This window comes from Chryseobacterium gilvum (assembly GCF_025628965.1).
In the GTDB taxonomy this organism is placed as follows: domain Bacteria; phylum Bacteroidota; class Bacteroidia; order Flavobacteriales; family Weeksellaceae; genus Chryseobacterium; species Chryseobacterium gilvum.
The window spans coordinates 288357-403699 of sequence record NZ_JAOTEN010000002.1; the positions used below are offsets into that span (position 1 = coordinate 288357).

The 115343-nt window shown below is 36.8% G+C and carries 114 protein-coding genes (1 of these 114 only partly in view); 68 read left to right on the forward strand and 46 right to left on the reverse strand.

The features are described 5' to 3' along the window. Positions 1-192 precede the first annotated feature (192 nt). From N0B16_RS07940 to N0B16_RS07970, 7 genes are all read left to right on the forward strand, one after another. Entirely contained in the window at positions 193-852 is a 660-nt protein-coding gene (locus tag N0B16_RS07940; protein WP_262990272.1) for a DUF2589 domain-containing protein, read from the forward strand. Positions 853-932: 80 nt separating this feature from the next. Continuing rightward, on the forward strand, positions 933-1637 hold the full coding sequence (locus N0B16_RS07945; RefSeq protein ID WP_262990273.1) for a hypothetical protein: 705 nt from the start codon (positions 933-935) through the stop codon (positions 1635-1637). Between the two features lie 2 nt (positions 1638-1639). Further along, entirely contained in the window at positions 1640-2194 is a 555-nt protein-coding gene (locus tag N0B16_RS07950) for a hypothetical protein (protein WP_262990274.1), read from the forward strand. 192 nt (positions 2195-2386) lie between these two features. Continuing rightward, complete coding sequence (locus N0B16_RS07955; RefSeq protein ID WP_262990275.1) at positions 2387-2551, forward strand: hypothetical protein; 165 nt, start codon at positions 2387-2389, stop codon at positions 2549-2551. Positions 2552-2830: 279 nt separating this feature from the next. Then, positions 2831-3751 (forward strand): helix-turn-helix transcriptional regulator, encoded by a 921-nt coding sequence (locus N0B16_RS07960; RefSeq protein WP_262990276.1) that lies wholly within the window; start codon positions 2831-2833, stop codon positions 3749-3751. A gap of 51 nt (positions 3752-3802) precedes the next feature. After that, positions 3803-4432 (forward strand): energy transducer TonB, encoded by a 630-nt coding sequence (locus N0B16_RS07965; protein ID WP_262990278.1) that lies wholly within the window; start codon positions 3803-3805, stop codon positions 4430-4432. Further along, entirely contained in the window at positions 4433-4864 is a 432-nt protein-coding gene (locus N0B16_RS07970; protein ID WP_262990279.1) for a nucleoside deaminase, read from the forward strand. A gap of 47 nt (positions 4865-4911) precedes the next feature. On the opposite strand, the gene N0B16_RS07975 is transcribed toward N0B16_RS07970, so the two are convergent. Together N0B16_RS07975 and N0B16_RS07980 are read right to left on the reverse strand one after the other, a co-directional pair. Beyond that, positions 4912-5670 carry a type III pantothenate kinase gene (locus tag N0B16_RS07975; RefSeq protein ID WP_262990280.1) on the reverse strand — a complete coding sequence of 253 codons (759 nt, stop codon included), beginning with the start codon at positions 5668-5670 and terminating at the stop codon, positions 4912-4914. Further along, positions 5671-6036, reverse strand: coding sequence for a helix-turn-helix domain-containing protein (locus N0B16_RS07980; RefSeq protein ID WP_262990282.1), 366 nt, complete (start codon positions 6034-6036; stop codon positions 5671-5673). A 102-nt stretch (positions 6037-6138) separates the two neighbouring features. On the opposite strand from N0B16_RS07980, the gene N0B16_RS07985 reads away from it, so the two are divergent. Together N0B16_RS07985 and N0B16_RS07990 are read left to right on the forward strand one after the other, a co-directional pair. Beyond that, the gene (locus N0B16_RS07985; RefSeq protein ID WP_262990283.1) at positions 6139-7764 is read left to right on the forward strand and encodes a T6SS effector amidase Tae4 family protein; all 1626 of its coding nucleotides are present in this window, start codon (positions 6139-6141) and stop codon (positions 7762-7764) included. A 9-nt stretch (positions 7765-7773) separates the two neighbouring features. Further along, on the forward strand, positions 7774-8211 hold the full coding sequence (locus tag N0B16_RS07990) for a hypothetical protein (protein WP_262990284.1): 438 nt from the start codon (positions 7774-7776) through the stop codon (positions 8209-8211). Positions 8212-8664: 453 nt separating this feature from the next. Here N0B16_RS07990 and N0B16_RS07995 read toward each other — a convergent pair whose 3' ends face one another. The 3 genes from N0B16_RS07995 to N0B16_RS08005 form a co-directional block, all read right to left on the reverse strand. Beyond that, on the reverse strand, positions 8665-10509 hold the full coding sequence (locus N0B16_RS07995) for a M1 family metallopeptidase (protein WP_262990285.1): 1845 nt from the start codon (positions 10507-10509) through the stop codon (positions 8665-8667). Between the two features lie 99 nt (positions 10510-10608). Beyond that, on the reverse strand, positions 10609-11076 hold the full coding sequence (locus tag N0B16_RS08000; RefSeq protein WP_262990286.1) for a DinB family protein: 468 nt from the start codon (positions 11074-11076) through the stop codon (positions 10609-10611). Between the two features lie 124 nt (positions 11077-11200). Further along, entirely contained in the window at positions 11201-12871 is a 1671-nt protein-coding gene (locus N0B16_RS08005; RefSeq protein WP_262990287.1) for a DUF6909 family protein, read from the reverse strand. Positions 12872-13073: 202 nt separating this feature from the next. Between N0B16_RS08005 and N0B16_RS08010 the strand changes: the two genes are divergently transcribed. Both N0B16_RS08010 and N0B16_RS08015 read left to right on the forward strand, forming a co-directional pair. Next, the gene (locus tag N0B16_RS08010) at positions 13074-15269 is read left to right on the forward strand and encodes a glutamine synthetase III family protein (protein ID WP_262990288.1); all 2196 of its coding nucleotides are present in this window, start codon (positions 13074-13076) and stop codon (positions 15267-15269) included. A 338-nt stretch (positions 15270-15607) separates the two neighbouring features. After that, positions 15608-16303, forward strand: a complete 696-nt coding sequence (locus N0B16_RS08015) for a C40 family peptidase (RefSeq protein WP_262990289.1) — start codon at positions 15608-15610, stop codon at positions 16301-16303. A gap of 65 nt (positions 16304-16368) precedes the next feature. Here N0B16_RS08015 and N0B16_RS08020 read toward each other — a convergent pair whose 3' ends face one another. Genes N0B16_RS08020 through N0B16_RS08045 form a run of 6 tightly spaced genes read right to left on the reverse strand, consistent with a single transcriptional unit; the run spans position 16369 to position 22631 of the window. Continuing rightward, positions 16369-16950, reverse strand: coding sequence for a pentapeptide repeat-containing protein (locus N0B16_RS08020; protein WP_262990290.1), 582 nt, complete (start codon positions 16948-16950; stop codon positions 16369-16371). A gap of 27 nt (positions 16951-16977) precedes the next feature. Next, positions 16978-18207: a rod shape-determining protein RodA gene (gene rodA, locus N0B16_RS08025; protein ID WP_262990291.1), complete on the reverse strand. Its 1230-nt coding sequence runs from the start codon at positions 18205-18207 to the stop codon at positions 16978-16980. Next, positions 18204-20228 (reverse strand): peptidoglycan D,D-transpeptidase FtsI family protein, encoded by a 2025-nt coding sequence (locus N0B16_RS08030; RefSeq protein ID WP_262990292.1) that lies wholly within the window; start codon positions 20226-20228, stop codon positions 18204-18206. Before N0B16_RS08030 ends, rodA begins: the two co-directional genes overlap by 4 nt. Next, the gene (locus tag N0B16_RS08035; protein WP_262990293.1) at positions 20225-20731 is read right to left on the reverse strand and encodes a rod shape-determining protein MreD; all 507 of its coding nucleotides are present in this window, start codon (positions 20729-20731) and stop codon (positions 20225-20227) included. Before N0B16_RS08035 ends, N0B16_RS08030 begins: the two co-directional genes overlap by 4 nt. Next, on the reverse strand, positions 20724-21578 hold the full coding sequence (gene mreC / locus N0B16_RS08040) for a rod shape-determining protein MreC (RefSeq protein ID WP_262990294.1): 855 nt from the start codon (positions 21576-21578) through the stop codon (positions 20724-20726). Before mreC ends, N0B16_RS08035 begins: the two co-directional genes overlap by 8 nt. Before the next feature lie 27 nt (positions 21579-21605). Further along, positions 21606-22631: a rod shape-determining protein gene (locus tag N0B16_RS08045; protein WP_262990295.1), complete on the reverse strand. Its 1026-nt coding sequence runs from the start codon at positions 22629-22631 to the stop codon at positions 21606-21608. Positions 22632-22869: 238 nt separating this feature from the next. Between N0B16_RS08045 and hemA the strand changes: the two genes are divergently transcribed. The 4 genes from hemA to hemE are packed head-to-tail and all read left to right on the forward strand — an operon-like array spanning position 22870 to position 26774. Next, positions 22870-24144 (forward strand): glutamyl-tRNA reductase, encoded by a 1275-nt coding sequence (gene hemA, locus N0B16_RS08050; RefSeq protein WP_262990296.1) that lies wholly within the window; start codon positions 22870-22872, stop codon positions 24142-24144. Continuing rightward, positions 24131-25039 (forward strand): hydroxymethylbilane synthase, encoded by a 909-nt coding sequence (gene hemC / locus N0B16_RS08055; RefSeq protein ID WP_262990297.1) that lies wholly within the window; start codon positions 24131-24133, stop codon positions 25037-25039. Before hemA ends, hemC begins: the two co-directional genes overlap by 14 nt. A 32-nt stretch (positions 25040-25071) precedes the next feature. Beyond that, complete coding sequence (locus N0B16_RS08060; RefSeq protein WP_262990298.1) at positions 25072-25746, forward strand: uroporphyrinogen-III synthase; 675 nt, start codon at positions 25072-25074, stop codon at positions 25744-25746. A 2-nt stretch (positions 25747-25748) separates the two neighbouring features. Next, positions 25749-26774, forward strand: coding sequence for a uroporphyrinogen decarboxylase (hemE, locus tag N0B16_RS08065; protein ID WP_262990299.1), 1026 nt, complete (start codon positions 25749-25751; stop codon positions 26772-26774). Positions 26775-26898: 124 nt separating this feature from the next. Here hemE and N0B16_RS08070 read toward each other — a convergent pair whose 3' ends face one another. From N0B16_RS08070 to N0B16_RS08090, 5 genes are all read right to left on the reverse strand, one after another. After that, complete coding sequence (locus tag N0B16_RS08070; RefSeq protein WP_262990300.1) at positions 26899-28119, reverse strand: aminotransferase class V-fold PLP-dependent enzyme; 1221 nt, start codon at positions 28117-28119, stop codon at positions 26899-26901. Between the two features lie 159 nt (positions 28120-28278). Beyond that, positions 28279-28920: a 50S ribosomal protein L25/general stress protein Ctc gene (locus N0B16_RS08075; protein ID WP_262990301.1), complete on the reverse strand. Its 642-nt coding sequence runs from the start codon at positions 28918-28920 to the stop codon at positions 28279-28281. Between the two features lie 54 nt (positions 28921-28974). Then, positions 28975-29913: a ribose-phosphate pyrophosphokinase gene (locus tag N0B16_RS08080; protein ID WP_262990302.1), complete on the reverse strand. Its 939-nt coding sequence runs from the start codon at positions 29911-29913 to the stop codon at positions 28975-28977. Positions 29914-29997: 84 nt separating this feature from the next. Continuing rightward, positions 29998-31530 carry an SGNH/GDSL hydrolase family protein gene (locus N0B16_RS08085; RefSeq protein WP_262990304.1) on the reverse strand — a complete coding sequence of 511 codons (1533 nt, stop codon included), beginning with the start codon at positions 31528-31530 and terminating at the stop codon, positions 29998-30000. 5 nt (positions 31531-31535) lie between these two features. Continuing rightward, complete coding sequence (locus N0B16_RS08090; protein ID WP_262990306.1) at positions 31536-32777, reverse strand: OmpP1/FadL family transporter; 1242 nt, start codon at positions 32775-32777, stop codon at positions 31536-31538. A gap of 276 nt (positions 32778-33053) precedes the next feature. Here N0B16_RS08090 and N0B16_RS08095 point away from each other — a divergent pair, with 276 nt between their 5' ends. From N0B16_RS08095 to N0B16_RS08120, 6 genes are all read left to right on the forward strand, one after another. Then, complete coding sequence (locus N0B16_RS08095; RefSeq protein WP_262990307.1) at positions 33054-34445, forward strand: PSP1 domain-containing protein; 1392 nt, start codon at positions 33054-33056, stop codon at positions 34443-34445. Next, the gene (locus tag N0B16_RS08100; protein ID WP_262990308.1) at positions 34438-34899 is read left to right on the forward strand and encodes a gliding motility lipoprotein GldH; all 462 of its coding nucleotides are present in this window, start codon (positions 34438-34440) and stop codon (positions 34897-34899) included. The genes N0B16_RS08095 and N0B16_RS08100 overlap by 8 nt, the downstream gene beginning before the upstream one ends. An 8-nt stretch (positions 34900-34907) precedes the next feature. Beyond that, a complete protein-coding gene (locus N0B16_RS08105; protein ID WP_262990309.1) occupies positions 34908-37289 on the forward strand; it encodes a penicillin-binding protein 1A in 2382 nt (793 codons plus the stop codon). Positions 37290-37366: 77 nt separating this feature from the next. Next, the gene (locus N0B16_RS08110) at positions 37367-38908 is read left to right on the forward strand and encodes a protein adenylyltransferase SelO (RefSeq protein WP_262990310.1); all 1542 of its coding nucleotides are present in this window, start codon (positions 37367-37369) and stop codon (positions 38906-38908) included. Between the two features lie 78 nt (positions 38909-38986). Next, positions 38987-40324: a WD40/YVTN/BNR-like repeat-containing protein gene (locus tag N0B16_RS08115; protein ID WP_262990311.1), complete on the forward strand. Its 1338-nt coding sequence runs from the start codon at positions 38987-38989 to the stop codon at positions 40322-40324. A 76-nt stretch (positions 40325-40400) separates the two neighbouring features. Beyond that, positions 40401-41675, forward strand: coding sequence for a DUF6080 domain-containing protein (locus tag N0B16_RS08120; protein ID WP_262990312.1), 1275 nt, complete (start codon positions 40401-40403; stop codon positions 41673-41675). Positions 41676-41733: 58 nt separating this feature from the next. Here N0B16_RS08120 and N0B16_RS08125 read toward each other — a convergent pair whose 3' ends face one another. Then, positions 41734-42264 (reverse strand): SPOR domain-containing protein, encoded by a 531-nt coding sequence (locus tag N0B16_RS08125; protein ID WP_262990313.1) that lies wholly within the window; start codon positions 42262-42264, stop codon positions 41734-41736. A gap of 183 nt (positions 42265-42447) precedes the next feature. Here N0B16_RS08125 and N0B16_RS08130 point away from each other — a divergent pair, with 183 nt between their 5' ends. The 11 genes from N0B16_RS08130 (at position 42448) to ribH (ending at position 55075) form a co-directional block, all read left to right on the forward strand. Further along, positions 42448-43809, forward strand: coding sequence for a c-type cytochrome (locus N0B16_RS08130; protein ID WP_262990314.1), 1362 nt, complete (start codon positions 42448-42450; stop codon positions 43807-43809). 23 nt (positions 43810-43832) lie between these two features. Next, positions 43833-46880, forward strand: a complete 3048-nt coding sequence (locus N0B16_RS08135) for a TAT-variant-translocated molybdopterin oxidoreductase (protein WP_262990315.1) — start codon at positions 43833-43835, stop codon at positions 46878-46880. Between the two features lie 25 nt (positions 46881-46905). Continuing rightward, on the forward strand, positions 46906-48303 hold the full coding sequence (gene nrfD / locus N0B16_RS08140; RefSeq protein WP_262990316.1) for an NrfD/PsrC family molybdoenzyme membrane anchor subunit: 1398 nt from the start codon (positions 46906-46908) through the stop codon (positions 48301-48303). Further along, the gene (locus N0B16_RS08145; protein ID WP_262990317.1) at positions 48290-48811 is read left to right on the forward strand and encodes a DUF3341 domain-containing protein; all 522 of its coding nucleotides are present in this window, start codon (positions 48290-48292) and stop codon (positions 48809-48811) included. The genes nrfD and N0B16_RS08145 overlap by 14 nt, the downstream gene beginning before the upstream one ends. 1 nt (position 48812) lies before the next feature. Beyond that, positions 48813-49487: a c-type cytochrome gene (locus N0B16_RS08150; RefSeq protein WP_262990318.1), complete on the forward strand. Its 675-nt coding sequence runs from the start codon at positions 48813-48815 to the stop codon at positions 49485-49487. Between the two features lie 8 nt (positions 49488-49495). Then, entirely contained in the window at positions 49496-50827 is a 1332-nt protein-coding gene (locus N0B16_RS08155; protein WP_262990319.1) for a quinol:cytochrome C oxidoreductase, read from the forward strand. Positions 50828-50921: 94 nt separating this feature from the next. Further along, positions 50922-51938 carry a hypothetical protein gene (locus tag N0B16_RS08160; protein WP_262990320.1) on the forward strand — a complete coding sequence of 339 codons (1017 nt, stop codon included), beginning with the start codon at positions 50922-50924 and terminating at the stop codon, positions 51936-51938. A 49-nt stretch (positions 51939-51987) separates the two neighbouring features. Then, a complete protein-coding gene (locus N0B16_RS08165) occupies positions 51988-53160 on the forward strand; it encodes a hypothetical protein (protein WP_262990321.1) in 1173 nt (390 codons plus the stop codon). Between the two features lie 7 nt (positions 53161-53167). Next, positions 53168-53704, forward strand: a complete 537-nt coding sequence (locus tag N0B16_RS08170) for an adenine phosphoribosyltransferase (RefSeq protein ID WP_262990776.1) — start codon at positions 53168-53170, stop codon at positions 53702-53704. A 145-nt stretch (positions 53705-53849) separates the two neighbouring features. Next, on the forward strand, positions 53850-54557 hold the full coding sequence (locus tag N0B16_RS08175) for a tetratricopeptide repeat protein (protein WP_262990322.1): 708 nt from the start codon (positions 53850-53852) through the stop codon (positions 54555-54557). A 2-nt stretch (positions 54558-54559) separates the two neighbouring features. Then, positions 54560-55075 carry a 6,7-dimethyl-8-ribityllumazine synthase gene (ribH, locus tag N0B16_RS08180; RefSeq protein WP_262990323.1) on the forward strand — a complete coding sequence of 172 codons (516 nt, stop codon included), beginning with the start codon at positions 54560-54562 and terminating at the stop codon, positions 55073-55075. Positions 55076-55106: 31 nt separating this feature from the next. Here the strand turns inward: ribH and N0B16_RS08185 are convergent, their stop codons facing one another. From N0B16_RS08185 to N0B16_RS08195, 3 genes are read right to left on the reverse strand one after another with little or no spacing between them, the layout of a single operon-like run. Further along, positions 55107-56267, reverse strand: a complete 1161-nt coding sequence (locus tag N0B16_RS08185) for a glutathionylspermidine synthase family protein (RefSeq protein WP_262990324.1) — start codon at positions 56265-56267, stop codon at positions 55107-55109. Next, positions 56264-56596 carry a hypothetical protein gene (locus N0B16_RS08190; protein WP_262990325.1) on the reverse strand — a complete coding sequence of 111 codons (333 nt, stop codon included), beginning with the start codon at positions 56594-56596 and terminating at the stop codon, positions 56264-56266. The genes N0B16_RS08185 and N0B16_RS08190 overlap by 4 nt, the downstream gene beginning before the upstream one ends. Then, entirely contained in the window at positions 56596-56922 is a 327-nt protein-coding gene (locus N0B16_RS08195) for a hypothetical protein (RefSeq protein WP_262990326.1), read from the reverse strand. The genes N0B16_RS08190 and N0B16_RS08195 overlap by 1 nt, the downstream gene beginning before the upstream one ends. A gap of 66 nt (positions 56923-56988) precedes the next feature. Between N0B16_RS08195 and ypfJ the strand changes: the two genes are divergently transcribed. Beyond that, the gene (gene ypfJ, locus N0B16_RS08200) at positions 56989-57840 is read left to right on the forward strand and encodes a KPN_02809 family neutral zinc metallopeptidase (RefSeq protein ID WP_262990327.1); all 852 of its coding nucleotides are present in this window, start codon (positions 56989-56991) and stop codon (positions 57838-57840) included. Positions 57841-57875: 35 nt separating this feature from the next. Here the strand turns inward: ypfJ and N0B16_RS08205 are convergent, their stop codons facing one another. Then, a complete protein-coding gene (locus N0B16_RS08205) occupies positions 57876-58703 on the reverse strand; it encodes a GLPGLI family protein (protein WP_262990328.1) in 828 nt (275 codons plus the stop codon). Between the two features lie 146 nt (positions 58704-58849). Between N0B16_RS08205 and N0B16_RS08210 the strand changes: the two genes are divergently transcribed. The 8 genes from N0B16_RS08210 (at position 58850) to gdhA (ending at position 67002) form a co-directional block, all read left to right on the forward strand. Beyond that, positions 58850-59179: a HesB/IscA family protein gene (locus N0B16_RS08210; RefSeq protein ID WP_262990330.1), complete on the forward strand. Its 330-nt coding sequence runs from the start codon at positions 58850-58852 to the stop codon at positions 59177-59179. A gap of 40 nt (positions 59180-59219) precedes the next feature. Beyond that, a complete protein-coding gene (locus N0B16_RS08215; RefSeq protein WP_262990331.1) occupies positions 59220-59588 on the forward strand; it encodes a four helix bundle protein in 369 nt (122 codons plus the stop codon). A 34-nt stretch (positions 59589-59622) separates the two neighbouring features. Then, positions 59623-61071 carry a Fe-S cluster assembly protein SufB gene (gene sufB / locus N0B16_RS08220; protein WP_262990332.1) on the forward strand — a complete coding sequence of 483 codons (1449 nt, stop codon included), beginning with the start codon at positions 59623-59625 and terminating at the stop codon, positions 61069-61071. Between the two features lie 136 nt (positions 61072-61207). After that, complete coding sequence (gene sufC, locus N0B16_RS08225; protein ID WP_262990333.1) at positions 61208-61951, forward strand: Fe-S cluster assembly ATPase SufC; 744 nt, start codon at positions 61208-61210, stop codon at positions 61949-61951. Between the two features lie 74 nt (positions 61952-62025). After that, complete coding sequence (gene sufD, locus N0B16_RS08230; protein WP_262990334.1) at positions 62026-63333, forward strand: Fe-S cluster assembly protein SufD; 1308 nt, start codon at positions 62026-62028, stop codon at positions 63331-63333. Positions 63334-63540: 207 nt separating this feature from the next. After that, positions 63541-64308, forward strand: coding sequence for a rhomboid family intramembrane serine protease (locus N0B16_RS08235; RefSeq protein ID WP_262990335.1), 768 nt, complete (start codon positions 63541-63543; stop codon positions 64306-64308). Between the two features lie 36 nt (positions 64309-64344). Then, positions 64345-65454, forward strand: coding sequence for a DNA-processing protein DprA (dprA, locus tag N0B16_RS08240; RefSeq protein ID WP_262990336.1), 1110 nt, complete (start codon positions 64345-64347; stop codon positions 65452-65454). 189 nt (positions 65455-65643) lie between these two features. Further along, on the forward strand, positions 65644-67002 hold the full coding sequence (gene gdhA / locus N0B16_RS08245) for an NADP-specific glutamate dehydrogenase (protein WP_262990337.1): 1359 nt from the start codon (positions 65644-65646) through the stop codon (positions 67000-67002). Between the two features lie 270 nt (positions 67003-67272). Here gdhA and N0B16_RS08250 read toward each other — a convergent pair whose 3' ends face one another. Beyond that, complete coding sequence (locus tag N0B16_RS08250; RefSeq protein WP_262990338.1) at positions 67273-67764, reverse strand: YkgJ family cysteine cluster protein; 492 nt, start codon at positions 67762-67764, stop codon at positions 67273-67275. Further along, positions 67761-68732 (reverse strand): ion channel, encoded by a 972-nt coding sequence (locus N0B16_RS08255; RefSeq protein ID WP_262990339.1) that lies wholly within the window; start codon positions 68730-68732, stop codon positions 67761-67763. The genes N0B16_RS08250 and N0B16_RS08255 overlap by 4 nt, the downstream gene beginning before the upstream one ends. Positions 68733-68862: 130 nt before the next feature. On the opposite strand from N0B16_RS08255, the gene N0B16_RS08260 reads away from it, so the two are divergent. Next, positions 68863-69243 carry a group III truncated hemoglobin gene (locus N0B16_RS08260; protein ID WP_262990340.1) on the forward strand — a complete coding sequence of 127 codons (381 nt, stop codon included), beginning with the start codon at positions 68863-68865 and terminating at the stop codon, positions 69241-69243. A 5-nt stretch (positions 69244-69248) separates the two neighbouring features. On the opposite strand, the gene N0B16_RS08265 is transcribed toward N0B16_RS08260, so the two are convergent. From N0B16_RS08265 to hflX, 9 genes are all read right to left on the reverse strand, one after another. Next, the gene (locus N0B16_RS08265; protein ID WP_262990341.1) at positions 69249-70319 is read right to left on the reverse strand and encodes a calcium:cation antiporter; all 1071 of its coding nucleotides are present in this window, start codon (positions 70317-70319) and stop codon (positions 69249-69251) included. Between the two features lie 55 nt (positions 70320-70374). Next, positions 70375-70707: a DUF6122 family protein gene (locus N0B16_RS08270; RefSeq protein ID WP_262990342.1), complete on the reverse strand. Its 333-nt coding sequence runs from the start codon at positions 70705-70707 to the stop codon at positions 70375-70377. A 10-nt stretch (positions 70708-70717) separates the two neighbouring features. Next, entirely contained in the window at positions 70718-71965 is a 1248-nt protein-coding gene (locus N0B16_RS08275) for a hypothetical protein (protein WP_262990343.1), read from the reverse strand. Beyond that, positions 71966-74020: a DUF4836 family protein gene (locus tag N0B16_RS08280; protein WP_262990345.1), complete on the reverse strand. Its 2055-nt coding sequence runs from the start codon at positions 74018-74020 to the stop codon at positions 71966-71968. Between the two features lie 15 nt (positions 74021-74035). Then, complete coding sequence (locus tag N0B16_RS08285; RefSeq protein WP_262990346.1) at positions 74036-74701, reverse strand: hypothetical protein; 666 nt, start codon at positions 74699-74701, stop codon at positions 74036-74038. A 72-nt stretch (positions 74702-74773) separates the two neighbouring features. Further along, entirely contained in the window at positions 74774-75496 is a 723-nt protein-coding gene (locus N0B16_RS08290) for a DNA alkylation repair protein (protein WP_262990347.1), read from the reverse strand. After that, complete coding sequence (locus N0B16_RS08295; RefSeq protein ID WP_262990348.1) at positions 75486-76145, reverse strand: DUF4919 domain-containing protein; 660 nt, start codon at positions 76143-76145, stop codon at positions 75486-75488. Before N0B16_RS08295 ends, N0B16_RS08290 begins: the two co-directional genes overlap by 11 nt. A gap of 1 nt (position 76146) precedes the next feature. Then, entirely contained in the window at positions 76147-76776 is a 630-nt protein-coding gene (locus N0B16_RS08300; RefSeq protein ID WP_262990349.1) for a DUF4919 domain-containing protein, read from the reverse strand. Then, positions 76776-78005, reverse strand: coding sequence for a GTPase HflX (gene hflX / locus N0B16_RS08305; RefSeq protein ID WP_262990350.1), 1230 nt, complete (start codon positions 78003-78005; stop codon positions 76776-76778). Before hflX ends, N0B16_RS08300 begins: the two co-directional genes overlap by 1 nt. A gap of 204 nt (positions 78006-78209) precedes the next feature. Between hflX and N0B16_RS08310 the strand changes: the two genes are divergently transcribed. Genes N0B16_RS08310 through N0B16_RS08320 form a run of 3 tightly spaced genes read left to right on the forward strand, consistent with a single transcriptional unit; the run spans position 78210 to position 81652 of the window. Then, positions 78210-78683 (forward strand): T9SS type A sorting domain-containing protein, encoded by a 474-nt coding sequence (locus N0B16_RS08310; RefSeq protein WP_262990351.1) that lies wholly within the window; start codon positions 78210-78212, stop codon positions 78681-78683. A gap of 5 nt (positions 78684-78688) precedes the next feature. After that, a complete protein-coding gene (locus N0B16_RS08315) occupies positions 78689-81235 on the forward strand; it encodes a beta strand repeat-containing protein (protein ID WP_262990352.1) in 2547 nt (848 codons plus the stop codon). Positions 81236-81241: 6 nt separating this feature from the next. Next, positions 81242-81652, forward strand: a complete 411-nt coding sequence (locus tag N0B16_RS08320) for a hypothetical protein (protein WP_262990353.1) — start codon at positions 81242-81244, stop codon at positions 81650-81652. 61 nt (positions 81653-81713) lie between these two features. Here N0B16_RS08320 and N0B16_RS08325 read toward each other — a convergent pair whose 3' ends face one another. Next, complete coding sequence (locus tag N0B16_RS08325) at positions 81714-82145, reverse strand: META domain-containing protein (RefSeq protein ID WP_262990354.1); 432 nt, start codon at positions 82143-82145, stop codon at positions 81714-81716. 84 nt (positions 82146-82229) lie between these two features. Between N0B16_RS08325 and N0B16_RS08330 the strand changes: the two genes are divergently transcribed. Both N0B16_RS08330 and N0B16_RS08335 read left to right on the forward strand, forming a co-directional pair. Next, positions 82230-84431, forward strand: a complete 2202-nt coding sequence (locus N0B16_RS08330; RefSeq protein ID WP_262990356.1) for a S46 family peptidase — start codon at positions 82230-82232, stop codon at positions 84429-84431. A gap of 77 nt (positions 84432-84508) precedes the next feature. Continuing rightward, on the forward strand, positions 84509-84985 hold the full coding sequence (locus N0B16_RS08335) for a YdeI/OmpD-associated family protein (RefSeq protein ID WP_262990357.1): 477 nt from the start codon (positions 84509-84511) through the stop codon (positions 84983-84985). Positions 84986-85001: 16 nt separating this feature from the next. Here the strand turns inward: N0B16_RS08335 and N0B16_RS08340 are convergent, their stop codons facing one another. After that, positions 85002-86537, reverse strand: coding sequence for a YifB family Mg chelatase-like AAA ATPase (locus N0B16_RS08340; RefSeq protein WP_262990358.1), 1536 nt, complete (start codon positions 86535-86537; stop codon positions 85002-85004). A 114-nt stretch (positions 86538-86651) separates the two neighbouring features. Here N0B16_RS08340 and N0B16_RS08345 point away from each other — a divergent pair, with 114 nt between their 5' ends. The 3 genes from N0B16_RS08345 to N0B16_RS08355 are packed head-to-tail and all read left to right on the forward strand — an operon-like array spanning position 86652 to position 88043. Next, the gene (locus N0B16_RS08345) at positions 86652-86999 is read left to right on the forward strand and encodes a tRNA-binding protein (protein ID WP_262990359.1); all 348 of its coding nucleotides are present in this window, start codon (positions 86652-86654) and stop codon (positions 86997-86999) included. Between the two features lie 10 nt (positions 87000-87009). Next, positions 87010-87714 carry a 3'-5' exonuclease gene (locus N0B16_RS08350; protein WP_262990360.1) on the forward strand — a complete coding sequence of 235 codons (705 nt, stop codon included), beginning with the start codon at positions 87010-87012 and terminating at the stop codon, positions 87712-87714. Positions 87715-87716: 2 nt separating this feature from the next. Continuing rightward, a complete protein-coding gene (locus tag N0B16_RS08355) occupies positions 87717-88043 on the forward strand; it encodes an SUF system Fe-S cluster assembly protein (protein WP_262990361.1) in 327 nt (108 codons plus the stop codon). Between the two features lie 113 nt (positions 88044-88156). Here N0B16_RS08355 and N0B16_RS08360 read toward each other — a convergent pair whose 3' ends face one another. From N0B16_RS08360 to N0B16_RS08370, 3 genes are all read right to left on the reverse strand, one after another. Continuing rightward, positions 88157-88993, reverse strand: a complete 837-nt coding sequence (locus N0B16_RS08360; RefSeq protein WP_262990362.1) for a sulfurtransferase — start codon at positions 88991-88993, stop codon at positions 88157-88159. A 98-nt stretch (positions 88994-89091) separates the two neighbouring features. Next, positions 89092-90084, reverse strand: coding sequence for a tetratricopeptide repeat protein (locus tag N0B16_RS08365; RefSeq protein WP_262990364.1), 993 nt, complete (start codon positions 90082-90084; stop codon positions 89092-89094). 3 nt (positions 90085-90087) lie between these two features. Beyond that, a complete protein-coding gene (locus tag N0B16_RS08370) occupies positions 90088-90936 on the reverse strand; it encodes a hydroxymethylglutaryl-CoA lyase (RefSeq protein ID WP_262990365.1) in 849 nt (282 codons plus the stop codon). A gap of 187 nt (positions 90937-91123) precedes the next feature. Between N0B16_RS08370 and pepT the strand changes: the two genes are divergently transcribed. Further along, on the forward strand, positions 91124-92371 hold the full coding sequence (gene pepT / locus N0B16_RS08375) for a peptidase T (RefSeq protein ID WP_262990366.1): 1248 nt from the start codon (positions 91124-91126) through the stop codon (positions 92369-92371). A gap of 86 nt (positions 92372-92457) precedes the next feature. Here the strand turns inward: pepT and thiL are convergent, their stop codons facing one another. Together thiL and N0B16_RS08385 are read right to left on the reverse strand one after the other, a co-directional pair. Next, positions 92458-93513, reverse strand: a complete 1056-nt coding sequence (thiL, locus tag N0B16_RS08380; RefSeq protein WP_262990367.1) for a thiamine-phosphate kinase — start codon at positions 93511-93513, stop codon at positions 92458-92460. 84 nt (positions 93514-93597) lie between these two features. Continuing rightward, entirely contained in the window at positions 93598-94089 is a 492-nt protein-coding gene (locus tag N0B16_RS08385) for an acyl-CoA thioesterase (protein ID WP_262990368.1), read from the reverse strand. 283 nt (positions 94090-94372) lie between these two features. Here N0B16_RS08385 and N0B16_RS08390 point away from each other — a divergent pair, with 283 nt between their 5' ends. From N0B16_RS08390 to N0B16_RS08405, 4 genes are read left to right on the forward strand one after another with little or no spacing between them, the layout of a single operon-like run. Beyond that, positions 94373-95575 (forward strand): BaiN/RdsA family NAD(P)/FAD-dependent oxidoreductase, encoded by a 1203-nt coding sequence (locus N0B16_RS08390; protein ID WP_262990369.1) that lies wholly within the window; start codon positions 94373-94375, stop codon positions 95573-95575. 11 nt (positions 95576-95586) lie between these two features. Beyond that, positions 95587-96012, forward strand: a complete 426-nt coding sequence (locus tag N0B16_RS08395) for an energy transducer TonB (RefSeq protein ID WP_262990370.1) — start codon at positions 95587-95589, stop codon at positions 96010-96012. A gap of 30 nt (positions 96013-96042) precedes the next feature. Continuing rightward, positions 96043-96660, forward strand: coding sequence for a DUF2306 domain-containing protein (locus N0B16_RS08400; RefSeq protein ID WP_438265271.1), 618 nt, complete (start codon positions 96043-96045; stop codon positions 96658-96660). After that, positions 96657-97577: a YARHG domain-containing protein gene (locus tag N0B16_RS08405; protein WP_262990373.1), complete on the forward strand. Its 921-nt coding sequence runs from the start codon at positions 96657-96659 to the stop codon at positions 97575-97577. Before N0B16_RS08400 ends, N0B16_RS08405 begins: the two co-directional genes overlap by 4 nt. A gap of 3 nt (positions 97578-97580) precedes the next feature. Here N0B16_RS08405 and N0B16_RS08410 read toward each other — a convergent pair whose 3' ends face one another. Continuing rightward, positions 97581-97967, reverse strand: a complete 387-nt coding sequence (locus N0B16_RS08410; protein WP_262990777.1) for a ribosomal maturation YjgA family protein — start codon at positions 97965-97967, stop codon at positions 97581-97583. A 186-nt stretch (positions 97968-98153) separates the two neighbouring features. Here N0B16_RS08410 and N0B16_RS08415 point away from each other — a divergent pair, with 186 nt between their 5' ends. Beyond that, a complete protein-coding gene (locus N0B16_RS08415) occupies positions 98154-98603 on the forward strand; it encodes a hypothetical protein (RefSeq protein WP_262990374.1) in 450 nt (149 codons plus the stop codon). Here the strand turns inward: N0B16_RS08415 and mutS are convergent. After that, complete coding sequence (gene mutS, locus N0B16_RS08420) at positions 98600-101188, reverse strand: DNA mismatch repair protein MutS (RefSeq protein WP_262990375.1); 2589 nt, start codon at positions 101186-101188, stop codon at positions 98600-98602. The genes N0B16_RS08415 and mutS overlap by 4 nt on opposite strands. 103 nt (positions 101189-101291) lie before the next feature. Next, a complete protein-coding gene (locus N0B16_RS08425) occupies positions 101292-101666 on the reverse strand; it encodes a hypothetical protein (RefSeq protein WP_262990376.1) in 375 nt (124 codons plus the stop codon). A gap of 130 nt (positions 101667-101796) precedes the next feature. Here N0B16_RS08425 and N0B16_RS08430 point away from each other — a divergent pair, with 130 nt between their 5' ends. The 10 genes from N0B16_RS08430 (at position 101797) to N0B16_RS08475 (ending at position 110244) form a co-directional block, all read left to right on the forward strand. After that, positions 101797-102675, forward strand: a complete 879-nt coding sequence (locus tag N0B16_RS08430) for a bestrophin family protein (RefSeq protein WP_262990377.1) — start codon at positions 101797-101799, stop codon at positions 102673-102675. Between the two features lie 57 nt (positions 102676-102732). Then, entirely contained in the window at positions 102733-103263 is a 531-nt protein-coding gene (locus N0B16_RS08435; protein ID WP_262990378.1) for an RNA methyltransferase, read from the forward strand. A 185-nt stretch (positions 103264-103448) separates the two neighbouring features. Next, positions 103449-104099, forward strand: coding sequence for a CBS domain-containing protein (locus N0B16_RS08440; RefSeq protein ID WP_262990380.1), 651 nt, complete (start codon positions 103449-103451; stop codon positions 104097-104099). A gap of 1 nt (position 104100) precedes the next feature. Continuing rightward, positions 104101-104967, forward strand: coding sequence for an NAD kinase (locus N0B16_RS08445; RefSeq protein WP_262990381.1), 867 nt, complete (start codon positions 104101-104103; stop codon positions 104965-104967). Between the two features lie 64 nt (positions 104968-105031). Beyond that, positions 105032-106102 carry a class II fructose-bisphosphate aldolase gene (gene fbaA, locus N0B16_RS08450; protein ID WP_262990383.1) on the forward strand — a complete coding sequence of 357 codons (1071 nt, stop codon included), beginning with the start codon at positions 105032-105034 and terminating at the stop codon, positions 106100-106102. 87 nt (positions 106103-106189) lie between these two features. Beyond that, positions 106190-107044 (forward strand): acetyl-CoA carboxylase, carboxyltransferase subunit beta, encoded by an 855-nt coding sequence (gene accD, locus N0B16_RS08455; RefSeq protein ID WP_262990384.1) that lies wholly within the window; start codon positions 106190-106192, stop codon positions 107042-107044. A 53-nt stretch (positions 107045-107097) separates the two neighbouring features. Then, complete coding sequence (locus N0B16_RS08460) at positions 107098-107613, forward strand: DUF6973 domain-containing protein (RefSeq protein ID WP_262990385.1); 516 nt, start codon at positions 107098-107100, stop codon at positions 107611-107613. Between the two features lie 76 nt (positions 107614-107689). Further along, complete coding sequence (locus N0B16_RS08465; RefSeq protein WP_262990386.1) at positions 107690-109093, forward strand: nucleoside recognition domain-containing protein; 1404 nt, start codon at positions 107690-107692, stop codon at positions 109091-109093. 9 nt (positions 109094-109102) lie between these two features. Continuing rightward, positions 109103-109837: an ATP-grasp domain-containing protein gene (locus N0B16_RS08470; protein ID WP_262990387.1), complete on the forward strand. Its 735-nt coding sequence runs from the start codon at positions 109103-109105 to the stop codon at positions 109835-109837. Positions 109838-109851: 14 nt separating this feature from the next. Next, the gene (locus N0B16_RS08475; protein WP_262990388.1) at positions 109852-110244 is read left to right on the forward strand and encodes a hypothetical protein; all 393 of its coding nucleotides are present in this window, start codon (positions 109852-109854) and stop codon (positions 110242-110244) included. Positions 110245-110258: 14 nt separating this feature from the next. Here the strand turns inward: N0B16_RS08475 and N0B16_RS08480 are convergent, their stop codons facing one another. The 4 genes from N0B16_RS08480 to N0B16_RS08495 form a co-directional block, all read right to left on the reverse strand. After that, entirely contained in the window at positions 110259-111140 is an 882-nt protein-coding gene (locus N0B16_RS08480; protein WP_262990389.1) for a ferric siderophore ABC transporter substrate-binding protein, read from the reverse strand. A 24-nt stretch (positions 111141-111164) separates the two neighbouring features. Further along, complete coding sequence (locus tag N0B16_RS08485; protein WP_262990390.1) at positions 111165-111563, reverse strand: ExbD/TolR family protein; 399 nt, start codon at positions 111561-111563, stop codon at positions 111165-111167. A gap of 80 nt (positions 111564-111643) precedes the next feature. Beyond that, positions 111644-112348, reverse strand: coding sequence for a MotA/TolQ/ExbB proton channel family protein (locus N0B16_RS08490; RefSeq protein WP_262990391.1), 705 nt, complete (start codon positions 112346-112348; stop codon positions 111644-111646). A gap of 166 nt (positions 112349-112514) precedes the next feature. Further along, on the reverse strand, positions 112515-112976 hold the full coding sequence (locus N0B16_RS08495) for a hypothetical protein (protein ID WP_262990393.1): 462 nt from the start codon (positions 112974-112976) through the stop codon (positions 112515-112517). Between the two features lie 167 nt (positions 112977-113143). Here N0B16_RS08495 and N0B16_RS08500 point away from each other — a divergent pair, with 167 nt between their 5' ends. Together N0B16_RS08500 and N0B16_RS08505 are read left to right on the forward strand one after the other, a co-directional pair. Further along, positions 113144-114940: a DUF885 domain-containing protein gene (locus tag N0B16_RS08500; RefSeq protein WP_262990395.1), complete on the forward strand. Its 1797-nt coding sequence runs from the start codon at positions 113144-113146 to the stop codon at positions 114938-114940. Positions 114941-115031: 91 nt separating this feature from the next. Continuing rightward, a protein-coding gene (locus N0B16_RS08505; RefSeq protein ID WP_262990396.1) for a DinB family protein crosses the window boundary here: on the forward strand, positions 115032-115343 show its 5' portion. It continues 135 nt past the right edge of the window; the window shows 312 of its 447 coding nt (coding positions 1-312); the start codon lies at positions 115032-115034; the stop codon falls past the right edge of the window.

The following is a 115343-nucleotide window of genomic DNA, read 5'->3' on the forward strand; positions in this document are numbered from 1 at the left end:
AAAACATTCGGATCCACAACGCTTATTGATGTTGGTTTCTGCCGAAAGTAATTCGATACATTTTTAATACCATCAATTTTCAGTTCATAAAAATACTGGAAGAGGAAATGTATTGCCAAATTTTGAAATAATAGTTGCTAGCACTACTATATATTAATAACCAATTTTTTTTAACCTTTAAATTTTTTAATTATGCCAAATTTAGTACAAGAACTTAACAGTTTAGATTTCAGTGTTTACATCGGTGGGCCGTTACAGGCAGCGGTAAAAGCGCAACATGATGCTTCCATTTCTCAAGTTAATTTTATTAAAGAAGTAGGTTTTCTTCCTGGTACAACAACCGGTACAGGAGCTAATGCCGTAACGACTCCTTCTCAGCTGAGATATGTAGATTTCAACTACGAAAAATCAATTCCCAACCCGGATTTTGGAAAAACCCTTGAGCAACTGAAAGCCGAAGGAAAAGTGGATGCATCAGCAACACAAATCCCCGCAACAGTCAATGTTTCAGCATTTATGAAATCTGCTGTAAACTTAAAAGTGCCGTTCCTTACGATGCTTACGGTTCCGGCAATCAGAATTGATGAGATCACCATTGATTTTAATGCCAAATTAAATTCAGTAGAAACGCAGAATGTATCAAGCGAATTTTCCGGAAGCGCATCAATCAGCGCAAAATTCTGGAAAGTGAAGTTCAATGCATCAGCATCGTATAAAAAGACAACTTCAAGTACTTCTACTACAGAAAAAACGTATACTTTGGGAGTGCATGTAAGAGCGGTAAATGATGAATTGCCGGCTGGTCTTTCAAGAATTATGGATATGTTGGAAGACAGTATTGCTGCTGTTTAATTTCTAATCTTTCTTTTTGGATGGTTGCTTCGGCAGCCATCCTTTTCAACCATTTATTAATTATCTAAAAACTTTTTATTATGCCAAAATTAAACGAATATTTGGGAGGCCTTGTTTCCGAAATTGCTTCTGCCAGAAAAATGGCAGATTTACAAACGGTAGAGATTGCCAAAGAATATGCAAAAGATGATCTTTTAAAACATTTTTCGATTCCGAGAATGAAAATCGGCAGTGTAGATCTTACGGTTCCTTTTGCGCAGGCAGGAAATTCTGTGAAAATGAGCTTTAAAGAATTTGTTTATGATGAAATTACAACGGTCGCAAAAGAAGCCTACGAATCTGCGGGTGCCGATGACGATAAAATGTTAAAAAATGTCTTGGCTGAATATGAATATGATTACAATAAAATCGCATCAACTATTGACAGAGCTTCGCTGGGATCACACACCGCGATTGATGAGGATCATCCCTTGGTTCAAAACAAAACTTTCGATGAATTATCAAAGAGAATTATTTCTTTTTGTTCGGCGAAATTTGAATGGCCTCAGAATGCAGATCTCGATCTGCTTTGGTTAAGCATCCGCAACAGAACGATTAGTGAATATCAGAAAAATACCGGAAGCAGCATGACAGACAATGACGTTATTGTAGAAGCCAGCCAGCTGATGAAAATAGATCCCAAATATCTGATCTATGCCAAAATGAGTGTGACAGAATCCGGAATGGAATGGTCTAGATACGAAGATATTAATGGAAATCCTGTTGAAACTTTAATCCCGGAATAAGCATGAAAAAATCTCAATTTATACTCGTATCCCAGCTTAAGGAAAAACTTCAGGGATTTCCCGCTATCGTTTCATCATTAGAAACAAAAGATCCTTATTTTGTTGAAAAAGTATTTTCATGGTTAAAAGCTGCAGAGGATATTTTTTCTACCTACAATATCAGTGAGGTTTCAGAAATTGCAGGCTTCAGAAGTAAAATACTGGCCTCCAAACTCAGCGATGAAAGAGGTGCAAACACCAAGAAAAATCAGGTAAAAACAGCAGCAGCAAATCTTTATACCATACAAAATACGGTACTGAATGTTTTATTGCCTTATGAGCATAAAATGAATGAGTGCAGAAGCATTGTTAAGCAATTATTGGTATTGGCAATACAGACCGGCACATTACAATATGATCATGAAATGAGCTTTGAAGATTTTGTGAAAAAAGTATGGCAGTATATACTTTCTAATCCTAATCTGATATCAGGAGCCATACAGCTGAAATCTGCTCTCTCAGAAACAGATATTATTATGCTTATTGCCGATGAAATTGATCTGAATGACTTTTCTTAAAAACAAAAAAAATAACTCAAATTCTTGAGTTATTTTTTTTATACGTCAAGTTTTGTCGTAACCCACTGCTACATTTACAGTATCAAAAAAAAACACAGAAAACAATCTTAAAAATTTTAATAGACTTGAAATTCAACATGTATACATGCTGGACAGCCAAAAATATATTCAATAACTAATCACAAAATAGCCATGGAAACACCAAATTACAACACTGATATAATTGACGATGACATCTATTTCCCCAACTGGAACGATATCGAAAACACAGAAGCCGACTTTGACAGCTACCTCAACGAAATTGAAAATTTCTTTCGGGAAGATTTTGAAAATGATTTTTTAAGGGAAGATATTTAAGTAAACCTCAAACGCTACGTTTGTCACTTCCTGTTATCACATTTAAATATAATACAAACAATACCCTGAACTTTTCGAAAAGCCTTAACTGTAAACTATTGGCTTGTATTTATCCTAAATGGATAAAAAGAAATTCTTTTGAAAGTTTAACAATATATTCTAAAACTTATCCACAAAAATAAAACACGACATCATTTGTCGCATTAAGCGCATATATTTGTTTTTAGAATAAGCCAATGAAACGCAATTGTTTCGTTCGAACAATTTAAAATCATCCGAATGAAAAAAGATTTTTACCTTACACGATATGCCTTAATTATTAAGAAATTAGAAACCGCTCCTGCTACCTATTCCCAGCTGGAAGACTATCTTCTTAATTCTTTTGAATTTCAGGACGCGGGGATTACAAGCTACTCCATCCGCACTCTGCAGCGGGATATCCGTGAGATTTCAGATCTTTTTAATCTTTCCATTCACAATAAAAAGAAAGGTGACAACCGCTATTATATCGAGAGCCGTCCCATGATGGAAGTGGATGAATACAACCAGAAACTGTTAGAATCTTTCCAGGTAAGCAATGCCCTTAATGTACATCCGGACTTTGCAGATTTTATCTTTTTTGAAAGCAGAAAACCCACCGGAGTAGAGCATTTTTACGACCTTTTTTTTGCGATCCGTAACAAAAGAGTCACCACCTTTGAACATTATAATTACAAAAACAAACTGATGACTTCCCGGAAAGTCCATCCTTTGGCGCTTAAAGAATCCAAAGACCGATGGTATCTTATTGCTATTGATACAAAAGATAAAGCCTTGAAATCATTCGGGTTAGACCGGATCAATTATCTTGACGTTACCAACAGCAAGTTCAGGGAAAAATATAAATTCAATTTCAGGGAACATTTTAAAAATGCGTTCGGCGTAATGAATCTTACCGAGCAAAACCCTCAGAAAATAGTGCTGAAATGCGGCAGGCATCAGGGAGAATACATCAGAAGCTTTCCGCTGCATCTTTCGCAGCACGAAACCAAAGAAACGACAGAGGAAATCTATTTTGAGTTTTTCCTTCATCCTACCTACGATTTCCTGCAGGAGATTCTTTCTTATGGAAAAGAAGTAACGGTATTAGAACCCATGACTTTAGTTGAAGAAATCCGTATGCATTTACAGGCATCTCTCAATAATTATTCAGCGGAATAGAAAGGTTGGGTATTTCTTTTTTTTGATTACATTTACATAAATATCTCAAGATTGAAATCATTGTTTCTATATATTTTCTGTCTCCTTTCATCCCTTTGTTTTTCACAGCAGGCAGAAGAATTCAGGCAGGTTAAAAACTATTACAACCAGCATCGCGGAATGCTGAATCATGAGTTTAAGAAAAAATTTGATGCTGAAAAAGATATGCTTGCCAAAGCCTCCATCAAGCAGGATTTTTTGTTTTTCATGAAAAAGATGGACAGTATTGAAAATGCCGCTTTCGTGGAAGCTTTACTGAAAGTAAAAAATGTTGAAGATGTCAACAGACTGCATGCAGATAGCAAAACCGGCGTTTCAGATATAAGTTCTGAAATTTTCATTGATATTGATAAAACAGCTGATTATCCCGGTGGTATGAATGCATTGCGGCAGGAAGTGGCAAAAATTTTCTATACCGAAGCGGTGTACTCTGAGACCAACCCCGTAAAAACCAATCTTGCCTTTGTGATAGAAAAAGACGGCAGCCTTACCCATGTAAAAGCGGAAGGCGATAATTTCACCTTTAACAGACAGGCGGAAATTGCACTGTACTCCGTTTCAAAAAAATTTGTTCCCGCAATGATCAACGGTAATCCGGTACGGTATCTTTTCAGATTGCCTTTGACATTAAATATAGACTAAATGTTTACCCACGAATATTTTATGAAAATGGCTTTGCAGGAAGCCGAAACAGCATTGGAAAAAGATGAGGTTCCCATTGGCTGTGTCATTGTTTCCAATGACCGCGTGATTGCGAGAGCGCACAATCTTACCGAAACATTAAACGATGTTACCGCTCATGCGGAAATGCAGGCCATCACTTCCGCTGCCAATTTTCTTGGCGGAAAGTATCTGCAAAACTGTACTTTGTATGTTACTGTAGAACCTTGTGTGATGTGTTCCGGCGCACTTTCATGGTCACAGATCTCCAAAGTGGTGATCGGAGCCAGAGATGAGCAGCGGGGATTCATCAATAAAAACCTTACCATGCATCCCAAAACAGAAATCATCACCGGAATAATGGAAAATGAATGCTCTGCTATCGTGAAAGCTTTTTTTAAATCAAAAAGATAAATTCACCTTGATATTAAATCAAAGTAAGCAATTCATTTTTACATAACTTAAAGATTCTTTCCCAAAAAATACAGTCCTTTTAAGGTATGAAGGCGGTCTGCAATGTGTATTTTATCGGTAAGCGGTTTGTAGACATGAGAAACTCCGCCGGTGGCGATTACAAAACAATCATCATTGACCTCATCATTAATGCGGTCGATAAAACCCTCTACCATTCCTAAAAAACCATACACCATCCCACTCTGCATACAGGTAACCGTATCTAAGCCCAGAACAGATTTCGGCTTTACCAGCTCAATTTCAGGAAGCTGTGCGGTCTGGCTGATAAGAGAATTCAATGAGGTTACAATTCCCGGGGCGATAATAACACCCAATGTTTCGCCGGTTTCCGTTACGCAGCTTGCCGTAAGCGCAGTCCCAAAATCTATTACAATTTTTTTTCTGTCGGGATACAGATTGTGTGCCGCCACCAAATTGGCATAAATATCGGTTCCCATCTGCTTAGATTTCGCTTCCACTTCAGAAAGGGTGTTTCTGTCTACAATAACGGGAGCAATTCCATGAATTTTCCTGATCGACGAACTGATCACCTTTGTTAACTGAGGTACTACAGAACCAATGATAATTTTAGAAATGTCTGCCGGTTCTATTTTATAGGTCTGATACAGCATCAGAATCTGTGCATACAGTTCATCGGTGGTGCGGTATGGTTTTGTATTTACCACCCAAGAAATATCACAGTTGTCTTCATCAAAAAGTCCAAACCTGATATTGCTGTTCCCTACATTAATGACGATGGAATTCATTTATTTGTTTTTCAATTGTTCGATTTCTTCTTTTAAATCTTTGATCTGTTGCTCGTAAACGTCGATTAATTTTTTTGAAACCTCAGAATATTCATTAAATATATTATCATTAAAGCCTTGAAATCCATGAGCACTGTCTTTATTTTCTTGGTTAAAATTTTTTTGAGAATCTGTATCTAAAAGTTCATTTAATGGCGTTTCCAAAATTCTGGAAATATCAACCAATCTTTCGACCGTAAGCTTTGTTTCGCCCGTCTCTATTTTTCGATATGCGGACGTGCTTAAATCCAGATCATGAGCCATATTTTCATAAGAAAAGCCTTTTCTGCTGCGGATTTCCGCGATCTTCTTGATAATTTTTTCCATAATAGTAAAAATAATTTTCGTAAAAGTAATAATTTTTCCGAGAAAGTATATTGTGAGTTGATTAAAATATTCTATTCTTGCATAAAATTATTAAATCAACAAATGATGAGAAAAATTAATTCCTTGATGCTGATTGCATTGGCATTATTCCTTTGGAGCTGCAGAACCGAAGTAGAGACAGAGAGTCTTTCCAACTCACATACCCGCAACAAAAACTCTTCAAAAATACAATTTCAGCAGTTTCAAAAAGAAACCAATATTAAGGATTTTAAAAATTTTCTGGATATTGCTTCTGAAAAAAAGAAAAATGCAGCGAATAAAAACACTGATCTATTATTAGCTTTTAAAATAGATACTGAAAATATTAACAGGCTGACTTTTAATGATTGTCAAACCTATACTTTCCGAGCTTACAACATTTTTGAAAGTCCTGAAAATATTTATAATGTTTTATATTACAAAGGAAAAACAAAATGGGAATTTGGCCTTTTTAAGATCGTAAGAAACTCACAGAACAAAACAGAGAAAATAATACCTATTTATGATTCTTCTGTTGGTGAGCTTTCGGTTGCTGAGAATTCTGTTTTAGGAAAAACATCTTGCATGATGGACGTTTATTTCACAGAATTTCACTGTACTTGTCCTCCAAGTTGGGGATCATGTGATTTGTGTAGCGAATGCGTCTCAGAATCTCATTCATACGTATTCACTGATTGCGGAGGAGACGGAGCCGGAAATCCTATTTTCAATAGTGGATCTTCGGGACTTCCTATTATTTATCCGGGTACAGTACACGATACTAATAATCCTCCGGCATATACTCCAATTCCTCAAAACCCAAGTCCTTATTATTTCGATCCAAATATTCCGCCTACTATTGATGATGGATACGTAAGAGCGGTAAGGTCCGACAACTTTTGGTCTCAGCTAGATGCTAATGCAAAAAACTGGGCACAATATAATCCGGGAATGTATAATGCTTTATTGGAAAACTATCTTAATAAATATACAATTCCTAATAATAGTAATAATTTACAATTTCATAATTGGGCAATTTCTTTTCTGAATGAAAATCCTGATGCTTGGGAACAATTTGAAAATTGGTATTTAATGCCCTCTGAAGGAAAAGATGGAGATTATGATGCTGCCTATTGGGACAATCCTAATTTAACATTTCCTCCACAAAATTTACCCAATTGGACAAATTTTGAAGCAGCCTATCCTAAACATAAAAATTCACCATATGACACTCCTGATAAAATGTATTCATCAGTTGGGGGAATGCCATATTCTATTTACTTATCATCAGGAAATGAAAATACATGTGCTTTAAGAATATCTAAAGCTTTAAATTATTCTGGTGTAACAATTCCAAACATACCTAATAAGACTTTTAAAGGTAATGATAATAAATACTATTTCCTTTCTGCAAAAAATTTATTAGCTTGGATGAAGAAAACCTTTGGGACTCCTTCTGGAAATAATTATTTAACAGGAAGTCAGGGTGGAACTAATGGTCAAAACTTTCCAACTTTATTAGCAAATATAAAAGGAATTTATATTATGATTCCAAATGTTTCCGGCGGTTGTGAAACAGCAACTACACCTGCAACAGGCTTTTGTGCATCTGGACATGCAGATATGATTTCTGGTGGCATGTGTGATGGTGGATGCTATTTTGGTGCCACAGGAGGTGTTAAAGAAATTTTTGTATGGAATTTACCTTAATTTTATAATATGAAAAAATACATTTTAATTTTATTGGCATTGAGTGGAATTATTTCATGCTCATCAATTAATAAAAGGAATAATAACTGGAAGCAAGATTTTAAGGATCGAACTCTTTATAAGTGTCTAATTGCTGGATATAATGACAAAAATATTACTAAAGGAATATTTAAAATAGATAAATCTTTATATAATCCTATTGCAACCACTATTTTTGATGAAAAAATTGACAGTATTTTACTTCCTATCAATCAAAAAATGAGAAATGATTCTTTAAACTCATTAAATAAAATATCAGAAGCTAAAGCAGGAAAGCAAGTGTTTAACACTTGTTTAAAATTATATAAAAGTTCAGCTTTGGATAGAGAAGTTGAGATAGAATCTAATAAATGGAAGAAAATAAAAAATATTGATTCATTATTAGAAGCAAAAAATCCCGCGTTTTAAAAATTTAAATAATACATCAGTAATTTCAGTTACTGATATTCTATATACTTTCATATGACTAAAAAAATTTATTTACTTCTCTTATTGATAAGCATAATAAGTATTAAAGCACAAGCTACATATTCTTTTGATTACAGTTTAGAATTTGGAAGCTATAGCTCATCAAATACAAAAAAAGAAATTTCTTCTACAAAATATATTCTCAATTCTAAAGAAAATAAATATTATATTTATTTATATGATGGTAAAAAAGATACTCTACGAGATAATGATAAAATATTATCCGAACTTTTAATTATTCCAAGGAATCGAATAAAAGTTTTTTTGATTTCATCTCTCACGAAAATTTCCAATCTGTAGACGAGATATACATTGATCATATTCTTGTAGAAAAACTGAGTGATAATAATAAAAAACCGCAGAAAACCTGCGGTTTTTAATCTATTTCTTTTATTATTTCACTTCCACCACATTATCCGCCAGATTCACATCCGCCATACGCTGACTAAAATCGATTCCCAAAACACTCAACTGAGATTTGGTGTAAGGAATTGTAAAGGTGTATTCTTTCTGCGTCCACGGCCAATAATTTAATGTTTTAAAATCACCAAAAGCATCAATTTTTTTCCAGGTGTGCGTCATATTCATCGGGATTTGATAAGTTACAATCTTTTTATCGGCAGTCATCACACTGAAATCAATGGGCATCGGAACCTGGCTGTTATTCACCAAAGTAATGGTGGTAGATTTTGCGTCGTATTGTACATTTTTAATTCCGTAATCGATGGTTTTTGTCGTGTTGATCCAGTAATGATGGAACCACTTCAGATCCATTCCCGAAACTTTCTGGGCAATATGAAGAAAATCCCTGTCCGTAGGATGCTTCATGCTCCACTGTGCAAAGTATTCTTTCATGATCTTGGCCAGGTTTTCTTCGCCTACGATGTATCCCAACTGTACTAAATACAACTCCCCTTTTACATAGCTTGCAAAGCTGTATGCCGTACCGTTATCATGATGGTCTCCCAACCACACTGCGGGCTCTTCAATTCCTCTTTTAACGAAATTCCTGTATCCATCCAGACTTCCCACAAACGGATTGGCAACCGGATCTTTCGGCGGGAAAAGCTGATTCATCACTGTGCTTTCCGCATAGCTTGTAAAGCCCTCATCCATCCACGGACGGAGCGGCTCATTGGTTGCCAACATCTGTTGATACCACGAATGAGAACCTTCATGCACCATCAGTCCCATTAAACTTTCAATATCTCCGGATTCCCCTAAAATCATGGTACACATTCCGTATTCCATTCCGCCGTCACCACCCTGGATAAAAGCGTAGGAAGGATAAGCATATTTCCCGAAACGGGAATTCATAATCTGGTAATATTTGGTAATATAAGGCTGCGCCTGTTCCCAGACTTTTGTTTTATCATTATTTTGATAGACCAGGAAAACTTTCGGCCCTTCAGGAACGTCAAAGCTTTTTACGACATACTCTCTGTCGGCAGCCCAGGCAAAATCGAGCATGTTTTTAGCAGTCCATTTCCAGGTAGATTTTTTATTTTTATCTGCATTAATTTTTGTATTGGCATCATACCCTTTCACTTCTGATGGGTTTTCAAGAATCCCTCCTGCTCCGATTACATAATCTTTATTGATTTTAATGGTCACATCAAAATCTGAAAACGGCGCATGAAATTCTCTTCCTACATAATCGAACGTTGCCCATCCGTCATAATCATATTCTGCAATTTTAGGATACCATTGCGACATGGTCATATCTACCCCTTCACGGTTGTTTCTCCCGCTTCTTCTGATTTGCTGAGGAATTACCGCATCCCAATCCATCGTGAATGTAGTTGTGGAATTCGGCTTAATCGGTTCACTCAGATAAACTTTCATCACGGTTTCCTGAATTTCAAATTTCAGTTCTTTGCCATTTTGCTTAATCCAATGAATATTCTGCGCGCCTTCCTGATCTTTCGGAATGGAAGCCAGTCTTGAAATACCGTCTTTCTGCAATCTTGAATCCCCGTTCTTTCCCTGACCGGCCACTCGCTGATCCATCATGGAATTGGGTTTAAAAGCATTCCAATACAGATGAAAATATACTACATTAAGCTCATCCGGTGAATTGTTGGTATACTGTAACGTCTGATTTCCCTGATACGTAAATTTTTCTGCGTTTACATCAATATTCATGGTGTACTTTGCAGCCTGCTGATAATAAGCATTCTGCTGCGCTTGAAATTGAGAAATGATCAACGCAAATAGGATCGCAACCGATTTTTTCATTTAAAATTTTATTTTTTTAAAGATAAGTAAATTTTGAAATAGGCTCAAGTATGAAGTTTTGACAGGTTTTTTAGATTGATTTAAATTTATGTTAATCATTTACCCTATAAGCTTTTTAATCAAAGTAATCTGTCCTAAATGATAATAAGCATGCTCAATCATTCCGTCGATGTTTCTTTGATAAGTTCCGTATTTTTCATCAACAAAAACTTCAATCATTTTAGAATCAGGCATTTGCTCTAATAAGGCTGCAAACCTTTCAGCATCTTTAAACAATTGCTGTAACAATTTTTCCCACTCTTCCTGAGAATTTATAGGTGGAAGATCAAAGCTGAACTGATCTTTAATTTCCAGATCACCGCCTTCAAAAACATTCAAAATCCCTGCAATATAATAATGAATATGAAACGTAAGTAAGGCAATGGTATTTAAAGAATCAACTTTTGCAATCGCCTGTTCCAAGGTCACGTTTGTAAGCTGATCTTTAAAATTGGTATTGGCAATCCAGGTACCATCAAGTAATACCTCTCTGAATCTTTTAGCTAATTGTACTGCTGAACTACTCATAGTTTAACGATTATTTTCTTGTTTATCTTGATTTTAGTTTGGCTAAAGCCCTATATAGAATATGATAAGGGCGGGCTAAAGCCCGCCCTTATTGATTCTTTTAAATTAAGTTTTTATACCCGTATTATCTTCCGCCCTGTAAAATCTTTTCGATGATTTTTAAGGTGATCAAATAAGTAGGTTTCACCCCGGTCAATCCTAAACCTCCCGAAGAAAGCGTGCTTCCTGTTTCCAACGGATTATCAGATGCGTAATACGCATAACAAACAAAGAGATCCGGTGCGATATGATGTCTGATTTTAGAGGCAACCTGAATCGCTTTCTGATAATGGGCACCTTCCATTTCAAGCCCGATGGCTTTCCACGAAGTGTTCATAAAATAAGAAAGGATATCGCGGTTTTGCAGTGACGTTCCTAAAACGGTAATCATGGTTCCTTCAAAAGCCCTTAATTCATCATCATTAAAATCTTCCAGTTTTAAGGCATTTTCGAAAGGATAATTATCGGCGGTCCCTTCAAAGATGTGAGAGGTTGGAATCATAATGTCGCCTTTTCCGCCGGCAAGAATCCCTGCTTTTCCCATAATAGAAACCGATTTTACCTTCATCATGTAAACTTCACCTTTCTGCTCAAACGGCCTTAACAATTCATCCATTACTTCAAAAGCCTGCTCACCGAATGCGTAATCAAAAACCATAATCACATCATCTCCTGCAAACTGTACGTCGCCGAACGGGGTGTTTTTGAGATTAATTTTACTTAAATCGATGATCTGCACATCAATATTACTTCCGCTTTTGTCGTCAATATAAATCAAACCTTCTTCCAAAGCATATTTTAGTACTTTATCACGAAGCTCCTTTTTGTTTGAAATCTCCTGATATAGTTTGTAATCTACCTCTTGGGTTTGTTTCTTTTTCAGTGCATCATTGGCATACAGCATATTTTTCACTGAATGCATATTCGCAGAAATGATATGAAGCGGACGCATATGAAGGTCGTTTTCAAATAAAACCTCTTTTACCTTATTGGCCCATTTTTCCCCAAAATAATGATGCCCTACTCTTTCTTTAAGAATGGCACTGAAATGTATTTCTCTCTCGCGGCTCTGTTTGGCATCTTCAAGGCTTGCTTTTCCCAGGTTATAAATGATTTTAAACAGACGGTCCGGGTTATGGTCGTCCCCGAAAGCATTATAGGCATTTAATGTTTCATCAAACGTTCTTCCTATTAAAGAAGAAAGATGAATCAATGCCACTTCTTTTTCTCTTCTGCTGAATTTCTTTTCGCCTTTTACGACCTCTTCAATGATTTTAAAAGCACGAGTCGGCTTCCAGTTTTCATCCTGAATGAAAGCCAGGTTCCTGATTTTATCTGCCTCTATAAATAAGAAGGTTAAATGGGTAAGAATATCATAGATCTCTGAACGTCCTAAAAGAACTTCGATATTCATCTGATGTTCATCTATTCTGTAGCAGTTTCTTCTTCTCTTTTTAGGAACAATAGGTTCAAAGCTTCCTTTATCAAATCCTTCATCAGAGGTTAAATGAATAAAGGCACATTCCTCAATTCCTTCAGGCAACCGGTCTAAAACATACATCAAACCATCCAGTTCCAGTTTGCTGGGAACATTCATGGTACCGTAGATTTCAGGGTTAATGATTTTCAGCAAGCTTCTGATGCTTTCCCCGGAAACACCGCCCGGTTTGAAAAACCCTCTATAAAACAGGTGTCTCATAGAGATATATAATCTTTCAATGGCTTCGGTGGTTTCTCTTGCTCTGGAATTTGTCATACAATAAATTTCACGCAAATATACAACTCTTCCTGCAAATTGATTTTAAGTAGCTTTAAACAACTCAGTAGAAATATTAAATTAATATTATCGAAAAACAATACAATTTTGACTAAAATTAGATTTGACCCCGAAATTTTAAGGGTTAAAATGATTTGAATCTAATTTTTTTGTACATTTGCCCCATAAAATAACACACTGTATGTCAACTTTACGATTTAAAGCACTAGAAACTTTACCATTTAAAGACTTTAGAAAAGATAATTCGGTAGAAATTCCTGCGAAATTATCTGAATTATTTTGTGAAAATGTATTCTCAGAAAATACCATGAGAGAATACCTTACTAAAGAAGCATTCCAGTCTATTATGGATGCGATTAAAAAAGGGACTAAAATCCAGAGATTAATTGCAGATCAGGTAGCTGTTGCCATGAAAGACTGGGCGATGAGCAAGGGTGTAACGCATTATACACACTGGTTTCAACCTTTAACGGGAAGCACTGCAGAAAAGCATGATTCTTTTTTTACTCCTATTGAAGGAGGAAGAGCAATCGAAAGATTCAGTGGCGGAATGCTGATTCAGCAGGAACCGGATGCCTCTTCTTTCCCGAACGGAGGAATCAGAAATACGTTTGAAGCAAGAGGATACACCGCTTGGGATCCTACTTCTCCGGCATTTATTATGGGAACCACTTTGTGTATTCCTTCTATCTTTATCTCTTATACAGGAGAGACTTTAGATTACAAAGCGCCATTACTGAGAGCTTTGCACGCTGTAGACGAAGCGGCCACCGATGTAATGCAGTATTTTGACAAAAATGTAACGAAAGTAACCCCTACTTTAGGGTGGGAGCAAGAATATTTCTTAGTTGATTCTGCGCTATACCAATCCCGTCCGGATTTGGTTTTAACGGGTAAAACCTTATTAGGACATTCTCCGGCGAAAGGACAGCAACTGGATGATCATTATTTCGGTTCTATCCCGACAAGAGTAATGAACTTTATGAAAGAACTGGAGGTAGAATGTATGAAGCTGGGAATTCCGGTTACAACAAGACACAATGAAGTGGCTCCGAACCAGTTTGAGCTTGCTCCGATGTTTGAGGAAGTAAATGTCGCTGTGGACCACAACTCTTTACTGATGGATGTGATGGCAAGAATCGCGCACAGACATCATTTCCATATTTTATTCCATGAAAAACCATTCGCAGGGGTAAACGGAAGCGGAAAACACAATAACTGGTCTTTGGCAACCGACACGGGTGAAAACCTTTTAAGCCCGGGAAAAAATCCTAAGAAAAACCTACAGTTCTTAACGTTCTTCGTTAACACGATTAAAGCGGTTCATGAATATGCCGATCTTTTAAGAGCCAGTATCGCATCTGCAAGCAATGATCACCGATTAGGCGCCAACGAAGCTCCACCTGCAATTATTTCCGTATTTATCGGAAGCCAGCTGTTCAGAGTTTTGGAAGAGCTTGAAAAAGTGACAGAAGGAAAACTTTCTCCTGACGAAAAAACAGATTTAAAACTGAATGTTGTTGGAAAAATTCCAGAAATTCTTTTAGATAATACAGACAGAAACAGAACTTCCCCGTTTGCATTTACCGGAAATAAATTCGAGATCAGAGCAGTAGGTTCTTCTGCCAATTGCGCAGAATCGATGACGGTAATGAATACCATCGCTGCAAAACAGCTGATTGATTTTAAAAAAGAAGTGGATGCTTTAATTGAAACCGGCCTTAAAAAAGATGAAGCCATCTTTAATGTATTAAGAGAGTATATCAAACAATGTAAAAATATCATGTTTGAAGGAGACGGATATTCTGAAGACTGGGCAAAAGAAGCTGAAAAAAGAGGGTTAAACAACTGGAAAACAACTCCTGAAGCACTAAAGCAGGAGATGAACCAAAAATTCCTGGATTTGTATGAGGAAATAGGGATTTTCAATCACAGAGAAGTGGAAGCAAGAAACGAGATTAAACTGGAGAAATATTCTACCGTAATTGATATCGAAGCCAGAGTATTGAGTGATATTGCCAGAAATCATATTATCCCTTCGGCTTTAAATTATCAGAACAGGCTGATTGAAAATGTAAAAGGCTTAAAAGATATTTTTGATGATAAAGAATTTAAGACCTTGGCGAAAGAGCAAATGAGCTTAATTAAGCATATCTCAGAAAACGTTTCTGTCATTAAGCTGGGTGTTGAAGAGCTTATCAGCGCAAGAGAAAATGCAAAATCAATTACAGAAAGCCAGATTCAGGCAGAAGATTACTGTAATAATGTAAAACCGTTATTCGATGTCATCAGAGATGCTTCTGATAACCTTGAGATGATGGTAGATGATGAACTTTGGCCGATGACAAAATACAGAGAGATGTTATTTACCAGATAACATTCTATCCTAATAAACAAGAAGGTTTCCCTGAAAAAGGGAAACCTTTTTTTATGATTTTTTAATACAATTGGTATAAGAGTTAGAAATAAAGAAAGCACCTGATAACAGAAGAAACGCGTTATTATGTTAAAAAATCTTAATAAAAAAAACCGCAACCTCACTGAAACAGGGAGTTTGCGGCTTGTTTTTCTTTAACATACTTAAATTATATGTTAAAATGTGTTAAATCAGAAACCTGACATTCGTCATATCAATGGCCTTTACGCAGGAATATCTACTTTTGTAATGCTTTAGAGAAATAAATATACCTTTTTAACACGGATAATTAAATATATATGAAGAAAAGAGTTTTGTTTTATTTAGTTGCATTTGTATCTACAATATCACTTCAATCATGCGTTACCAATTATGTAGTTTCAAAACCGGCAACTTACACTAAAGAATACAAAACAGATGCCAAACTTGCTTCCATCGATACTCAAATGGAAAAGGATAAGAAGATGCTAATCAGCTCTTTCGTTTCTGAAAAGACAGTGGCTTTATCTAATGAAAAAAATTCTTTAAAAAATTCTGAAATCGCAAAAGCGATCAAACATAATAACACAATCGACAATATATTAGCAGAAGCTTCAACGTACCTTGGAACTCCTTACCGATTCGGAGGAACGACGAGAAACGGTATAGACTGTTCAGCTTTTGTACTTTCTGTTTTCGGTGCAGCAGCGGGTCTTAATTTACCAAGAGTTGCCGCTTCACAAGCTCAGCAAGGAGACCGAGTAGAAAAATCAAATCTACAGAAAGGAGATTTGATTTTCTTCTCACACGGATCTAGAATCTCTCATGTAGGGATTGTAGAAAGTGTAACAGCAGAGGGAGAAGTCAAATTTATTCATGCCGCCACTTCTAAAGGCGTAATGATTTCGTCACTTAATGATTCTTACTGGGGTCCGAAATTCAGATTTGCGAAGAGAGTCATTAATGAAAACGGCGATAACTATAATAATTTAGCATCAGCAACAACAAGTTTTTAAACTTAAATAATTGATTTAAATAAATGAAGCCATCAAAATTTGATGGCTTTTGTTTTTAAGCAGATTTATGAAGTCGCATCAATATCAATCTGAAATACATCCAAAAGACCATGTACTTCAGAGCGTGAGAACTTTGCTTTTTTAAGCCTGTTTACCAACGGATTAATAGAGTAATGAAAAGAAGTGCGAAAATCAGCCTTTTCGAGAATAGTGTTTTCAAACACAGCACCGGAAAAATCGCAGTTTGAAAATACAGAACCTGATAGATCGCATTCGGTAAAATCTACTTCAGTCAGTCTTGAGTTTTTAAACAGCGTTTTTTTGATGACGGTTTTATAAAAGGTAGAATTGTCTAAAAGACATTCATCAAAAGAAATAGACAAGCCAAAACCATTACAATCATTAAAAGCCATCCCAAACATTTTGCAGGACTTAAAAACTACTTTACGAAAAGCAGTTCCGGATAATTTTGCCAGGCTTAGATTACATGTGATAAATTCACAATCGGCAAATTTAAACCCGGAAAGATCAGTATATTCAAAATTGCAGTCATAAAATGTACAGTTCTCATACTCTCCTTTTTCCAGTACAATTCGAGTAAAATCCTGATGCTCAAAATTCTGATCCGAAAGGTAGGTCTGTTTCATTGGTTTATATAAAACTGCAGTATAAAATTATACAAGGCTGTTTTTATCGGTATAGTTTAATTTAAAAAAGATAAAAGTCATGATAGAAAAGGCAAGCAGCGAACTGCCTCCATAACTGAAATAGGGCAAAGGAATCCCCACCGTCGGGAAAAGCCCCATAACCATGCCTAAATTAATAGAAAAGTGCATCAACAAGATGGAAGCAAATGAATACCCGAAAACTCTGTTAAAGGCAGATTTCTGCTGTTCTGCGAGATAGTAGATTCTCCCGATGAAGATCATGTAGCATAATATCAGAACGGCACTTCCTACAAATCCCCATTCTTCACCCACGGTGCAGAAAATATAATCGGTTTCCTGTTCCGGAACAAATTTTCCCTGCGTTACAGAACCTTCGCGGTAGCCCTTTCCCAGAAGTCCGCCCGAACCGATGGCGGTTTTAGAATATAATAAATTGTACCCGGAAGTATCTCTGAATGCTTTTTCACCTTTATATAGAACTTCAATTCTTTCTCTTTGGTGTTTTGGCATTTTTTCCAGGACGAAAGGGGTCGCAAAAGCCAATCCGCACAGTAACAAAACCGATCCTGCAATGCTTGCAATAGAAATTACATCCCAATGCATTTTATAAAAATTGACCGCAATTAAAACGGCAGCGATCAAAACAATAGCAATTACAACATATAAAGGATTTACCGCTAAAGAAACCAGAAATACACCTGCAAACAGGAATCCGATCCCGAAAAGCCATCCACTCAGCCCCTCTCTGTATAACGCCACAAAAAATGCCGTAAAAACAAGAAGTGACCCTACATCCGGAATGGCCAGAACAACTACCGCAGGAACTCCTACAATCGCTAAAGTAGTCCACAGTGATTTTCTCTGTTTTAAATTAAAATCCGGCCCCGAAACGTAGTTGGAAAGCATTAAGGCGACTCCAATTTTTGCAAATTCTACCGGCTGCATGGTAAAGCTCCCGAATTTATACCAGTTTTTTTGTCCTAAAATTTCTTTACCGAAAGGAAAAAGGCCGATTAAAAGTAAAACCCCGCCAATGTAAATAATCCCGGACATGTTCTCAAAAAATTTGCTCCTGCTGAAAAAGATAACCAGCCCAGCAAAAAGGGAAATTCCGAAAAAGATAAGCTGTTTTTTTCCTAATCCTGCGTCAACACTATAAATATTGGCAATGGCAAATAAACAAAGCAGTAAGTAAAGACCAAGCCCCAGTTTATCTAATCCTTCCGTCCATTTCATTTTTTTGAGGTTTTTGAGGTTTCTGCTTCTATTTTTTTCTTCAGTTTTTCTTTTTGAAGTTTAATATAATTCAGGCTGTCCTGTTTTTTCTTCAGCAAAACAGAATCCGGTTTAGGCTCAATATACAATCCTTTGCGCTTCAGGTCTGCCACCCATTGCCTTTTATATTCGGGCATAAAGCTCGAAGTAATCATTTTTTTATAAAGATTTTCTCTTTTCAGATCTCCGGTAATATATTTTTCCGCAATCACGGTAGAAGCGGGACCTGCCCATGTTGCGCCGAAACCGGCATGCTCCATTACAGCAACCACCACTATTTTGGGTTTATCGGCAGGAGCGATCAATACAAAGATAGAATTGTCTTTTCCCTGCGGAACCTGTGCGGTTCCGGTTTTTGCCAATTGCGTAAAATCATTTGATTTCAATCCTCTTGCAGTACCTTGTAGCACAACGGCTTCCATTCCTTTCAGAACCGGTCCAAAATGTTTAGGATCTACCAATGTCTGATGTTTCTTTTTAAACCTCGGATCAGGATTCGGTTTTCCATCAATCGCTTTTACGATATGCGGTGTATAATACCACCCTTTATTGGCTATCGCTGCAACATAATTGGCAAGCTGTAAAGGCGTTACCATGACATCACCTTGTCCCATCCCATTAAAAACAGCACCTGTAGCCAGAGGGTCCCAGTTTTTGTGATCTTTCTTGGATCCGCTGGCTTTAAGGATAGATTTCATTCTTTTTTCATAAAATTCTCCGGATGGAATCCTGCCTTTTGCGCCTACTGCGAAATCATTATTTAAAAATTCTCCTACCCCAAAACTGCTCATGATGGCTTTCCACTCATTGACTCCTTTTGAAGGATTTCCAGGATATTTATTGATAATTGCTAAATACGCGTAAGAAAAAAAGCAGTTGCTGGAAACCTGAATGGAGGGAATTAACGGTTCTGCCCCGCCATGACCTTTGATTCTCAACCCTCTGTAATTAAAACCTCCACCGCAAGGAAAAACTGTATTTTCATCCATTACCCCCATTTGCATGGCAGACAGTGCGGTGAGTAACTTAAATGTAGAACCTGGAGGATATCCTGCCTGTAAAGACCGGTCAAATGTAGGTTTGTTTTCGTAAATCGTATCTTTTGATAGGGCATACAGGTTTTTTGATTTATTAGGACCTGTAAAAAGATTAGGATCAATATCAGGACCTGTCGCAGCAACTAAAACTTCCCCATTATTAGGATCTATCGCGACAATTGCCCCATGTTTATTCACCATCATCTCTTCAGCCATTCTTTGGAGATCATAGTCAATCGTTAAGGTAATATCTTTTCCGGTAACCACGTCTTTGTCTAAGGTTCCGTTTTTATAAGGGCCTACATTCCGGAGTTTGATATCTTTCTGAATGTACTTCATTCCTTTAATCCCACGGAGCTCTTTTTCGTATGATTTTTCAATCCCTGCTTTTCCGATGAGGTCTCCGGGTAAATAATAAAGAGAATCTTTTTTTATTTCTCTTTCATTGACTTCACTGGTGTATCCCAAAAGATTTCCCGACGTAGAGACTTCATACTGTCTTTGCGGGCGCTGTACGATACTAAAAGCAGGGTATTTAAATATAATTTCCTGTGCTCTTGCAATATCTTCTCTGCTGAGATCCTTGATAAATGTCATCGGAGTCAGTTTAGAATAATATTTTTCTTTTTTAATGATTTTGATTCTGTTGATAAAATCCTGTTTGGTAATCTTCATTAAATTACAAAATCCCAACGTATCAAAGTCCGGTTTCATCAATGCCTGTGTAAAAGAGATTTCGTAAGCCGGCTGATTTCCTACCATTATTTTTCCGTTCCGGTCAAAAATGACTCCTCTTTGCGGGATGACATATTCAATTTTTATGGATGTATTAGCTGCATTTAGCGCATATCGGTCTGTAAACAGCTGCAAATAAGAAAGCCTTACTACAAAAATTGCAGCAATGATAACGAGTACAGAAAATATTTTTAAATAGCGTGTATTCAAACTTTTTGTTTGATTTTAAATATTAGTGCGTAAATAATGATAAATATAAAAGAAATTACACTAGTTACCAACACATTAAGCAAGATTTCAAAAATTCTGCTGAATTTGAAAAACTCGATATACTGTACCAAAAGCTGATGTAAAAATATGCTTGAGAAGAGGAACAGTAAAAACTGCGACCATTGTAGAGACTGGAACGAGAAGAAATCGGTAGAAGTATCGGTAGAGGTCCTAAAAATCAAAGTTCTGAAATACGCAATCACCGTTGTGGCCATCGCATTCATTCCCCATGAATTCAAAAAAGCATCAATAGAAAGGCCTATTAGGAAACTTAAAGCCAAAAATTGGTATTTATTTCTGAAAAAAGGATAGAACATCACAAATACGGGATACAAAACCGGCGTATATTTCCCGAAAAGTGTAATCCTGTTCAAAACAAAAATCTGTAATGCAACAAGAAAAACCATGATCAAAAGATCTGTAAATAATGTTCTGCTAATCATTTTCTTTTTTTATAACAGCCTGCATGGTGTCCTGGATTTTCTGTACCTCCGCTTTTTTCAGGTTTTTAACGACGAAAACTTTGCTTAAGGCACCCATTTTTTCACTGAGCTCTACGGAAATATCCCAGAATCCTGTTTTATTATCCACAGTATAACCTGCGATGGTACCTATCATGATTCCTTTCGGAAAAATAGCTGATTTTCCATCAGTTACAATCGTATCTCCTACTCTCAGTGAGACATATTTAGGAACATCAGCCAAATGCATCACTCTGGAATTGTCTCCTCTCCAGGTTAAAGTTCCGAAATACCCGGAATTTTTTAAAGCAGCATTGATTCTGATTTTATTGACACTTAATACAGACTGTACCAGTGCATAACTGTCGGTAGAATTGATGACGATTCCCGCAATTCCTTTGGGAGCCATGACGCCCATTTGAGGAAAAACCCCATCCCGTTTTCCGCGGTTGATGGTAAAATAATTATTTCTCCGGTTGATGCTGTTGAAAACAATTTCTCCGTCTACAAAAGTATAGATTTGTCCGCCACCCAATGTATCGTGTACTTTTCTGAAAAGAGGGTTTTTTGCGCCTTGCTTCCCATACAGTTCTACCATTAAAGCTTTGTTTTGAGCAACCAGATCTTCATTAATCTGTTTAAGTTTCAGGTAAGAAACTCCCTCGTCAATATATCCGGAAACCCGTGAGTTAAATGCGGCAGTCTGTCCCGCAATCCAGGATCGTTGCATGGCATTTTGGGAGAATATCAGAATAAGAGCAATAATTTGCAGAAAAATAAAGAATACAAACAGCGCATTCTTCGAAAATAATCTCAGCAAAAATCCCATTCAGATAAAGTCGTAAAAAGTTAAAATTTATTTAATTAAGAAATTGAATTTATCCATATTCTTAAGCGCAATTCCTGTTCCGCGAACCACTGCTCTTAAAGGATCTTCAGCCACAAAAACAGGAAGCCCCGTTTTTTTGTGCAATCTGTCTGCAAGACCTCTTAGCAAAGCTCCTCCTCCTGCAAGATAAATACCTGTTTTGTAAATATCGGCAGCCAATTCCGGAGGGGTTAAAGAAAGAGTTTCCATAACAGAATCTTCAATTCTGATGATTGATTTATCTAAAGCGCGGGCGATTTCTTTATACCCAACCATAATTTCTTTTGGCTTCCCTGTAATCAGGTCTCTTCCCTGTACAGGAATATCGTCAATATCAACATCAAGATCTTCAACAGCGGAACCTACTTCAATTTTAACTCTTTCAGCAGTTCTTTCACCAATATACAGATTATGATGCGTTCTCAGGAAATATGCAATGTCATTCGTAAATACATCACCGGCGATTTTCACAGACTTATCGCATACAATACCTCCAAGTGCTACTACAGCAATCTCAGTCGTACCTCCTCCTATGTCGATAATCATATTTCCTTCCGGCTTCTGCACGTCAATTCCTACTCCTATCGCCGCCGCCATTGGTTCATAAATCAGTCTTACTTCTTTGGCGTTTACTTTTTGGGCAGAATCTCGAACGGCTCTCTTTTCAACCTCTGTAATTCCTGACGGGATACAGATCACAATTCTTAAAGCCGGCTGAATAAATCTGCCTTTGATCCCAGGAATTTTTTTAATAAATTCTTTAATCATGTGCTCAGAAGCATGGAAATCTGCAATCACGCCATCTTTCAGCGGACGGATTGTTTTGATATCCTCATGAGTTTTTCCCTGCATATGTTTAGCCTGTTCACCTACCGCGATCGGTCTTCCTGTAGACCGCTCTATAGCGACTATTGAAGGCTGATCTATAACAATCTTATTATTGTGGATGATAAGCGTGTTGGCGGTACCTAAGTCTATCGCAATCTCTTGCGTAAACATATCGAATATACTCATAATTTTGTCCTGATTTAAGTTTACAAAGATATAAAATTAAAGACCACTTATAATTATATTGTTAAATATAATTTGGTTAAAATTTTATTAAATTTTCATTCCCAAGAAGCTTTTTTTAAAAGTTTTCCGGAGAGGTGAGACAGTGAAGTTACGAATCATTTTATAGCTTTTCACGATAATTATCATATATATTTTCAGGAATGGTTTCCGTAAAAAATCCGTAAATTTGCTCTTGCTTATGATACAGTATTCTAATATACATCAGACCTCGAATTTCGCTGTACTTTCTGTGAGTTATGAAAAAGCAGATGGTGAAACAAGAGGAAAATTTGCATTTTTTGACGAAAATATTAAAACCTTTGTCACCCGCATTCATGATGAAAATCTTGGAGACGCTTTCGTGGTCTCTACCTGTAACCGAACAGAAATCTATACTACGACTCTGAATTATCTTTCTGTCGCAGAAGAATACTGCAAAACAATTGATGTAAGCCTTACCGATTTTCTTCAGTTTGCCAATATTTTAACAAAAGAAGAAGCACTGCAACATTTGTTCAGGGTTGCAGCAGGCCTGGAAAGCCAGATCATTGGTGATTTTGAAATTATCGGACAGATTAAAAAAGCATATGCGCGTTTCAGAAAAGAAAGGCAAAATTCAAATCCGTTTCTGGAAAGAGCCATCAATTCTGCGATCCAGATTTCCAAAAGAATAAAAAACGAAACCGGAATTTCTAACGGAGCCGCTTCTGTTTCATACGCCGCAGTACATTATATTTTAAATAACCAGAAAAGAATTACCGAAAAAAACATTCTGCTTCTGGGAGTAGGCGAAATCGGGCAAAACACGGTAGAAAACCTGGTTAAGCATGTGTTCCAGCCGAGAATAAAGATAACCAACCGTACTCAGGAAACCGCAGAAAAAATCTCTCAGAAATACAATATCCCTCATATTGACTATGAAAATTTTAATGAGGAAGTTAAAAATACCGATATTCTTATTGTAGCCACAGCATCAAGGACACCAATTGTAAACCAGTCTCATTTTAAGAATGGAAAAGAAACCCTGGTTATCGATCTGTCAATTCCTCACAATGTGGATAAAAGCGTTTCTGATATTGAAAATATTACTTTGATTGATGTCGATGAACTTTCCAAACAGATTCAGCAAACCATTCAGCAAAGAGAAAAAGAAATTCCGAAAGCGGAAAAAATCATCAAGGAAATGACCAAAGACTTCCTTGAGTGGGAAAAAAAGAGAAAACTGGCTCCCAATATTCATCATTTCAAAGCTGTTTTAAAGAACATGGAACGCAATGAAATGCATAATTTTTACAAAAAAAATAAATACATAAACATCACAGACATGGAGCTTTCTGAGAAAATGATTCAGAAAATTACCAACCGTTTTGCAAAATATATCATTGATAATCCTCTCAGAGCAGAAGAAATTAGTAAATTAATGCACGAAATATTAGTTGAACAACCCAATAACGAATTCAATGAAAAGCATTAGGATAGGAACCAGAAATTCTGCGCTTGCGCTGTGGCAGGCAAGAGAAGTCGCAAGACATTTACAGAACAACAATTACCTTACAGAGATTACTCCCATCGTATCTTCAGGAGATAAAAACCTAAACCAGCCTCTTTACGCATTGGGAATTACAGGCATTTTTACCCGTGATCTTGATGTGGCGTTACTCAATGACGAAATCGACATTGCCGTACATTCCCTGAAAGATGTTCCCACAAAACTTCCGGAAAATATTGAACTAGTCGCCTACCTGGAAAGAGATTATCCGCAAGATGTGCTTATCCGGAGAAAATCTTCAAAAGATAAAGAATTTCACGAGCTAAAACTGGCAACCAGCAGTTTGAGAAGAAGAGCTTTCTGGCTGAAACATTATCCCGAAACAGAATTTTTCGATATCAGAGGAAACATTCAGACCAGACTACAAAAACTGGAAGAGCAGGATTTTGATGCCACTATTTTATCTTTAGCCGGGATCAGAAGAATGAAAATGGATATTGATTACGAAATGCTTCCCTTGATGATTCCTGCCGCATCTCAAGGCGTTATTGCCATTGCAGGACATTCTGATAAGCCGGAAATCAATGATATCCTGAAAAAAATAAGCCACCGCCAAACCCAGATTTGTGTTGAGATTGAAAGAAACTTTCTAAGCACTCTGGAAGGTGGATGTACCGCTCCTATTGGTGCATTTGCCGAAAAAATTGAAAACCAGATCCGCTTCAAAGGGGCGCTCTGCTCATTGGATGGTAAAAATTATATTGCGACTGACGAAAGTTTCGAGTATAATGAGCATGAAAATTTCGGGGAAAAATTTGCACATGTTGTTCTGGAAAACGGCGGGCGCGAACTGATGGCAGAGATTAAAAATCATTTATAGATTCAATCTTGTTACTCGGTGTACTTCTAACCATGAAAATATTGTTTACCAAACATTTAGATACTGAATTACTGTCCAGAGAGATGGGAAAACATATTTCGGCAGAATGTATTGAGGTTATTGCGATAAAAGATCTTGAGGTTAGAGCATTTGATTTAAAAGATCATTCACTGATATTTACCAGTAAAAACGGGGTGAATGCTTTTTTTAAAAATAATTTTGAGCCTAATGAAAATTTTGCCTCAAAAAACTATAACAAGATCTATTGTGTGGGTGAAAAAACGAAAAAAGAGCTCCGGAAAAACGGTTTCGGAACCTTTAAAGTTATGAAAAATGCCGAAACTCTTTCAAAATTTATCCTCGAAAAATGTCCACAGGAAAAATTCATCCATTTTTGCGGAAATTTAGCAATTGATGTCTTAGACCAGGAGCTTCCGCTGCAAAATATTGCGTATAAAAAAGTAACGGTTTATCATACGGAAGAACTCAATCCGATGATCCATGAAAAATATCATGCGATAGTTTTTTTTAGCCCAAGCGGAGTTCGTAGTTTTGCGAAAAATAATTCTCTGGTAAATATGTTGCTTTTTTCAATCGGAGAAACCACGTCTAAAGAAATAAGAAAATTCAGTTCAGAAAAAATATTCACTTCTAAAGCCAATACTTTAGCTTCCGTATTTGAGATGATCCGGAAAGAAATTAAATAATTATGATTAAAAACGACCTGTATTTAAAAGCACTTCGAGGCGAAACTGTAGAAAGACCACCGGTCTGGATGATGAGACAAGCCGGGAGATACTTACCTGAATTCATTGCTCTCCGAGACAAATATGACTTTTTTACAAGATGTCAGACGCCAGAATTGGCCTCTGAGATTACCGTTCAACCCATCAGAAGATTTCCTTTGGATGCTGCGATTTTATTTTCTGATATCCTGGTCGTTCCTCAAGCCATGGGAATTGATTTTAAAATGAAAGAAAATGTAGGACCTTGGCTGGATAATCCTATCAGAACGATGGAAGATGTGCAAAATGTTATCGTTCCCGATGTGAATGATACATTAGGATACGTTTTTGATGCGATTGAACTTACTTTAATCAAATTAGATAACGAAATTCCGTTAATTGGTTTTGCAGGCTCACCGTGGACGATTCTCTGCTACTGCGTGGAAGGAAAAGGAAGCAAAGCTTTTGATATTGCAAAATCGTTCTGCTTTCAGCAGCCGGAAGCGGCACATCTTTTACTGCAAAAAATTACAGATACAACAATTGCCTATTTAAAAAGAAAAATTGAAAAAGGGGTTTCTGCGGTTCAGGTTTTTGATTCCTGGGGCGGAATGCTTTCTCCACAGGATTATCAGGAATTTTCATGGCAATATATCAATCAGATTGTTGAGGCTTTAAGCCCGCTTTCCCATGTGGTGGTCTTTGGAAAAGGATGCTGGTTTGCTTTGGAAGATATGATGCAATCTCCAGTTTCTGCATTGGGTGTTGACTGGACGATAAAGCCGGAAACCGCAAGAGCATTAACCAATCACAGCATGACGCTGCAGGGAAATTTTGATCCTGCAAGGTTGCATTCTACACCGGAAACCATTAAGAAAATGGTAAACGAAATGATCAGCCGTTTCGGAAAAGACCGGTATATTGCCAATCTTGGCCACGGAATTTTGCCAAATATTCCTCTGGAAAATGCGGAAGCGTTTATCCGGGCTGTAGTAGATTGGAAACCCTGATTTAATGCAAATTTAGAATTAAAAAAACCTAACAGGTTTTAAAAACCTGTTAGGTTTGGATCAAAACAAAATCCCTTCAATTTTTGTTGAAGGGATTTATATGTTTAAAGATTATTTCCTAAAATTAAGACAACATCTTTTGGGCTTTTCTCACGCCCTCAACCAAGGCATCAATTTCACTGAAAGTATTATAAACCGCAAAACTCGCTCTTACCGTTCCTGCAATATTAAAGAAACTCATGATCGGTTGGGTACAGTGATGGCCTGTACGTACGGCGATCCCCATTTTATCGAGAATCATCCCTACATCGGAAGAAATTCCTATTCCTTCAAGATTGAAAGAAACAACCCCTGTTCTGTTGGCTTTTTCACCATAAATTTTTAGACCTTCGATTTCCAAAAGTTGTTTCTGAGCGTAATTCAATAAGGCGTTTTCGTGATTTTGAATATGCTCATGTCCCAATCTTTCAATAAAATCTACAGCTGCTCCCAATGCGATATTTCCGCCTACGTTTGGCGTTCCGGCTTCATATTTAAATGGTAAACCTGCATAAGTGGTTCCGTCAAACGAGCATGTCGCGATCATTTCTCCTCCTCCATGAAACGGAGGAAGGTCTTCTAAAAGACGTTGTTTTCCGTACAGAATCCCCGTTCCCATCGGAGCATACATTTTATGTCCCGAAAACACGAAAAAATCACAATCCATCGCCTGCACATCAATTTTAAAATGAGGGGCAGACTGCGCTCCGTCGATGACGATGTAAGCATCAGAATTCTGTCTCGTTTTAGCGATGATCTCTTCAATAGGATTGACAATCCCCAATGCGTTTGAAACATGGTTTACGGAAACTACTTTTGTTTTTTCATTTAAAAATTCATCTAAATAATCCAGTTGGAGAATCCCGTCTTGATCAATCGGGATTACACGAAGTTTTGCCCCGGTTCTTTCACACAGCAATTGCCACGGAACGATATTGGAGTGATGCTCAAGGTAAGAGATGATAATTTCATCGTCTTTTTGAAGCTTCTGTGTTAAAATATAAGAGATAAGGTTGATTCCTTCGGTTGTGCCTTTGGTGAAAATAACTTCAAAATCATGTTCGGCATTAATGAAGTTCTGGATTTTCTTTCTTGAAAGCTCCATTTCGACAGTTGCCAATTGGCTCAGCGTATGAATACCGCGATGAACATTGGCATTGATTTTCTTATAATATTGATTCCAGACTTCTAAAACGGAGTTTGGTTTCTGAGAGGTTGCCGCATTGTCTAAATAAACCAGTGGTTTGCCGTTTACCTGTTGGTTTAAAATAGAAAACTGACTTCTTATTTCCTGAATGTCAAACATTTATTCAAATTTTATCATTACATCGTTCTTTATTTAGAACTTGTCAAATTTACGACTTTTATCCAAAAGTCTGCCGGATTAATAGCGTGATAGATTTCATCTAAAATAAAAAACCTGCCATAAAAAATGACAGGTTTTAGTATTGTGATTAAGAATTTCTTATTCAGCTGCTGCTTCTTCAGTTGCCGGAGCTGCTCCTTCAACTTCTGTTGCAACTTCTTCATCGTCATCATCTGCCATAGCACCTCCTTTAGCTGCATTTCTAGACATTTTAACAGCTACAACCACTGCATTGTCCGGGTGCATGAAAGTATATCCTTCAGCTTTAAGACCTCCTACATAAAGTTTGTTACCAATCTTTAATGAAGTAATATCTACAACTACCTCATCCGGTAAGTTTGCAGGAATCGCTTTTACTTTCAATTTTCTGAAAGACTGACGTAAAACACCACCAGCAACAACACCTTTAGAACGACCTGTTAATCTCACAGGAACTTCCATAACTACCGGCTTATCGTCAGATAATCTGTAGAAGTCTGCATGAATAATTTTGTCTGTAATGGGGTGGAACTGAATATCCTGAAGAACTGCAGGAATTACCTGTCCGTCAACTTCAATAGATACCGTGTGTGCTTCAGGAGTATATACCAAACCTTTGAACGCTTTCTCTAAAGCAGAGAAGTTCAATGGCTCACCACCTCCGTAAACAACACAAGGAACTAATTCAGCATCACGTAAAGCTTTTGTCGACTTTTTGCCCACGCTTTCTCTTTTTGTACCTTGAATTGTAATAGATTTCATTTATAAAAATTTAAAAATTTGTTTAAAACTACTTCGCAAATAGCTCATTATCAATTAAATAATAAACTTACTGCTGATCGATTGATGCTCATGCACCATCTTCATCACGTCTGCAAATAATGGGGCGCAAGATAGCACTTTTATTTTAGTTGACAAACTAGTTTTTACAGGAATTGAGTCTGTTACAATAACTTCGAGTAATTGTGAGTTCTCAATATTGTCATATGCTTTCCCTGAAAGTACTCCGTGAGTGGCCATTGCTCTTACCGATTTTGCCCCTTTTTCCATCAAAATATCTGCCGCTTTACAGAGCGTTCCTGCAGTATCGATCATATCATCAATCAGAATCACATTTTTCCCTTCCACGTCTCCTATCAGAAACATTTCTTCGATCACATTTGCTTTTTTTCTTTCTTTATAAGCAATTACTACATCTGCGCCTAAATGACCTGCATAATTTTTTGCTCTTTTTGCGCCTCCCATATCCGGAGAAGCAATGGTCAAATTATCAAGATTCATATCTCTGATGTAATCTACGAAGATCGTAGAAGCATACAGATGATCTACAGGTATCTCAAAGAATCCCTGAATCTGGTCTGCGTGAAGGTCCATGGTCATAATTCTCGTTGCGCCTGCCGCAGTCAAAAGATTGGCAACCAATTTTGCTCCGATCGGTGCTCTCGGTTTGTCTTTTCGGTCCTGTCTTGCAAGCCCGAAGTACGGCAGTACTACGGTAATGCTTTTTGCAGAGGCTCTTTTTGATGCATCAATCATGAGAAGAAGCTCTAAAAGATTGTCTGCAGGCGGAAATGTAGATCCTATCAGGAAAACCCTCCCTCCACGTACAGATTCGTCTAAAACAGGCTCAAACTCTCCGTCGCTGAACTCCTGAAAGTTGATTTTCCCTAATTCTTTCCCATAATACTGGGCAATTTTTTCTGCGAGGTCTTTACTCGTCCTTGTAGAAAACAGATAACTTAACTGATCGGCCATTTTTACTTTTTAAAAGATTTGCAAATGTAAAAAAAACCACAAGAATACGTCTTGTGGTTTTAAGTTTTTATTTATTCTTACATCTTAAGGAAATGTAACTCCCGAATATTTATTTGGATCTACCTGTGGCAGTGTAGATTTATATTTCATATTGATGGCTTTGATAAATTCATTGGCCACAATAGCATACCCTCTTCCTGTAAGATGGACACCATCCAGAGAGAATGTACCGCCCGTTACAAATTTCGCTGTGTATCTTACCCCGTCAAATGAAATTCCTGACTGACCGTTAAGGTCAATCATCTTTTTATTCGCATCTACAAAAGCCAAGCCATACGTATCTGCCAATGTTTTAATAGAAGCATTATAAGCGTCTACTGCTGTTTTTACTCCTACGGCTTCTGTTTTGGTAAGTACGTGCTGATTTTGTAGAGGATAAGAAATTCCATACACATTAATTGATGCGGGAGCTCCCGGAGCTGTAGTTCCGATCACGCCTCTTGTCGTCAGTAAAATATAATCTTCTGCCGTAGTCTGTCTAGCCTGTCCGTAGATCTGCCCGAATGCAGTTGCCGTTGGAAGCCCTAGAGCCGGTGTAAGAGCCGCTGTTAATTGTGCGGAAAGATTGGGAAGCGAGGTATCTTTAATCAACACAGGATTTGCTGTCGTTGAAGAAAGCAGATTAATTCTTGTTCCTGCTCCTAAAGCCGTAAGAGCCTGTTTAAGAGGTCCGTATAAACTGGCATTAAGTGTATTAAGGTTAGCACCCAATGCAGCTGGAGTAAGTGGATTATAAGGAACTGTACTAAAATAAGGAATAGAAGTCACATATGGGATATTTGCAATAACTCCTTTTGTAGCTCCGCCTGCTTTTAATTTATCAAGCCCCGCTTTAATAGACGCTGCAACTACGGCAGGATCCGAAATATCGTTTGCGCCATAAGTAGCAGGATTCGTATTTCCTGCCTGATTAACACCCGATCCTCCGCTTGTAGCGTAGCTTAATACATCATTATTGCCGATCCAGTATGAGAAAAATGTCGGATGTTTTGCTACCGCATCATCTACCACATTAGAAGTTGTACTTGATGAAAATCTTACATAATAAGGATTGGCTGTTCCTGCAACAACTCCAGCCAAGCTTCCGTATCCTGGAGCTATAAGATGGAACGATTTTGCGCCCGGAACTCCGAAGTTATTTAAATCTCCTGTAATTTTATTGGCAATATTTGTAGTAGGTGCAGCTGTAACATTCGTTATATTCGGTGAACCGTTTACAAATGACTGAATATACAATTTTGTAGCCTGAATAGGTGTTGTACCTAATAATAATCCTCCGTTATTATCTGCCATCAATGGCTGCACAAAATTTCCGCCTCCGGCCAATTTCATTTGCCCTGCAATAATGTTGGGATAAGACTCGTTTTGTCCGTCAATATATAAAGCGTTATCCCTGTATCCTGAAGTTAGAGAATTCCCTAAAGAAACATATTTAGAAAAATCTGCCTCACCGCTGGTTACGGCAATGTCTTGTACATCTGTGTCAAAATCTGTTTTACACCCTGCTGTAAAAAGTAGCGCCGAAACAGCAATTGTAGATATTATAATTTTTTTCATAGTAATCAATTAATAAGGTTATAGGATAAACCTAGACCGAAATAGAAAGCCTGAGCTTTTGCCTGCCCGTAGAAACCAAGATAGTCGTTTTTAACATCTCTGCTTTGTGGCATTACATATCCTCCTGCAACGTCAACTCCGAATTGTTTTACCTTGAAGCCTAAACCTCCGGTAACGACAAAAGAATTAAATGATGGTGTTTCAGGAATAAAGTTTGAGTCAGTATATGGAGATTCATCATAATATGCTCCGAGACGGCCAAAAACCATACTGTTAAACATATATTGAGTTCCCAATCTGAAAGTCTTGGAGTTTCTGAAATTTTTAGGAGCAACCAAAATTGTAGCATCCGGTTGATTTCCGATTGGTGCATTCGCAAAATCCAATGTCAACCTGCTGTATCGTTCCCACCCATGGTAGTTAAAGTCTGCAGAAACCAACCATTTGGGAGTGATTTTATACGTTAAACCGATTGTATATTCTTCTACAAGCGGTAATGTAGCTGTGAATTTATCCTTTCCTTCGCTGTTTAACCCCAATAATCCATTAATGGTATTCTGTGCAGGGAATTTGAAGGTAGCCGTTCCGTCTTTAGCCTTCATATCAACCGCTGAGCGATAAGCAACACTCACATCAAGCTTAGGATCAGGTCTGAAATAAAAACCAAAACCAAAACCATGACCGCTTGCTTTTTCATCATTGATATTGACTGTACCGCCAAACTGCGTTACTCCTTTATCCCAGTTTACTGATCCTCTCGCATAAATATAACTCGCCCCAAAAGATAACCAAGGTGCCATTTTCACAGACACCATCGGCTGAAAATAAAAGCTTTTCAGCTCAAGTTTCTGCACCATTTCTTTTCCTTCCCAATCATACGGATATTCAATTGTACTTCCGAAAGGAGTTGTGATGCTTAATCCAATTGATAGATTCTCGATCGGCTTAAAGGCAATCGCAGCATAAATAGGTGTTCCAAGAGGATTATCTGTCTCTGTGCTGTTTAATGTATTCAAGTTCTGAAAAGTAACTTTATTACTTGCTCCGAAGCCTCCTGCTGCAATACTTAATCTTGAAGGAATGAATGACATCCCTGCCGGATTGAAAAAAGCAACACTCGCATCTTCAGCATGAGCGCTTGTATGCGCCATTGCCAACTGTTTTACCCCTTGCAGCGAAACCCTGAAGCCTCCTGCGTATGATAAAACCCCAGCCAACAAAGCAGTTGATACTAATATTTTTTTCATAGACTATTATTATATAAGCCAAATATAAAATTATTTTAAATACACCTGTTAATATTTCTTAACATTTTAAACATTACCTTAAAAGAAAATTATGTTTAAAATAGCATTTTAAATAAATCATTTGTTAACTTATTATTAATGAATGAAATAGAATATATATATTCTGTTATTTTTTATTTTGTTTAATATTAAACATTTAACAAAATGAATATTTAGTATTTTTAGAATTATGTAAAGATAAAAATCAATAAATTTGCAAGATCAAAAAATAATTATATGAGTTGTGGATGCAAAACATCCGGCGATTCTGCACATTCTTGCGGAACGAAATCCGCGAATGGCTGTGAAAGTGTAAATACCTGTGGTAATAGTTATAAATTAAGTGTTTTCGACTGGCTGTCTAACGTACAGAATCCTGTGTCAAACAGGTGTGATTTTGTAGAAGTTAGATTTAAAAATGACAGAAAATCGTTTTATAAAAATGTAAACAATATCCCTTTACACATAGGTAGTGTAGTAACAGTAGAATCTAGTCCCGGACATGATGTAGGTGTGGTAACACTCACCGGAGAATTGGTGAAAATTCAGATGAAAAAGAAAAGATTTTCTGAAGAAGGATCATTCAAAATATACAGACTGGCCAACCAGAAAGACATTGAAGTATGGCAGGAAGTCAGAAAAAAAGAAGACACCGTAAAAGTCGAAGCCCGAAAAATCTCCCACAGATTGGGTCTCGAAATGAAAATCACCGATGTGGAATACCAAGGTGATGCGTCAAAGGTTACTTTTTATTACACTGCTGATAATCGCGTAGATTTCAGATTGTTGATTAAAGAATTTGCCGGTACTTTCAGAACGAAGATCGACATGAAGCAGATCGGTTTCCGGCAGGAAGCGGCAAAAATCGGTGGAATCGGGTCTTGTGGAAGAGAATTGTGCTGTTCTACATGGCTTACAGATTTCAGATCTGTCAATACCAATGTTGCACGATATCAGCAATTGAGCATTAATCCTCAAAAGCTGGCTGGCCAATGCGGAAAGCTGAAATGCTGCCTTAATTACGAGCTCGACAGTTATCTTGATGCCTTAAGCCATTTTCCATCTTCTTCTACGATGCTGGACACGGAAAAAGGGAGAGCATTTTGTATCAAAATAGACGTTTTCAAGAAGAAAATGTGGTTTGCCTATGTAGACAGTTCCATGGCGTGGTACGATTTCGATATTGATTTGGTTAAAAAACTGATCGCTACCAATAAAAAAGGAGAGAAAATACTTCCTCTTGAAGATTTGAAAGTTCCTGATATTGCTTTGCCAAGTGTAGATCTTATTCAGGAAAACAGCGTAGATCGATTTGAAAAGAAAAACAGAGGTTTCAACAAAAACAGAAATCAGAATTCTAATCAAAACCAAAACCCGCATCAGAACAGGCCTCAAAATCAAGGTCCTAAGAAAAGACCTGAAAGAACGGAAAAACCTGAAAACTCTGACAGACAGAAGAATACGAATCCCAATGCGAATCCGAATCAGAACCAAAGACCTGCAAAACAGCAGCCTCCAAAAGTTCAGCTGGAAAAAGCAGAAGTACAGAATGATTCTGAAAAGCCTCAGCAACCTCCAAAAAAGAAATTTAAAAAGAAATTTCCTCCAAAAAAAGATAATAATGTATAGAGTTTTAGGACTATTCCTCCTTATTTTTTTAGTCGGTTGCAACACTTCGGGAGAAGATGTGATGATGAATGCCGTTAATAATAAATGGAATAAAAAAACGGAGCAGAAATTTAATCTTGATATTAAAGATCCTCAAAATCCTAAAAATATTATATTTGTTGTAAGAAATAATAATGATTATCCATACAGCAATATCCGGTTCATTGTTAATCTGAAAAATTCCAGATTGAAAACAAAGCAGACCGATACGCTGAATTATGTGCTTGCAAAACCTAATGGAGAATGGTTGGGAACAGGCTTTGGAGAAACAAAGGAGATATTTTTTCAATATAAATTAAAGTATAAATTTCCGGAAAAAGGGATCTATGAAATTGGCATTATGCAGGCCATGAGAAATGACAACCTTCCGGGAATTGAAGATATAGGCATAAAAGTAGAAACGGCAAAACCGTAATCACATACATGGAAGAAAACAAGCAAAATACCGGAACCCGCGGAAAAACCTTCCCGCTTCCGCCAAAAAAAAACAATAAAAATTCATCCTGGAAAAAGTGGGTGAAGTTTATCTGGATTGGTTTTATTGCAGTCGTTTTAGGAATTTCAGGACTTTTCTTTGCGGTATCACAAGGCTTTCTTGGTGAAATGCCGGATGTAAAAGAGCTAGAAAATCCGGACATTTATGTCGCTTCACAGATTTACTCCTCAGACGGTATTCTTTTAGGTAAATTTGAAAAGGAAAAAACACAGCCCGTTACCTATAAAGAATTGCCACCCTATCTGATTTACGCTTTACAGGCGAAAGAAGATGAGCGATTCAAAGAGCATTCCGGGATTGATTTAAAATCCATCTTAAGAGCTGTACGATATGGCGGAGACCGAGGTGGGGGATCTACGATTACACAGCAGCTTGCGAAATTATTATTCACAAAAGAACCTTCTAGAAACCCGGTAAAAAGAGCTATTCAAAAGCTCAAAGAATGGGTCGTTGCCGTAAGCTTAGAAAAAAGATATACGAAAGAGGAAATCATTACGCTGTATTTTAATAAATTTGATTTTACCTATAATGCCAATGGAATTGAAATGGCGTCTAAGATTTATTTCAACAAATCTACTGCACAGCTCACTTTACCTGAAGCGGCTGTCTTTGTAGCCATGTTGGAAGCTCCTATTGCAAACAACCCGCTGAGAAATCCTGATAGAGCAAAAAGAAGAAGAGATGTGGTATTGTCACAAATGCTTGAGACAGGCTATGTAGATCAAACAACATTTGATAAGGCAGTTGCAACCCCTATTAGTGTTGATTATCATCCTATTAAAAATATTACCGATGATTATTCAGCCTATTATAAGTTTTATCTTAAAAAAGAGATTGATAAATATCTTGGAGATTACGAAAAGCAAACCGGTAAAAAGCTTAATCTTTATAAAGACGGTTTAAAAATATTCGTCACTCTGGATTCAAAAATGCAGAAATATGCTGAAGAATCGATTAAAGAACATTTAACAGATCTTCAGAAAAGATTTGATTCTGAGCAGAACAGAAGAAAAGGAAGGCCTTTTTATTATCTAAACGACAAGCAGATCAATGACGTTATGATGCAGGCTGTACGAAGAACAGGACGTTATAAACAGCTAGAAAGAGCAGGAATTTCACAAGATTCCATTTTATTGGAATTCCATAAACCCGTAAAAATGACCCGTTTCACTTGGGCAGGAGAAGAAGAAGTAGAGATGTCTCCGTGGGATTCCATCAGATGGCACAAGCAGATTGCACAGGCAGGCTTGATGTCTATGGTTCCCGGAACAGGCGAAATTAAAGCCTGGGTAGGAGGAATCAATTGGCAACACTTCCAGTATGACCATATCAAACAGGGAAAAAGACAGGTAGGATCTACCTTTAAACCTTTCGTATATGCAACCGCTATTATGAAACTGGGTTTAACGCCTTGTTCTACTATATCCAATGCAAGCTTTAATAAAGGGTCTTATCACGTTCCTGGAAGAGGCGGAATGCTCACTTTAAAAGATGCTTTGGCACATTCTCAAAACCCTGTAGCACTTCGTCTTGCCGAAATGACAGGAACAAAAAGTGTAATACAGACCGCAAGAGATCTAGGTGTTACTGAAGAAATCTCTACCAGTTTGCCAATGGCATTGGGTTCATCAGACATTACCATTTATGAGATGTTGGGTGCATACAGTACATTTGCCAACTACGGAAACTACAATAAACCGGAAATGATATGGAGAATCGAAGATGCTAACGGAAGAGTGATTAAAGAAGTCAATGCCGAGCCAAAAGAAGTGATGAATCCAAATTATGCGTACACCATGATCGAACTGATGAAAGGAGTTGCTCAATTCGGGACCGCTTCGGGCGAACTTGGAAGAAAAGGAATCTCAAAAGAGGTGGAAATTGCCGGTAAAACAGGAACTACCCAAAATAACTCAGACGGATGGTTTATGGGAATTACTCCAAAACTGGCCACAGGAACCTGGGTAGGCTGGGAAGACAGAGCCACTCACTTTTTGGGAACCGGTGAAGGACAGGGGGCAAAAATGGCATTACCAATCTGGGCAATTTTTATGAAAAAGGTGTGGGCAGATAAAAGTCTTAAAATCTCTCCTGATGATAAATTTACGAAGCCAAGCGACTGGAAAGACGGCTGTACCAATCTTCAGGGTCTCGGAAGCGGATACGGAGACGACGGTGGACTTCAGACGATCGATGAAATTAAAAACCCGCGACAACCAGACCCAGCTAAGAAAAATAATTCCGGTAAAAAAGAAGAGAACGTGAATGAAAACCTGAATACCGGAGAAGACATAGATTTCAATAAATAATAAATTATTATAATTATCATAAAACCTTTCAATTACTGGAAGGTTTTTTGCTGCCCTCAAATCAATACCTTTGAATTATGAATATTAAAAATATCAGACAGCCTTTTATTGAAAATTTTCCCGGAGATTTTTCAAAAAATCCCATTCAGAGAACAACGCCAAAAGTTTTGTTTTCTACAATAGATCCTGTTGGTTTTGATAATCCTGAATTAATTATTTTTAATGACAAATTATCTGAAGAAATTGGCTTGGGCAATTTTGATGAGCAGGATCTTAATTTTCTTGCAGGAAATCATTTACCTGAACATATAAAAACATACGCAACCGCCTATGCGGGACACCAGTTTGGAAACTGGGCAGGACAATTGGGTGATGGAAGAGCCATTCTGGCCGGAGAAATTATCAATGAGACAGGGAAAAAAACAGAAATCCAATGGAAAGGAGCAGGAGCAACACCCTATTCCCGCCATGCAGACGGAAGAGCCGTTTTAAGATCATCTGTAAGAGAATATCTGATGAGTGAGGCGATGTACCATTTAGGAATTCCCACTACACGAGGTTTAAGTTTATGCTTTACTGGAGAACAAGTTGTGCGTGACATGATGTACAGTGGAAATCCGCAGGAAGAAAAAGGGGCTGTAGTTATACGAACTGCTGAAAGCTTTTTACGTTTCGGACATTTTGAACTTATTTCTGCTCAAAAAGAAATTGATCTATTGCAAAAACTTACCGATTTCACGATTGAAAATTATTTCCCTGAAATTATTTCAGAAGGAAACCAAAAATATAAAGATTTTTTCAGCACCGTTTGCACAAGAACTGCAGATCTTATGGTTGAATGGTTCAGGGTTGGTTTTGTGCATGGCGTTATGAATACCGATAATATGTCGGTTCTCGGTTTAACGATTGATTATGGTCCGTTTTCAATGATGGATGAATATAATCTGAATTTTACACCCAATACCACCGATCTTCCAGGCAGAAGGTATGCCTTTGGCAAACAGGGTCAAATTTCACAATGGAATCTATGGCAGCTTGCCAATGCATTATTTCCTTTAATTAAAGATGAAAAATTCTTAGAAGAAACCTTAAATATATATGGAACCTATTTCTGGGAGGCACACGATAAAATGCTTTGTAATAAATTTGGGTTTGATAATTTATTGGAAAGTGACGAAGAGTTTTTTACAAACTGGCAAAATATGATGCAGGAACTGCAGCTTGATTATACTTTATTTTTTAATCTATTGGAAAAGAGAGATCAGAGTTTAGATACACTATCAGCGTTTGAAACTATTTCATATACTGTATTAAATGACCAAAAAGTAAAAACATTAGAAAAACTTCTCACAGCATATGATCTTCGATTAGAAAAAAATAGCTTTTCAAAATTTGATTCTTTGAAATTGATGCAAAAAACAAATCCGAAATTTATTCTAAGAAATTATTTGCTTTTTGAATGTATTCAAGAAATAAATACCGGAAAAAAAGAAATGCTGAAAAAACTCACCAGAGCTCTGGAAAATCCCTACGAAGAAATCTTCCCGGAATTTTCTAAAAAAAGACCCGCAGATTATGATGATATTTCAGGATGTTCAATGCTTTCTTGCAGCTCATAATGTTAAATTCTTGAAAATATTCAATATTTTTTTAATTGTTCAAAAATTTTTATTTAATTTTAGCAAAAATAAATTCTTATGAAAAAAATTCTACTTTCTGCTTTTGCAGTAATGATTAGCGCATCTGCGTTTTCGCAGTCTTGGGTTACACAAAACTCTGGTTTCGCTACTCCTTCCAGAGGAATTTCCGGGATGGAAGTATATGATGCCAATACTACTTGGGCTTTTGCTTATGATGGCGTAACTTCAACCAACAATATCCAGGAGTTTACAAAAACATCTAATGGTGGTACAACCTGGACAGCAGGAACAATTAATATTGGAGAACCTGGGCTTCACATTACAAACATTTCTGGAGTTAGTGCAGCCACAGCTTGGGTAGGCGCATTTGACAATACTGATGGATTAGGTGGAGTATGGAAAACTACTGATGGAGGGGTAACTTGGAACAATCAGCTTATATTGAGTACTTTTGGTGAATCATGGACCAATTTTGTTCATTTCTTTGATGCTAACAATGGAATTATAGGTGGCGATCCCGAAAATGGTGAGTTTGAACTTTATACAACCTCTAACGGAGGTACTACGTGGACAAGAGTTCCATTTGCAACTCTTCCAAATCCATTAGCATCTGAGTATGGTTATAATTCAGGATATTATGCAGTAGGAAATAATATTTTCTTTTATACCGGTAAAGGAAGAATTTTTAAATCTACTGATAAAGGTTTGACGTGGAATGTTGCTTTTACGGGGTCAACCTATGGGATATCAGATTTTGGAGGCGCATCCGTAAGTGGAGATATGGCTTGGAGTGATGCAAATACAGGTATTGTTCTTAAAAAGAATTTTACTGGAACATTGCCTACAGCAATTGCACTATATAGAACTACTGATGGTGGTACCACTTGGAATACAGTAACTTTTACTGGAATTACTGCCGCTAATAATATTAATGATATAACGTATGTTCCAAATACTAATATTTTACTTGCAACAAGTTCAGCTGGAGGGTCATGGAAAAGTATTGACAATGGGACAACCTGGACATCAATCGACACTGGAGTTCAACATTTAAGTGTTAGATGCTCTAGTGCAAGCAACTGTTATTCAGGAGGGTTTAACACCAGTGCAATCGCAGGAGGTATGTTTAAATTATCTTCATCTCTTGGAACAAACGATTTAAGCGTAACCGCAAAATCAACAAGTGTTTATCCTAATCCAACAAAAGGAGAAATCAATATTAAATCTGATAGCAAAATAAAATCTACAACTGTTTTTGATCTTTCTGGTAAAAAATTACTTCAGACAAGTTCAGACAAAGTAATAAATATCGGTGCTTTTGTTAAAGGTACATATTTGGTAAAAGTGGATTTCGCAGACGGATCTACAAAAACAGAAAAAGTAATTAAAGACTAATTATTATTCTTCGAATTATATACAAACTCACCCAATTGGGTGAGTTTTTTGTTTTATTTTTGCAAAAATTAAAACCGTGTCATTAAAATCGAAGCTTAATCATTTCTTTAAAATCGTTTTCCCCTCCACCTATATAGAATTTGGAATGTTCATTTTCTTTCTTACCACATATGGGATCTTGGGTTCTTACATCGCGTTAAATTATACCATAATTTTTGATATCAGAATCCCTTGGGATGCCTATTTTAGTTTTGATAACAAAGCTATTGTGATGACAGGCGGAAGCTTTGAAAGGCACCCTTTATCCTACTATTTTTTTAACTGGATTCATGATCTTATCTTTCTTTTCACAGATGGTAAAACCAATGCTAATTTTAGACTAATCCTAGCATGGTTAAGCAATATTACCATCAGTTTAAGCCTTTTACAGGTTTATAAATATCTTAAAAATATCATTCATCTGAAATTAATTCTATGCATATTGATTATAGCATTTTTCAGTATCTTTTCAACCAATATTTTACTTTCTTTCACTCCTGAAACCTATACCTATACCCTATTCTTATTGGTTTTATTTAATCATTACACTGCAATACAGTTTAAAAATGATAAAAAAATAGCCGGTTTAGCACTTGTTTTAGCAGGAATTACAATTGGTGGACTTACCATTACCAATATTGTGAAAGTGTATATTCCAATTTTATTTGAAAAAGGCTTATTTAAAAACTGGAAAAAATTTGGTAATGCAATTCTTAGAGTAACCATTTCATGTATCGCTTTTATACTTTTATATTTAAACAGAATTGATTTTGAATATAAAAACATCCTCTCCAAATCTGGGGAACAATATGAAAAATTCTCCAATGTAAGATCAACACCGATATGGTATATGATCGTCTCCTATTTTTTTGGCGGAAATATACTTTTCCCAAGCTTTTTCATCAGAGAAAAGCACAATATGAAGGGATTTTACTTTAAAGCAGTCTTTATGGAGGTGTATTCTTCTGCTTTTTCTTATATTTTTATCGGGATACTGATGGTTTTAATTTTTTGGAGTTACTTCAAAAATTTTAAAAATAAATGGGTTCAGGTGCTTATGATATCTTTTTTTGTTGACATCTGTATTCATTGCATTTTGAGATTTGGGCTTCATACCTCTTATATTTATGGCGGCCATTTCATTTTTATTTATCCAATGATGATAGGATGGCTTCTTTTTGCTTATAAAAGCTCTCCGAAAATACTTTCATGTATTACGCTTATAATTTCGATTTTATTGCTGTATTTATTACTCAATAATTACTACAGAATGATCGATTTCTTTGCTTTTTTAAATCAATATTATCAGTAAAAAAAAGCGTCCGTAAAAATTATTACGGACGCTTTTTATGTTAAATTAATTATGGATTCTATTTTGCTTCTGAACAAAAAATTCTATACTGAACCGGCATTGCAGATTTAAAATATTCTTTTACCTTTGAAAGGTCAGAAGCAGCACTCTGTTTGGTAAAATAGCTCCCTGCAAGAATCTTGTAATTCGGTCGTAATGAGGCATCTGTCTCTACTTTCAGGTTAGGAAATCTCCTTCTGAAATACGTTTTTACTTCATTCGCTTCTTCATTGCTTTTTACCGTAGTAATCTGAATTTTAAACCCTAAAATCCTCGGGTTTTTCCTGCAGATTTCAGCATTGGTAAGCTCACGGTTCGGAACGTAGATTTTGGTTGGCCGTGCCGGTACATCCGTATCAAAATTGGTATTGTTAACAACTACCTTAGAACATTTTTCTTCGAGGTTTGTCATCGCGTCATTCACCCTTGAATCCATTGTAATGGTAAGTTCGGTACCCGATAAGGTATCTTTTTTAACAACCTGCTGTGCCTCAAGGTTATAAAACCCCACTAAAGCAAATATCGAAAATATTTTGATCAAATGTCTCATTTAAACTTATTTCTGCAAATTTAGAATAATTTAAAAATATAGCAACCATGGTTATTTAGAATAGTTACAAATTAAACACATATGACATTTTACCTTTTGTTAAAGCCGTTAAATTCCTGTTAAAAATATTATTTTTGCCGAATTGATTACACATTCAATATTTACTAACATAAGATAATTTAAATGATTAGTTGGAGAAAGCATTATAAAAAAGGGCTGATTGCAATAGGTTTATTGTTATCGACAAGTGCTTCAATTTACGGGCAAGACGGCGATCCTAAAAATGGCGAAAAACTTTTTAAAGCAAATTGTACGGCATGTCACGCTTTAGACAAACAGGTTGTAGGACCTGCCTTGAAAGGGATTGTAGAGCGAGTGAAAACTGAAGCGGGGCTCGACAAAGATTGGCTTCATAAGTGGATCAGAAATAACAAAGAACTTAGAGCATCCGGTGATAAGTATGCCAATGAAATCTTTGAAAAATTTAATAAGACTGAAATGCAGGTCTTTCCGAATCTTACCGATAAGGATATTGATGATATTTTAGCCTATACTACTAATCCTCCGGTAGCTGAACCTGCACCTGCAGCAACAGATGCCGCTTCAGCAGCAGCTACAACCGCAGCACCTGCAGATAAAACAACTACGAATATTGTAATCATCTCACTTTTAGCCATCGCAGCTTTACTGGTTTGGATCTTAATCAAACTGAGACAGCTCGTAAAATTAGGCCAGTCTGAAGATTTGGCAGGGCTTAACGAAAGCAGAGTGAAGTCGTTTAGCGAAATCTATGCTAAATACCATTACATAGGAAAAGGGTTATTGGCAATTCTTGCAATATTAGCAACATACGGAATTTGGAACTGGATCATGTGGATCGGGGTTTACAAAGGATATAAGCCGGAACAGCCTATTTACTTCTCTCACAAAATTCACGCAGGAGAAAATAAAATCGACTGTCAGCTGTGTCACTCAAGTGCTAAATACGGTAAAGTTTCAGAAATCCCTTCAATGAATGTTTGTATGAACTGTCACAGAGCTATTTCTGAATATAACGGTAAATACCTTGAGACAGGAAAAGACAAAGCATTCTATGACGGGGAAATCAAGAAGATTTACGAACATACAGGCTGGGATCCGGAAAAACAACAATATACCGGTAAAAATACCTCACCGGTAGAATGGACGAGAATTCACAATATGCCGGATTTCGTTTACTTTAATCACTCTCAGCACGTTATAGCCGGTGAAAAGGCAATTATCAATTCATTCAACAAGAAAAACCCTGATAACAAAATCGATGTAGTTTGTAAAGCATGCCATGGTAAAATTGACACCATGAATGTGGTACAGATGGCCAACGATTTCACAATGGGATGGTGTATAGAATGTCACAGAACTACTGAAGTTGATATGAACAACGGTTATAATAAAGAATACTTCAAAAATCTACACGAAAAGCTTAAAAAGCAATACCCTCAAGATGGTGGTAAGATTACTGTAGATGCAATCGGAGGTATTGAGTGTGGTAAATGTCATTATTAATAACTAAAAAATTAGAAGTATAAATGGCTTCAAATAAAATACAATTTAGAAGTATTCACGAACTTAAAGATCCGGCCCTAAACGGTAAGCTGGCTCTGAAAGAGTTTCAGGAAGAAATCCCGGTAGAAGATTTTTTAGGCGATGCTGAAAAAAACGATTCCGGTACCTCAAGAAGAGATTTCTTAAAGTTATTAGGATTTTCTACAGCAGCAGTAACTTTAGCGGCTTGTGAAGCACCGGTAATTAAAACGATTCCTTATGTGGTAAAACCGCATGATATCATTCCGGGAGTGCCTAATTATTATGCATCAACGTATTTTGACGGTTTCGATTTTGCAAGTGTTTTGGTTAAAACCCGTGAAGGAAGACCGATCAAAATAGAACCGAATCCTGCGGCGGGAGATTTAGGAAAAACCAATGCAAGAGCTCAGGCAAGTGTACTTTCTCTTTATGATAACGATAAAGTAAAACAGCCAAAGCTTGATGGCAAAGACGAAACCTTCGATAAGGTAGATGACTTTGTGATCAAAGGATTAAACGAAGCTCAGGCTTCAGGTAAAAAGATTGTTCTTTTATCTCACTCTTTTGCTTCTCCTACTTTCAAAAAATTATTTACTGATTTTAAATCTAAATATCCTACTGCTGAACTGGTAACCTATGATGCTTTCCCATATGCAGCAGCTTTGGATGCCGCTCAGGAAGTATTTGGTCAGAGAGCATTACCTGTGTATGATCTTAAAGGTTCTCAGCTGGTAGTATCTTTCCAGGCAGACTTCTTAGGAGAATATAACGCGGCGAGCCTTGAAGCTTCTTATGCAGCGGCAAGAAAGCCGGGTCCTACCATGTTAAGACATATTCAGGTAGAATCCAACATGTCAATGACGGGAGCAAATGCAGATTCAAGATTCAGACTAAAGCCAAGCGCTGTAAACAAAACATTAGTTGAAGTGTACAATGCAATCGTTGGCGGAGGTGCTGCTTCTGATAAGATTGCTTCTAATATTGTTAAAGAATTATTGGCAAAAGGAAACAAAGCAGTTGTTTTTGCAGACGGTTCTAAAGGATCTCAGGTTTTGGCTCATTTAATCAACCAAAAATTAGGTTCGGTAGCGTTCACCGGAAAAGCAAACTTCCTGAAAGAATTTGACAAAGCAAGATTTGAGGAATTTTTAGGATGGATCAATGGCGGACAGGTTGGAGTATTAATTACAAACAATGTAGACCCGATTTATTCTTATCATAAAGGTCAGGAATTCAAAAAATCTCTTTCCAAAGTTCCTTACGTAATTGCTGTTGCAGACAAGAAAAACGAAATGTATAAGGCAGCTAAAGCTGTTATTCCTGTAGCCAACTGGCTAGAATCATGGGGTGATATAGAGCCGCAGACAGGAGTGTATACTTTAATGCAGCCAACCATCCAGAAAATATACAAATCAAGACAGATTGAAGACTCTCTATTGGTTTGGAAAAATGGAAAGAACAATGCTGCAAACAATTATTATGATTATTTAAAAGCAAATTCTGCTTCTGTATTAGGAGGAATTTCATTCAACAAGGCTTTATACAACGGTGTGATTGCTTCAAATAACGCAGTAACATTATCGTATACCGGCGGAAACGCGGCACAGGCTCTTGCTGAACTAGGAAACTTTAAAGCTTCAGATTTAGAATTAGTTTTATATACAAAAACTTCTATTGGAGACGGAACGCAGGCCAACAACCCTTGGCTGCAGGAATTACCGGATCCGTTGACCAGAATGTCTTGGGATAACTATCTCACCATTTCTCCGAAGGATGCCGAAAGATTAGAAATAGATAATGATCTGAATGCAAGAATGCAGCTGGATGGTTCTATTGTTAATCTTACAGTAAACGGAGTAAAAATAGAAAATGTTCCTGTATTTGTTCAGCCGGGACAAGCAGACGGATCAGTTGGTCTTGCATTAGGATATGGTAAAAAAGATTCCGGGGCAACTGCAGATACAGGTGTGAATGCTTATCCTTTATTTGACGGTTCCAACCTTGTTATTTCTAATGTAAAAATAGAAAAAACAGGCGAAAACCATGAGTTTGCAGGTATCCAGCTTCAAAACACGTTGATGGGCCGTTATGATATCGCTAAAGAAGTTCCGTTAGCGGAATATCTAAATGTAGATTTCGATGACGAGCATCACGGATGGAACAAGCCATTGGAATACCACACGATAAGCGGAGCGCTTCCGGCGGGTAAAATTGACCTTTGGGATGCATTTGATGATACAGATGGGCCGCACTTCAACTTATCAGTAGACCTGAACTCTTGTACAGGTTGTGGCGCATGTATTATTGCTTGTCAGGCAGAAAACAACGTTCCTGTTGTTGGTAAAGAAGAAATCAGAATGTCAAGAGATATGTATTGGTTAAGAATTGACCGTTACTACTCTGCTAAAGAAACAATTGAAACCCAGGAGGGAGTAGAAAGAGGCTTAAACGTTCCTCAGTTATATGATATCTTAATTCAGCCAAACGAAAGTCCTGATGTTATTTTCCAGCCGGTAATGTGTCAGCACTGTAACCACGCACCTTGTGAGACTGTATGTCCGGTTGCGGCTACTTCACACGGTAGACAGGGGCAAAACCATATGGCTTACAACAGATGTATCGGTACAAGATATTGTGCAAACAACTGTCCGTATAAAGTAAGACGTTTCAACTGGTTTACCTATAACCTGAATGATAAATTTGATTTTAATCAAAACAATGATTTAGGAAGAATGGTGCTTAATCCGGATGTTGTAGTAAGAACAAGAGGGGTAATGGAAAAATGTTCATTATGTATCCAGCAAACTCAGGCAACTATCCTAAATGCCAAAAAGGAAAACAGAAAAGTAACCGACGGTGAATTTAAAAAATCAGTAGCATGTGCAGCAGCATGTCCTACAGGGTCACTTACTTTTGGAGATATGAATGACAAAGAATCTGAAGTGAGAGAACTATACTCCAGCAACAGAAGATATTATTTACTGGAAGAGATCGGAACAAAACCAAATGTGTTCTATCACACTAAAGTAAGAAACAGAGCAGAAAATTAAAGTTTAAATAATAAATAGGTAAAAAATGTCAGGACATTACGAAGCTCCGATAAGGGAACCTCTGATTATTGGTCACAAAACTTATCACGATATCACAGAAGATATTGCACGACCTATAGAAGAAAGAGCAGGAAAATTATGGTGGGTATCACTATATGCAGCCTTAGTTCTATTCATCTACGGATTTGGCTGTATCGCGTACACAATCGGGACAGGTATTGGAGCATGGGGGCTTAATAGAACTATTAACTGGGGTTGGGATATTACCAACTTTGTATGGTGGGTAGGTATTGGTCACGCCGGAACCTTAATCTCAGCAGTATTATTATTATTTAGACAGAGATGGAGAATGTCTGTAAACCGTTCTGCGGAAGCAATGACAATTTTCGCCGTTGTACAGGCAGCAATCTTCCCGGTAATTCACATGGGTAGAGTTTGGGTAGGATATTGGGTATTTCCTCTTCCTAACCAGTTTGGTTCTCTTTGGGGGAATTTTAACTCTCCTCTACTTTGGGACGTATTTGCAATCTCAACCTATTTCTCAGTATCAACAGTATTCTGGTTTATGGGATTGATTCCTGATTTTGCAATGATCAGAGACCGAGCAAAAACTCCATGGACTAAAAAAATATATACATTCCTGGCTTTCGGTTGGGGTGGAAAAGCAAAACACTGGCAAAGATTTGAAGAATTATCTTTAGTTCTTGCAGGATTAGCAACTCCTTTGGTATTCTCGGTACACACCACGGTATCTTTTGACTTTGCTACTTCGGTAATTAAAGGATGGCACTCTACGATCTATCCTCCTTACTTCGTTGCGGGTGCGATCTTCTCAGGATTTGCAATGGTACAGACGCTGTTGTTGATCGCCAGAAAAGTTTGTCATTTAGAAGATTACATTACCATGTATCATATCGAAATTATGAACATCGTAATCATCCTTACAGGGGGAATGGTAACAGTAGCCTATGCCACAGAATATTTTATCGGATGGTACTCCGGTTCAAGATACGAAGACTTTACCTATCTTTCACCGGGTGCTGCAACAGGACCTTACTGGTGGGCTTTCTGGTCACTGATTATCTGTAACCTTGTAATTCCTGCTTTGTTCTGGTTTAAGAGAGTAAGAACAAACATCCTTGCAACATTTATTATTGCATTAATTATCAACATCGGTATGTGGTTCGAACGTTTTGACATCATTGTTATCAACCTTTCAAGAGACTATTTACCTGGTTCTTGGACGATGTTTAAACCAACGATTATTGATGTAGGGGTATATTTAGGAACAATAGGGTTTTTCTCTGTACTATTCTTATTATATGCAAGAACATTCCCTGTCATTGCACAGGCAGAATTAAAATCTATTTTGAAAATCTCAGGTGAAACTTATAAAGCAAAAGAAGGAGATGAGCACCACTAAAATTGTATACGGACTTTATGCTGATGACGACGATCTGATGAACGGCGTTAAAGCATTCAACGATAAAGGGATCGCGATAAACGAAGTGTATACTCCGTTTCCGGTTCACGGATTAGACAAGGCTTTAGGATTAAAAAAAACAAGGATTTCTGATGCCGCATTCATTTATGCGCTGTATGGGGTAACCATCGGAAGTACAGTAACGTGGTACACGATGAATCATGACTGGCCTCAGTGGATCGGCGGTAAACCCGCTTTTGACTGGGCACATAACATGCCCGCATTTGTGGTTCCGATGTTTGAATTAATGGTATTTTGTGCCGCCCACATGATGTCTCTTACCTTCTTGGTTAGAAATAAAATGTATCCGGGATCTCCAGCTCAAAATCCGGATCCGAGAACAACAGATGACAAGTTTATGATGGAATTGCTAACGGATGATGTAGAATCTGTAAAACAGTTGCTTGTAGACACCGGAGTAGAAGAAATAACTGTTAAAGACGCTTAGAATGAAGAATACGGTATTAAAAATTACAGCTATTTTAAGTTTAACAACCGTTTTACTTAATTCTTGCGGACCAAAAGAAAACACTCCTTTAGTGTATTTCCCAGATATGTACTTTCCCGTAGCTTATGATCCATTGATGAAAGCGCAGGATGCATATTCAGATCATGAGAACGAAATTCCTGCATTTGTAAAAAACAATGGCGCTACAGGTCTTTCTCCTGTAGAAGGTTCTGTTGCACAAAATAAAGATGGCATTTTTGAAGAAGATAAACTTCCAAAAAATCCGGATGAATACAACGCAGGATATGACGCTTCAAAAACAATGACTTCTTCACCCTTGAATCCTGCTAATGCTGCAAAAGATATTGAAAGAGGTAAAATATTATTTGATCATACCTGTTCAGCATGTCACGGAACTGGTGGGGACGGACAAGGGCCAATCGTTCAGAGCGGAGCATATTCTGGTGTACCCAACTATGCCGACAGAGATATTACTGTAGGATCTGTTCATTATGTATTAACAAACGGTAGAAACGCGATGGGATCTTACGCAGGGCAGCTTAACCCGGGAGATCGATGGAGAGTAGCCATGTATGTAATCAGTGCCTTCAAAAAGAATGCAGCACCTACAGCAGCTACATCCGCAAAAACAGATTCTACCGCAACTAAAAAATAAGAAAAGAAATGTATAGTTTTTCACCAAAATTAAAATCAACTTCTATTATACTTCTTGTTGTAGGTTTAATTCTATTCGGGATCGGTTTTTTCTTGAATAAAGGAATTACGACGGAAAGAATAGAACAAATGATGGAAGCAGTGCATTCTTCCGGACATACAGCTCCTACTCACTCCAGTGAAATGGTGGGTCCGCAGGATCACGCCGCACATCTGGAGCATGCAACCATGCAGATTCACAATTCACCTTTGGCATCACTTCATTTTGTAGCTATATTTTTCTTCGGAGTAAGCTGTGCAGTATTGTTTTTTTATTGTATTCAGCATGCAGCTCACGCAGGATGGCCAATTATTATTACAAGAGTGATGGAAGCGATCGCTTCATATATTCCATACGGAGGTATTATCGTAGTGATATTGATGCTCTTGAATATTTTTCATCAGGGTCATTTATTCCACTGGATGGATCCTGAATTGACAGACCCAAATTCTGCACATTTTGATGTTATTTTATTTGAAAAGAAACGATTCTTAAATATTCCTTTCTACGCTATCAGAACGATTATCTATGTAGCCGGTGCATCATTCTTTTCATGGAAACTAAAAGCGCAGTCCAAGAAGGTAGATGACACAAAATCAAAAGTAGAATATCAAATGTTATACAGATGGGCAGTAGGATATATCGCATTCTTCGGATTTGCGTCTGCAGCTTGGGCATGGGACTGGTTGATGTCTATTGACCCGCACTGGTATTCTACCATGTATATCTGGTATTCTATGGTAAGCTGTTTATCAAGCGGAATCGCGGTAATCATTTTATTAAGTGTCTACTTAAAGAAAAACGGATTTTTACCTCAGTTCAATGATAATCACCTTCACGATCTGGGCGTATTTCTTTTCGCTACAAGTATGCTTTGGACGTATACCTGGTTCGCACAGTTTATGCTTTATTGGTATGCGAATGTACCGGAAGAAGTAAACTATTTCTTCGGAAGATTCCAGCATTACGGGACAACATTTTTACCAATGCTCATCATCAACTTCCTTTTACCATTATTGGTATTGGTAAGCAGCAGCATCAAGAGAAATTACAAAGTCGTTACTACAATGGCTGTCGTAGTAATCTTGGGACACCTTCTGGATTACTTTAATATGGTAATGCCGGGAACTGTAGGTCCTTTCTGGAAAACTCCTGAAATGCTCTTATTAATTGCAGGTTCAGTATTATTTATCGCGGGACTATTTATTTTTACAGTAATGTCTGCATTATCAAAACTGAAATTAATTCCTACAGGAAACCCATTCCTTCACGAATCTGAAATTTATGAATATCCTTTCTAAGGTTTTGTAACAAAATAAAAAACGAAAAGACTGATTGTTAAGATCAGTCTTTTTTTTTATTAAATAATGTGATTAAAAACTAATATCTGAAACCATGAAAAAAACATACCTGCTTACATTACTGTTTGTATTATTCTTAAATTTTCTAAACGCACAAACCATCACTTTTGTTTCCGAAAAAACCAATACACCGCTACCCAAAGTTTCTGTTTTTGGAAAAGATGGAAGCGTTTTAGCATTTTCTGATATAGACGGGAAAATTGACAAGAAATTACTCACGCCTGACCAGGAGAAATTTCAGTTGGTGTATGATAATTTTCCGGTAGCAAAGCTTTCGTATTCAGACTTTGATAAAAATATAATAAAGATAAACGATCGCGTAAAAGACATTGAAACAGTCGTCATTAAAAATAATAAGCCCGCAAAATATGTTTTTATCAAAGGGAACTTTAATACCTATGTCACCGTCAACAATAAACTTAACTGTTACGCAGACGGAATTGTAACCTACATTTTCGACAATAAAACCAAAAAATTAAAAAGCACGAATATTGAGCAGTATAGAATATACCGGTTGAAAGAAGCGGGCACGGAAAAGAAACAGGTCGGTTTATGGGATTATGGTTCCTCTTTAGAGGTTCCTAAAATGAAAAATGTAGGAAATATAGATGATTACAAGAAAAAAAATATGAAGTACAAAGAACTGAAAAGTGAGCACAAAGACGAAGTAGAACTTTCAGGGGAATATCTGCAGGAAAAAGAATTTGCCCTTTTTGGATACCGGTTTTTTGATGTTCGCGGAATTTTAAATATCGCTTTTGAAAAAGATTCTGAAAAAACACTCAGAGATCTTTTAGAATACAACGAAATACGTTTTTTAAAATTAAAGCATAAAAGTGAACCCAACTATAATCAGATCATCTCGTATATCAACTTCTACTCTACTGAGCTCGACTTTAAAAATGATGATTACATCGATAAAGTAAAATTTGACACAGATAACAGCAACTACAGCACAAAATTCTGGCAGAACTCATCGTTCCCGAATATGCAGATTATTTTCAGCTCATTTTTTAAAGATGACCTGAAAGAGCTTGAAAATAAAAAATAAAAAACTCTATTCATAAAGGTTTTACTAAATTTGCATCAAATCATAAAAAATGAAAAAGCTTACTTTGCTTCTTATTTTAAGTCTGCTTGTGTTTACATCATGTAAAAAAGACCATGTAGATGCGACCAGTACACAGACTTTACAGACCAGCATCAATGATATGGCGTCAAGCCTTAATACCATTCAGCAGATAAAATTCAACGAGGCGCTTTATATTTTAAAAACGTTCGGGGTAGAAGCTGAAGGAGATGTTGCAGAACTTAAAGCTTTGGGACAGTTGATCAACGGTAAGAAAGTTCCCGAAATCCTGTCAATGGCCGATCAGGTAGCACAGAAAAACGGAATCGATTGGGCAAGTACAGCGCCGCCATCATTAGGCGAAATGAATATCTTCGGCGACGATAAAGCTAAAGAAAGCGACCCTAATGACATCAGAGCAAACTCACTAAGCGTGATCACAACTTTATCCGGCGACACCGGAAACGGCCCTACTTCTATGCAGATTATACCAAGACTTGTAGATAATGCAGGAAAACCAATCGCATTTACAGGAGCTGCTCTGGAAACTACATTAGAAGTATACAGCAATGGTGTAAAACTTTCCACTGCGAGAAATCTGATGCAGGATAATAATTTCCGAGGCTTTAATCTACGATTCTCATCGTTGATGGCATCTAAAATTGCAGATAATAAAATTGATGTTACCGTTTCCGTTAAAACAACGCGAAAAACTTATAAAATGTCTAAAATCGGGTTAGAAGTAAACCCTTCTGCTCTGAAAGTGCCTGAAGTTCCGAAAACAGATTCTACAACAGTCATTGAAGATCCTAATGCAATTATTGATCCCAATAATCCTACAGGGACCGTTACAGATCCGGCTGCAGTAATACCTCCTAAATCTCCGGTAGCAGATCCTAAAAATACCGTCACTAAATTTTTAAGCAATGTAAGTTCCCAGAACCTCAAAGCTGCCTTTGACGCTTCAAGCAATCCAAGCTGGGGAAGTTATGAGTCATTCTCAAACCCTACTTCAGGTTTTGGATCTGTAAAAAATGTAAGTGTAAAAAACATCACCAACAATGGAACCAATGCCAATAATGCAAGCGTAAGCGCGACGTATGATGTAACCGACAAAAATGGTAAGATAACTTCGCTGAGAGCAACATTCGGGCTTAAAAACGTCAATGGAGAATGGAAAATCTCCAGCTATAAAATCAACTAATTCTAAAATGGCTTCACAGGAACTCATCAGCAAGCTCGAAAATACCATTGAAAACATTGCCGACTTCCCGATTCCCGGAATACAGTTTAAGGATATTTCACCTATTTTTCTTGATCCTCAATTGTATGAAGAAGTCATCGAAGATCTGGTTGCATTCAGCAAAGGAAAAATAGACGCTGTTTGCGGAATCGAAAGCCGTGGATATCTCTTTGGGATTGCTATTGCCGTAGCCTTGCAAGTTCCTTTCATCCTGATCAGGAAAAAAGGCAAACTGCCGCCGCCGCTTGTTTCAGAAAAATATGATCTGGAGTACGGAAGCGCAGAAATCGAAACGCGCAAAGGCCAGATCAAAAAAGGTCAGCGGATTTTAATTCACGATGATCTTCTAGCAACCGGCGGAACTACTGAAGCCGCTGCAAAATTAGTTAAGAAGCAAGGCGCAAAAGTAGTGCAGTTCAGTTTTCTCATAGGACTAAAGGATTTAAAAGGGGAAGAAAGGCTGAAAAGATTTAATGCGGAAATATATCATACCCTGGAATATTAATTTTATTATCCGTTCATAATCAATATAATTTTAATTAAAAAATATACGGTTTATAAAGAATTGATATTTGATTCAATAATAAATGCAAAGTATTTTGTAAATCACTCAGAAACAATTAAATTTGCAATTCAATTTTTAAGAATTTATGGCAAAGTTGGGAAAGAATGCTCCAAATGAGCAAGAAGGTAAGGAAACAGTGGAATTTTTTAAAGACCTCGACAGAGAAGCTTTAAACACAGAAAGATTCCTTGAAAGATATGCAAAACCATTGGGTATCGCTTTTGGGGTTTTAGTATTGGGAGTTTTAGGCTTTTTCGGATATCAGCAGTTTGTAGTGGCTCCAAAAAATACGGAAGCGGTAAAAACATATCTTGCAGCACAGAAAAACCTTACAGAAGGTAAAGACAAAGAAGCGCTTGGTGGGAAATCTGCGGCTAATCCCGGGTTTTTAGGAACTTACAATGAGTATCCTTCTACAAAAGTGGGCAAGCTTTCTGCATATAACGCTGGTCTATTAAAATTTAAAGAGGGAAAATTTCAGGAAGCATATGATCTTTTAGATAAATTTTCTTCAGATAATAAAACATTAATGGCCATGAAATTCGGCGCAATGGCAGATGCACAATCAGGATTAAATAAGAATGACGAAGCTTTGGCATTGCTGGACAAAGCAGCTGCTGCATCCAGTGATCCTTATACCTCTTATTTTTTCACAAGAAAAGCAGGGATTTTAGCTTTGGGGATGAAGAAAAAAGCAGATGCTAAAAAATACTTCGCAACCATTGATGAAAAGTTCCAGGACTACGATAACGGAATGTCTGATTCTTATATTGAAATGACTAAATATTACTAAACATGGCAACAGTTAATCTTTCAGATTACAAGCCACTTGATATAACCAATGCCGAAGATTTTTCTATCGGCATTGTTTTTTCGGAGTGGAATGATTTTGTAACCCATAATCTACGCGATGCAGCATTGGAAATTCTTAAAAAAGAAGGGGTAAAACCGGAAAACATTCGGGTATTTTCTGTTCCGGGTGCTTTTGAGCTTAATTATGCAAGCATGCAGCTTTGTAAGGAACGCAGGTTTGACGCAGTAATTTCCATAGGATGTGTAATCAGAGGCGAAACGCCGCATTTTGACTTTGTATGTGATGCCGTTGCGCAAGGCATTAAAGACTGTAACATTCTTACAGACACCCCTACTATTTTCTGTGTATTAACGGATGATACCAAAGAACAATCGATTGCCAGAAGCGGCGGTGATCTTGGAAATAAAGGCGTGGAAGCTGCTGTAACGGCTCTAAGCATGATCAATTTTAAGCGAAATCTTTCAGACAAAAAAGGAAATATCGGGTTTGGAAAATAACTAAATCTATATTAAATACAAAAGGAGCTTTTTACAGCTCCTTTTCTTTTATATGAATTTCATTATCATCAATTAAATGAGGAATAAACCTGCTCTGATTATTGGTAATCAGATGGATACTTTCCCTGATTCCGATTCCTGCAGATTCCTGGCCAATCACCCAGCTTCCGATGACGGGATAATTGCCTTCAAAGTGGGGTAGCTCAAATAACTGTTGATAAATAAAGCCTTCTTTTCCGTAATCTCCATTATTTTCTTCTACTGCAACATTATTTTTAAATATACTTACATTGGCTCCTTCTCTTGAATAAATCGGTTTTTTAACGAAATCTTTCAAACCTTTAGGCTCAAAATAACATTCCAATAAATACGGATGATCAGGAAACATTTCCCAGAGGACGGGTAAAATAGCCTTTGAGGAAAGAAGGATTTTCCAAACCGGCTCGATCCATTGAGACCTGAAATTATTTTTAATCAATCGATCCCCAAAACCGTCTTCCAGAATCCATTCGTAAGGATAGAGTTTAAAAATATATTCCATAATAGATCGGTCTCCGGCAATAAATTCTTCAATATCCTCTGTCCAGCCAATATCCTGAATGGGAATAAATTCTGTCTCAAAACCGGCTTGTGTAGCGCAATCTCTCATATATTCGACATTGGTTACATCTTCAATATTGGTTAATGATGCAAAATAAATATAATGCGGATTCATGTATTTTTTAAGATATATCCAATAATCAACCAGCTTTTCATGAATAGAATTGAACTGATCTTTATGAGGGAACATTTCCTGTAACCAATACCACTGGATCACAGAGGCTTCATACAAAGAAGTTGGCGTATCTGCATTGAATTCGAGCAGCTTCAAATGCTCGCCGTCAAAACCAAAATCAAACCTCCCGTAAACAGAAGGATGATCTTCTTCCCAGGTTGTAATGATATAGTTTCTAAATGATTCAGGAATATTAAATCGATCCCAAAGGTTTTTCTCAATAACATACTCCACAGCCTGAAGGCACATTTGCCATAATTCAGTCGTTGCATTTTCTATTTTGTTGATTTCCTCTAATGAAAACTCGTAATAATGGCTTTCATCCCAATAAAGGCCTTCCAGAGAATGATACCCAAATCCAAGGTTTTCAAGTTTATGTTCCCAGTTTTTCCGGAATTGTGACGGTACTCTTTTCATGACGATGCTCTGAAACCACTTCTTCCCAATCCTCCTCTTACCACGCTTCCCTTGTAAGAACTTCTCCCGATATTAGATTTTGCACTGATCGCATCGCTGTAATACCCTGTTCTTCGATAAGCGCCGTTGCTGAATGCACCATATGGACGAAATGCATGATACAACAAGAAACCGGTCATAAAACCGTGCGATCTGGAGTAAGAAGCCGTTGTATCGGATCTCATATACACCTTTTTTTCGTTACTCCACTGGTCTTTTGGTGTTTCCTGAGAGCAGGCCGTAAGAATTCCGGTAACGAAAAGTAGTTTAATTGAACTTGATTTTTTCATTACTGCACGGTTATATAAAATTCGTAATCTTTTTTTACCTTGGTGCTGTGCTCATTGCCTTTTTCGTCTTCCACAATCTGCAATGTATCGCCTAAATCCGGAATGGTATCTTTAGTGATGATCTCTCTGAAGAGTTTATTATTTTTCCAGATTTTATGTTTTGTAGTTAATACATCTGCGGAATCCATATGCTGCACAGAAAGCTCGGTTTCAATAGCAGATTTTTTATCGACATTTTTAACTTCATCTTCTTTTTCTTCTTTATCATTACAAGCTGTAACGCTTATCAACCCTAAAAATAAAAGGGCAATTTGAATTTTTCTCACTTTAATTGTAATTTTTGACAAAATTATTATTTAAAATTTTAAATTTACACATAAAAATAATAAACAATGAAATGGACAGACGACAGAAGTGGTAATGTGGATGACAGAAGAGGCTCTGGAGGTGGCGCCATCGTAGGCGGCGGATTAGGTACTTTAATCATTGCAGCCATCGTATTTTTTCTGGGAGGCGATCCTTCGGCGATCCTTTCGAGCGGTGCTGGGAATTCTTCACAGCAAACAGAACAAAGACAGCTTGACCAGAATGAATTGCAGGTTGGTGAATTTATTAAAATGATTACCGCTGAAAACGAAGAAACCTGGACAAAGATTTTCAATGATAACGGAATGCAGTTTCAGCCTGCAAAAGTGGTTTTGTTTGAGTCTCAGACACAATCCGGTTGTGGAACTGCACAATCTGCAATGGGGCCGTTTTATTGCCCAGCCGATCAGACCGTTTATATGGATATGAGCTTTTTTAATGAACTTCAGGAAAAATTCGGGGCAAAAGTTACAGAATTTACCATTGCGTATGTACTGGCTCACGAAATGGGTCACCATATGCAAAATCTTTTAGGAACTTTAGGAAAGACAGATCAGCTCAGAAGAAGCGGGAAATATTCTGAAGAAGAAATGAACAGGGTTTCTGTAGCTACAGAGCTTCAGGCAGATTTCTATGCAGGAGTCTGGTCAAGAAATTCTAATGAAAGAGAGCATTTTCTGGAACCCGGAGATTTAGAATCTGCGGTAAGCGCGGCAGAAGCAGTGGGTGATGATAATATCCAGAAAAAATCACAGGGATATGTCAATCAGGAAAGTTTTACACACGGCTCATCCGCACAGCGTAAAGAATGGTTTATGAAAGGCTATAATACCGGTGATATCAAACAGGGAGATACCTTTAATCAACTTTTAAGATAAAACAAAAATTCCTGAAGAAATTCTTCAGGAATTTTTTATTTCAATTCTATAGGATTGCTGTTTCTTTTAGCTTCATCTTTTACTCTTTCTTCCATCCTTTTTCTCATATCACCTTGGTTCTGACCTCCTTGCCCGCCATTTCCCATTCTAAGGCCACCTCCACCGCCTTGCGTCATGAAAGACATAGGATCCGTCTTGAATTTTTCCTGCTGCTTTACAAAATCAGAACGTTTTACCTTAATCACATTTCCGAATTGGCTCATCGTAGGAAACTCACTGATCTTATAATTTTTCATTAAATCAAATGAATAATCGCCCTGAGAATCTTCTGCTTTTACAATTAAGCCCGGAAGTCCGGAAAATTTATACGGCCCGTCCTGATAGGGAAGATCAGTTGTAAACCAGGCTGTCCATTTTCTTCCACCAAAATCGGTTTCTGCCTTCTGCACTTTATACTCCCCTATTTTTGTGGTCTCCGGGAAAATTTTCCAGGTCAGAGCGCGGTCTTCTTCATAAGAATATTGATCTCTGCCTAAACGGTCTCGGTAAAAAGTTTTCTGATATTTTTTATCTTTCTCGATAGAATAGTTGATATTGGATCTCAACCCTTCCATTTGCTCCCTGTTAAAACTTCTGGCTCCGCCGCTTTGAAAATTTTTCTGCATGATAGAATCTCTTTTCAGTCTGTTTTCTGAATAAAACATTGATTTTTCTGCAGAGATATCTAAATATGCATTTTCCGTTTTAATATCATTTTTATTGCCCGCATCGGGTTTCATCGTAACCTGATATACAAATCTGTTGGTTTGGGCAAAAGTAGCCTGTATCAATAAGGATAATGCAAGAATGCCTATTTTTTTCATTTTCTAATTAATTTATTATTTTGATCTTAGAATCGAGGCAAAGTTAAAGCTATCAATATTAAAAATCGATAAAATAAAAACGTCAATTTTTATTTCATGATTATTGTTCGTATTTTTGTAGCATTAAATCATTCTAAATAAATACAATGATAAAAGTTTCAGATCAAGCAAAGGAAAAAGCCATTCAGCTGATGACAGAAGAAGGCTATAATCCTGCTGAAGATTATATAAGAGTAGGTGTAAAAAGCGGAGGATGTTCAGGACTGGAATATGTTTTAGGCTTTGATAACAAAAAAAACGATACCGATCAGATTTTTGAAGATAATAACATCAAGATTGTTGTAGAAAAAAAATCAATTCTTTATTTGGCAGGTACCGTTCTCGAATATTCAGGAGGATTAAACGGAAAAGGGTTTGTTTTTAACAATCCTAATGCAGCCAGAACATGTGGCTGCGGAGAGAGTTTCTCTTTGTAATTATTAAAAGATTAAATAATTAAACATTAAAATATTATTGATGGCTGTAGAATTTGAAAGCTTTGAAGTTTACAAGCAAGCTGCTAATCTTACAAAAAATATTTTTAATCTTTTAGGCAAAGAAAAATTTAAAAAAGAATTTGAATTGACAAACCAAATTAAAAGAGCCGTTTTATCAATTACAAATAACATTGCAGAAGGCAGTGAATATAATAACAATGCGCAATTTATTAGATATTTAAAATACTCTAAAGGAAGCTGTGGAGAAGTAAGAAATATGTTAAACCTCTGTTTGATGCTATATGAAGAAGATACAACCGATTTAATTAATGATTGTAAAATAATTTCAAAACAATTGTCAAAATTTATTGATTATCTATCTAAAACTGATAATAGGAAGCGAAACTAATTTTTAATCATTTAATTTTTTAATCATTTAATAAATGTCAAAATACACTGAAGACGATTTACGCGTCGATTTAGAAAATAAAAAATACGAGTTCGGCTGGGAAACCAAAATCGATTACGAAGATTTTCCGATCGGTCTGAATGAAGATATCGTACGTGCAATCTCCGCTAAAAAGGAAGAGCCGGAATGGATGACAGAATGGCGGTTGGAATCTTTTAAGATCTGGCTGAAAATGCAGGAACCAACCTGGGCAAATATTAAATATGAGAAACCTGATTTTCAGGCAATTAAATATTACGCTGCTCCGAAAGCTAAACCTGAACTGGAAAGTTTAGATGAAGTAGACCCGGAATTATTGGCCACTTTTGCGAAATTGGGGATCAATATCGAGGAACAAAAAAGACTTTCCGGAGTTGCTGTAGACATTGTCATAGACTCTGTTTCAGTAAAAACCACTTTTCAGCATACCTTAGCAGAGAAAGGAATCATTTTCTGCTCCATTTCGGAAGCTATTAAAAATCACCCGGATTTGGTAAGAAAATATCTTGGGAAAGTAGTTCCGAGAGGAGATAATTTTTATGCAGCGCTCAATTCCGCAGTGTTTTCTGACGGAAGTTTCTGCTATATTCCAAAAGGCGTACGATGCCCGATGGAACTATCAACTTATTTCAGAATCAATCAGGCAGGAACAGGCCAGTTTGAAAGAACGCTTGTAATTGCCGATGAGGGAAGCTATGTTTCTTATCTAGAAGGCTGTACAGCGCCATCAAGGGACGAAAACCAGCTTCACGCCGCAGTTGTCGAGCTGATCGCTTTGGATAATGCCGAAATAAAATATTCTACCGTTCAAAACTGGTATCCCGGAAATGAAGAAGGAAAAGGAGGGGTTTTTAATTTCGTAACCAAAAGAGGACTTTGCGAAAGAAAAGCGAAAATCTCATGGACCCAAGTAGAAACAGGCTCTGCCGTAACCTGGAAATACCCTTCATGTATTTTGAAAGGGGATGGCTCAATTGGCGAGTTTTACTCAATTGCCGTCACCAACAATCATCAGTATGCCGATACGGGAACCAAGATGATTCACATCGGAAGAAATACGAAATCAACGATAATTTCCAAAGGAATTTCTGCCGGGAAATCCCAAAACTCATACCGCGGATTGGTAAAAGTAATGCCTTCTGCTAAAGGAGCCAGAAACTTTTCTCAATGTGATTCTTTATTAATGGGAAATGAATGTGGTGCACATACTTTCCCCTATATTGAAATTAAAGATCCCACAGCACAGTTAGAACATGAAGCGACGACTTCGAAAATCGGGGAAGATCAGATTTTCTACTGTAACCAGCGGGGAATCGATACCGAACGAGCAATTGCTTTGATTGTAAATGGTTTCAGTAAAGAGGTTTTAAATAAATTGCCGATGGAATTTGCTATTGAAGCTCAGAAACTATTGGAAATTTCGCTGGAAGGTTCTGTAGGATAAAATATACGGTCCTGATAAATTTTAAATATAAATAAAACGAAATAGTATTTCATTGATAAGCGTGAGCGACTTTGTTTATCTTAAGAAACAAAGGAGATTAAAAATCTTAGTTTAGCCTTGCGATAAATTTAAATGTATGTTAGAAATTAAAAACTTATATGCCAGAATTGAAGATGGCGCACAAATATTAAAAGGAATTAATCTTGAAATAAAGCCCGGTGAAGTTCACGCTATTATGGGTCCCAACGGAGCAGGGAAATCTACCCTTTCATCTGTCATTGCAGGGAAAGAAGATTATGAAGTTACCGAAGGAGAAATTCTTTTTCAAGGTGAAAATATCATCGAAGATGCCCCTGAAGAAAGAGCGCACAAAGGTATTTTCTTATCTTTTCAGTATCCTGTAGAAATCCCGGGAGTTTCTGTAACCAATTTTATCAAGGCGGCTTTAAATGAAAACAGAAAAGCCAACGGTTTAGACGAGATGTCTGCAAAAGACATGTTGGGAATGATTCGTGAAAAGTCTGAAAAATTAGGAATCAAAAAAGATTTCCTTTCAAGATCATTGAACGAAGGGTTTTCAGGAGGTGAAAAAAAGAGAAATGAGATTTTCCAGATGATGATGCTGAATCCGAAATTAGCTATTCTTGACGAAACCGATTCAGGTCTTGACATTGATGCTTTAAGAATTGTTGCGGATGGCGTAAACACATTTAAAAACGAAGGGAATGCCGTTCTTTTGATTACGCATTACCAAAGATTGCTGAATTACATACAGCCTGATTTTGTTCATGTACTGGCCAACGGAAGAATCATCAAAACCGGCGATAAATCTTTAGCTTTAGAGTTGGAAGAAAAAGGATACGACTGGCTTTTGAATTAATGTAAAGCAAGCATTTAAGAATTAAAAATTAAACGAAATTTTGTCATCTTAGAAAGGCAATAAACGTTCAGATAATGAGTTTAAACGAACAAATTTTAAATAATCACAACGAATTTCTCAGCACACTTCGCCATCGTTTCCTGGATGAAACGAGGGTTGTGGCTTTAGAAAAATTTCAAAAAGTGGGGTTTCCTACTAAGAAAGACGAAGAGTATAAGTATACCAATATCAAAGAAATCATAGAAAAAGACTATAGTTTTTTTCCTAAAGAAAGTCATCATATTACCCGAGAACAGGTGGATGAGCTTCGTCTGGGAGAAGAAAATTTTGATTCTATCGTTTTTATAAACGGTTTTCTCCGCAAAGAGTTTTCTACCATATCAATAGAAAATGCCGAGTTTTTATCGTTTAATTATGCTCTGAATGATGAGAAACATAAAGATGTTTTTGATCATTATTTTAATACCATTGCTGCAAAAGATCTGGCTTTCACCAATCTGAATGAAGCTTACTGTAAGCATGGGTTTTTCCTGAAGGTTCCAAAGAATGTGATTATTGAAAAACCAATTCATATTTTTTATCTCTCACAAAATCAGGAAGAAAATACCATCTATAATACGCGGAATTTATTAATCGTAGAAGAAGGCGCAAAAGTAGAAATTATCGAAAGCCATCATAATTTTGACACTTCGTATGTGTTTACCAACTCTGTAACTGAGATTTTTACACATCAGAATGCAAAAGCAGACTGGCACAAGCTTCAGAATGATAATGATACTTCTTATCTGGTAGATCACACCTTTGCAAAACAGGAGAGAGACAGCTTAACGACAGTAAATACGTTTTCCTTTGGCGGGAAAATCATCAGAAATAATCTTGATTTTATTCATAACGGACAGAATATCAATTCTTTCATGAATGGCATTACGATCATCGGAAAAAACCAGCTTGTGGATCACCATACTGCAGTTCATCATAATCAGCCAAACTGTGAAAGTTATCAGAATTACAAAGGTATTTTTAAAGACCAGTCTCATGGCGTCTTTAATGGAAAAGTGTTTGTAGATAAACTGGCTCAGAAAACCAATGCATATCAGCAGAATAATAACGTTTTATTGAGTGAAGGTGCTTCTATTGATACCAAACCTCAGCTGGAAATTTTTGCAGACGATGTGAAATGTTCTCATGGATGTACTGTTGGCCAATTAAATAAAGACGCTTTATTTTATTTAAGAGCAAGAGGAATCTCTAAAAAAGAAGCTCAGGCACTTTTATTGTTTGCTTTCGCCAATGATGCAATTCAAAACATTGATATTGAACCTTTAAAAGAAAAGATTTCAAAACTTTTATCTGAAAAACTGGAGGTTGGAATTGAATTCTAAGAAAAATTATACATCATAAAAAAGCACTTCAAAATCGTGAAGTGCTTTTTTATTATACATCCATTTAAGTGAAACCGCTTTATATGATTATTAAATAACAGGAATCCTGAAATCGTTACATTTTGTCTTATAATATTGTACAAAAATAAAATCTTCGACAAATTTTCCGAAAAAAATGATTGGCTTTTGATTTGACACACTGTAAGTATGTTAAAGAATGTAATTTACAAAAAAGCGATCATTAGTCCCCTTATTATGTTGGGCGCGATGTGGTTGGGATATTTTTTACAGATGCAGGGCTTTTTTGCAAGTTGCTTTGGTGCTATCATCCCTTTATTGCCAGAAGGTCTTTTGGGAATTATCACTTCGCCTTTATTACATGGAAGCATTGATCATATTGTAGGAAATTCTATTCCCATTACAATTCTGATGTTTCTCCTTTATCAATTTTATCCTTTAGTGGCCAATAAGGTATTTATCATCGGTTGGTTAGCAACAGGATTATTGCTTTGGCTTCTGCCTCCTGTAGATATTATGACCGGAGAATATCTCTATACCTGTACTATCGGAGCAAGTGGCGTAGTATATGTGTTGGCTTTTTTTCTGTTCTTCAGCGGTATCTTTAGATGGAATATGACACTGCTTACCATTTCTCTTCTTGTTGTTTTATATTATGGAAGCTTGATTTGGGGAATGTTTCCTGAAGAGCTTTTTTACAATCTGCAAAAACCGAGTACCATTTCCTGGCAGGCGCATCTTTCCGGTGCTGTTGTCGGAAGCATCCTTGCTTTTATATTTAAGAATATCGGCGAAAAAAAGAAAAAATACATCTGGGAGTTTCCTAATTATTACAGTGAAAAAGATGATAAGCTGTGGCAGGAATATAAAGAGAATCATCCCGAAGATTTTTTAGAGTTGCCATACAAGAAAAGGGATGACATTTGGGACCGCCTGGATGAATTAAGAAAAAAATAATCTTATTTTAGTACATTTGGATAAAAATAAACACAAATGTATTCTGAAGAACATCTTTATTCTATCGCACTTCGCGAGTGCAGTTTTATCGGTGATATCAATTTTTACAAACTTGTACGGGCTTTCGGAAGCGCAAAAAATGTCTGGGAAACGGCTAAAAAAGAACTTAGCCAGACAGATGGGATCGGAAAGAAGATCGTCTCGGATATTGGTAATGAAAATTATTTGAAATTCGCCGAGAAAGAACTGCTTTTCTGTGAAAACAACCATATTAAAATCAATCTGAGACATTTACAAGAGCTGCCTTTTTTACTTAAAGAATGTGATGACGCTCCCGCAATTTTATATCAAAAAGGAGTTTTTGAAGACAGCTTAAAACCTTTAAGCATCGTAGGAACCAGAAACATGACTGCTTATGGAAAAAAATTTATTGCAGATTTTTTTAATGAGGCAGGATCATATCCTTTTATTTCTGTAAGCGGGCTGGCTTTAGGTGTTGATAAAGAAGTACATGAAAAATCTTTACAGCATAAAATACCTACGATCGGTGTTTTGGCGCACGGTTTCCATACCTTTTATCCTTCCGGAAACAGAAAACTTTCACAAAAAATTCTGGAAGAAAACGGCGGACTTCTCACAGAGTTTAATTCTTCCAGAAAGCCGGACCGGGAAAATTTTATTCAAAGAAACAGAATTGTTGCCGGAATCTCGCCTGCAACCATCGTGGTAGAAACCGCATTCGGTGGTGGATCAATCAGCACGGCGACTTTTGCAAATAACTATAACAGAGAAGTTTACGCCCTTCCTGGGAGAATCACCGATCCATACAGCCAGGGTTGTAATCAACTGATCGTTCAGAATAAATCTTCAGCAGTTTCAACAGTTAAAAATCTGGTTGATATACTTGGTTTCACGACACCCTCCGGAAAAATTGAAGAACTTTTCCCGCAACATCAGATTACCATTCAATTATCTGAAAACCAAGAATTAATATATAAAAGTATTGTAGATTCTCCCCACATTACCTTAGATGATCTTGCCGATAAAATCAACCTCTCATCCCACAAAATTTTACCCGTAATTTTAGAATTAGAGCTTTTAGGGAAGGTAAAATCGTTTTCCGGGAGACAATTTATGGCGATTTGAAAATTAACGATTTCTTAATATTTCATTATTTCGCATATAACATTTAATTTTTAATAATATTTAGTTTATAATTATCAATTTAACAATATTATGCTGCATTATTATTGAATTATCAGCAAATATTAAATAAGCTATTGTGAATCTTGAAAAAAAAATTAAATTTGTTGAGATAATATTCAACCTTACTTTATGGAACAATATAATATTGACCAGAAAATTCAGGAGTTTATTGCTAAAATTGAGGCAAAAAACCCGAATGAACCGGAATTTTTACAGGCAGTAAAAGAAGTTGCAGTTACAGTAATTCCTTTTATTTTGACAAGAAAAGAATATACAGGCATGAAGCTTCTTGAGAGAATGGCTGAAGCCGAAAGAATCATTATTTTCAGAGTTCCATGGGTTGATGACAAAGGGGAAATTCAGGTAAACAGAGGGTTCAGAATTCAGATGAATTCAGCAATCGGGCCTTACAAAGGAGGAATTCGTTTTCATCCTACCGTAAACCTGTCTGTTCTTAAATTCTTAGCATTCGAGCAGGTTTTCAAAAACTCTTTGACGACTCTTCCTATGGGAGGCGGAAAAGGGGGTTCAGATTTTGATCCGCAAGGAAAAACAGATATGGAAGTGATGCGTTTTTGTCAGGCTTTTATGTCTGAAATGTGCAAACATATCGGTCCTGAAACCGACGTTCCTGCAGGGGACATCGGAGTAGGAGCAAGAGAAATCGGATACCTATTCGGACAGTACAAAAAAATCAGAAACGAATTTACCGGAGTTCTTACCGGAAAAGGCCTTGCTTACGGTGGTTCATTAATCCGTCCTGAAGCAACCGGTTACGGCGTCGTTTATTTCGCTGAACAGATGCTTAAAACCATCGGACAGACTTTTAAAGATAAAACCGTATCTGTTTCAGGTTTCGGGAATGTAGCTTGGGGAGTCATCAAAAAAGTACACGAACTGGGCGGAAAAGTGGTTACCCTTTCCGGACCAGATGGATATATCTATGATGAAGCAGGAATCAGCGGAGAAAAAATCGATTATTTACTAGAATTAAGAGCCTCTGGAAATAACAGAGCGGAAGATTATGCTAAAAAATATCCTTCAGCAATATTTTATGCAGGGAAACGTCCTTGGGAAGTAAAATGTGACGTTGCAATTCCTTCTGCTACTCAGAATGAGCTTGACCTGGAAGATGCAAAATTATTGGTAGAAAACGGTTGCCTTTGTGTAACAGAAGCTGCAAATATGCCTTCAACACTGGAAGCAATTAATTATTTCCTTGATAATAAAGTATTGTTTTCTCCTGGTAAGGCTTCAAACGCGGGAGGTGTAGCTACTTCAGGTCTGGAAATGACTCAGAACTCGATCAGACTAAACTGGACTTCTGAAGAGGTTGACGCAAGGCTTAAAGAGATTATGATCGGTATTCACAAAGCTTGCAGAGACTACGGAAAAGAAGAAGACGGATATGTGAACTATGTAAAAGGTGCCAATATTGCCGGCTTTGTAAAAGTAGCAGAAGCAATGTTAGCTCAGGGAGTAGTATAACAATAATATAAAAGACCGGAAATTTCCCGGTCTTTTTTCATATAGCCTGTTCCCGGGTCAATGGGAAAAAAGTAATAGTGAAAGAGGAAAGCATTGATATATTCAATGCTTTTTTATTTAAATTAAGCACAGAAAAATCCTGAAACATTATATTCCAGGATACCATTTGAATTTATATAACTAAACTACTTCATTCTGCAAACGTACAATAGAAAACAAAATTGTTTTTTCCTCTGAAAATTAACGCAGTTTATTATATTTTAAGATCATTTATGACTTTTCAATATTCTTTATCATTTTTTCTACAAACTCAAAAGCAGCAGGACAGATCAACGTGTTTTTGACCATCAGATGATTGATCTGATAGATCTTCTTCCGATCGGTATGGGGATACTCACGACACGCTTTAGGACGCACATCATAGATCGAGCAGGTGTTATCCTGATTCAGGAAAAAACAGGGCAGATTCTGAAGAACTTTATCCTGGTCTTCATCCGTACGGAGAAATTTCGCTTCAAAATCAGCAGGTTTAAGACGGAGATGTTTTGAAATTCTTTCAATATCTTTTTCGGTATACAGAGGCCCGGTTGTTTTACAGCAGTTTGCGCATTGTAAACAATCTATTTTTTCAAATACCTCATCATGAGTTTCCTGAACGATATAATCCAGGTTTTTAGGCAGTTTTTTCTTCAGGCTTTCCAAAAATTTTCTATGTTCTTTCTGCTTTTGGAGCGCCTGTTTTTTGTATCCTTCTAAATTCATGATTGTTCTGGTTCAAAGACAGGAAGATCAGCCTTTTCATAGGCATTGATTTTATCCAGATCTAAAATAGTAGATTCCTGTTCCTTGTCAGGATAAAACATTGGGATAAACCTGGCTCCGTAAATAATCTCGCGGGAAACATAGGATGACCGCTGAACCACCGTATTCGAAAATACTTCATCAAATGCACGGATATGAATAATGATTTCAATATTGGTATTTTTGAAATCATCCGCCGTAAATCCATAAAACGGAGAGTTCTCATCTATTTTATGAACAATGGTCCAGTTGAGAGCCAAGGTATTAATTTTGCTCAACTGTGTTTCCAGCCTGTAAAAATTACTTTTGGTATTCCCGTTTTCTGTAATTTCGATTGCTGTGGATAAAGTGACATCCGCATCCGTCAAAGCATTATTTTTATAAGGCGCCAATCTTAACATGAGCGCTGTAACATCCTGAAAAGGAGCGATTACCGCTATATCTGAAAACCTAAGATACGCTCTTGGCCGTGAAAATCTTCCGTAAAACAAACCGGTTGCAATGGCAAAAGTAAGAAGCCCTAAAAATGCTTCGAAAGTAGCTACCAAACTTGCCAGAAAACCTACAGGAGCAATTCTTCCGTACCCAACGGTTGTAAAAGTCTGTGAGCTAAAGAAAAAAACATCAATAAACTCATTCATCGGGTCACTTTTATCAATACCGGTAAGATGCTCTACCCCAATCAGGTAATAAATGAATGCAAAAACGAGATTAATGAGAATATACATTACCACTAAATACGTAATAAACCGGAATGACGATAAATTTAGCATGGTATGATACCAGCTTAACCTGTTGATCACATTAACGCCTCTTCTTTTAACATTCGGAAGGCCGTCTTTATTGATAAACCTTCCGGAAGCATTGGCTCCAAAACCGCTGTTTTCCGTATTTTGCTGATCTATTTTTTTTCTGAAACCTCTTGCCATAACGTATTATTTCAATCGTATTTGAATTTTATTCTTTCAAAACAATATTACAAAGATAAAATTTTGTTTTCATGAAATTTATCAAGCGGTGAAATCTATTGAAATATTCATTTTTACCTACATTTGATACATGAAAAAGCTGGAATCAAGAGAAGATATTGAACTTCTTGTCAATGCATTTTATGCAAAAGTAATTGATGATGAAACCATTGGTCTGTTCTTTAAAGATATTGTGAAGGTAGATTGGGATCTTCATTTGCCGAAAATGTATTCATTCTGGGAAACCATTTTGTTTGGGCAGATGAGCTATAAAGGAAATCCGATGAGTATGCATTTTCCTGTTAATAAAATAAAAGCGATGGAGAAGCACCATTTTGAAAGATGGCTGCAACTCTGGAAACTGACGATTGAAGAAAATTTCACCGGTGAAAACGCTTCTATGGCCATTACAAAATCTGAAAATATTGCCAATTTAATGTCATATAAGATGGAAATGGCAAGGAAACAGTAAAAATATTAAGGCACCACTACCGTGAAAATATATGCTGCAAGATTCACCAGTAAAACCGTTCCGTACAAAACATTGGTTTTTCCCCGGCTCAGTGAGAGCATGACAATAAATACGGATAATGAAAGCAAGATAATATCCTTTTTATCTAATCCTAAAACCAAAGGAATGTCATAAATGATACACACCACCGAAACGGCAGGAATACTCAACCCGATACTTGCTAAGGCCGATCCCAGAGCCAAATTTAAACTCGACTGGATCTGATTGTTCCTGGCTGCTCTTATGGCCGCAATCCCTTCCGGAAGAAGAATGACAGCAGCAATAATGACTCCCACCAAAGATTTCGGAGCGCCGATACTCTGAACCATATTTTCAATAGTTCCTGAAAGGCCTTTTGCCATCATCACTACGATAATAAGACAAATAACAAGAAATACAAAACTGAAAGCCGTCTGCATTTTGCCGGGAATATAGTGATCCTCAGCATTTTCATCTGCAACGATAAAATAGTTTCTGTGTTTCACCGTCTGAACCATCAGAAAAACGCCATAAATGATTAAACAGGCGATGGATACAAATATCAATTGGGCCTGATTGTAGAACGGCCCGTTTATGCTTGATGTAAAATTGGGAAGTATCAAAGTAAACGCTAAAATAGAAATAATACTTACCAGATAAGTTGTCGCGGAAGTACGTGCAAAAAACTGTTCGTGATACTTAACACCTCCGATCAAAATACAGATTCCCAAAATCCCGTTAAGAATAATCATAACCGCCGAAAAAACTGTGTCGCGTGCCAAAGTAATTGCCTCATCGCCTCCTGCAACCATTAATGAAATGATAAGCGCCACTTCTATAATAGTGATGCATAAGGCCAGAATAATGGTTCCGTATGGTTCACCGACTTTGTGCGCAACGACTTCGGCATGATGTACTGCAGATAAAACACTTCCCGTTAATAAAATACCGGCAATTGCATCGTACGCCAATCCTGTTCCCATTAATCCTGAAAAATAATATAGCACTGCCAAAACAGGAAAGATATAGGTATAATGTAAAAGTTCTTTAAGTTTCATAAATGAGAATAAAAAAAATATGATTTTTAGCTATCACAGGAACTGCTAAAGGCAATTACCAACAATGAAAGTCCTGAAAATCGGTTGCCATATGCAAAAGCAGCCCGATACCGATAATGCGTGCATTTCCTTTACACAGAAGAAGCAAAAAATACACCGCAATTGCAACATAAGAATGGAGAAAATGGAAGCCGATGCTGTTTCTGCTGGGATCGAAAACAGGATCTGCAAATAAATGATCAAGATCTACCAGCATGGTTGCAAGAAGAATAAGATATGCCCTTTTCCATTGGTTTCTATAAAAAACGTAGGCTATGATTGCCGGAAAACCTAAATGCAGGAAGTAGTGGATAAACTGTTTGAGTATTATGATTTCCGAAATATTCATGCGATTTGTATTACTTTACCATCGTTAAAATTAACGGCAATTTATCTTCCCTGAACTGTATTTTCACATAATAATCTTTCTCTCTATTACCGTAAAAAATATACTCTATATTGGATATTGTTTTCCTTTCAGAATTATTTAAAAAATTTAAAGAGGGAGAAAGTAACACATTATTTTTGATGAAAATATAGTTTTGATTTTGTTTCCGGCTTAAAGCTATTGGGTTTCTCGTTGATCTTATAATGATCTCATTTTTGGTTTTAGCAACTATATTAGGCTGAAAAGGAATACCTGTAAACTGATTTTCAGCATTAATCCATTTTTTATGCAAAAAATACTGCTTTAATTTTTCCGGCTGCGCAAATTGCATTGCGATTATATAATTGGGCTGAATAATTTTCTGATAACCCTGCTTTTCAACTTCATTAAAATTATCGTCATAGCCGTAACTGATGATGGTATCGTTTACCTGCTCCAAATCAGCAGTGATGTGAGCGTATTGTACAGGAGCAGACTTCGCCAGATTTTTATCAAAAAAACAGGTGTAATGCTTCACGTTTTCAGCATTGAGCTCTGCACTTAAAAAATGTTTTTCTTTTTGTAATGCAGCAATGAGCGGATTGAATATACCGTTTTCAGCAGTACTTTTTATTTCAATATTATCCCCATTCAGCGTTATGGAAAAATTCTGAATATTCTTTCCGGAAACATAAGAAATACTTCCTACCGCATCATTTATCAACTGATCTGCATGATAAGCGTTCTTCTCTGAAAAATGGGCAAGAAATTGGCCGATATTTGAAAAAGCCGAATCTGAACTGCCCAAAATGCATTGATTACCATTAATCTTAACAAAAAAACGATCTTTTTGAAATACATTTTTACCTTTGGCGAGGAATTTTTTTTCCTTCAGGAAAGACAGCACCTTTTCTTTATCATCAATTTCAACAACCGAATACCATTCTGAAAAGCCTGTATTTTTAATATGGAAAACCTGGATAAAATCCGGGACTTTTAATCCGGAATCTCTGAGAGAAATGCTTCTTTTAAGCTCTTTATCATCATTAAACCATCCTGAAGGATGCATGATCATTTCGGAAATATATTGTCTCGTCATTTTTTTCACATCAACTAAAACGATTACATCTGCATTTGCAGGAATATATTTCAGGGTTTTATTTTTAAAAAACAGCCCAAAATAAATTGCTGCGGCAATACAGATGATCACTGATGAGACAATAATTTTTTTCCTGTTCATTTATAAAATTGCAGGCACTTTTTCAGCCTCCATGATTTTGTAAAATTCATCAAACAGATCAAAGAAATACATAAGGCTGTTTTCCGAAGAATTCTTGATATTATAATCCATTTCGGTCTGTATGCTTTCACCTTTTACTTCAGTTTTAAAATACAACTCGCCTACATTTTTTCTGAAAACGTCTAATGTCTTTCTTTCAGAAGGGCTTTTGAATTCTTTATCCAATCCGATGATCAGTTTTTGAATATCTAACCTTCCCGAAAAAGGATATTTAGAAGAATCTTTCATCCATTTTCCGGCTAGCTCAGACTGGTTTTTCTGGGTAATATTTTCGGTAGAAGTAGTAAGGTAAACGATTCCATCTTGTACGGTAAAGAAAAGCTGATCCAGGTAACTATTGCTTTTTTCATCTTTAAAAACGTAAAACGATCCTTTTTTTGAGAAATTTTTTGCTGCGTTTTTATTGGTGGTCAGAAGATCAAAAACGCGTCTCCAGTAGTTTTCATTTTCCGTTGCAAACGCAAAGGTAAAATTGGGAACCATCACCTCTTTTTTCTTTTTTACTTCTTTTTCGTTATAATCATTGTCATAATCGTAATCAGTGTATTCTACTTCTTTCGATGTTAACTCATTCAGCACAAAAATGCCGTTTCCGGGAGCAATTTTGGCAATTGCCTCTTCATCCAGAATGATTTTCATGGTTTCCATAATGAGTTCCATTTCTTTCTGGTATTCTGCCTGTCCGGAGTTTTCAAGCAGGCTGTACATCATGTCAAAATATTTATTGCCATTGATGTTTATCACATAATATCCGATGCTTTTATCATTAATTAACGAGGCCAGTTTTTTATTTTTTCTTCCTTGATACAGCTCAGAAAAACTCTTCTGGATTTTGGGGTCTTTATGCTTATAATTATTGACAAGCTTCACTTTGTCTTTATCAAAGTACAAATTATAAGATGAGTTTGAATTGTATATTTTCTCAAAATACGGGTTAAAATCATATCGTCTGAACATTCTCTGATACAAACCGTCTGTGAAAATTTTGCCGTAATCGGTGTAAACAAAAACATCTGAATCCGGATCTCTGAACGAAAGCATTTCTTTGGAGACTTCAATTTCCATACTTGAACTAAAATACCGGTCAAATACATCTTCGGCAATTTTTTTAACAATTTTGAAATTTTCTATCCTCAGAGAATCCATTTCCGGTTCATAAGTCAGAGGTTCTGTATATTCCGGGTTTTCATCTTCCGCTGGTGGTGGCGGTAAAACTTCAACTTCATTTTCAGAATACACGGAATCTGTGATTTTTTTTTCTTCGGGATACTGATGGTTTTTCTCCAGATATTTGATGTCTTTCTGAAGTTTGGCAATTTCTGAATTGCTGTTTTTGATATTTTGTTTCAGATATTGAATATCCTCTTTTAAATATTTTATTTCTTCCTTGTAATCGAACGGTTTTTCCACATATGTACTGTCTGCGGTAGCTATTGCGGCATCTTCTACCACTACTGCTGTACTGTCTATTACTGTGGCGGCACTGTCGATGGCAACCACTTCTGCCCAATCTGTTTCTTTATATGGCTTGTTGTAATTTACAAAACTGAGTACGGCATGATCGTCATTCCAGGCGACAAATGCGTTCTCATTGATATCGACGTATGAATAATTGTTTTTTCTGGAAATTTCCTGCCCTTTTTTCTTAATGGAAGTCATAAACTCCTGAAACTTTCCTTTATTATCGATGATAAAGTGAGAAGTATAGGTTTGTACAGAATCATTAAAACTGGCATAATGATACTGCGTCGCATCATATTTGATTCCTGTTTTAGAGTAATCATTCCAGAAGTTTTTCTGCTTATTGTCTTTGGCAATTTCCTGTAAAAAAGGATTAAATTTTTCCCAGTTGATCTTTTTATTAAGCTGCTTCCCATTAATTTCCATATAAAATGAAACATTATCAGGAATTTTCATGCTTTTTTGTGCAAAAATAAGCACGCAGCCAAAAAGTAAGAACGTTATTCTTTGTGTTTTTAAGAGGATAGATTTCATGGTTTATTGTTGAAATTATTGTAAAAGAATGGTATTCTGAATTTGTTTTTTCTGAAGAATGAAGTCTAATATATTTCCTTCCAGCTTTAATGCTTTCCTGTTCGGCGACAAAATGTAAGAAGTATTAGTCTGTGATCTTACCGGATTTTCAAACTGTAAAACAGAAATATATTTAGCGTCATTAAAAATTTCTTTATCGGCTTTACTCAGCTTATCATAATCATTTTTAAATGTATTGATCTTGTTTCGTACGAATGCTTTTTTCTCAATATTATGACTGTAAATCTGCATGGGAACCATTTTTCCTACAATATTTTTTGCTTTTAGCTGTTCTAATCCGGCATTGATGTTTTCGATTTTTTTAAAACTACAGCTCAGTTTAATGATGTAATTGTCAAAATCCATTGCTGTCTTTACATTGCTGATTCCGGGAACGCCTTTGAAGATTCGTGCTGCTTCATTTATTTTCCCTTCAATTTCGGATCTTTTAGGAACTTTTTTGCCATTAATAGTTTCCATTTTAGAGATCGACGCCAAACGTGTTTTGCTTTTGCTGGCATTGAGGATCAGGGTATATTCTCCGCTGCCGTCTGCTTTGATGTTTACTTTATCTAAAATATCAAAACAGCTGGTGAGAAATAACAACGGAATACAAAGTAAAAATAGCCTTAAGCTTTTCATGAATATGGTATTTAAGGGGCAAACATACTTATTTTTAGCCTAATAAAAGAAAATATATGCCTGTGATTCTCATTAAATTCTGCCTTTGAGATAATCCTGTCTTATTTCCTCATCTAATTTTTCAATCGCGTACCGCAAAGCGGTTCTGGGCATTTCCAGATAATATTGATTCAGATAATTAATCAGTTCCTGCTCATTTTTATTCCCGATTTCTCTTAACAGCCATCCGTTTGCTTTATGCATCAAATCGTGCGGATACTTCAGGTTTTTTGTAACCAGCTCTTTGGTAAGCCCGAATGATCCTTTTTTCACATAGTACATGGTTCCTACGACCGCAATTCTCTTATGCCACATAAGTTCTGAAGCCGAAAGGTCTCTTAAAAGGTTATCTTTCTGGTTTTCAAAAGCATACCGTCCCAAAATTTTATAACAGCTTGTATCTACCAAATCCCAGTTGTTGATGTATTGAAGATGTTGCAGGTAAAATTCAATCATTTCTTCTTTGCTATTGACATCTTTCGCCTTTTCAAATTTTGAAACCAGCATCAATAAAGCGGTTAATCTGCATTCATGAAATGGGGAGGCAAGCAATTTGCTGAGTTCTTCGAGAGAAATTTTCTGATAATATGCTTTGGCAACAATTCTCTGCTCTGGAACCGTCACACCGAGAAATTGATCACCTTCACCGTATTCACCTTTTCCGGTTTTGAAGAATCTGGGGAAAAATTCGGCTTTTTCAGGATTTGAAAGTTCGATCAGTACAGATTTTATTTCTTCAGAAATATTACTTGTCATCTTTATAAAAGTCTTTATGATGGAACATTATTATAAAAAACAGATCCTGCCCGTTTTTATAAATATTGAGCCAGGAGCCATCGGGTAGAACTTTTGTCGTAAAAGTTAAACCTCTGACAAAAACTTTCGAGCTTTCTAAAGCAATGATTTGGTCTGAAAAATTAGTAACCGCAAGTGGCGAAACATCTAGTTTTCCTGTTCCGCTATTTATTATTGTTTGATATAAAAGCCAATATTGGCTGAAATGAAAATCAGCCTTTTCTTCATTTTTTACTTTTAAATATAATTTTTGAAGATCTAATAAAAGCTCTTTGCTCAACGGGTTTTTCTGATAAAGAATTTTTGCTTTTTCTAAAACCTCGCTTGCTTTTTTAAAGGAAATATTTCTGTTTGAAAAATCTGTTATCTTATTAAGGTTATCATTAAATTCTGCTCTTTTAAAACCATAATCAACATAATTATTTCCGTAATAAATATAATTAAGCTGTTCCTGATTTAACAATTTTGGATTAGTTTTAAAAATTTCAAGATTATCATAATAAAATTTCTGTGGATTATCTGTGACGTCCTTTTTAATCTGTTCAATATTTACCTGAGGATAATAAATTCCAATAGAAAATAAGAAAAATAATAATAACAGCTTTTTCATTTTAAAAATCTAAATAAAGTACTTTAATGAATATTGTATTATTGTCTTTTTCCCAAACATCAATGACACTGTCACTAAGCGTTTTAGAACTTCTGATATAATCTTTGCCAATATTGAGAATGTTGAGAAAAATATATTCATCTCCCACAGAATTGACTTGATAGGCCGTTTTCTCAGATTTTCCGTCACCAGAATATTTGATCGCATCGGTTAAAAGCCTTAATTGCGTAAGATGATGGGTAAAATTGCTGCCGTCTTTCATATAATCGTAAGCACGGAGCAGAATAAGAATGACATCAAGATTGGTAGGATCTTTTTCATATAAAATCTTTCCAAGCCGTATGCATTCGGCAAAATTGTTTCCTTTAAATGCATCCGCCAGTTTTTGAAATTCTGTATCTGTGGTTAAAATATTATCTTTTTTAAAATTTCTTCCGTAATACAAATGCATCGCCTCGATACTATCCAGAGATTTCGGATAGGCTTTGAATTTAAAAATCAGCTTATCGGTATTATATTCAGACTTCGGGTTCCGGAGATTTTTTTCAATACTTTTAAAATCAGGTGTGGTTTTTTGGCTATATCCAAAAAACGGAATGATCAGCAGAAATAAAATAAGTCTGAAATTCATTACTCATTGTTTTCAGATTCTTCTTCGTCGTTATCAAAATATTCAAAAAGAAAATCATTATATGGAAATCTTGAGATATGAATTTTCATCACTTCATCATACACCATTCTTTTCATTTCAGGGAAATTTTCTTTCGTCAAAGCTGAAATAAATACAGTCGGGAATTTAGATTTTGCCATCCATGTTCGTTTCCATTCTTCAAGCGAAATATTTTTATTAGAACCGGGCGTAAGATCATCTTCTTCTTTCTGCTCGTAGCTGAAATCGTCGATCTTATTAAAAACCATGATCATAGGCTTTTGATGCGCATTGATTTCCATTAAAATCTGATTTACAGATTCGATGTGGTCTTCAAAGCTTTCGTGGGAAATATCGACAACATGAATCAGAAGATCTGCTTCACGCACCTCATCCAAAGTAGATTTGAAAGATTCCACCAGCTGCGTAGGAAGTTTTCTGATAAATCCTACCGTATCTGTTAAAAGGAATGGCAAGTTTCCGATCACCACTTTTCTTACAGTCGTATCAAGCGTGGCAAAAAGTTTATTTTCAGCAAAAACATCAGATTTTGAAATGGCATTCATCAAAGTAGATTTTCCTACGTTGGTATATCCTACCAAAGCAACACGCACCACTTTGCCGCGATTATTCCGCTGCGTTGCCATCTGCTTATCGATGATTTTGAGCTTATCTTTCAGTAAACTGATTCTGTCACGAATGATCCTTCTGTCGGTCTCGATTTCGGTTTCACCGGGACCACGCATCCCGATTCCCCCTTTTTGCTTGTCTAAGTGAGACCACATTTTGCTTAATCTAGGTAACAAATATTGATATTGCGCCAGTTCCACCTGGGTTCTTGCATAAGAAGTCTGTGCTCTTTGGGCAAAAATATCAAGGATAAGATTGGTCCTGTCAAGAATTTTTACCTCTACTTCTTTTTCTAAATTTTTGAGCTGAGACGGCGACAGTTCGTCATCAAAAATAATGGTTCCGATCTCGTTTTCCTTTACGTATTCTTTTATTTCCTGTACTTTTCCACTTCCTACAAATGTTTTGGAATCGGGCTGGGTTAATTTTTGTATAAAACGGCGGTCAATGGTTGCGCCGGCGGTAAACGCTAAAAACTCAAGCTCGTCCATATATTCGATCAGTTTTTCCTCATCCTGCTGTTGTGTGACAACGCCTACCAAAACCGCTCTTTCGTAATTATGTTGTTTCTTCTCTAACATTAAGTCTACAATTTATTAAGATTACAAGATAACATTTTTTAATGAATAAATGCAACTTCAGTCTTCAAAACAGGTGTTTTCCCCTTTTTATTCCAGTTCTTTTCCTCTGGTTTGCCACCTGCGGCTCTACTTACCTTTACACCGTAAAAATCTCAATTACAGATCATCACACAAAAACATTTTATTAATCAGAAATTATTTAATATGAAAAGAATTTTTATCTACAGCTTCTTTTTGATTTTTTGCTCGGTATCAGAAGTTGATGCACAAAAAGCACTTCTTGCAACAGGATCAAATGCTACAGGAGGCAACGGTTCTGTTTCTTATAGTGTAGGGCAGATTGATTTTACCACCAAAGAAAATCAGGTCATGGAAGGTGTACAACAAGCGTACGAAATCACTACTCTTTCTACGACAGAAACAGCAGGCTCAGACAGGAAAGACATTTTATTATATCCAAATCCTTTCAAAGATTTTTTATTTGTGGATTTTACTACAAACGACTACCGAAATTCTGAATTCCAACTATTCGATTCTTCCGGTAAACTTTTAAAAGAGGATAAAATAAAGGAATCAAAATCAGAATTTAATTTTTCAGAACTTCCTTCTGCGATGTACATCATACGAATCAATCAGAACGGAAAAAACATTAAAACATTTAAAATCATTAAAAAATAATCATTATGAAAAAAATTGTACTCACCGTAGGAATAATGCTTGGCTGTCATTTAGTCTCAGCTCAGGCTCCTGAAAAAATGAGTTATCAGGCTGTAATGAGAAATACATCCGGACAATTACTTGCTAATCAGAACATAGGAGTTAAAGTAAGTGTTCTTCAGGGTTCACCCGCAGGAACCGTAGTTTATTCTGAAAGACTGACAGGAACGACCAATGTGAACGGACTCATCAGTCTGGAAATCGGAACAGGAACTGTGCTTTCCGGAACCTATTCTACTATCAACTGGCCTTCCGGGAATTATTATTTAAAAACAGAAACAGATCCTACAGGTGGAACTTCTTACACCATTACAGGAACAAGCCAGCTGTTAAGTGTGCCTTATGCGATGTATGCCAAAACTTCAGGCAGTTCAGGCGGTGGTTTCACTTTGCCTTATTCCACCACTGTTAATAATGCCAATAATCTTTTCTCAATAACAAACGATGGCGACGGAACTTCTTTAGAAGGAAACAACAACACGACTACATCAAGCGTTGCAGCAGTAAGAGGAACCGTTACGAATGTAGCTCCCGGAGGATTTTCATCAGGTGTGAGAGGAATTAATAATGGTACCGGAGGTTTAGGTGTCGGTGTTTGGGGAAGCCAGAACGGAAGCGGATGGGGAGTTTACGGAACTACTCCTTCAGGATTGGGGGTGTATGGAAATTCTTCAGGTGCCGGTTACGGAGTGTATGCCAACAGCAGTACAGGAACCGGACTTAACGCCACAAGTACAAACGGAATTGCAGCCAATTTTTCAATATCCAATAACGCAAACAACAGTAATGTGATTAATGCCAATAGTGTAGGAAACGGAACAGTTATTAATGTTTCAACCACAGGAACAGGAGCAGGTATTATGAGTAATACAGGAAACGGCTTCGCTGTTCATGGGATTACAAGCGTACAGAGTTCAGCCGGGGTTATCGCCGACAACAATGGTGCCGGAGAAGCAATAGTAGGAAGAACCACAAGTGATATCGCGGGAGCTGTAGTAGGAAGAAATGACGGCGGAGGTTACGGATTGCACGGTTTCGTATCCACAAATACCTCGGGTACAGGAATTGGGGTATACGGACGCGTGGGTCTCAACAACAGCAAAGGACGTGCAGGAAGGTTTCAAAACTTCTCAGCAACCAATGATAGAAATACTTTAGAAGTAGAATCTAACAGCACCGGGAATATACCAGACAATACCCAAGGTAACGTTGCTTCTTTTCTTGCCAGTAATACAAACAGTGTAAGCGCAGCAGTACGGGGCGAAGTAAAAACAATTTTCGGAAACTTTGGTGCAGCCGGGATTTTCGGAGTTTCTTCCGGAACAGGAGGTTTTGGCGGGTTATTTTATTCTTCAAATGTAACCGGAAACGGACGTGCTTTAGTTGCATTAAATGATGGCAATGGTGACGCAATTGTTGCCAACGTAGCGAAAGATGGTGATGCCATCGAAGCCAATGTTGACGGAACGGGACGCGCAATGTACGGTTGGGTTCCTACATTCAGCACAGGAAAGGCTGCTGAATTTAAAAATTTTAATCCCTCAAATACATCTACAGCACTGTCTTCGACAACATTAGGAAACGGTATCGCAGGCGATTTCTTCGTAGATAACACCAATGGAACTTCTCCGGCGGTAAAAGGAAAAGTAAATTCTCAGTTTGCTAACTTCGGGACTGCAGGTGTTTATGGCGAATCTGCAGGAACAGGAGGTTTCGGAGGATTATTTTATGCAAGTAATGCTACAGGAAACGGACCTGCATTAATTGCTCTTGCCAACGGGAACGGAAACGGGATCACTGCAAATGCAAAAAATTCCGGTGACGGTGTAGAAGCAACGGTGGACGGAACCGGAAGCGCAATCTACGGCTGGATTCCTAATTTCGGAACCGGTAAAGCCGCTTATTTCAGAAACCTGAATACCGCAAACTCACAGGCAGTGGTATCTGTGACCAACGCAGGAACAGGGACAGGAGTTTTTGTAAATCACACAGGAGCTTCAGGAAATATCGCGGTTTTTCAAAGCGGATCTGCCAATGTAGCCAGAATCAATAAATCCGGTATGGGTTTCTTCAACGGCGGTACACAAAATAGCGGTGCCGATGTAGCAGAAGCATTTGATGTTGAAGGAAATATTTCTGAATACGAAACGGGTGATGTTTTAGTCATCTCTACTGCAAGTGACAGAGCCGTTGAAAAATCTTCAAAACCTTATTCTACTTTAGTTTCGGGAGTGTACGCAACAAAACCGGGAGTCCTTTTAACAGAAGAAAATGTAGATGCCGATCTTTCAGGAAAAGTTCCGATGGGTGTTATTGGAGTGATCCCTACAAAAGTTTGCCTGGAAGGAGGAAAAATTAAAAGAGGTGATCTTTTGGTAACCTCATCAAAACCAGGAGTCGCCATGAAAGCCAATCTTAAGAAAGTAAAAATAGGACAAGTACTCGGAAAAGCTCTTCAGGACTACGATCAAAACACCATCGGAAAAATAAAAGTATTTGTAAACATTAAATAAATTATCATGAAATCATTATATATCATTCCATTTTTACTTCTAAGTGTAACTTTTTATACTCAGGAAAAGAAATCTACAGAAATTCCAGACCAGGAACAGGTGTTGAAAAATGCTAAAGAATTTGAAAAGAAAATGCAAAAACAAAACGAAGCAAATTCTACAAAAAAAGAAAAACAAAACGTTTTGGCTTCCGAACAGGGACTTGAAGTGAAGCAGGAAGCCCAAAAAATGCAAAAGGAAAATAATCAGGGGAAATTATTGCCGGACACCGCAAGTTTTGATGAGGTTTTAGCATCAATTCCTGACAGAAAAAATTCTCGTAAATCAGGAGTTCCGGTAACCAGCTCGGCAAAAGTTTCAGGCTTACCCAATACGGCAACTTTAGAAGAAATCATGAAAACGATTCCAAAAAACTAAAAACCATTTATAAAAGAAGTCTACAATACCTTGTGGACTTCTTTATTTATTACCATTAAACTTAATCCCAATCAGCAGCGATAAATTTCATTTCGTTTCCTTTATCATCAGAAAGTGTAAGATAATGCCCTTCAACCTTATAAGAATTCATCGCAGGGAAGCTCTCTAGAAATTTATTTTCAAGATCCATATTCTTACATACTGTTTTGGGATTTTTTATATCTGAAATATTTAATTTTCCTCTATTTCTGAACTCCATAGCAAAAAATATCCTGTTACAGCCCATCAATGCATTTCCATTTATAATATCCGTTTTTTCACCTGTCAAATCAATTCCTGCTTTATTGGCAATAAGCTGGTCTTTGGTAAATCCCGCGAAAGAAACCAGCATCCATTCTCTCTGAATATGCTGATTTTTGAAATTTGCGGAAGAGCAGTTTACCCCTGAAATCAAAAATAAAAAAGATAAAATGGCAAGAATACAATTTTTCATAAGGATTTTATATCCATTTTAATACCATTAAAACATAAGATCCCGTAAAAATTAGTAAATTAGCCCACAAAATTAATTTTAAAAATGAAAAGAATATTTTTACTATTCACATTCCTGTTAGGTTTTGCTCAGATGAGGGCAGATGAAGGAATGTGGCTATTGATGCTCGTTAAAAGACTTAACGGAGTTGATATGCAGAAAGAAGGTCTGCATTTGACACCGGAAGAGATTTATTCAGTGAATAATTCTAGCCTAAAAGATGCGATTGTAAGCTTCGGAGGATTTTGTACCGGAGAAATCGTATCAGATCAGGGGCTTATTTTCACCAATCACCACTGTGGTTATGGTGCTGTTGCCGCTGCTTCCACTCCGTCAAAGGACTATCTGAAAAACGGTTTCTGGGCGATGAAGCAGAAAGACGAATTCAATGCTAAAGATCTGTATGTAAGATTCTTAGTAAGAATGGATGATGCGACGCAAAGAATCAATTCTAAACTGAATAACAATATGACCGCTGCAGAAAGAAAGGCGGTAATTGATGCGGAAACAAAAGCCATTCAGACAGAAAATTCTGAAAATGGAAAATACACCGTTGTGGTAAGAGATTTCTTTAACGGAAACGAATTTTATTATTTTGTATATCAGGATTATAAAGATATCAGATTGGTAGGTGCGCCACCATCATCATTAGGAAAATATGGCGGCGATACAGACAACTGGGAGTGGCCGAGACATACTGCAGACTTTACAGTTTTCAGAGTGTATGCTGATGCAGCAGGAAACCCTGCAGAATTTGCACCCACCAATGTTCCTTTAAAACCAAAACATTTTTTACCGGTTTCTCTTAAAGGCGTTAAGCCAGGAGACTTTTCAATGATCTTGGGATATCCCGGAAGAACCAACCGTTATTTAACGTCTTACGGAATTCAGCAAATGGTAAGCAAAGACTATCCGGCTTGGGTAGAAGCTTCAAAATTAGCGATGGATGTAATGAAGAAGTATATGGATAAAGATAAAGCAACCCAACTCAACTATGCTTCTCAATATGCTTCTGTAGCCAATTATTGGAAAAACAGACAGGGAACCATCGATGCTGTTGAAAAAAACGGGACTATTACCGACAAGCAAAATCTTGAGGCCGAGTATAAAAAATGGTCTGTGCAGCCTGGAAACGAAATGTATGACGGCGTTTTAGAAGATATCGGACTGTATTACAAGCAGGTTTCTGACAGAAATGTAGAAAGAAATTATGCTTCTATACTAACGAGAAATGCCAAATATATTTCTCTGGCATTTCAACTTGCTCCTGCTCTTGATACTTATGCTAAACAGGATTTAGCCGGAAAAGTTGCCATGAAAGCTAAAATGGAAGAAACCATTAAAAATGCGTATGAAAATATCAACACAACTTTAGAAGGAGAAATGTTGAATTCTATGGTTAATCTCTATCAGACAAAAGTAAACAAAGATGTCGCTTCAGAAACTTTGATGGCTTTAGATGCTAAAAATTTATCGAATGTTGCATATTCATCGATTTTCGCCAATAAAACTTCGGTAACCAACTTTATGTTGAATCCTGACCGCTTGAAGCTCGATGCAGATCCACTTTTGAAAATCGCAAAAGGAATTGCCGCAGATCAGAAAGCTTCAAGTGAAAGATTTGTGAAAATAGACGATAATTTTGCCAAAAACAACCGTCTTTTCTTAGCCGGATTAATGAAATCCCAGCCAAACAAAAAATTCTATCCGGATGCAAACTCTACCATGAGACTGACTTACGGACAAATCGATACATTGCCTATCAGAACAGACAGAAACTATTATGGTGTAACCGATAACTACTACACTACAATGGAAGGTTTAGTAGGAAAATACAAAGCTGGTGACGAAGAATTTGATCTTCCTCAAAGAGTGCTTGCGCTTCAGGGAGCAAAAGACTACGGAATGTATGCTGATAAAGCAGGATATCTTCCCGTAAACTTCCTTTCAAATAATGATATTACAGGAGGAAACTCTGGTTCTCCGGTGATAGACGGTGATGGAAACCTGATCGGTATTGCATTTGACGGAAACAGCGAAGCATTAAGCGGAGATATCGTTTTCGAAAAAGAATGGCAGAAAACCATCAGTGTAGATATCCGTTTTGTACTTTGGACGATCGACAAATTTGCCGGTGCAAGAAGAATTGTAGACGAACTGAAATTAGTGAAAGACGAAAATACGCCTGCAGATACAGGTGCTTCTAAAATCAAAAATGCAGCTCCTGCAAAAAAGAAAAAGAAATAGTTTTTAAATGATATTTCGAAACCGTGGAATTTTTATTTCACGGTTTTTTTTATTTTTAATGATTCAATTTTAATTACATGAAACCAGAAGAAATCCATTTTAAAGCTATTATAAAGCAAAGCGGAACGATGAATGCAGCTTTTGTAGAATTTCCTTTTTCCGTTAAAGAGCTTTTCGGGAAGAAAGGGCAGGTAAAAATCAAAGCTTTATTTGATGACAGTATAGAATATCGCGGAAGCCTGGCCAAAATGAAATCCGAATGTCATATTTTAGGTTTGACGCAGGAAATCCGTAAAAAACTTGGGAAGACTTTCGGGGATGAGGTTTCTGTTTCGCTCCTGGAAGATAAAGAAGAAAGAACGGTGGAAATTTCCGATGACATCCTTACCGTTTTTAAAGAAAATAAAATCGCCAAAGAAATATTCGATAAAATGAGTTATACGCACCGAAAAGAATATATCCGATGGATTGAAGAAGCCAAGAAGCCCGAAACCAGAGAGAACAGGAAAACAAAAATGATCCAGATGATTTTAGAAGGCAAAAAAGGAATTTAAAGTTAAATTTTGCAGCTTACACACTCCAAAATTCCCAATCTAGGCTCCGGTATTGGATCGCCTCAGAAATATGATCAGATAGAATGTTTTCAGACCCTTCCAGATCTGCAATGGTTCTAGCCACTTTAAGAATTCTGTCAAAAGCTCTTGCAGAAAGGTTTAGTTTTTCCATCGCTAATTTAATCAGATTAAAAGATGTTTCATCAAGTTCACAGAATCGTTCAATTTCCCGGGAACCGATTTGCGCGTTATAACTGATTGCCAAATCCTTATACCTTTCATTCTGGATCTCACGGGCTTTCAGAACCCGTTTTCTGATGTCTTCACTTTTTTCCCCTTTTCTCTTCTCAGTCAATTGCTCAAATTCAACTTTCTGAACCTCAATATGAATATCAATACGGTCCAGAAGCGGCCCTGAAAGTTTATTCATATACCGCTGCATTTCAAACACAGAAGAAGTGTTGTTGGGATCATCCGGAAAAAACCCGCTCGGACTCGGGTTCATGGAAGCCACTAACATAAAGCTTGAAGGATAATTTACCGTGAATTTTGCTCTTGAAATCGTGACTTCCCGGTCTTCTAAAGGTTGGCGCATCACCTCCAGAACCGTTCTTTTAAATTCGGGCATTTCATCAAGAAACAAAACGCCGTTATGAGCCAAGGATATTTCTCCGGGTTGAGGATAGCTTCCTCCTCCAACTAAAGCGACATCAGAAATGGTGTGATGCGGCGACCGGAAAGGGCGAACCGTCATGAGAGAAGTTTGCGTTCCCATTTTCCCTGCAACGGAATGTATTTTTGTTGTTTCCAGAGCTTCTTTCAGAGTAAGAGGTGGCAAAATACTCGGAACTCTTTTGGCCAACATCGTTTTTCCGCTTCCGGGAGGCCCGATAAGAATAATATTATGACCACCTGCTGCGGCAACTTCCATAGCCCTTTTTGCGGTTTCCTGGCCTTTTACCTCAGAAAAATCAAACGGAAAACTGTTGATTTTGTCCTGAAATTCCTTCCGGGTATCCAAAACAATTTTTTCAAGAAGTTTTCCTTCATTAAAAAAGTCAATTACTTCTTTGATGTTTTCTACGCCATACACATCAAGATTATTAACAATAGCGGCTTCTCTTGTATTTTGTTTAGGCAGAATAATTCCTTTAAAACCTTCCTCTCTCGCCTGAATGGCAATGGGCAAGACCCCTTTTATCGGCTGCAGGCTTCCGTCCAGAGAAAGCTCTCCCATAATAATATAATCTTGAATATCTTCTGCAAGAATCTGGTCAGAAGCCACCAAAATTCCCATTGCAATACTCAGATCATAGGCAGCGCCTTCTTTGCGAAGATCTGCAGGAGCCATATTGATGGTAATTTTCTTACCAGGAATTTTGTAACCTACATTTTTCAGTGCCGCTGAAATTCTGTAGCTGCTTTCTTTGATCGCATTGTCGGGTAAACCTACCAAATGATAGCCTACTCCACCGGTGTCTATATTAACTTCAATAGTAATGGTCTGTGCGGAAACACCGAAGATGGCACTTCCGTAAATTTTAATCAACATTTATATTGTGTTTTACGTAAAAATAAAAAATTTTATTTGTTTTTCACTAAAATTTGGCTGAATTTTACCTTTTAAAGCAAATAATTTACCAAACCAACATATATTAACTTATTTATGACGACAAAACCGGAGATATCTTGGGAAGATTTTGAAAAAATAGACATCAGATGTGGAACTGTAATTTCTGCACAAGATTTTAAAAAAGCCAGAAATCCTTCTTATCAACTAGAAATTGATTTTGGAGACTTAGGCATAAGAAAATCATCCGCTCAAATCACTACACTGTATTCAAAAGAAGACCTGGTCGGGAAACAGATTTTGGCCGTTGTGAATTTTCCAAAGAAGCAGATCGCCGATTTCATGAGCGAATGCTTAATTTTGGGAGTATATGGAGAAGACCCCAAAGATGTCACATTACTGACAACTTCACTGCCTGCTAAAAACGGCTTGAAGGTAGGATAAACACAAAAATATGATACAGAATATTTCATTAGAAAAAGTTTTATTTATTGATATAGAGACTGTTCCAAACTCCGGATCGTGGGAAGAGCTGTCAGAAACCGAGCAAAAACTCTGGGATAAAAAGACGAGGTTTCAAAGAAAAGAGGAGACTTCAGCAGAAGAATTCTATCCCGAAAGAGCCGGAATTATGGCTGAATTTGGAAAGATTATCTGTATCACAATTGGTATGCTTGAGAAGAATGATACGTTAAGAATTAAAAGCTTTGCCGATCATGACGAGAAAAAACTGCTATTGGAATTCGGAGAAATATTCAACAGTCCAAGACTGCGTGATGTGGTACTGTGCGCGCACAACGGGAAAGAATTTGATTTTCCGTGGATTGCGAGACGGTTTCTGATCAATGGAATCCAACCTCCGACACCTTTTCAGATGTACGGAAAAAAACCGTGGGAAATCCCTCATCTTGATACGATGGAACTGTGGAAATTCGGAGATTATAAAAGCTTTATCTCACTGGAATTGCTTGCACATGTTTTTGGGATCCCTACCCCGAAAGATGACATTGACGGCTCAATGGTTTCATCAATCTACTACATAGAAAAAGACTTGCAGAGAATAGTAGACTATTGTGAGAAAGATGTCTTAACTTTGGCCAATATTTTCAGACGCATGCGTCAGGAAGATTTATTACAAAGAAATATCAATTTAGATTAAACATGAAATTTACAGACGAGCAGATTGCCGATATCGGAGAAGATATTATAAGAGTATTGAAAACCGTTTATGATCCTGAAATTCCGGTAGATATTTATGAATTGGGATTGATCTATGATGTTCAGATTTCAGAAGAAGGCGATGTTAAAATCATCATGACATTAACGAGTCCTAACTGTCCCGTTGCGGAAAGTCTTCCGCAAGAGGTAAAGGACAAAGTAAAAGAAGTAGAAAACGTGAACGAAGTAGATCTGGAACTCACTTTTGAACCAACTTGGAACAAAGATATGATGAGTGAGGAAGCGAAGTTTGAACTGGGAATGCTTTAATTTTATCCATTAAATAAATTAGGCTGTCAATAGTTTTGACAGCCTTTATTTTTTTTAGATTAAAATTTTTTTGTTTGGCTTTACTTCCACTTTTGCAACAGTAAAAAAATTCATTAAAGATCTTTTGCAATTTCCTTTCCTTCTCTCCTGCTCCATTCACTCCATGAGCCAACGTATAAGCCAGGAATCTGAAAGCCGGCATAATCCAACGCCAAAATCGTATGACATGCTGTAACGCCAGAACCACAGTGAATAACTAAATTTTCAGGTTTATTTTTCAAAAATTCTGAATATTTTTTCTTTAAAATATCCGGTTTCAGGAAATAGCCATTTTCGTCAAGGTTTTCAGAAAAAGGAATATTTATTGCTCCAGGAATATGCCCCGCAACTAAATCTATAGGCTCAGATTCGCCTCTATAACGATAGGCATCTCTTACGTCAATAACAGTGGAAGAATTGTTAGTCAGCTCATTTTCAACATCTTCTAAGCCCATAACAGGAAGAAGCCATCTTTCTTTTTTAATTAAATCAGACTTTTCAAAAATTTCTTCACCGGAAGAAAATTCTACCTGTTCTTTTTCTGCATTCTGAAATCCTCCATCTAAAACCTGTACATTTTTCAGCCCAAAAGATCTTAACATCCACCAAGCTCTTGCGGCGGCATTTGCTCCGTTTTTGTCATCATAAACAATAACATGAGAATTTTCTGAAATTCCAAGATTGGAAAGGGTCTGTGCGAATTTTTCTATACTCGGAAGCGGATGCCTTCCTCCAAAAGCAGCATTTTCTCCAATTTCAGCCAGATCTTTATCTAAATCAATGAATCTTGCTCCTTTTATATGTCTTGTTAAATAATTTTGAAAGGCATCTTTTCCGACTCTCGCATCAAGTACGATATGATTTTCATTGGGGAGATTTTTTAATTCTGATGGTGAAATGATAGGTAACATTCTGTTGATTTTGGTTAATAATATGATTTTTGGCTTTAGCCATTTGATTAAATAAGGTAAAGCGGGCTAAAGCCCGCTTCTATTGATATTTTAGCCTCTTATTTTTTACTATTCAGAATCGCTGTGATTTCGTTTCTGAGCTCTTTGATTGTGAAACTATCGTCTTTAAAACCAGTTGGATAAGTTGTATGCCCTTTCTCAGATTCTTCGCAAATAACAAATTCTGGATCAGTTTTTTCAATTTGCAAAGTCTTTTCTATATTGAATTTTCGTTCAACTTTTTCCCCGCTTTTATCAATCAAATAAACCTTATAGATAGAGTCGAGCATTTCTTTTGGCCTTTCGAAAGATTTATAAATATTAATCCACTGTCCATTCCATTCAGTCTCATCTACAGCAACATTTTTAAAATTTAAATAATCTTCCGGAAGTACTTTTTCCTTATAAAAATTTCTCATTTTTTCAAAATAAATATTGGCTTCTGAAAATTTGTTTTGGGCATTTAGGGACTTTATCAACTTTTCATACAAAATATATTCTGAAGGATATATTGAAATTCCATCATAATAAATATTCTCAGATTTCTGGAAATTTTTATTTTGAGCATAATAAAAATTGCCTGCATTTTTTATTAATTCAAGATACCATTTATCATTCTTAACCTCCGATTTTTCCAGCCCTTCAAGAAATACTTTTTCTTCATTTATAAAGTCCTTCTTAAGATGATAAATTCTCGCTTTTTCAATATAAAATTCAGCAATTGCGGCTGATGAAATTGCGGTATTAAAGTTTGCTAAGGCATCATCATATTTTTGAAGATACATTTCTGAAAGCCCTTTCTGAAAAAAGATAATAGGATTGTCAAATCCTTTTTTAATTGCTTTATCATAATATTCAATTGCTTTATTATCATCTTCTTGCCTAAAAAAAGCAAATCCTAAATAATATAGCTCACGATTTGTAAAGTTTGAACTCTGATTTTCCAGATTGATCAATTCAGCAAATTTTTCTTCATTAAAAAGATTTTCAACCTTCTGGGCAAAAAAGAATGATGAGAAATAAAAAAAGGAAAAAATATATAACTTTTTCATAATCTAAAAATGAAAAATATCCTTCGCTTTGTTATAGGCGCTTTCGAAATTTAACAAATTTAATTTATGCTCTACTTTCTCAACGCTCATGAAATTGATGACCTGTTCCGTCGGCATATTTCCTACCAGATCATCTTCTGCCATCGGACATCCGCCAATTCCCTTTATGGCACTGTCGAATCTTCGGCAGCCTTTATCGTACGCCGCTTTTAATTTAGAATAAGAATCTTCGTAACGGTTATGAAAATGCCCGCCGAAATTGATTTCCGGATGTAGCACCGGAAGTTTTTCAAACAAAAGAGAAATCGTTTCTGCTGTTGCAACTCCCGTTGTATCAGAAAGTAAGATATTTTGTATCCCGATTTCAGAAAACCTTTTTGCCCAGAAATCGACCTCCTCCCATTTCCAAGCTTCCCCATAAGGATTTCCGAATGCCATTGAAAAATAAATGTTTAATTCGCGGTTTTCACTTCGCGCCAAATCCAGCATTTTTACGGTTTCTTCAAAAGCTTCTTCCCTGCTTTTATTGGTATTTCTCTGCTGAAAAGTTTCCGAAATAGAAAACGGAAAACCTAAAATATCTACCGACTGATGCTTTAACGCTTTCTCGGCTCCTCTGAAATTTCCTACAATCGCAGAAACTTTTGTGTTGGATAAGGATTTATCAATATTTTCTGCAACCTCATCAGAATCTGCCATCTGCGGAATTGCTTTCGGAGAAACAAAACTCAGACTGTCTAATACATCAAACCCCACTTCCATCAATGAGTTGATATAGTCTATTTTTTTGGAAGTCGGGATAAATTCTCCCCAACCTTGCATGGCATCTCTAGGACATTCTGTAAGAAACATTTTTACTTTTGATTTTCTCAAATATAATAAAACTAAAACAATTATATTCTGGTTCATGACAAAGCTAAGATTCTTTTGATAACCAATAATTTATATCTGATTCATAATTTCGATCCTATATATTCAAATACAAAAAAACCGATCTCAGCGTCAAATTTGTTAACTTTGTTAAAATTTATAACATCTAATGAGTACAATCGAATTCAACCCTTTGTGGAAAGAGAAATTACTGAACCGCTTTCTCAGCTATGTAAAAATATATTCAACCAGTGACGCAGAAAGTGAAACCACACCTTCTACGGAAAGACAGTGGGACATTGCCCATTACATTGTAGAAGAGCTAAAAACAATTGGTCTGGAAGATGTTTCTATTGACGATCACGGATATATTATGGCCTATGTTCCATCTAATCTGGAAAATGACAGCCAGCCTACGATCGGATTTATTTCTCATTATGATACGTCACCTGATTTCAGCGGAGAAAATGTAAAGCCGCAGGTTTGGGAAAATTACCAGGGAGAAGATTTAATTTTAAATAAAGAAAGCAATTTTACTCTATCTCCTTCAAAATTTGAAAGCTTACAACAATATATCGGACAGACGATCATTACTACTGACGGAAATACGCTTCTCGGAGCCGATGATAAAGCCGGCTGCGCAGAAATCGTAACCGCTGCGGAATATCTGATTGCGCACCCTGAAATCAAGCACGGAAGAATGGCGATCGGTTTTACGCCGGATGAAGAAATCGGAAGAGGCGCACACAAATTTGATGTGGCAAAGTTCGGGGCAGAATTTGCGTACACCATGGATGGAAGTGAGGTTGGAGAATTAGAATATGAAAACTTCAATGCGGCTGGAGCTGTCGTTAAAATTCACGGATTGAGCGTACATCCCGGTTACGCCTTCGGAAAGATGGTGAATGCGAGTCTTTTGGCGGCAGAATTTATTCAATCGCTTCCCGCAGACGAGACACCTTCTACCACAAAAGGATTTGACGGATTTTATCATTTAATGGAGGTCACTTCTGATGTTTCTGAAGGTAAACTTCAATACATCATCCGTGATCATGACGAAGAAAAGTTTGAGGCCAGAAAAAAATTCATGCAGGAAAAAGTAGCTGAATTTAATCAAAAGTATGGTGCAGGAACGGCTGAAGTAGAGATTAAAGAACAGTACCGAAACATGAAGCAGCAGTTTGAAGGCAAAATGCACATCATCGACCTTGCTGCAAAAGCTATGAAGGAAGCCGGAATCGAACCGAAAATAAAAGCGATCAGAGGCGGAACAGACGGCGCCCAATTATCATATATGGGACTTCCGTGTCCCAATATTTTTGCCGGCGGAATGAATTTTCACGGACCTTATGAATATGTGGCTCTGGAGAGTATGGAGAAGGCGGTCGAAGTGATTGTGAATATTGTGAAAGCATAATTTAATATATAATTTAAAGAGCCGGCCTATATAGACCGGCTCTTTAAATTATAACTATTTTCTACTAAAATTAAATCTTAATTATTTTATTGGTTTGCTAAAAAAGCATCCCAACCCTGCGCCGTCAATGCCACCAATTGGTTAGAACCTCTCGCGACCATGAAATTCCCTTCTTCTTTTTCAACAGCATGGCCGATAATGGTAAAATCCGGGTGGTTTTTTATTTTTTCAAAATCATTCGGCGAAATCGTAAACAGCAGTTCATAATCTTCTCCCCCACTTAAAGCTGTCATGACAGGATTCAAATTAAAATCATCTGCCGTAGTGATGGTGAGATTATCCATCGGGATTTTCTCTTCATACAATCTGAAACCTACTTTCGACTGATCTGAAAGATGAAGGATTTCCGATGCCAAACCGTCTGAAATATCGATCATGGATGTCGGTTTGATATCCAATTGCTCTAATATTCCTTTGACATCTGTTCTGGCTTCCGGCTTTAGCTGCCTTTCTAAGATATAATCAAAACCTTCCATTTCCGGCTGCATGTTGGGATCGGCGAGGAAAACAGCATGTTCCCTTTCCAAAATCTGAAGCCCCATATAAGCACCTCCTAAATCTCCGCTTACGACAAGCAAATCATTGGGTTTTGCGCCATTTCTTTTCACAATGTTTTCTTCGTCTTCAATTCCGACTGCGGTAATGCTCATGACCAAACCAGCATTGGAACTTGTGGTGTCTCCACCAATCAAGTCTACTTTGTATCTTCCGCAAGCCGCCTGAATTCCTGAATATAATTCTTCCAGAGCTTCTACCGGGAAACGGTTGGAAACCGCCAAAGAAACCAAAATCTGGGTGGGTGTTGCATTCATCGCTGCAATATCACTAAGATTTACCACAACCGCTTTGTACCCCAAATGTTTTAACGGAACATATCCTAAATTGAAATGAACGCCTTCTGCCAAAACATCCGTCGTCAACACCACTTTCTTGTTTCCGGGATTAATTATGGCCGCATCATCTCCTACGCCAACCTCCGAAGATTCGTTAGATAGAGGGAAATGCTCTGTTAAGTGTTTTATCAGCCCGAATTCTCCTAATTTGGAAATGGGTGTTAATTCCGGTTCTTTATCTTCAAACATAAATTTTTATAATAGTTGGTTGATCATTAATAAATGATTCGGAAGAACTTTCATTCTGTCAATCATGTTCCCACTTATTGTTTATTAGTTAAATGTTGCCGGATCAATATTTTCCGGCCGGAAAGGAAGCTTTTTAAAATCTTCCCTTGTCATTAGAATGGTTTCAGCAGTTTTGTATTTATTCATAGCTTCAACGACATCATCCGGCGGAGAAGTCATTTTTCTCAGCATTGTATCAATCCAAACACCAGTGGCTTCTGAGGTGGCACAGTGCGAACCGTCCGGAAGATAAAATTTATGCACAAAACGATAGATTGCAGCATCTTCTGCACAACCGTCGATTTCCAGGCTCACGATTACCTTTTGATCAGCAAATATTTCTTTAAAAAAAGAAAACCGTTCGTGCATAATCACAGGACCGATTCCCCATCGGCTCATCTGCGTAACTCCCATTTTTTCTTTCTTCATAAAAGCCATTCTGGTTTGCGCGCAATACGCTACGTAAGACGAGTTTGCAAGATGCTTATTGGCGTCAAGATCGCTCCAGCGAACTTCGAATGTATGGTAAAAAATCATTTAATAATCGTTTTAAATTGAACTTATTCATTAACCACAAAAATGTATCACCGTTTTCAAATATCTTCGAACAAACAAGAAAGTGTACAACTTTGAAAACATTTACGTTCACGTTAGCGAAAATCAACGTTAAACTAATATGTTGCAAAGGCTTTTCTGACTTTTGTGGTTATAATTTTACGTTAAAGTTCAAAAATTATAATTCTTCAAATTTACTCAAATAAGATGGGTTATAAAAATTGTACTTTTGAAAAAATAATCTTCAGCATAAGATTAAACAATTATGAAGCAAATTATCATTATCGGGGGCGGTGCAGCAGGATTTTTCTGTGCAGCCAATCTTGACGAAAAGCAATATAAAATTACAATTCTTGAGCAGAATTCTGATGTACTGCAGAAAGTGAAAATCTCGGGAGGCGGAAGATGCAACGTGACCCATGCCTGCTTTGACGCAAAGGAATTGGTGCAGTTTTATCCGCGCGGAAACAAAGAGTTACGGAGTGTCTTTTCTAAATTTCAACCGGGCGATATGATGGAATGGCTTGATCAACGAAAAGTTTCGGTAAAGGTCGAGCATGACAACAGGGTTTTCCCTGAAAGCAATTCTTCACAGACGATTATCAATACTTTCCTAAACGAAATTCAGGAAAAAAATATTGAAGTAAAGACCAAATGTTCGGTAAAAGAAATTGAAAAGCAGGATGAAAAATATGTTGTAAGAACGAGTCTGGGTGATTTTGAAGCTGATGTTGTCATCTACACCACCGGAAGTTCACCGAAATCATTAAAAATGATTGAAAATCTGGGCCATCGTATTGTTGATTTGGTTCCATCTTTATTTACTTTCAATATAAAAGATGATTTACTGAAAGACTTAGCGGGAACCAGTTTTGAAAATGCAGAAACCTCCATCCCCGCTTTAAAAACGGAAGAAAGCGGGCCTTTACTTATTACGCATTGGGGACTTTCCGGGCCTGCAATTCTGAAAATTTCGGCGTGGGAAGCCATTAATCTGGCCAAAGTGAAATACCATTTCGAAATTGAGGTTAATTTTATTTCGAAAGATATGGATGAAGCGGAAGAATTATTCCAAAATTTTAAACAGTCGAATCCCAAAAAAACCATCGGCCAATCGAAGATTTTTGAGGTGACAAACCGTTTTTGGCAGAGAATCCTGGAGGTTTCAAAAGTTGATCTGAATAAACAGATCGCCAATGTTTCAGGAAAAGAAATGCAGGCAATTGTTGAAAACCTCTGCAAAAAGAAATTTCAGGTCACCGGGAAATCTACTTTTAAAGATGAATTTGTCACCGCAGGAGGCGTAGATTTGAAAGAGATTAATTTTAAAAATATGTCTTCCAAACTTTTGCCTAATTTCTATATTGCGGGAGAAGTTCTGAATATTGATGCCGTAACCGGCGGATTTAATTTTCAGGCTTGCTGGAGTGAAGCTTGGCTAATTTCGCAGGACTTGAATAACAATTAAAAAATACATTTATGAAAAAAACTTTAATCTCAATACTATTTTTAGGTTTCACCCTAATTTTTTCCCAAAACAAAATTTCAGACATCAATAAAACTTTTGAACTTGAAAAGAAAGATAATTTGTACCAAGAAGTAGATAAAGTCGATTCACCCGCTGTATATCCTGGAGGAATCAGTGCTTTCAGAAATAATTTTGCCAAAACTTTTAACAGCAGCAATATCAATGTAAGAGGCAGAATAAAATCTGAAGCTCGATTTGTAGTTTCTGAAGAAGGAAACATGAGTGATATCGTGATTATTGGAGATAATAAATCAATGAATAGAGAAATGGAACGTGTTATAAAAGCAATGGCAAAAACAAAATGGAAACCTGCTGAAATAGACGGAAAACCTGTAAAATTCAGATTCAGATTACCTATTACAATGAGTTTCGAATAAGTTTATCCCATGTTTTCAACAAAAAAAAGCATGTCGAATCTCTTTAAAATCCTTTTCATCATCGGATTCGCATATTTCTTTTGGCTCATGCTTAAAATTACTCTAGAATACATTCCTTTTGATCCCAATGTCAGCTTTTTAATGATCAAACAAACGGAAGTTGCTGAACGACCGGAATATCTTTACTTTTTTTTCACGCATGTTTACACCAGTATTTTTGTTTTACTGAGCGGGTTTTTAGCCATTCTAAGAAAAGATTTCATCTTAAAAAACTTTCACAGAAATATTGGAAAATTATACATTTTTCTGATCTTATTTTTCGCAGCACCATCCGGGATTTATATGGGGATTTTTGCCAATGGCGGGGTTTTTTCAAAAATATCATTCGTGATTTTAGGCTGTCTCTGGTGGTTTTGTACTTTTAAAGCGTATCGGTTTGCAAGACAGAAAAAATTTAAGGAACATCAACAGTGGATGTGGCGAAGTTTTGCATTAACAGTTTCTGCCATTACCCTGAGAATGTGGAAGGTTTTTATTGTATATTTATTCCACCCGAATCCGATGGATGTGTATCAGATTATTGCATGGCTCGGCTGGGTTCCCAATATCCTCATCATCGAATATTTAATCTCAAAAAAACATATATGAAAATTTTAAAATTAACGTTCGTCTCCTTATTCACTGTCATTTTAGTGGCCTGTAAAAAAGAGGCCGATGTAAAAAACGCTAAGAATGATACGCTGATGGTAAAAAAAGATTCTGCAGTCATTCCGGAAACCCATAAAGAATATTACGGCATTTATACCGGTGAATTTGCCGGAAAAGCGAGAATGCACGATAGCGAAACCGATGAATATTATGAAGGAACCGATTACAAAAAAATCTCTTTGAAGATCAACCGAATCACCAAAGACAGTGTGTACGGACAAAGTATTGTGAATGGAAATCAGCGTCCTTTCAGAGGGATTTTTAATGAGGCTTCAAAAACTTTTGTGCTTGATGAGCCGGGAAATGATAAAACCGACGGACGGTTTGAGGTGAAACTTAAAAACGACAGCCTAACCGGAAAATGGACCGCTTTTAACACGAAAGCCGTAAACGCGCCTTCTAAAATGCTGAAGCTGACAAAAAAAGAATTTGTATACAATCCTAATTTTATGCTGGATGAAAATTCTGACCTCATCGATTGGGAAAATCCGAAAGATTTTACCGAAAAATATACCGATGAAGAATCCGGAAAGACAGAAACCTATACTTCTTCTAAAAACAGAATCGCTTCAGAGGCTGTCTTCAGAATAAATGCTTCCAAACAAAAATTAACGGAAAAAGATCTTAAAAACCTGAGAAAGCTGGATCTGGAAATCATTAAAAATTCAGTTTTTGCGAGACACGGCTATTCATTTAAGAAAGCAACCTACAGAAACTTTTTTGAACAGACCGAATGGTATATTCCTGTTTCCGCCAATGTAGACAACGACCTTTCGCCGATGGAAAAAGAAAATGTTGTGCTTTTGAACCGTTTCATTAAATATGCGGAAGACAAATATGACAGTTTTGGAAGATAATTTCTATTCCAACTTTTTGTGATGATTTATTTTTACAAATAGTAAAAGAATAAAGCATCCTGTTGCATAACACACAATATCAATCCAGGAAAAAGAATTTCCGATCACAATATACATGAGGCTTCCTTTACGGAAGCCTAATTTTTCGGCAATATTAAAAAACTGGGCAAATTCTATTAAACAGGAAAACATAAAAATCCCGAAAATGAGTTTGTAAACATCTGTCTTAAAAAAGCTTCTAATGAAAGTGTATAAAAGAATTACTACAATAACATCTCCCAAATAGGCTCTGATAAAGAAATTGTCTTTGAGTTTGGTAGCTATCAAAACTTCAATTAAAAAAATGATAATTGTTGCTATGAAATATTTTAAGTTAAATTGAAAAGTCATCATGGTTTTTAAAAACTAAGCTAATTTATTTTAAAAAACTGAAATCATTTCTATATTTCAACATATTTGTAAAATTCCAGAATAGTAATAGGAAAAGGCATTGAAAAGTGCGAAATTACATTGGTATTATGTTTGATTGATTTTTATAGAGTAAATTCATTTTTACGGCAGTTTAAAAACCAATCAATGAAAAAAGCATTATTTTTATTCGGAATAATCTGTAGTATTTTCTGTTTTTCCCAGAAAAATCAGGCCAAAAACCCAGTTTATACTCATATTTCTGAAATCCCAAATTATGCTGTTTTGAAAACCCGTTTAAAACTGGATGATGTAGCGGTAAAAGCTGATCAGGCTCCGGAATTTCCCGGAGGAATGGCTTTATTTAAAAGGCTTTTTACTGAAAAAATGGATAACGTAGAGCTCAAAAACAACCAGAAACTCGATACCCGAATATATTTTATTGTTGAAAAAGACGGATATATCCGTAATGTTGTAGCATTAGGAAGCGATAAAAAACATACAGAAGCCGCAGAATTAGGACTGAAAAGAGTTTTCATCCGTTGGAAACCGGCTATGATTGGGGATAAAAAGGTGCGTTATCTCTATACTTTTCCTTTAACCACTAAGAAATACTAACCGCCGATCATCTTTTTAATAGAATTCAGCTTCATCAGAGCTTCAATCGGTGTCAAAGTATTGATGTCAATTTTTGTCAATTCTTCCCTAATATTTTCCAGAACAGGATCGTCCAGCTGAAAAAAAGAAAGCTGCATGTTTTCTTCGGTCACTCTTTTAATATTTTCGGATGACCCGCTTTGAGCACGGCTGTTTTCGAGTGTGGTGAGAATTTCATTGGCTCTGTTGACCACTTTGGAAGGCATTCCTGCCAGTTTTGCCACATGAATCCCGAAACTGTGCTCACTTCCTCCAGAAATCAGTTTTCGTAAAAAAATGATATTTCCTTTATTTTCCTGAATGGAAACATGAAAATTTTTCACCCGTTCAAACGTAACGGTCATTTCGTTCAGTTCGTGATAATGCGTTGCAAACAAAGTTTTTGCCTGGGTCGGATGTTGGTGAAGATATTCCGCGATTGCCCATGCAATAGAAACTCCATCGTATGTGGAGGTTCCGCGGCCGATTTCGTCTAATAAAATCAGACTGCGCTCTGAAATGTTATTTAAAATATAAGCGGCTTCATTCATTTCCACCATAAAAGTAGATTCGCCGGCAGAAATATTATCGCTTGCTCCTACTCTTGTAAAAATTTTATCCAGAACCCCGATCTCAGCATATTTTGCCGGGACAAAACTTCCGATTTGCGCCATTAAACATACTATTGCCGTTTGCCGGAGAATTGCTGATTTTCCGGCCATGTTTGGTCCGGTAACCATGATGATCTGCTGAGAATCTTTATCTAAGTAAATATCATTCGGAATATACTTTTCTCCTAAAGGAAGCGCATTTTCAATAATAGGATGTCGCGCTTCCTTTAAATCAATGGAAAAGCCCTCGTTTAAAACCGGTTTCGTGTAGCTTTCGGAAACAGCCAGTTCGGACAATCCTACAGCAACGTCCAGCTGTGCAATGATAGTGGAGTTTTCCTGAATCTTGTCAATATAGATCATCGTATCAGAACACACTTTACGGTACAGCTGATTTTCAAGGATGCTAATTTTTTCTTCGGCGCCCAGAATCTGGCTTTCGTATTCTTTCAGCTCTTCAGTGATGTATCTTTCTGCATTTACAAGCGTCTGCTTTCTGATCCAGTCAGCCGGAACTTTATCTTTATGGGTATTTCTTACTTCAATAAAATATCCGAAAACATTATTAAAATCAATTTTCAGACTGGTAATTCCGGTGCGTTCTACTTCCCGTTGACACATTTCATCCAGAAAACCACGGCCTTTATTCTGCAGACCTCTGAGATGATCCAGCTCTTCTGAAATATTTTGTTTAATTACATTTCCTTTGGCAAGATGTACAGGAAGCTCATCATTCAGATGATTTTCAAGCAGTTCAATTAATTCATTTAAAGAATTTAATGGTTCCAGCCATGCCAAAACATCGGCATGCGGATGAATCAATTCTTTAATTTTCTTAATATTGATTAAACTTTGACGAAGATATCCCAGTTCTTTGGGGCAGATTTTTTCAGAAGCCAGTTTTCCCATCAACCGGTCTAAATCTGAAACAGCTCTTAAAAGTTGTGAAATCTCATATTTAAGAGAATCGTTTTCGTTCAAAAAATCAATTAAAGAAAGTCTTCTTCCGATTTCGTTCACCGATTTCAGCGGAAGAATAATTCTTCTTCTGAGCAGTCTTCCGCCCATCGGAGTAGAAGTCCTGTCAATAATATCAAGCAGCGATTTTCCTTTCGGATGGCTTGGATAGACGATTTCTAAGTTTCTCAGTGTAAAATGATCCATCATCAGATAATCTTCCTGCGGAATGATCTTTATTTTGGTAATATGCGCCAATAATTTGTGATGGGTATCTTCTACCAAATACGCAAAAATGGCTCCTGCTGCTGTAATTGCCAACGGCAGCTCTTCTACCCCGAAACCTTTTAACGAATTGGTTTTAAATTGATTGGTAAGTTTTTCGTACGCAAAATTGTATTGAAACGCCCAGTCTTCCAGTTTGAAAGCATTCCTGTTTTTGAGCTGATCAGGAATCTGTACACTTCTCTGATAGATAATTTCACTGGGATCAAATGTGTTGATGATGTGTAAAATTTTCTCAAGATTTCCTTCGGTGACTAAAAATTCTCCTGTAGACACATCTACCAAAGCGATTCCGTATTTTTCTTTTTCTTTATGAAGCGAAAGCAGGAAATTATTCTTTTTTGAGGTTAAAACTTGGTCATTGAAAGTCACTCCGGGAGTCACCAGTTCTGTAACACCTCGCTTTACGATTCCTTTCACGGTTTTCGGGTCTTCCAGCTGATCACAGATGGCAACACGGATTCCGGCTCTTACCAGTTTCGGCAGATAAGAATCTACCGAATGATGCGGAAAACCGGCCAGCTCGATATGACCGTCTCCATTGGCTCTTTTTGTAAGAACAATTCCTAAAATCTGGGACGTTCTCACCGCATCCTGACCGAAAGTTTCGTAAAAATCTCCTACTCTGAACAGCAAAAGCGCATCAGGATATTTTGCCTTGATGGTATTGTACTGCGTCATTAACGGAGTTTCTTTTTTCGCTGCCTTTGCCATTACAATCGTTCTTGAATTGGGTTGGTAAAAGTAAGAAATAAAATCCTTGAGGCAAATTGGTTTTTGATGCTTAAAATAATTTAAAAATACTATTTTATTTAAATTAATTAATACAATCTAAAGTATCAAAATCCACATATAATTGTGCAGTACCATAGTTATCAATTGTTACCCATTTATAGTTTGTAAGTATATATGTATTTCCTTTATCTAATTCTACCCATTCATCAATTCCTTTCGCTGCATTTTTCACATCTTTCTTTGCAGTAAAACCTATAGGAGCAGCATAGCTTCTTGCTTTTATTAAATATTTACACTTTTCGATAGAAACCAAGGTAGTAATTTCACTCTGCAAAACAAGTTTTGACTTTGTAAATGTCGAGAGATCTTTGTTCAACTTCGCAGGTGTGTAAGAATTTTGGCATTTAAAAAGACAGATTGGAGATATAAAAAATAAACTTACATAAAATATTTTCATAAAATTTAGATTTAATTATTAAATATACTACCTGATTACATATATATTAATTCAATACAACATTTAATTCAAAATAAAATTAGTTTTTTGAATTTTATAAAAATTTATCTTTGCACAAGACATACAAGCCATGAGAGTATACAATACCAAACATTTTCTGAAAATCCTCTTCAGCCTTCATCATAGTGATACCTTGAAAATACTATTTCCGACGATGCTTTTGGTAGGGCTGTATTCTTGGGGAATTCAGTTTCTGGAGATAGAATATTTTCATCTTACCTCAGAATCTGGCATCAGTCATGTAGGGATGATCCATTCTTTACTCAGCTTTGTATTGTCTTTATTGTTGGTTTTCAGAACAAACAGCGCCTATGACCGATGGTGGGAAGGCAGAAAACTCTGGGGGAAATTAGTAAACGATACCCGAAATTTTGCCATAAAAATAAATGCCATTCTTGAAAATGACAAAGCTGATGCGCAGCAGATTGCAAGATATTTGAAATTCTTTCCTCATTTTTTAGCCAAGCATCTTTCCCGGGATTCCACGAGACTGGCTCTGGACGAAGATTATTCTGATCTTGAAAACGCACTGAAACATCATGGCCCAAGTGAGATCATTATTTTTTTGACCCATAAATTGAATCATTTAAAAAAAGAAGGGAAAATTTCTGATCTTGAAATGATCTACCTCGATACCCAGCTTTCAGGGTTTCTCGATGTTTGTGGCGGCTGCGAAAGAATAAAAAACACTCCGATTCCGTATTCCTATTCTTCATTTGTCAAAAAATTCATCATTCTGTATGTTTTGGCGTTGCCGATTGCGTATGTTATCAATATTGGTCTTTTCATGATCCCACTAACCGTTTTTGTGTATTACGTTTTAATGAGCCTTGAACTGATTGCCGAGGAAATTGAAGACCCTTTCAATAATGATGAAAATGATATCCCAATGGAAACCATTGCTCAGAATATTGAGAAAAACGTACATCAGATTATGGGAATAAAATAATTAAGAAGTACATCTGTTACTATATAAGAACTCGTAAATAAAATAAGAAAAAATATTTTGGCACATAAATTAAAACTGGAAGAGCTCAACAGAGTTGATGTGGAAACTTTTAAAAGCCTTCAGAAAATCCCACTGGTTGTGGTTTTAGACAATATCAGAAGTATGCATAATGTTGGCGCAACATTCAGGACGGCAGATGCTTTTCTAGTTCAGAAAATTATTTTGTGCGGGATTACTCCTCAACCGCCTCACCGGGAAATTCACAAGGCTGCATTAGGCGCCACAGAAAGTGTAGACTGGTCATACGAATCTGATATTAATATTGCCATTCATGATTTAAAGAGTCAAAATTTTGAAATTATAGGCATTGAGCAAACCACGGAAAGCGAACCTATTACCGATTTTAAAATTGACCCCGATAAAAAATATGCCGTGATCTTGGGAAATGAAGTAGAAGGAATCAGTGATGAAGCGTTACCGAATATTGATTCTTTCATTGAAATCCCGCAATTGGGAACAAAACATTCTTTAAATGTGAGTGTTTGCGGAGGAATTGTTATGTGGGAATTTGCCAAATTCCTACAATAAAAAAACTGCAATTGCCTAAAAGACAGTGCAGTTTGAAATAAATCTAATAAAAAGTAAAAATGAAAGGCGACAAAGATAATTGATTTTTATGGATCAGCAAATTTTTAGCCCGTTTTTTTTATTTTTCATAAAAATTTATACCATATAGCAGAGCGGTTTCATTTTAAATTTTATAAATTAGCACCATGTTTATCAAGGACTATATCTCAAAAGATTTTCCGTGTTTTCATCTGACTGACTCTATAGAATCGGCTAGAGAAACCTTAGAAGCTTTCGGATATACACATATTTTCATCAAAAAATCACACCATTTTTACGGCGCAATCGCTAAAGAATTTTTGTACGAAGCAGAAGGAACCCTGAAAAATCTCGAACATCAGATCGAGCGTTTTGCCATTCTGGATGATCATAATATTATGGACAGTATCCGTCTGTTTTATACCTTTAATTCAAATGTAATTCCCGTTATCAATAAAAGTGAAAAGTATCTCGGCTACATTTGCTGTGATGATGTTTTCCAGACATTTTCAAAATATCCCCTGTTTTCTGAAACCGGTGCCATTCTCACTGTGGAAACTCCGGCCAGAAAATATTCGATGACAGAAATCGCCAATATTGTAGAAAGCAATAATTCTAAATTTTATGGAGGTTTTATCAGTTTCATGTCAGATGATGTGATCCAGATTACCATTAAAATCAGCAATGAAAATTTAGCTTCCATTGATGCCACTTTTGACCGGTATGATTATCGCATTGTTGAAAAATATTATTCTGATGAGAAAACAGATCTTTTCAAAGACCGTTTAGGTTTTTTACAAAAATTTATCGAAATATAATATGAAGGCAGCCATCTATTCACAGAAAAAAGACCTCGACACTTTCTTATACTTAAGCAAATTTATTTCTGAGCTTGAAAGCAGAGGCGTAAAATCTGTCTTGTTTGATGAAATGGCCGAAGCGCTGCAGTTTTCTAAAATTTTTGAAACCTTCGGGAATAAACAAGATCTTATCGATAAAGAAATCGACCTTTTTTTCACTTTCGGAGGAGACGGAACCATTGTAAATTCTTTAACTTTTATTGAAGATCTCGAAATTCCCATTGTTGGGGTAAATACCGGAAGATTGGGGTTTCTCGCCAGCTTCACCAAGGAAGAGGCATTTAAAGAACTTGATGCTATTCTGAAAGGCGATATTAAGACCAGCCGCCGGTCTGTGATAGAGGTCGTATCTCCAAGATCAGATGAATTTTTTCCGTATGCCCTGAATGATGTGACCATATCTAGGAAAGAAACCACCTCGATGGTAACGGTAGACTCTTATATTAATGATGAATTTCTTAATGTTTTCTGGGGAGACGGAGTAATTGTGTCTACACCCACCGGTTCTACAGCATATTCTCTGAGCTGTGGCGGACCGATCATATCCCCGAATAACGAAAACTTTGTCATCACCCCTATTGCGCCGCATAATTTGAATGTGAGACCGTTGGTTGTGAATGATAAGGTAGAAATCAAATTTAAAGTAGAAAGCAGGGTTCCGCAATATTCTCTCTCTTTAGATTCCCGGCTGATCCATATTGAGACCGATAAAGAAATTATCATCAGAAAAGCCGCCTTTCAGATCCTTCTGGTACAGCCGAATAATCTGAGTTTTTACGAAACCATCCGCCAGAAACTACTTTGGGGAAGAGACAAAAGAAATTAATATTTTCTTAAAATTCATTATCTTTACAAGAATTTATAAAACACCAATAAATAATACCTAAAACATGAGCAGAATTTTTCCGGCAGGAGTTGCCACAGGTCAGTTAGTGACAGATATTTTTCAGTACGCAAAAGAAAATAAATTTGCATTACCGGCGGTGAATGTCATCGGATCCAGCAATGTAAATGCGGTGATGGAAACTGCAGCAAAATTAAATGCTCCTGTTATCATTCAGTTTTCAAACGGGGGAGCTGCTTTTAATGCAGGAAAAGGATTGAGCAACGACGGTCAAAAATCGGCTATTTTAGGCGGTATTGCAGGTGCAAAACATATTCACACGCTTGCAGAAGCCTATGGAGCAACCGTAATTTTACATACCGACCATTGCGCAAAGAAACTTTTGCCTTGGATCGACGGTTTGATGGATGCTAATGAAGAATTCTTCAAGCAGACCGGAAAATCTCTTTATTCTTCTCACATGCTTGATCTTTCTGAAGAATCTTTGGAAGAAAACCTTCAGGTTTCAGGAGAATATTTCGAAAGAATGGCAAAAATGCAGATGACTCTGGAAGTTGAGATCGGTGTAACCGGTGGTGAAGAAGACGGAGTTGATAATTCTGATGTAGACAACTCAAAATTATATACCCAGCCTGAAGATGTAGCTTATACCTACGAAAAATTAAAAGCGATTTCTGATAACTTTACTATTGCAGCTGCTTTTGGTAACGTACACGGAGTTTACAAGCCTGGAAATGTGGTTCTTACTCCAAAAATATTAGATAATTCTCAGAGATATGTTCAGGAAAAATTCGGGACCGCTGAGAAGCCTGTTAATTTTGTATTTCATGGTGGTTCTGGTTCTACTTTAGAAGAAATCAGGGAAGCAATTGATTACGGGGTTATCAAAATGAATATTGACACTGATCTTCAGTTTGCTTATACAGAAGGGATCAGAGATTATATGGTCAACAATATCGAATATTTAAAAACGCAAATCGGAAACCCTGAAGGAGAAGAAAAGCCAAACAAAAAATTCTATGACCCGAGAGCTTGGGTGAGAAAAGGAGAAGAAACTTTCTCAAAAAGATTAGTTAAGGCATTTGAAGATCTAAATAATATAAATACTTTAAAATAAAATTGTACAAGTGTATTGCTGTAAAATGTATTCATGATTTGAAAATTTTACATCAATACATTTACTTTATACATTAATACATACAAGATGGCATTCGACTGGTTTAAAAGAAAAGCACAAAATATCACGACTTCTACCGACGAGAAAAAAGATGTCCCGAAAGGGCTTTGGCATCAGACTCCGTCAGGAAAAGTGGTAGAGCACGAAGAACTGAAGAAAAACAATTATGTTTCTCCTGAAGACGGGTTTCATGTAAGAATAGGAAGCGCCGAGTTTTTTGACATCCTTTTTGACGACGGAAAGTTTACGGAACTGGATGCAAACGTTGAAAGTATAGATATGCTTCAGTTTAAAGATACCAAATCGTATACAGACCGTCTTAAAGAAGTAAAAGCCAAAACAAAACTTACAGATTCTATCCGAAACGCTGTAGGAACCGTAAAAGGTACTGAAATGGTCGTATCATGTATGGATTTTGCCTTTATCGGCGGATCTTTAGGATCTGTAATGGGTGAAAAAATAAGAAGAGCGGTTGATTACTGTATCGCCAACAAACTTCCGTATATGATTATCTGTCAGTCGGGAGGTGCGAGAATGCAGGAGGCTACGTATTCCTTAATGCAGCTGGCAAAAGTACAGTCAAAACTGGCTCAGCTTTCTGAGGCCGGCCTTTTATATATCGCCTATCTGTGTGATCCTACCTTTGGAGGAATTACCGCTTCTTTTGCGATGACTGCAGATATTATCATGGCCGAGCCAAAAGCACTGATCGGTTTTGCAGGGCCAAGAGTTATTCGCGAAACCATCGGAAGAGATTTACCGGAAGGTTTCCAGACGTCAGAATTTCTTCAGGAAAAAGGTTTTGTTGACTTTATTGTAAAAAGAACCGAAATCAAGGATGTAGTGTCTAAAACAGTTAATTTATTAACGGTAAAAGCTTAAAAATTATATAAACACCATACAATCTCTCTCTATTTTGAGGGAGATTTTTATTGATGAGAACTTTCAGCGTCATTTTCAGTACGATCCGAGCCATGAGTTTTAAGAAGATTCTTAAGCTCCTGTCGGCTGTTTTGCCTCATCCCTTATTTTCATTTTTAAGTTTTTACGCAACCGTAAGAGCTTTTTCAATCGCACAAAAGCTGTACCCGAAAACCGCGTCAAAAAACGGAGAAGGAAATGCCTTCAGACATGCATTCTGGTGTTGCCTCATTATGATGTACTGCTGTAAAATCTCATCTCCCGAAAAAGCACTGAATTTCTGTAAAAAAATTACAGACCTGCACGAAGAATTATTCCCCAACAAACCTCTGGAAACCAAGATGGATCTTCATAATAATAAAATAGGGATGGACTATTTCATGGAAATCTTACCCGGGATTCACCGGCAGTTTTTTGAAAAAAATTTCTTTATTGAAGAACTCCAGAAGAAAACAGCCAACGCAAAGGTTTTGAAAAGCCTGGAAGATGATTTTGCGGGCGAACTGGTTTACCTGGATGAAAATGGGTAAAATCTTTATGACCCATGATAAAAGTTTTACTTTTTATATTAAATGTATTATCTTTTCTAAAAATTAATTAAAATAAATGGTTCTCAGCAGAATTTGGTCGGCTTTTATCATCATTGCCATTGCTATTGCAAGTATAAAATACATCTCATCAAACCATTATAAAACCATATTTAATGATATGGTGGTGGGTAAAGGAGGTGATACCGTAAAAGTTGCAACTCAAAAAATGGCTGTTTTCTCTCCTGTCATCAAAGACAGTCTGATGAAAAAACCAGATTTTGCGCAGGACAGAATTCATTACAAGACCGATTCTTTACAGCAGGAAGTACAGGTGTATCGTATTCAGGAAGCAGATGGTGTGATCGGGACTTCTGAAACAGCGGTGAAAATCTGTCTTGGTTTAATTGGAATCATGGCATTATTCATGGGATTCATGAGTATTGCCGAAAAAGCAGGCGGAATCAATCTTTTAAGCAGATTAATTCAACCTTTTTTCTCTAAACTGTTTCCCGAGATTCCAAAAGGACATCCCGCTTTTGGACATATGTTGATGAATTTCAGCGCCAATCTTTTAGGCTTAGATAACGCGGCAACTCCTTTCGGCTTAAAAGCAATGGAAAGTTTACAGACTCTGAATCCCAATAAAGATACAGCCAGCAATTCACAAATCATGTTTCTCTGTCTGCATGCAGGAGGAATGACCTTGATTCCGGTGTCAATCATTGCTCTGAGAGCTTCTGCCGGTTCAAAAAACCCTACAGATATATTTCTTTATTGCATGATTGCAACTTTTGCGGCAACTTTAGCTGCTATGATCATTGTTTCAATTTACCAAAAAATAAATCTTCTACAACCTGTGCTTTTAGCTTATATTGGAGGGATTTCTGCACTGGTAGCACTTTTAGTTTGGTATTTGACGGGGCTTAGCAAAGAACATTTAGATATTTTCAGCCAGATTTTAAGTAACGGATTGATTCTTTTCATTTTCTTAGCGATTGTACTTGGAGCTTTATATAAAAAAATTAATGTTTTTGAGGCATTTGTTGACGGAGCTAAAGAAGGCTTTACAACCAGTGTAAAAATTATACCTTATTTAGTGGGAATGCTGATTGCGATTTCTCTGCTGAGAACTTCAGGAGTTTTTGAAGTGATTATTGACGGGATGAAATGGGTGGCGAATGTCTTTAATCTGGATGCGAGATTCGTTGACGGACTTCCGACTGCTTTGATCAAACCTCTTTCCGGTTCCGGAGCCCGCGGAATGATGATGGATACCATGGCTACTTTTGGAGCAGACAGTTTCCAGGGTAAATTGGCTGCTGTGCTTCAGGGAAGCTCAGATACAACGTTTTATGTAATTGCAGTTTATTTTGGGGCAGTTGCTGTTAAAAATACAAGATATACTGTTATTGCGATGCTTTTGGCAGATTTAGTGGGTGTTATTACGGCAATTGGATTGGCGTATTTATTTTTTGCTTAAACCAATCTTATGAAAGCATATATACAAACCGATAAAAATGGCGAATTCTATAATGTTAATGCCTTTGTAGCTTACGAAGGCTTCAAAAATTTTGGCTTTGAAATTGAAAAGTTTACTAATCTCGATGAAATTTCAAACAAAAATCCTGAACATATTATTGTTGGTGGAATTGGAAATGTGAGAAGACGTTTACAAGATTTAAATATAATCCGTAAAAATAAAGAAATTGATTATCCAACAGAATTGAAACCCTATCTAAAAAGAAATATCTGGAGTTCTACCATTAACGAAATATTCAATAAAAAAGAATGGAATATTTTTATCAAACCTCAAACAGAGACAAAATTGTTTGCAGGAAAAGTGATTAAAAGTGAAATGGATTTTTTAGGATTGATTAATGAAGAAAAAGAAACTGAAGTTTGGTGTTCTGAATTGATCAATTTCAAAACAGAATGGCGGTGTTTTATCCGGTATAAAGAAATTTTAGATATCAGAAGATATAAAGGTGATTGGGACACGAAAATTGATGTTAAAACTGTAAATGATGCCATAAATTCATTTATTTCACAACCTAATTCATACGCTCTGGATTTTGGTGTAGATGAAAATGGAGAAATGTTTTTAGTAGAAGTTAATGACGGTCATTCTTTAGGAACTTATGGTCTATCTTCGGCTCATTACGCAAAATTTCTTTCAGCGAGATGGAGTGAATTAACACAAACAAAAGATTTTTTAAACTTTTAATTATAATATCAGCAATGATTACCGATAAAGAATTTACCTTAAGATTAATACGCCAGTTAACTCAGGCTTTAGAAAAACTGATTTTAGATAAACCTGAAGAAAGTTTAATGCAGAAAGAATTAGATTTTGATTCTTTAATGAAAGATATTTTCAAAATAGATTTCGCGGAACTTTCATCCAAATCAAAAGATGAAATCATAGAAATCGTAAATGAAAGACAGGAAAGGGATCACAAAGACTATTACGAAATGCTGGGAAATCTTTTCTATTATAATGGTAAAGGAGAAAAAAACAACGATTTTCTGGATAAAGCGAAGACATTCTACGAATTGTACCTTCAAACAAGCGGCATTTTTGCTCTCCCGATTATTAACAGGATCAATGAAATAAAAAAAGCACTTGAATAAAGTGCTTTTCTATATTAGAATGTAATTTTATAACTTCCGGTAGATGAGGTGCTTGCTTTTTCGGCCTTCACGTATTTTTTTACCCACGAAATTGAGGTAGAAACCACACAGGGATCAGAAACACCACCTGATCTTTTGGCTGATGAAACATTTCCAGCTTTGTCAACAGTGTACGAAATCGTGATCGATCCTCCTGCGGAACAGCTGTGGCTGGGTTGTGAGCCGCCTCTTCCCATTGTTCCGGGAATATAGCCTACCAGTTTTCTGTCGATTCCTACTTTGCTGTCTCCATTTCCGTCTCCGCCTAAAGGGTCGCCGTCATTTCCTATTCCCTGCCCTGTTCCCTGGCTTCCTGCTTTAGTTCCTCTTCCTTTTATTAAATTTCCAATAGCCGCATTTCCTTTTCCGTCGCCGTTTCCGGTTTTTGAATTGGCAGTTGCTGCAGAAGTCTTGGATTTATTTTTGGCAGCAGCACTTGAAGCCGGTTTTGCCTTTGTTTTTGAATCTTCTTTTTTAGGAACTGTAACTTTAGAATTATTTCCGGTGATGATTTTCTCTTTTGCTTCCGTCTTTTTATTTTCCGGTTGAGATTCCGGAGTAATAATTGTTTTGGGATCTGCCACTGTATTTTCTACAGGTTCAGGAGTGGTTTCATCTGCTTTTGCCGCTAAGCTTCCTTCTTGGTTTGCGGGTTCTTCGATTCCCGACCCATTTCTGTTATCTCCAAAATTGACAAGCATTGTTGTAACGAGTTCCGGCTCTTTCACCGTTTCGGTAGGTTTAAGTTTATATATAAAAACAAACAGCAGAATGGCAGACCAAATAAGCACAGAAAGTACTGCGCTTTTTATTTTGTCTTTTTTTTCTTCGTTTTTGTTGATACTGTATGTTCTCATCTTAGTAATGATTGCCTGTTAAATTTATTTGTCTTTGACAGTGGCAATGGCAATGTTCAGTTTATGTTTTTCAGCGATTTCCATTATAAAAACCACATCTTTATGCAATGTATTTTCGTCTGCTCTTATGGTAAAAGACTTTCCTGATTTGGCATTAAGATCATTTACAATGGTTTGTTCCACCGCTTCTTTTGCTACCGGTCTGTCATCTACAAAATAAGTGCCGTCTGGTTTTATGCTTACCGTAAGAGGATTATTAATATTGTCATCTATCGCACCTGTAGTCGGCAATTTTACGTCGATTGCGCTTTGATTGGCTGCGGAAGAAGTGATCATGAAAAAGATCAGCATCAATAAGATCACGTCTGTCATGGCTGCCAAACTGAATTCCGGGTTTGCTTTATTTCTTCTCTGAATTTTCATCTGTTTATTTTACGGTTAAAGATCAGGCAAAATCGCTAAATGTTTAAATAATTGTCTGTACAGCGATTTCGTAAGAAAGATTATAAAGGTTTATTGATGATATCTAAAAATTCTCCGGAAATATTCTGTGCTTTCAATACAAATTTATCAATTCTTGTTAAAAGGATATTGTAAAAAAAGTTAGCCGGAATGGCCACCGCCAATCCAACCGCAGTTTGCCCTAAAGCGGTATAAATCCCTTCTGAAAGCGTTTTTGGAGAAAAAGATCCTTCTGCATGAGAGAGATTAAAGAACGCAATAATCATTCCGATTACCGTTCCCAGTAATCCCAACATCGGTGCGATACTCGGAACAACGGCCAGAAGATTCAGGTTTTTTTCCATATTGGCAACTTCTACCTGCGCCTGCGATTCCATTGCGCTTACGATATCGGAAACCGGTCTTCCCAGTCTTGAGATTCCTTTTTCTAAAATCCTTCCTTCGGGAGAATGCTGTGTTTTACAATAATCGAGTGCGGCATCTACTTTTCCTTCTCTTATAAAATCTTCTATATTATTCATAAAATTAGAATCTGTTTTTGAGGTAAGTCTTTTGATAAAGAAAAATCTCTCAAAAAACAGGTATACAGAAAAAACACCCAGCAATAAAACGGTGGCCATGACTATTTTAGCAAAAGCGCCTCCATGAAAAAGAATATTCCAAAAAGAAAATTCAAGTTTATCAGCAGGGACAACAGGTGCGGTTACCTGTGCAAATAAAATCTGAGTAAGTTCCGTTAACAGCATTAATGATTATTTTTTAATGGTTTCTAAACGACAAAAATAAAGGAATATTATTAATTGTTGTCTTAAAATAAGCTTAAAAAACGATATTTCGTCAACATATCCGTAAAAACAACAAATTTCTTTTCAAAAATTGAAAAGAAATTCTCATTGTCTATTTTATTGCAGATTAATCTTCGTCTACTACAATCTCATCCTGCTTGAATTCACATTTGAGCCTGAAAGGAATAGGATTGTCTGATCCTGTGTAGAAATCATCAATATTTCCTTTCCAGATCACCTGAAGCACCCCTTCTTCATTTTTATCAAACAAAAGCTCATTATCATAAATGAGGGCATCTTCATCACAAAATAAATTTACTCCGGTGAACGTTTCTTCATCAGAATCATTAATATGAAGTGTTTTCCCGTCGATTTCTGCATCCTCTATGGGAAAGTCATATACTTCGAGTGAAAGCTGGGGAAAATGGTACTGTAAAGAGTCATCATCCACATGATCTAAGCCGTCATCTGTAATGATTTCCACTTCCAGAAGATGTTCCTGATTGCTATAAACAGCCTTGCAATAAGTGCTTTTTATATCATATTTTAGTGTTTCTTCCGGATGGTAAATTTTTAAAATCCCTTTCATTATTTCCTTAAAAAAGATCTGTGAATTGTATAAATGTTAAATGTTATCAGCAAAGATAAAAAATTGCGTGAATGTGTAAAATGTTTTGAAAATTATTTTTGAAAATTACATACCATAGCCTCAAAAACTCGTTTAATATTCTATTTTTGTAATCATAAATGCCGAAAATGAAAAATATCGTATCAAAAACAATCTTGGGAGCCGGGATCATCATGAGTCTGTTTTCCTGTAGAAAGACAGATTCTCCTTTAACCAAGGTAACCCCAACCAATTTAGATTCTATCGCCTCAAACTATTACGAGCAATATCTGAAACTCTATCCTCTGGAAGCAACATCACAGGGAGATTTGCGATACAATGACCAATTGCCAATTAATATTGATAAAGATTTCATTTCCGGGGAAATAGCGTTCTATAATTCTGTACAGCAACAGCTTAAAAATGTTGATTATAAAGATCTTTCCACAGAAGATAAAGTGGTATATGATGTTTTGGATTATACGTTAAAAGACAAAATTGAAGCGTATAACTATCATCCGGAATACATTCCGTTTTCACAATTCGGAGGTCTTCCTCTCAGCTTTCCTTTGTACGGAAGCGGAGAGGGAAGCCAACCTTTCAATACCGAAAAAGATTACGAAGACTGGCTGAAAAGAATGGATAAATTTCCTGACTGGATGAATGCCGCTACCGATAATTTCAGAGATGGAATCAACAATAAAACGGTGTTGCCCAAAAAGCTGATCGTGAAAATGATTCCTCAGATGAAAGCCGAAGAAATTATTACGCAAGATTTTGATAAAAATATTTTTTACGGCCCAATCAAAAAGTTCCCGAAAAATTTCACCCAGGCTCAAAAAGACAAATTCACGAAACTGTATGAAGAAGCAATTTTAACAAAAATAATTCCTGCATATACAAAAATGGGTGATTTCCTGGAAAAGGAATACCTGCCAAAAGGAAGAGATACAGATGGTTACAACAGCCTTCCTAAAGGAAACGAAACATATGCTTTTTATGTAAAAAGCTGGACGACTACTAATAAAACTCCCGAAGAAATCAATAAAATAGGGCTGCAGCAGGTTGCGATGCTGCGTGGTGAAATGGAAAAAGTACAGCAGCAGGTTGGTTTTACGGGCACCCTGGAAGAATTTATCAATCATGTGAAAACAGACCCGAAAGCAATGCCTTACAAAACATCAAAAGAAGTTCTGGATGGGTTCAATGGGATTTTAGCAAAGATAACGCCTAAGCTGAAAACCATGTTCACCGTAACGCCAAAAACAAAATTTGAAATCAGGCAGACCGAAAAATTCAGAGAGGCAAGTGCAAGCGCAGAATACATTCAGGGAACTCCGGATGGTAAAAGGCCCGGAATATTTTATTGCCCGCTACCCGATCCCACCAAATTTAATGTCACATCCGGAATGGAATCCCTTTTTCTTCATGAAGCAATTCCCGGTCATCATTATCAGGTTTCTTTGCAACAGGAAAATACAAAACTGCCAAAATTTATGCGATTTGGATGGTTCGGCGCATATGGTGAAGGTTGGGCCCATTATTGTGAAACTTTAGGCCCGGAATTCGGGTTATATACCGATCCTTATCAAAAAATGGGGTATCTGAGCGATCAAATGCTGAGAGCGGTACGATTGGTAGTAGATACCGGAATCCATACCGGAAAAATGTCCAGAGAAGAAGCGATCACTTATTTTCTGAATAATATTGCCTACGATGAAGCCGGAGCCACCGCAGAAGTTGAACGGTATATGGCGATGCCGGGACAAGCTTTGGGCTATAAAATCGGTTCATTGAGAATCCGTGAGCTGAGAGAGCAATATCAAAAACGATTGGGAAGCAAGTTTAATCTGGCCAAGTTTCATGATGAGGTTTTGAGCCAGGGTTGTCTTCCTCTGGATGTGCTGAACCGGAAGATGGAGCTTTGGGCGAAAAGTCAGAAGTAAGAAAATTTACTATAATATGAAAGTCACAAATCAATTTTTGTGGCTTTTTTATTCTAGATATCCTTAAATTTAAATCAAATTATTTCCAAAAATGATCACAGAAAGTTTAAAATCACTGTACACCAGAGATTTAATAAAATTAAAAACCGAAATTGAAGCTTATCAGAATGAAGAAATACTCTGGAAGACCGATAAGAACATTTTAAATTCAGCAGGAAATCTTTGTCTGCATCTGATCGGAAATCTGAATCACTTTTTTGGCGCCGTATTGGGAAACTCCGGATACGTAAGGCAGAGAGATCTTGAATTTTCATTAAAAAATATCCCAAGAACAGAACTGATAAAAAATATTGATGCTACCTTAACAGTGGTGATCTCAACATTAGATCGGCTCTCTACAGAA

Excerpts from the sequence above, each read along its gene's own strand:
- N0B16_RS07940 (WP_262990272.1), top strand. The coding sequence starts at position 193 with ATGCCAAATTTAGTACAAGAACTTAACAGTTTAGATTTCAGTGTTTAC.
- N0B16_RS07945 (WP_262990273.1), top strand. The coding sequence starts at position 933 with ATGCCAAAATTAAACGAATATTTGGGAGGCCTTGTTTCCGAAATTGCT.
- N0B16_RS07950 (WP_262990274.1), top strand. The coding sequence starts at position 1,640 with ATGAAAAAATCTCAATTTATACTCGTATCCCAGCTTAAGGAAAAACTT.
- N0B16_RS07955 (WP_262990275.1), top strand. The coding sequence starts at position 2,387 with ATGGAAACACCAAATTACAACACTGATATAATTGACGATGACATCTAT.
- N0B16_RS07960 (WP_262990276.1), top strand. The coding sequence starts at position 2,831 with ATGAAAAAAGATTTTTACCTTACACGATATGCCTTAATTATTAAGAAA.
- N0B16_RS07970 (WP_262990279.1), top strand. The coding sequence starts at position 4,433 with ATGTTTACCCACGAATATTTTATGAAAATGGCTTTGCAGGAAGCCGAA.
- N0B16_RS07975 (WP_262990280.1), bottom strand. The coding sequence starts at position 5,670 with ATGAATTCCATCGTCATTAATGTAGGGAACAGCAATATCAGGTTTGGA.
- N0B16_RS07980 (WP_262990282.1), bottom strand. The coding sequence starts at position 6,036 with ATGGAAAAAATTATCAAGAAGATCGCGGAAATCCGCAGCAGAAAAGGC.
- N0B16_RS07985 (WP_262990283.1), top strand. The coding sequence starts at position 6,139 with ATGATGAGAAAAATTAATTCCTTGATGCTGATTGCATTGGCATTATTC.
- N0B16_RS07990 (WP_262990284.1), top strand. The coding sequence starts at position 7,774 with ATGAAAAAATACATTTTAATTTTATTGGCATTGAGTGGAATTATTTCA.
- N0B16_RS07995 (WP_262990285.1), bottom strand. The coding sequence starts at position 10,509 with ATGAAAAAATCGGTTGCGATCCTATTTGCGTTGATCATTTCTCAATTT.
- N0B16_RS08000 (WP_262990286.1), bottom strand. The coding sequence starts at position 11,076 with ATGAGTAGTTCAGCAGTACAATTAGCTAAAAGATTCAGAGAGGTATTA.
- N0B16_RS08005 (WP_262990287.1), bottom strand. The coding sequence starts at position 12,871 with ATGACAAATTCCAGAGCAAGAGAAACCACCGAAGCCATTGAAAGATTA.
- N0B16_RS08010 (WP_262990288.1), top strand. The coding sequence starts at position 13,074 with ATGTCAACTTTACGATTTAAAGCACTAGAAACTTTACCATTTAAAGAC.
- N0B16_RS08015 (WP_262990289.1), top strand. The coding sequence starts at position 15,608 with ATGAAGAAAAGAGTTTTGTTTTATTTAGTTGCATTTGTATCTACAATA.
- N0B16_RS08020 (WP_262990290.1), bottom strand. The coding sequence starts at position 16,950 with ATGAAACAGACCTACCTTTCGGATCAGAATTTTGAGCATCAGGATTTT.
- rodA (WP_262990291.1), bottom strand. The coding sequence starts at position 18,207 with ATGAAATGGACGGAAGGATTAGATAAACTGGGGCTTGGTCTTTACTTA.
- N0B16_RS08035 (WP_262990293.1), bottom strand. The coding sequence starts at position 20,731 with ATGATTAGCAGAACATTATTTACAGATCTTTTGATCATGGTTTTTCTT.
- mreC (WP_262990294.1), bottom strand. The coding sequence starts at position 21,578 with ATGGGATTTTTGCTGAGATTATTTTCGAAGAATGCGCTGTTTGTATTC.
- N0B16_RS08045 (WP_262990295.1), bottom strand. The coding sequence starts at position 22,631 with ATGAGTATATTCGATATGTTTACGCAAGAGATTGCGATAGACTTAGGT.
- hemA (WP_262990296.1), top strand. The coding sequence starts at position 22,870 with ATGATACAGTATTCTAATATACATCAGACCTCGAATTTCGCTGTACTT.
- hemC (WP_262990297.1), top strand. The coding sequence starts at position 24,131 with ATGAAAAGCATTAGGATAGGAACCAGAAATTCTGCGCTTGCGCTGTGG.
- N0B16_RS08060 (WP_262990298.1), top strand. The coding sequence starts at position 25,072 with ATGAAAATATTGTTTACCAAACATTTAGATACTGAATTACTGTCCAGA.
- hemE (WP_262990299.1), top strand. The coding sequence starts at position 25,749 with ATGATTAAAAACGACCTGTATTTAAAAGCACTTCGAGGCGAAACTGTA.
- N0B16_RS08070 (WP_262990300.1), bottom strand. The coding sequence starts at position 28,119 with ATGTTTGACATTCAGGAAATAAGAAGTCAGTTTTCTATTTTAAACCAA.
- N0B16_RS08075 (WP_262990301.1), bottom strand. The coding sequence starts at position 28,920 with ATGAAATCTATTACAATTCAAGGTACAAAAAGAGAAAGCGTGGGCAAA.
- N0B16_RS08080 (WP_262990302.1), bottom strand. The coding sequence starts at position 29,913 with ATGGCCGATCAGTTAAGTTATCTGTTTTCTACAAGGACGAGTAAAGAC.
- N0B16_RS08085 (WP_262990304.1), bottom strand. The coding sequence starts at position 31,530 with ATGAAAAAAATTATAATATCTACAATTGCTGTTTCGGCGCTACTTTTT.
- N0B16_RS08090 (WP_262990306.1), bottom strand. The coding sequence starts at position 32,777 with ATGAAAAAAATATTAGTATCAACTGCTTTGTTGGCTGGGGTTTTATCA.
- N0B16_RS08095 (WP_262990307.1), top strand. The coding sequence starts at position 33,054 with ATGAGTTGTGGATGCAAAACATCCGGCGATTCTGCACATTCTTGCGGA.
- N0B16_RS08100 (WP_262990308.1), top strand. The coding sequence starts at position 34,438 with ATGTATAGAGTTTTAGGACTATTCCTCCTTATTTTTTTAGTCGGTTGC.
- N0B16_RS08105 (WP_262990309.1), top strand. The coding sequence starts at position 34,908 with ATGGAAGAAAACAAGCAAAATACCGGAACCCGCGGAAAAACCTTCCCG.
- N0B16_RS08110 (WP_262990310.1), top strand. The coding sequence starts at position 37,367 with ATGAATATTAAAAATATCAGACAGCCTTTTATTGAAAATTTTCCCGGA.
- N0B16_RS08115 (WP_262990311.1), top strand. The coding sequence starts at position 38,987 with ATGAAAAAAATTCTACTTTCTGCTTTTGCAGTAATGATTAGCGCATCT.
- N0B16_RS08125 (WP_262990313.1), bottom strand. The coding sequence starts at position 42,264 with ATGAGACATTTGATCAAAATATTTTCGATATTTGCTTTAGTGGGGTTT.
- N0B16_RS08130 (WP_262990314.1), top strand. The coding sequence starts at position 42,448 with ATGATTAGTTGGAGAAAGCATTATAAAAAAGGGCTGATTGCAATAGGT.
- N0B16_RS08135 (WP_262990315.1), top strand. The coding sequence starts at position 43,833 with ATGGCTTCAAATAAAATACAATTTAGAAGTATTCACGAACTTAAAGAT.
- nrfD (WP_262990316.1), top strand. The coding sequence starts at position 46,906 with ATGTCAGGACATTACGAAGCTCCGATAAGGGAACCTCTGATTATTGGT.
- N0B16_RS08145 (WP_262990317.1), top strand. The coding sequence starts at position 48,290 with ATGAGCACCACTAAAATTGTATACGGACTTTATGCTGATGACGACGAT.
- N0B16_RS08150 (WP_262990318.1), top strand. The coding sequence starts at position 48,813 with ATGAAGAATACGGTATTAAAAATTACAGCTATTTTAAGTTTAACAACC.
- N0B16_RS08155 (WP_262990319.1), top strand. The coding sequence starts at position 49,496 with ATGTATAGTTTTTCACCAAAATTAAAATCAACTTCTATTATACTTCTT.
- N0B16_RS08160 (WP_262990320.1), top strand. The coding sequence starts at position 50,922 with ATGAAAAAAACATACCTGCTTACATTACTGTTTGTATTATTCTTAAAT.
- N0B16_RS08165 (WP_262990321.1), top strand. The coding sequence starts at position 51,988 with ATGAAAAAGCTTACTTTGCTTCTTATTTTAAGTCTGCTTGTGTTTACA.
- N0B16_RS08170 (WP_262990776.1), top strand. The coding sequence starts at position 53,168 with ATGGCTTCACAGGAACTCATCAGCAAGCTCGAAAATACCATTGAAAAC.
- N0B16_RS08175 (WP_262990322.1), top strand. The coding sequence starts at position 53,850 with ATGGCAAAGTTGGGAAAGAATGCTCCAAATGAGCAAGAAGGTAAGGAA.
- ribH (WP_262990323.1), top strand. The coding sequence starts at position 54,560 with ATGGCAACAGTTAATCTTTCAGATTACAAGCCACTTGATATAACCAAT.
- N0B16_RS08185 (WP_262990324.1), bottom strand. The coding sequence starts at position 56,267 with ATGAAAAGAGTACCGTCACAATTCCGGAAAAACTGGGAACATAAACTT.
- N0B16_RS08190 (WP_262990325.1), bottom strand. The coding sequence starts at position 56,596 with ATGAAAAAATCAAGTTCAATTAAACTACTTTTCGTTACCGGAATTCTT.
- ypfJ (WP_262990327.1), top strand. The coding sequence starts at position 56,989 with ATGAAATGGACAGACGACAGAAGTGGTAATGTGGATGACAGAAGAGGC.
- N0B16_RS08205 (WP_262990328.1), bottom strand. The coding sequence starts at position 58,703 with ATGAAAAAAATAGGCATTCTTGCATTATCCTTATTGATACAGGCTACT.
- N0B16_RS08210 (WP_262990330.1), top strand. The coding sequence starts at position 58,850 with ATGATAAAAGTTTCAGATCAAGCAAAGGAAAAAGCCATTCAGCTGATG.
- N0B16_RS08215 (WP_262990331.1), top strand. The coding sequence starts at position 59,220 with ATGGCTGTAGAATTTGAAAGCTTTGAAGTTTACAAGCAAGCTGCTAAT.
- sufB (WP_262990332.1), top strand. The coding sequence starts at position 59,623 with ATGTCAAAATACACTGAAGACGATTTACGCGTCGATTTAGAAAATAAA.
- sufC (WP_262990333.1), top strand. The coding sequence starts at position 61,208 with ATGTTAGAAATTAAAAACTTATATGCCAGAATTGAAGATGGCGCACAA.
- sufD (WP_262990334.1), top strand. The coding sequence starts at position 62,026 with ATGAGTTTAAACGAACAAATTTTAAATAATCACAACGAATTTCTCAGC.
- N0B16_RS08235 (WP_262990335.1), top strand. The coding sequence starts at position 63,541 with ATGTTAAAGAATGTAATTTACAAAAAAGCGATCATTAGTCCCCTTATT.
- dprA (WP_262990336.1), top strand. The coding sequence starts at position 64,345 with ATGTATTCTGAAGAACATCTTTATTCTATCGCACTTCGCGAGTGCAGT.
- gdhA (WP_262990337.1), top strand. The coding sequence starts at position 65,644 with ATGGAACAATATAATATTGACCAGAAAATTCAGGAGTTTATTGCTAAA.
- N0B16_RS08250 (WP_262990338.1), bottom strand. The coding sequence starts at position 67,764 with ATGAATTTAGAAGGATACAAAAAACAGGCGCTCCAAAAGCAGAAAGAA.
- N0B16_RS08255 (WP_262990339.1), bottom strand. The coding sequence starts at position 68,732 with ATGGCAAGAGGTTTCAGAAAAAAAATAGATCAGCAAAATACGGAAAAC.
- N0B16_RS08260 (WP_262990340.1), top strand. The coding sequence starts at position 68,863 with ATGAAAAAGCTGGAATCAAGAGAAGATATTGAACTTCTTGTCAATGCA.
- N0B16_RS08265 (WP_262990341.1), bottom strand. The coding sequence starts at position 70,319 with ATGAAACTTAAAGAACTTTTACATTATACCTATATCTTTCCTGTTTTG.
- N0B16_RS08270 (WP_262990342.1), bottom strand. The coding sequence starts at position 70,707 with ATGAATATTTCGGAAATCATAATACTCAAACAGTTTATCCACTACTTC.
- N0B16_RS08275 (WP_262990343.1), bottom strand. The coding sequence starts at position 71,965 with ATGAACAGGAAAAAAATTATTGTCTCATCAGTGATCATCTGTATTGCC.
- N0B16_RS08280 (WP_262990345.1), bottom strand. The coding sequence starts at position 74,020 with ATGAAATCTATCCTCTTAAAAACACAAAGAATAACGTTCTTACTTTTT.
- N0B16_RS08285 (WP_262990346.1), bottom strand. The coding sequence starts at position 74,701 with ATGAAAAGCTTAAGGCTATTTTTACTTTGTATTCCGTTGTTATTTCTC.
- N0B16_RS08290 (WP_262990347.1), bottom strand. The coding sequence starts at position 75,496 with ATGACAAGTAATATTTCTGAAGAAATAAAATCTGTACTGATCGAACTT.
- N0B16_RS08295 (WP_262990348.1), bottom strand. The coding sequence starts at position 76,145 with ATGAAAAAGCTGTTATTATTATTTTTCTTATTTTCTATTGGAATTTAT.
- N0B16_RS08300 (WP_262990349.1), bottom strand. The coding sequence starts at position 76,776 with ATGAATTTCAGACTTATTTTATTTCTGCTGATCATTCCGTTTTTTGGA.
- hflX (WP_262990350.1), bottom strand. The coding sequence starts at position 78,005 with ATGTTAGAGAAGAAACAACATAATTACGAAAGAGCGGTTTTGGTAGGC.
- N0B16_RS08310 (WP_262990351.1), top strand. The coding sequence starts at position 78,210 with ATGAAAAGAATTTTTATCTACAGCTTCTTTTTGATTTTTTGCTCGGTA.
- N0B16_RS08315 (WP_262990352.1), top strand. The coding sequence starts at position 78,689 with ATGAAAAAAATTGTACTCACCGTAGGAATAATGCTTGGCTGTCATTTA.
- N0B16_RS08320 (WP_262990353.1), top strand. The coding sequence starts at position 81,242 with ATGAAATCATTATATATCATTCCATTTTTACTTCTAAGTGTAACTTTT.
- N0B16_RS08325 (WP_262990354.1), bottom strand. The coding sequence starts at position 82,145 with ATGAAAAATTGTATTCTTGCCATTTTATCTTTTTTATTTTTGATTTCA.
- N0B16_RS08330 (WP_262990356.1), top strand. The coding sequence starts at position 82,230 with ATGAAAAGAATATTTTTACTATTCACATTCCTGTTAGGTTTTGCTCAG.
- N0B16_RS08335 (WP_262990357.1), top strand. The coding sequence starts at position 84,509 with ATGAAACCAGAAGAAATCCATTTTAAAGCTATTATAAAGCAAAGCGGA.
- N0B16_RS08340 (WP_262990358.1), bottom strand. The coding sequence starts at position 86,537 with ATGTTGATTAAAATTTACGGAAGTGCCATCTTCGGTGTTTCCGCACAG.
- N0B16_RS08345 (WP_262990359.1), top strand. The coding sequence starts at position 86,652 with ATGACGACAAAACCGGAGATATCTTGGGAAGATTTTGAAAAAATAGAC.
- N0B16_RS08350 (WP_262990360.1), top strand. The coding sequence starts at position 87,010 with ATGATACAGAATATTTCATTAGAAAAAGTTTTATTTATTGATATAGAG.
- N0B16_RS08355 (WP_262990361.1), top strand. The coding sequence starts at position 87,717 with ATGAAATTTACAGACGAGCAGATTGCCGATATCGGAGAAGATATTATA.
- N0B16_RS08360 (WP_262990362.1), bottom strand. The coding sequence starts at position 88,993 with ATGTTACCTATCATTTCACCATCAGAATTAAAAAATCTCCCCAATGAA.
- N0B16_RS08365 (WP_262990364.1), bottom strand. The coding sequence starts at position 90,084 with ATGAAAAAGTTATATATTTTTTCCTTTTTTTATTTCTCATCATTCTTT.
- N0B16_RS08370 (WP_262990365.1), bottom strand. The coding sequence starts at position 90,936 with ATGTTTCTTACAGAATGTCCTAGAGATGCCATGCAAGGTTGGGGAGAA.
- pepT (WP_262990366.1), top strand. The coding sequence starts at position 91,124 with ATGAGTACAATCGAATTCAACCCTTTGTGGAAAGAGAAATTACTGAAC.
- thiL (WP_262990367.1), bottom strand. The coding sequence starts at position 93,513 with ATGTTTGAAGATAAAGAACCGGAATTAACACCCATTTCCAAATTAGGA.
- N0B16_RS08385 (WP_262990368.1), bottom strand. The coding sequence starts at position 94,089 with ATGATTTTTTACCATACATTCGAAGTTCGCTGGAGCGATCTTGACGCC.
- N0B16_RS08390 (WP_262990369.1), top strand. The coding sequence starts at position 94,373 with ATGAAGCAAATTATCATTATCGGGGGCGGTGCAGCAGGATTTTTCTGT.
- N0B16_RS08395 (WP_262990370.1), top strand. The coding sequence starts at position 95,587 with ATGAAAAAAACTTTAATCTCAATACTATTTTTAGGTTTCACCCTAATT.
- N0B16_RS08400 (WP_438265271.1), top strand. The coding sequence starts at position 96,043 with ATGTCGAATCTCTTTAAAATCCTTTTCATCATCGGATTCGCATATTTC.
- N0B16_RS08405 (WP_262990373.1), top strand. The coding sequence starts at position 96,657 with ATGAAAATTTTAAAATTAACGTTCGTCTCCTTATTCACTGTCATTTTA.
- N0B16_RS08410 (WP_262990777.1), bottom strand. The coding sequence starts at position 97,967 with ATGACTTTTCAATTTAACTTAAAATATTTCATAGCAACAATTATCATT.
- N0B16_RS08415 (WP_262990374.1), top strand. The coding sequence starts at position 98,154 with ATGAAAAAAGCATTATTTTTATTCGGAATAATCTGTAGTATTTTCTGT.
- mutS (WP_262990375.1), bottom strand. The coding sequence starts at position 101,188 with ATGGCAAAGGCAGCGAAAAAAGAAACTCCGTTAATGACGCAGTACAAT.
- N0B16_RS08425 (WP_262990376.1), bottom strand. The coding sequence starts at position 101,666 with ATGAAAATATTTTATGTAAGTTTATTTTTTATATCTCCAATCTGTCTT.
- N0B16_RS08430 (WP_262990377.1), top strand. The coding sequence starts at position 101,797 with ATGAGAGTATACAATACCAAACATTTTCTGAAAATCCTCTTCAGCCTT.
- N0B16_RS08440 (WP_262990380.1), top strand. The coding sequence starts at position 103,449 with ATGTTTATCAAGGACTATATCTCAAAAGATTTTCCGTGTTTTCATCTG.
- N0B16_RS08445 (WP_262990381.1), top strand. The coding sequence starts at position 104,101 with ATGAAGGCAGCCATCTATTCACAGAAAAAAGACCTCGACACTTTCTTA.
- fbaA (WP_262990383.1), top strand. The coding sequence starts at position 105,032 with ATGAGCAGAATTTTTCCGGCAGGAGTTGCCACAGGTCAGTTAGTGACA.
- accD (WP_262990384.1), top strand. The coding sequence starts at position 106,190 with ATGGCATTCGACTGGTTTAAAAGAAAAGCACAAAATATCACGACTTCT.
- N0B16_RS08460 (WP_262990385.1), top strand. The coding sequence starts at position 107,098 with ATGAGAACTTTCAGCGTCATTTTCAGTACGATCCGAGCCATGAGTTTT.
- N0B16_RS08465 (WP_262990386.1), top strand. The coding sequence starts at position 107,690 with ATGGTTCTCAGCAGAATTTGGTCGGCTTTTATCATCATTGCCATTGCT.
- N0B16_RS08470 (WP_262990387.1), top strand. The coding sequence starts at position 109,103 with ATGAAAGCATATATACAAACCGATAAAAATGGCGAATTCTATAATGTT.
- N0B16_RS08475 (WP_262990388.1), top strand. The coding sequence starts at position 109,852 with ATGATTACCGATAAAGAATTTACCTTAAGATTAATACGCCAGTTAACT.
- N0B16_RS08480 (WP_262990389.1), bottom strand. The coding sequence starts at position 111,140 with ATGAGAACATACAGTATCAACAAAAACGAAGAAAAAAAAGACAAAATA.
- N0B16_RS08485 (WP_262990390.1), bottom strand. The coding sequence starts at position 111,563 with ATGAAAATTCAGAGAAGAAATAAAGCAAACCCGGAATTCAGTTTGGCA.
- N0B16_RS08490 (WP_262990391.1), bottom strand. The coding sequence starts at position 112,348 with ATGCTGTTAACGGAACTTACTCAGATTTTATTTGCACAGGTAACCGCA.
- N0B16_RS08495 (WP_262990393.1), bottom strand. The coding sequence starts at position 112,976 with ATGAAAGGGATTTTAAAAATTTACCATCCGGAAGAAACACTAAAATAT.
- N0B16_RS08500 (WP_262990395.1), top strand. The coding sequence starts at position 113,144 with ATGAAAAATATCGTATCAAAAACAATCTTGGGAGCCGGGATCATCATG.